The sequence below is a fragment of the Lentzea xinjiangensis genome (assembly GCF_900110955.1).
GTDB lineage: Bacteria > Actinomycetota > Actinomycetes > Mycobacteriales > Pseudonocardiaceae > Lentzea > Lentzea xinjiangensis.
This window is the reverse complement of record NZ_FOFR01000024.1, coordinates 1-115,343: the sequence shown is the minus strand read 5'-3', so window position 1 is coordinate 115,343 and position 115,343 is coordinate 1. Positions and strand designations below refer to the sequence as shown.

The 115,343-nt window shown below is 72.3% G+C and carries 75 protein-coding genes (1 of these 75 running past the window's edge); 24 read left to right on the top strand and 51 right to left on the bottom strand.

Features of this window, described 5'->3' with window-relative positions; all coding sequences use genetic code 11:
- Together BMW88_RS35015 and BMW88_RS35010 are read left to right on the top strand one after the other, a co-directional pair.
- Positions 1-7,453, top strand: the end of a protein-coding gene (locus tag BMW88_RS35015; RefSeq protein WP_143116411.1) for a hypothetical protein. Its footprint begins 11,453 nt before the window's first position; the window shows 7,453 of its 18,906 coding nt (coding positions 11,454-18,906); the start codon falls outside the window, past its left edge; it ends in the stop codon at positions 7,451-7,453.
- Positions 7,454-7,463: 10 nt separating this feature from the next.
- The gene (locus BMW88_RS35010) at positions 7,464-8,309 is read left to right on the top strand and encodes an XRE family transcriptional regulator (protein ID WP_245778265.1); all 846 of its coding nucleotides are present in this window, start codon (positions 7,464-7,466) and stop codon (positions 8,307-8,309) included.
- 1 nt (position 8,310) lies between these two features.
- On the opposite strand, the gene BMW88_RS35005 is transcribed toward BMW88_RS35010, so the two are convergent.
- From BMW88_RS35005 to BMW88_RS34995, 3 genes are all read right to left on the bottom strand, one after another.
- Positions 8,311-9,528 carry an MFS transporter gene (locus BMW88_RS35005; RefSeq protein ID WP_089959472.1) on the bottom strand — a complete coding sequence of 406 codons (1,218 nt, stop codon included), beginning with the start codon at positions 9,526-9,528 and terminating at the stop codon, positions 8,311-8,313.
- A gap of 155 nt (positions 9,529-9,683) precedes the next feature.
- A complete protein-coding gene (locus BMW88_RS35000) occupies positions 9,684-10,283 on the bottom strand; it encodes a hypothetical protein (RefSeq protein ID WP_425434720.1) in 600 nt (199 codons plus the stop codon).
- 546 nt (positions 10,284-10,829) lie between these two features.
- Positions 10,830-11,762, bottom strand: coding sequence for a D-2-hydroxyacid dehydrogenase family protein (locus tag BMW88_RS34995; RefSeq protein ID WP_089959468.1), 933 nt, complete (start codon positions 11,760-11,762; stop codon positions 10,830-10,832).
- A 9-nt stretch (positions 11,763-11,771) separates the two neighbouring features.
- Between BMW88_RS34995 and BMW88_RS34990 the strand changes: the two genes are divergently transcribed.
- A complete protein-coding gene (locus BMW88_RS34990) occupies positions 11,772-12,245 on the top strand; it encodes a DUF3291 domain-containing protein (RefSeq protein ID WP_089959464.1) in 474 nt (157 codons plus the stop codon).
- 30 nt (positions 12,246-12,275) lie between these two features.
- On the opposite strand, the gene BMW88_RS34985 is transcribed toward BMW88_RS34990, so the two are convergent.
- The 3 genes from BMW88_RS34985 to BMW88_RS34975 all read right to left on the bottom strand — a co-directional run bounded on the left by BMW88_RS34985 (position 12,276) and on the right by BMW88_RS34975 (position 15,145).
- Positions 12,276-13,406, bottom strand: coding sequence for a lipase family protein (locus BMW88_RS34985; RefSeq protein ID WP_089959462.1), 1,131 nt, complete (start codon positions 13,404-13,406; stop codon positions 12,276-12,278).
- 118 nt (positions 13,407-13,524) lie between these two features.
- Positions 13,525-14,622 (bottom strand): calcium:cation antiporter, encoded by a 1,098-nt coding sequence (locus tag BMW88_RS34980; protein ID WP_089959518.1) that lies wholly within the window; start codon positions 14,620-14,622, stop codon positions 13,525-13,527.
- 130 nt (positions 14,623-14,752) lie between these two features.
- A complete protein-coding gene (locus BMW88_RS34975; protein WP_089959459.1) occupies positions 14,753-15,145 on the bottom strand; it encodes an SSI family serine proteinase inhibitor in 393 nt (130 codons plus the stop codon).
- 244 nt (positions 15,146-15,389) lie between these two features.
- Between BMW88_RS34975 and BMW88_RS34970 the strand changes: the two genes are divergently transcribed.
- Positions 15,390-15,977 (top strand): D-alanyl-D-alanine carboxypeptidase family protein, encoded by a 588-nt coding sequence (locus BMW88_RS34970; protein ID WP_177221568.1) that lies wholly within the window; start codon positions 15,390-15,392, stop codon positions 15,975-15,977.
- A 91-nt stretch (positions 15,978-16,068) separates the two neighbouring features.
- Positions 16,069-16,707 carry a TetR/AcrR family transcriptional regulator gene (locus BMW88_RS34965; RefSeq protein WP_089959458.1) on the top strand — a complete coding sequence of 213 codons (639 nt, stop codon included), beginning with the start codon at positions 16,069-16,071 and terminating at the stop codon, positions 16,705-16,707.
- Between the two features lie 65 nt (positions 16,708-16,772).
- Here the strand turns inward: BMW88_RS34965 and BMW88_RS34960 are convergent, their stop codons facing one another.
- Positions 16,773-17,441, bottom strand: coding sequence for a TetR/AcrR family transcriptional regulator (locus tag BMW88_RS34960; RefSeq protein WP_089959512.1), 669 nt, complete (start codon positions 17,439-17,441; stop codon positions 16,773-16,775).
- A 111-nt stretch (positions 17,442-17,552) separates the two neighbouring features.
- Between BMW88_RS34960 and BMW88_RS34955 the strand changes: the two genes are divergently transcribed.
- Positions 17,553-18,056: a COG4315 family predicted lipoprotein gene (locus BMW88_RS34955; protein ID WP_089959455.1), complete on the top strand. Its 504-nt coding sequence runs from the start codon at positions 17,553-17,555 to the stop codon at positions 18,054-18,056.
- A 226-nt stretch (positions 18,057-18,282) separates the two neighbouring features.
- A complete protein-coding gene (locus BMW88_RS34950; RefSeq protein ID WP_089959453.1) occupies positions 18,283-20,523 on the top strand; it encodes an exo-beta-d-1,3/1,6-glucosidase in 2,241 nt (746 codons plus the stop codon).
- Here the strand turns inward: BMW88_RS34950 and BMW88_RS34945 are convergent.
- From BMW88_RS34945 to BMW88_RS34915, 7 genes are read right to left on the bottom strand one after another with little or no spacing between them, the layout of a single operon-like run.
- Complete coding sequence (locus BMW88_RS34945) at positions 20,520-21,296, bottom strand: hypothetical protein (protein ID WP_089959452.1); 777 nt, start codon at positions 21,294-21,296, stop codon at positions 20,520-20,522. The two genes, BMW88_RS34950 and BMW88_RS34945, sit on opposite strands and share 4 nt — an antisense overlap.
- The gene (locus BMW88_RS34940; RefSeq protein ID WP_089959450.1) at positions 21,293-23,047 is read right to left on the bottom strand and encodes a methyltransferase domain-containing protein; all 1,755 of its coding nucleotides are present in this window, start codon (positions 23,045-23,047) and stop codon (positions 21,293-21,295) included. The genes BMW88_RS34945 and BMW88_RS34940 overlap by 4 nt, the downstream gene beginning before the upstream one ends.
- A complete protein-coding gene (locus BMW88_RS34935; RefSeq protein ID WP_089959448.1) occupies positions 23,044-24,171 on the bottom strand; it encodes a glycosyltransferase in 1,128 nt (375 codons plus the stop codon). Before BMW88_RS34935 ends, BMW88_RS34940 begins: the two co-directional genes overlap by 4 nt.
- The gene (locus BMW88_RS34930; RefSeq protein ID WP_089959446.1) at positions 24,168-24,935 is read right to left on the bottom strand and encodes an alpha/beta fold hydrolase; all 768 of its coding nucleotides are present in this window, start codon (positions 24,933-24,935) and stop codon (positions 24,168-24,170) included. The genes BMW88_RS34935 and BMW88_RS34930 overlap by 4 nt, the downstream gene beginning before the upstream one ends.
- The gene (locus BMW88_RS34925; protein ID WP_089959445.1) at positions 24,928-25,188 is read right to left on the bottom strand and encodes an acyl carrier protein; all 261 of its coding nucleotides are present in this window, start codon (positions 25,186-25,188) and stop codon (positions 24,928-24,930) included. The genes BMW88_RS34930 and BMW88_RS34925 overlap by 8 nt, the downstream gene beginning before the upstream one ends.
- The gene (locus BMW88_RS34920; protein WP_089959443.1) at positions 25,188-28,853 is read right to left on the bottom strand and encodes a type I polyketide synthase; all 3,666 of its coding nucleotides are present in this window, start codon (positions 28,851-28,853) and stop codon (positions 25,188-25,190) included. Before BMW88_RS34920 ends, BMW88_RS34925 begins: the two co-directional genes overlap by 1 nt.
- A complete protein-coding gene (locus BMW88_RS34915; protein WP_089959510.1) occupies positions 28,841-35,389 on the bottom strand; it encodes a type I polyketide synthase in 6,549 nt (2,182 codons plus the stop codon). Before BMW88_RS34915 ends, BMW88_RS34920 begins: the two co-directional genes overlap by 13 nt.
- A gap of 442 nt (positions 35,390-35,831) precedes the next feature.
- Between BMW88_RS34915 and BMW88_RS34910 the strand changes: the two genes are divergently transcribed.
- From BMW88_RS34910 to BMW88_RS44175, 3 genes are all read left to right on the top strand, one after another.
- Entirely contained in the window at positions 35,832-36,782 is a 951-nt protein-coding gene (locus BMW88_RS34910) for an acyltransferase domain-containing protein (protein ID WP_089959441.1), read from the top strand.
- Positions 36,783-37,301: 519 nt separating this feature from the next.
- On the top strand, positions 37,302-55,718 hold the full coding sequence (locus BMW88_RS43725; RefSeq protein WP_089959439.1) for a type I polyketide synthase: 18,417 nt from the start codon (positions 37,302-37,304) through the stop codon (positions 55,716-55,718).
- A gap of 25 nt (positions 55,719-55,743) precedes the next feature.
- The gene (locus tag BMW88_RS44175) at positions 55,744-60,870 is read left to right on the top strand and encodes an SDR family NAD(P)-dependent oxidoreductase (protein ID WP_089959437.1); all 5,127 of its coding nucleotides are present in this window, start codon (positions 55,744-55,746) and stop codon (positions 60,868-60,870) included.
- 139 nt (positions 60,871-61,009) lie between these two features.
- On the opposite strand, the gene BMW88_RS34895 is transcribed toward BMW88_RS44175, so the two are convergent.
- Positions 61,010-61,462 carry a winged helix-turn-helix domain-containing protein gene (locus BMW88_RS34895; protein WP_089959435.1) on the bottom strand — a complete coding sequence of 151 codons (453 nt, stop codon included), beginning with the start codon at positions 61,460-61,462 and terminating at the stop codon, positions 61,010-61,012.
- Positions 61,463-61,785: 323 nt separating this feature from the next.
- Here BMW88_RS34895 and BMW88_RS34890 point away from each other — a divergent pair, with 323 nt between their 5' ends.
- The 4 genes from BMW88_RS34890 (at position 61,786) to BMW88_RS42435 (ending at position 64,511) form a co-directional block, all read left to right on the top strand.
- Positions 61,786-62,172: a MerR family transcriptional regulator gene (locus tag BMW88_RS34890; RefSeq protein WP_089959433.1), complete on the top strand. Its 387-nt coding sequence runs from the start codon at positions 61,786-61,788 to the stop codon at positions 62,170-62,172.
- A complete protein-coding gene (gene trxA / locus BMW88_RS34885) occupies positions 62,163-62,471 on the top strand; it encodes a thioredoxin (protein WP_245778264.1) in 309 nt (102 codons plus the stop codon). Before BMW88_RS34890 ends, trxA begins: the two co-directional genes overlap by 10 nt.
- 18 nt (positions 62,472-62,489) lie before the next feature.
- Positions 62,490-64,073 (top strand): Na+/H+ antiporter, encoded by a 1,584-nt coding sequence (locus BMW88_RS34880; protein ID WP_089959428.1) that lies wholly within the window; start codon positions 62,490-62,492, stop codon positions 64,071-64,073.
- A 252-nt stretch (positions 64,074-64,325) separates the two neighbouring features.
- Positions 64,326-64,511, top strand: coding sequence for a hypothetical protein (locus tag BMW88_RS42435; protein WP_177221567.1), 186 nt, complete (start codon positions 64,326-64,328; stop codon positions 64,509-64,511).
- Positions 64,512-64,567: 56 nt separating this feature from the next.
- Here the strand turns inward: BMW88_RS42435 and BMW88_RS34870 are convergent, their stop codons facing one another.
- The gene (locus BMW88_RS34870; protein WP_089959424.1) at positions 64,568-65,041 is read right to left on the bottom strand and encodes a hypothetical protein; all 474 of its coding nucleotides are present in this window, start codon (positions 65,039-65,041) and stop codon (positions 64,568-64,570) included.
- 367 nt (positions 65,042-65,408) lie between these two features.
- Here BMW88_RS34870 and BMW88_RS34865 point away from each other — a divergent pair, with 367 nt between their 5' ends.
- Positions 65,409-66,158, top strand: a complete 750-nt coding sequence (locus BMW88_RS34865) for a GH12 family glycosyl hydrolase domain-containing protein (protein ID WP_089959421.1) — start codon at positions 65,409-65,411, stop codon at positions 66,156-66,158.
- A gap of 132 nt (positions 66,159-66,290) precedes the next feature.
- On the opposite strand, the gene BMW88_RS34860 is transcribed toward BMW88_RS34865, so the two are convergent.
- Positions 66,291-69,386, bottom strand: a complete 3,096-nt coding sequence (locus BMW88_RS34860) for a family 78 glycoside hydrolase catalytic domain (RefSeq protein ID WP_245778263.1) — start codon at positions 69,384-69,386, stop codon at positions 66,291-66,293.
- A 295-nt stretch (positions 69,387-69,681) separates the two neighbouring features.
- Positions 69,682-70,605 (bottom strand): AraC family transcriptional regulator, encoded by a 924-nt coding sequence (locus BMW88_RS34855; RefSeq protein WP_089959416.1) that lies wholly within the window; start codon positions 70,603-70,605, stop codon positions 69,682-69,684.
- Positions 70,606-70,706: 101 nt separating this feature from the next.
- Between BMW88_RS34855 and BMW88_RS34850 the strand changes: the two genes are divergently transcribed.
- Positions 70,707-71,633, top strand: coding sequence for an MBL fold metallo-hydrolase (locus tag BMW88_RS34850; RefSeq protein ID WP_089959413.1), 927 nt, complete (start codon positions 70,707-70,709; stop codon positions 71,631-71,633).
- Between the two features lie 62 nt (positions 71,634-71,695).
- On the opposite strand, the gene BMW88_RS34845 is transcribed toward BMW88_RS34850, so the two are convergent.
- Together BMW88_RS34845 and BMW88_RS42965 are read right to left on the bottom strand one after the other, a co-directional pair.
- Complete coding sequence (locus tag BMW88_RS34845) at positions 71,696-73,420, bottom strand: alpha/beta fold hydrolase (RefSeq protein ID WP_245778262.1); 1,725 nt, start codon at positions 73,418-73,420, stop codon at positions 71,696-71,698.
- 132 nt (positions 73,421-73,552) lie between these two features.
- Positions 73,553-74,176: a YybH family protein gene (locus BMW88_RS42965; RefSeq protein WP_483868439.1), complete on the bottom strand. Its 624-nt coding sequence runs from the start codon at positions 74,174-74,176 to the stop codon at positions 73,553-73,555.
- On the opposite strand from BMW88_RS42965, the gene BMW88_RS34835 reads away from it, so the two are divergent.
- On the top strand, positions 74,177-74,860 hold the full coding sequence (locus BMW88_RS34835) for a TetR/AcrR family transcriptional regulator (RefSeq protein ID WP_089959410.1): 684 nt from the start codon (positions 74,177-74,179) through the stop codon (positions 74,858-74,860).
- A gap of 45 nt (positions 74,861-74,905) precedes the next feature.
- Here BMW88_RS34835 and BMW88_RS34830 read toward each other — a convergent pair whose 3' ends face one another.
- The 4 genes from BMW88_RS34830 to BMW88_RS34815 all read right to left on the bottom strand — a co-directional run bounded on the left by BMW88_RS34830 (position 74,906) and on the right by BMW88_RS34815 (position 78,078).
- A complete protein-coding gene (locus BMW88_RS34830) occupies positions 74,906-75,466 on the bottom strand; it encodes an EF-hand domain-containing protein (RefSeq protein WP_218148318.1) in 561 nt (186 codons plus the stop codon).
- Between the two features lie 97 nt (positions 75,467-75,563).
- Entirely contained in the window at positions 75,564-76,337 is a 774-nt protein-coding gene (locus BMW88_RS34825) for a DinB family protein (protein WP_177221566.1), read from the bottom strand.
- A 127-nt stretch (positions 76,338-76,464) separates the two neighbouring features.
- The gene (locus BMW88_RS34820) at positions 76,465-77,358 is read right to left on the bottom strand and encodes a DUF1963 domain-containing protein (RefSeq protein ID WP_177221565.1); all 894 of its coding nucleotides are present in this window, start codon (positions 77,356-77,358) and stop codon (positions 76,465-76,467) included.
- Between the two features lie 165 nt (positions 77,359-77,523).
- Complete coding sequence (locus BMW88_RS34815; RefSeq protein ID WP_089959400.1) at positions 77,524-78,078, bottom strand: TetR/AcrR family transcriptional regulator; 555 nt, start codon at positions 78,076-78,078, stop codon at positions 77,524-77,526.
- A gap of 191 nt (positions 78,079-78,269) precedes the next feature.
- Between BMW88_RS34815 and BMW88_RS34810 the strand changes: the two genes are divergently transcribed.
- On the top strand, positions 78,270-78,791 hold the full coding sequence (locus BMW88_RS34810) for a cupin domain-containing protein (RefSeq protein ID WP_089959397.1): 522 nt from the start codon (positions 78,270-78,272) through the stop codon (positions 78,789-78,791).
- Positions 78,792-78,857: 66 nt separating this feature from the next.
- Here BMW88_RS34810 and BMW88_RS34805 read toward each other — a convergent pair whose 3' ends face one another.
- From BMW88_RS34805 to BMW88_RS34780, 6 genes are all read right to left on the bottom strand, one after another.
- A complete protein-coding gene (locus tag BMW88_RS34805) occupies positions 78,858-79,511 on the bottom strand; it encodes a trimeric intracellular cation channel family protein (RefSeq protein WP_089959395.1) in 654 nt (217 codons plus the stop codon).
- A gap of 92 nt (positions 79,512-79,603) precedes the next feature.
- Positions 79,604-80,311: an alpha/beta fold hydrolase gene (locus BMW88_RS34800; protein ID WP_089959392.1), complete on the bottom strand. Its 708-nt coding sequence runs from the start codon at positions 80,309-80,311 to the stop codon at positions 79,604-79,606.
- 329 nt (positions 80,312-80,640) lie between these two features.
- Positions 80,641-83,607, bottom strand: coding sequence for an AfsR/SARP family transcriptional regulator (locus BMW88_RS34795; RefSeq protein WP_245778267.1), 2,967 nt, complete (start codon positions 83,605-83,607; stop codon positions 80,641-80,643).
- A 142-nt stretch (positions 83,608-83,749) separates the two neighbouring features.
- On the bottom strand, positions 83,750-84,694 hold the full coding sequence (locus BMW88_RS34790; RefSeq protein WP_089959387.1) for a sensor histidine kinase: 945 nt from the start codon (positions 84,692-84,694) through the stop codon (positions 83,750-83,752).
- Complete coding sequence (locus tag BMW88_RS34785) at positions 84,691-85,542, bottom strand: MEDS domain-containing protein (RefSeq protein WP_245778261.1); 852 nt, start codon at positions 85,540-85,542, stop codon at positions 84,691-84,693. The genes BMW88_RS34790 and BMW88_RS34785 overlap by 4 nt, the downstream gene beginning before the upstream one ends.
- Before the next feature lie 291 nt (positions 85,543-85,833).
- A complete protein-coding gene (locus BMW88_RS34780; RefSeq protein WP_089959381.1) occupies positions 85,834-87,411 on the bottom strand; it encodes an FAD-dependent monooxygenase family protein in 1,578 nt (525 codons plus the stop codon).
- A 185-nt stretch (positions 87,412-87,596) separates the two neighbouring features.
- On the opposite strand from BMW88_RS34780, the gene BMW88_RS34775 reads away from it, so the two are divergent.
- Entirely contained in the window at positions 87,597-87,926 is a 330-nt protein-coding gene (locus tag BMW88_RS34775) for a hypothetical protein (protein WP_089959378.1), read from the top strand.
- 212 nt (positions 87,927-88,138) lie between these two features.
- Here BMW88_RS34775 and xynC read toward each other — a convergent pair whose 3' ends face one another.
- From xynC to BMW88_RS34740, 7 genes are all read right to left on the bottom strand, one after another.
- Positions 88,139-89,407, bottom strand: a complete 1,269-nt coding sequence (gene xynC / locus BMW88_RS34770; RefSeq protein ID WP_089959376.1) for a glucuronoarabinoxylan endo-1,4-beta-xylanase XynC — start codon at positions 89,405-89,407, stop codon at positions 88,139-88,141.
- 219 nt (positions 89,408-89,626) lie between these two features.
- The gene (locus BMW88_RS34765; protein ID WP_089959373.1) at positions 89,627-90,550 is read right to left on the bottom strand and encodes an SDR family NAD(P)-dependent oxidoreductase; all 924 of its coding nucleotides are present in this window, start codon (positions 90,548-90,550) and stop codon (positions 89,627-89,629) included.
- Positions 90,547-91,743 carry a zinc-dependent alcohol dehydrogenase gene (locus BMW88_RS34760; RefSeq protein ID WP_089959370.1) on the bottom strand — a complete coding sequence of 399 codons (1,197 nt, stop codon included), beginning with the start codon at positions 91,741-91,743 and terminating at the stop codon, positions 90,547-90,549. Before BMW88_RS34760 ends, BMW88_RS34765 begins: the two co-directional genes overlap by 4 nt.
- 247 nt (positions 91,744-91,990) lie before the next feature.
- Positions 91,991-93,061 (bottom strand): DUF1684 domain-containing protein, encoded by a 1,071-nt coding sequence (locus tag BMW88_RS34755; RefSeq protein ID WP_089959368.1) that lies wholly within the window; start codon positions 93,059-93,061, stop codon positions 91,991-91,993.
- On the bottom strand, positions 93,058-93,819 hold the full coding sequence (locus BMW88_RS34750; RefSeq protein ID WP_089959365.1) for a class I SAM-dependent methyltransferase: 762 nt from the start codon (positions 93,817-93,819) through the stop codon (positions 93,058-93,060). The genes BMW88_RS34755 and BMW88_RS34750 overlap by 4 nt, the downstream gene beginning before the upstream one ends.
- 91 nt (positions 93,820-93,910) lie before the next feature.
- On the bottom strand, positions 93,911-94,480 hold the full coding sequence (locus BMW88_RS34745) for a helix-turn-helix transcriptional regulator (RefSeq protein ID WP_177221563.1): 570 nt from the start codon (positions 94,478-94,480) through the stop codon (positions 93,911-93,913).
- 126 nt (positions 94,481-94,606) lie between these two features.
- Entirely contained in the window at positions 94,607-95,692 is a 1,086-nt protein-coding gene (locus BMW88_RS34740; RefSeq protein WP_089959362.1) for an FAD-dependent oxidoreductase, read from the bottom strand.
- A gap of 155 nt (positions 95,693-95,847) precedes the next feature.
- Between BMW88_RS34740 and BMW88_RS34735 the strand changes: the two genes are divergently transcribed.
- The gene (locus tag BMW88_RS34735) at positions 95,848-96,438 is read left to right on the top strand and encodes a bifunctional 4-hydroxy-2-oxoglutarate aldolase/2-dehydro-3-deoxy-phosphogluconate aldolase (protein ID WP_089959360.1); all 591 of its coding nucleotides are present in this window, start codon (positions 95,848-95,850) and stop codon (positions 96,436-96,438) included.
- A gap of 43 nt (positions 96,439-96,481) precedes the next feature.
- Here BMW88_RS34735 and lysA read toward each other — a convergent pair whose 3' ends face one another.
- The 8 genes from lysA to BMW88_RS34695 form a co-directional block, all read right to left on the bottom strand.
- Positions 96,482-97,795, bottom strand: coding sequence for a diaminopimelate decarboxylase (gene lysA, locus BMW88_RS34730; RefSeq protein WP_089959357.1), 1,314 nt, complete (start codon positions 97,793-97,795; stop codon positions 96,482-96,484).
- 119 nt (positions 97,796-97,914) lie between these two features.
- Entirely contained in the window at positions 97,915-98,592 is a 678-nt protein-coding gene (locus tag BMW88_RS34725) for a response regulator (protein ID WP_089959356.1), read from the bottom strand.
- Between the two features lie 31 nt (positions 98,593-98,623).
- Positions 98,624-99,154, bottom strand: a complete 531-nt coding sequence (locus BMW88_RS34720) for a potassium-transporting ATPase subunit C (protein ID WP_089959355.1) — start codon at positions 99,152-99,154, stop codon at positions 98,624-98,626.
- Between the two features lies 1 nt (position 99,155).
- The gene (gene kdpB, locus BMW88_RS34715) at positions 99,156-101,141 is read right to left on the bottom strand and encodes a potassium-transporting ATPase subunit KdpB (RefSeq protein WP_089959353.1); all 1,986 of its coding nucleotides are present in this window, start codon (positions 101,139-101,141) and stop codon (positions 99,156-99,158) included.
- Positions 101,138-102,760 (bottom strand): potassium-transporting ATPase subunit KdpA, encoded by a 1,623-nt coding sequence (kdpA, locus tag BMW88_RS34710; RefSeq protein ID WP_089959350.1) that lies wholly within the window; start codon positions 102,758-102,760, stop codon positions 101,138-101,140. The genes kdpB and kdpA overlap by 4 nt, the downstream gene beginning before the upstream one ends.
- Entirely contained in the window at positions 102,760-102,858 is a 99-nt protein-coding gene (locus BMW88_RS34705) for a potassium-transporting ATPase subunit F (protein WP_089959347.1), read from the bottom strand. The genes kdpA and BMW88_RS34705 overlap by 1 nt, the downstream gene beginning before the upstream one ends.
- Before the next feature lie 277 nt (positions 102,859-103,135).
- A complete protein-coding gene (locus tag BMW88_RS34700) occupies positions 103,136-104,239 on the bottom strand; it encodes a winged helix DNA-binding domain-containing protein (protein ID WP_089959345.1) in 1,104 nt (367 codons plus the stop codon).
- A 15-nt stretch (positions 104,240-104,254) separates the two neighbouring features.
- A complete protein-coding gene (locus BMW88_RS34695; protein WP_089959343.1) occupies positions 104,255-106,231 on the bottom strand; it encodes an MMPL family transporter in 1,977 nt (658 codons plus the stop codon).
- A gap of 54 nt (positions 106,232-106,285) precedes the next feature.
- On the opposite strand from BMW88_RS34695, the gene BMW88_RS34690 reads away from it, so the two are divergent.
- Entirely contained in the window at positions 106,286-106,735 is a 450-nt protein-coding gene (locus tag BMW88_RS34690) for a MarR family winged helix-turn-helix transcriptional regulator (protein WP_245778260.1), read from the top strand.
- Here BMW88_RS34690 and BMW88_RS34685 read toward each other — a convergent pair.
- The 3 genes from BMW88_RS34685 to BMW88_RS34675 form a co-directional block, all read right to left on the bottom strand.
- Positions 106,728-107,324, bottom strand: coding sequence for a maleylpyruvate isomerase family mycothiol-dependent enzyme (locus BMW88_RS34685; protein WP_089959340.1), 597 nt, complete (start codon positions 107,322-107,324; stop codon positions 106,728-106,730). The genes BMW88_RS34690 and BMW88_RS34685 overlap by 8 nt on opposite strands.
- A 92-nt stretch (positions 107,325-107,416) precedes the next feature.
- Positions 107,417-109,156 carry an FAD-dependent monooxygenase gene (locus BMW88_RS34680; RefSeq protein ID WP_089959338.1) on the bottom strand — a complete coding sequence of 580 codons (1,740 nt, stop codon included), beginning with the start codon at positions 109,154-109,156 and terminating at the stop codon, positions 107,417-107,419.
- Position 109,157: 1 nt separating this feature from the next.
- Positions 109,158-110,195, bottom strand: coding sequence for a methyltransferase (locus BMW88_RS34675; protein ID WP_218148317.1), 1,038 nt, complete (start codon positions 110,193-110,195; stop codon positions 109,158-109,160).
- Positions 110,196-110,286: 91 nt separating this feature from the next.
- On the opposite strand from BMW88_RS34675, the gene BMW88_RS34670 reads away from it, so the two are divergent.
- The 3 genes from BMW88_RS34670 (at position 110,287) to BMW88_RS34660 (ending at position 112,589) form a co-directional block, all read left to right on the top strand.
- Positions 110,287-111,276, top strand: coding sequence for an RNA polymerase subunit sigma-70 (locus BMW88_RS34670; protein WP_425434719.1), 990 nt, complete (start codon positions 110,287-110,289; stop codon positions 111,274-111,276).
- Positions 111,277-111,285: 9 nt separating this feature from the next.
- On the top strand, positions 111,286-111,639 hold the full coding sequence (locus BMW88_RS34665; RefSeq protein ID WP_089959335.1) for a VOC family protein: 354 nt from the start codon (positions 111,286-111,288) through the stop codon (positions 111,637-111,639).
- An 86-nt stretch (positions 111,640-111,725) separates the two neighbouring features.
- Positions 111,726-112,589, top strand: a complete 864-nt coding sequence (locus BMW88_RS34660; RefSeq protein WP_089959333.1) for an alpha/beta fold hydrolase — start codon at positions 111,726-111,728, stop codon at positions 112,587-112,589.
- Here the strand turns inward: BMW88_RS34660 and BMW88_RS34655 are convergent.
- The 3 genes from BMW88_RS34655 to BMW88_RS34645 form a co-directional block, all read right to left on the bottom strand.
- Positions 112,539-113,087 carry a hypothetical protein gene (locus tag BMW88_RS34655; protein WP_089959330.1) on the bottom strand — a complete coding sequence of 183 codons (549 nt, stop codon included), beginning with the start codon at positions 113,085-113,087 and terminating at the stop codon, positions 112,539-112,541. The genes BMW88_RS34660 and BMW88_RS34655 overlap by 51 nt on opposite strands.
- A 106-nt stretch (positions 113,088-113,193) precedes the next feature.
- A complete protein-coding gene (locus BMW88_RS34650) occupies positions 113,194-113,844 on the bottom strand; it encodes a response regulator (RefSeq protein WP_089959328.1) in 651 nt (216 codons plus the stop codon).
- Positions 113,841-115,103: a sensor histidine kinase gene (locus BMW88_RS34645; protein WP_245778258.1), complete on the bottom strand. Its 1,263-nt coding sequence runs from the start codon at positions 115,101-115,103 to the stop codon at positions 113,841-113,843. The genes BMW88_RS34650 and BMW88_RS34645 overlap by 4 nt, the downstream gene beginning before the upstream one ends.
- Between the last annotated feature and the right edge of the window lie 240 nt (positions 115,104-115,343).

The window sequence follows — 115,343 nt, the reverse complement described above, 5'->3', positions numbered from 1 at the left end:
CGACGCGTTCCGCCAGGAGGTCTTCGACGACCTCGCCGAGTACGGGTCGTACAAGATCCTCGACCAGGACGCGAACACCTTCCAGCAGGACCGTCCCCACAAAGACCTCAACACCCCGCCCGGCACCACGACGGGCTACCAGGTGCTGGGCGAGGCCGTCGGCGAACTCGACCCCAAGTCGAGGTCCCGCGCCGACGACGACGGCGACCAGGCCGACACGCGTCCGGCGCTGCCGAAGCCCGACGCCGACACGCGTCCCGCACCGCCCAAGCCCGACACCGACACGCAGGTGCGGTCCGAGACCAGCACCCAGACCACGCCCCAGCCGGGCACCGACACGCACACCCGGTCCGAGCCCGGCACCCACACCGAGCCCCAGCCGGGCACCGACACGCACACCCGGTCCGAGCCCGGTGCCGACACCCGGCCGGAACCGGAGCCGGCGACGCGGCCCGCACCGCCGAGGCCGACGCCGAACCCGGTCATCCCCATGACCACGATGGCGCCGCAGCCGGTCGGCCAGGTGCCGGGCACGAACCTGCCGAGCTTCTTCCAGGAGAACAAGGCGCTGGGCTCGATCACGCCGACGGACGTGCGCGGCGCCGACGCCGTCGTGAGCGAGATCCAGGGCATCAAGCCCGACGACGCCGCCCGCATCAAGAGTGCGATCGAGAACGACTTCGAGACGTTCCTCGACGGTGGCCGCAACTTCCAGGTCAAGATCGGCAACGCCTGGTTCGAGGCGAACATCCGCGCGGAGATGCACGCGGACGCCGCCACGAACGTCACCGACGCGGTCGGCACGAAGGTCGACCGGAACTACCAGGCCGCCGCGGCGTCCACGACGACGAACACCATCGCGACGTCCAACGACGTCGGTGCCTCGGCCACGGCCGGTGTCGCGATGGGCCCCTACGGCTCGCTGGGCGGCAAAGCCGCGCTGGCGACGCCCGCGGTGTCGCAGGCGACCACGAACAGCATCACCGAGCAGCGCGCGATCAAGTCGTCGGACGACGGCTCGAAGAAGGTCACGGTGCCGGTCTCGTACGAGATCACGCTGACCGACGCGAGCGGCAACCCCAAGCAGTTCGCCACCCTGAGCACCGGTCCGGACGTCACGCTGCAGATCCCGGCGGACCTCAGCAAGATCACCGACTCGGGCAAGTCCTCCGCCGTCGTGACGCCCGCCGACGCGGCGTGGGGCACGAAGGTCGAGAACGCGGTGCCGGAAGCCGTGGTGGTCAAGGACTCCGCGAAGGTGTTCTCGGACGTCGCGGCGAAGCTGCACCCGTCGATCACGAAGGTCGGCGCGCCCGGCCGCGAGGCGTTGCAGAACTTCCTGAGCCCGACCTCGATCCGCAACAACCTGCCCGCGATGCTCGGTGGCTACGTCACCTCGCCCGACCTGATCAGCCCGCACGCGAGCAAGGGCGCCGCGGTGCAGATGACCGCGACGCTGAAGAACGCGAAGCTCGTCGGCACGGTCGACGGCGCGGCGCTGGACCTGAAGGACACCTCCGCCTGGGGCAGCAGTGTGTCCGCGTCCACCAAGACCGGGTTCGACGTCACCGCCGGAGTCGGCGGCAACATCGGCATCCCCGGTCAGGTCGGCGGCACGGTCGGTGCCACCGCGTCGTACTCCGCGCGCACCGCGGAGGGCGTGAACGCGGGCTCGAGCAGCAGCCACAAGACCGGCATCGGTGTGAAGGGCGAGACCGGTCTGTACGAGGTGACGGCCGAGGTCGAGGTCCGCACCCCGAGCGGTGCCCCGGTCAAGGTCGAAGTGACCTCCCACGTGCGCATGGGCCTCAACGAGGCCGGTGCGGTGGGTCTGCCCACCCCCGACGGCACCAGGAACACGACGACCGACCCGGCCACCGCGGACACCCGGCACCTCCCGCCGTACGTCGCGGACACGCTCGCCGCCGGCAACGCCAAGGTCGGCGAGTTCACGCCCGCCACCAAGGTGCAGGGCCAGGTCGAGGCCAAGCTGCGGGAGCTGCCCGGCTTCGAGAAGTTCCTGCCGAAGTGGAACAACCCGCAGGCGAACCCGCGCAGCAGCAAGGGGCAGGGCTTCGGCGACGTCGCCGAGCAGCTCGCGAACCAGCGCAAGCTGACCGCGAGCCTGTCCCCCGCCGCGTTGAAGGCGAACATGGACAGCCTGCTCGGCCCGGGCGTCCAGGTGCAGCTCAAGAACTCCGGCAAGACGACGAACACCTACGTCAACGTCACGGTCAAGGCGAAGCTGACCAACCCGAAGCACCTCGGCCAGGCCGACGCGCACGCGGTCAGCAACTCCACCACGACCGGTCCGAAGCTCGACGCCAACACCAGCACCACCAAGGGCTGGACCGGTGGCGTGCAGGGCAGGGTCAACATCCCGGTCAAGACCGGCGTCGCCACGCTCACCCCGATGCCGCAGGCCGGCGTGTCGTACTCGCACTCGTGGACGGACAAGACGTCGGCCGGACCGGCCGTGTCGAGCACGTCGGCGAACCCCGGCAGCGCGGACGCCCAGGTGTTCCAGGGCGACGTGGAGTTCGAGGTCGAGATCACCTCGTTCACCCGGCCCCGCACGTGGGTGCGCACCATCGTGCCCGGCGCACCCGGTTTCCACGCGCCGGAGGTGAAGACCGTCGCCAGGACGGGCGCGGGCCTCGACAAGATCGACGGCAAGGTCAACCTGTGGGTGTCGGACAGCTCGACGCTCAAGAACGACCCCGGCGACGGCTTCAAGCCGGGCGAGCCGAAGCCGACGAAGCTCGACGGCTCCCCGACCGTCAAGGACCTGCTGAACCCCGCGCAGGCCCGGCCGAAGTCGCCGGAGTTCCTGAACGTGGAGGCCGTCGCGAACACGACGGCCCTGCGGGACCAGGCGATCGACGCGCTCAACCGCGCCGCCGGCGGCGACTCGGCGCTGACCACGCCGGGCACCGCGTCACGTGCGCAGATCGACAAGATGTTCGCCCCGGAGAACATCAAGGCGAACCTGCAGCGGCTGATCGAGACCGGCGTGCAGGAGCAGGGCCTCAAGTACGACCGCCGCGTCACCGACCGCTCCGGCGCGATCGGCATGTCGGTGAAGCTGGGCGAAGCCAGGCTGGTGTCCATTTCGGACACCACCGGCACCGACAACTCCGTCAGCGGTGGCTACAAGGCCGGTGAGTCGTCCACGACCAGCCGGTCCGTCGACCTCACCGCGGGCGTCAACATCCCGGTGCGCCCCAACGTGACCCCGCCGCCCGCCGGCACGCCGTCGCAGACCAGCGGGGTCGGCGGTGCCGCGGTCACCGGCAAGGTGACGCCGTGGTCGGACACCAAGACCGAGTCGACCGAGATCGGCGGCAACGTCGACCGCGGCAGGACCACGCCCGACGACGCGCGGACCGTGCTGGTCCAGATCGACGCCGAGTTCACGATCGTCGGTGAGAGCCGCGCCGGGAACTTCGTGCACGGCGGCACGCCGAACGCCGAGGGCGTCAAGGTCGACATGCCGAAGTCGGTGTTCGTGCGCGTGTCCGAGGACGTCGCGCGGGAGCTGGGAGCGCTGCCGAAGGTGGCGCCGAACGTGCCCAAGCCGGACTTCCCGAAGATGGCGCCGCCGTCGACGGTGGCGGCCGACGAGCCGGGCGCGCTGGGTCTGTCCAACGTGGAGAAGGTCCCCGACCTCTCCAAGGCGGTCAACGAGCTGACGACGGAACTGGCCAAGAACACCAAGAAGTTCGGCAGCGACTCGCTGATCCCGGACTCGGTGCTCAAGGACTCGATGAGCAACCTGCAGCGCATCGTCGACCTCAACTCGCCGAGCAGCGTCAAGGCGATGATCGACAGCGCCCTGGACGGCGGGGTGCCGCTGCTGGTGCACCAGCCGGGCACCTTCGGCAAGGACTCGTACCAGGTCACGTTGCGGGCCAAGGCGGACACGCCCCAGTTCGACCAGGTCGTCAACGACGGCGTCGACATGAGCCACAACACCGGTGGCTCCCGCAAGGACAGCGACGGCCAGGGCCGCGGCACCGGCTGGGGCATCGGCCTGCGCGCGCCGGGCCTGGCCTCGCCGGGCAGCGCGAACCCGAAGGTCTCTGGCACCGCGGGCGTCAGCGTGGGCGTGAACGTCGGCGCCGCCACGAGCAGTTCGGTGACGACCTCGACCAGCGAGGCGTTCAGCCACACCAGGACGGCCAGCGGGCCGGCGGCGCAGTACACCGTGCCGATCGAGTTCGAGCTCGTCGTCGAGAAGGGCAGCAAGGAGGTCGCGAAGGCCCAGAGCGGCAAGCAGGAGATGGTGGTCCGCACGCACGCGGACAACCAGAAGGTCGTGGGTGCCGCGAACCCGCAGCCCTACATGTCCGCGGCGAGCAAGCGCGGCACCGAGTTCGGCACCGCGGAGGCGACGTTCGCCTTCCAGCAGGACAGCCGTGCCTCACAGCTTCCGCCGACCGCGTCGGTGGAGAACCTGCGCGGCGCCAAGGACCTGCGTGACGCCGCCGTGAAGGCGATGGCGGAGGCGGGCGCGGGCAAGGGGCTGACCGGCAAGGGCACTGGCTCGCTCAACAGCCTGTTCTCCACGCTGAGCCCGGAGAACCTGCAACCGCACCTGCCGTCGATGCTGTCGGGCCCGCTGGACGTGCCCGGCCTCAAGGAAGCGGCGCTGACGTTCGGCCAGGACGCCGACGTCAAGGTCTACGCGAAGCTGGTGAACCCGCAGCTCGGTTCGCTCAGCGACAGCGTCAAGGTCGAGAACCCGCTGACCACGAAGACCACCGAGACCTCCGGCGAGGCCAAGGTCTCCGACACCGCCGACGTCACGGTCGGTCTCGCGCAGGGCAGCGCGGCGGTCAAGCAGGGCGTCCCGGCGGACACCGTCAACTTCGGCACCGGCGGTGTCGAGCTGCGGCACGGGATCGAGGACTCCGCCGCGGTCTCCGGCGGCCCCTCGCAGGCCGAGGGCGGCAACATCAAGCCCAAGGACGCGCCCCGCACCGGTCTCGTGCAGTTCGACGTCGAGTACCGGGTGGTCGCCACCATCGGCGGCAAGACCGGCGTCGTCGACCTGACGGTGCCCGGATCGGCCGGCGTGCGCATGCCCGCCACCGAGGTCGAGACGTTGCTGGACAAGCAGTTCAGCGACTCGTTGAAGGACGCCCAGGCGGAGGTCAAGAAGGCGGCCGACGACTGGCGCGAGGCGGAGAAGAAGGTCGAGAAGGCCCGTCACGACGCCCAGGACGCCATCAACTCCGCAGCCGCCGTGCTGGCGAGGACCGACAGGCCGCTGGGCGACGCCGCGACGGCGCTGAACACGGCCATCGACACCCACCTGAACGCCGAGGCGAAGGCTTCGGTGTTGCAGAAGGCGTTCGACACCGCGGTCACGGACGTCGCCGGCACCCGTGCCGCGATCCAGGACCTCACGGCGGAGATCACGTCGCTCAGCCAGCAGGCGCTGGCGACCAAGGACGCCCTCGACGACGCCCAGATCAACGGCGCCGCCAAGGCAGAGCTGGACCGGCTCGGGCGGGAGGCCGACGCGGCGCACACCGCGCTGACCGACGCCCAACAGCGCCTCTCCGAAGCCCACGCGGACCTCGACACCCAGCGCAAGACCGCCGTCGAGACCCGCGCCGCGCTCCAGGCGCAGCAGCAGGCCGTGGCCGAGGCCGAGGCCGCCCGCGCCGCCGCCGAGACCGCACACCGGCAGCTCGCGACCGAGCAGTCCACCGCGCAGAAGGCGATCAAGGACGCGGAGACCGCGCTCGACGACGCCCGGCGAGCCGCGGACGCCAAGCAGCAGCAGTGGTGGGACGCGAAGGCCAAGGTGGACCGCGAGGTCAACTCCTTCAACACGGCCTCGCCGGCGGCGCCGCCCGCCGGTGGCACGGCACCGCCCGTCGAGGGCACGGCAGCGCCTGCGGGCAACACGGCGCCGCCGCCCGCCGAGGGCACGGCACCGCCCGCTGGCGACACGACGCCGCCGCCTGCCGAGGGCACGACGCCGCGATCCGCCGGGAACACCTCCGCGGAGGTGTCTGCGGACGTCAGCCAGAAGCCGCTGCCGCCCCAGTCCCCGCTGCCGGTCCAGTCGCCTGAGCCGGCCGTGGCGGAGAGCAACAGGAGCGAAACCGAGGCCACCTCGGCGCACCCCGCCACCGACGACACCACCGCGGAGACTTCCGCGGAGGTCAGCCAGGAACCGCTGCCGGTCCACTCCCCCGAACCGGCTGTGGCGGAGAGCAACAGGAGCGAAACCGAGGCCACCTCGGCGCACCCCGCCACCGACGACACCACCGCGGAGACTTCCGCGGAGGTCAGCCAGGAACCGCTGCCGGTCCACTCCCCCGAACCGGCTGTGGCGGAGAACAACAGCAGCGAAACCGAAGCGAACTCGGCGCACCCCGCCACCGACAACACCACCGCGGAGACTTCCGCGGAGGCCAACCAGGAACCGCAGCCGGTCCACTCCCCCGAACCGGCTCTGGCGGAGAACAACAGCAGCGAAACCGAGGCCACCGCAGAAGTCAGCCAGAAGCCGCTACCCCCGCTGCCCCCGACACCGGAACCGGCCCACTCCCCCGAACCGACCACGGCGGAGAACAACAGGAGCGAAGCCGAAGCGACCTCGTCACGTCCCAGCACCGACGCCACCGCGGAAGCCTCCGCAGGCGTCAGCGAGAAGCCGCTGCCCCCGCTGCCCCCGCAGCAGGCCGAGGCGAGCTCGCCGCGCCCCGCCACCCCGGACTCCTCCGTCCCGCAGCAGGTCCGCGGCGGCACACCTCCGAGGCCGGCCACCGGCTCGCACGCGCCGTTCCTGCCGCCGCCCAACGGGCGGACCACGCACACGTGGACCCCGCCGAACGAGATGCGGACCCAGTCCGGGAACGGGAGGAACGGGACGGCCCCCGGGGCGGGTGCCCAGGGCGGCCAGAAGGCCGCCGGGGGCGTGTCGCCCGAGCACGTCAGCTACACGCAGCGGCAGTTGCGGTTCCTGGACGAGGACGTGCTGGCCCGCCGGCCCGCGCCGCCGACGACGCCGAACGGCCTCTACGCCTCGATCGCGCGGGCCAGGAACCTCGACCCGGCGCTGCTGCGCCGGCAGGTGGTGCACCTCGCGGCTAGCCACCAGGCGGTGACCAAGGCCGTGGCCGACTTCACCGTCAGCCAGCCGATGCACCAGGGTCACCTGACCGGTGCGCTGGTGGAGAACGCCAACTGGCACATGCAGGCCGACGCCAAGGAGAACGCGGGTGCGGGCAACGCGCGCAACCTGGTCGCGCACCTCATCGCGACCCAGTTGAGCGTGAACGTGCGGATCCACCAGAACGGCGCGGCCCCGGTCGTGCTGCGGCCGATGGGTCCGCCGTTCGAGGAGACGGTCGACATCGAGATGGTGATCGACGGGCGGCAGGTCACCTACCGGCCGCACCAGCCCCTACAGCAGGACGCGCGGATGGATTAGCGTGACCTGCGTGGACGAGTTCGCGGAGGCGCTCCGGACGGCGATCACGAATCGTGGTCTCGGTCTCGAGCGCCTGCGCGAGCACCTGTCCCAGAACGGGGTGTCGGTGTCGCTCGCGACGCTGAGCTACTGGCAGACGGGCCGCAGCCGGCCTGAGCGCCAGAAGTCGCTGCAGGCCGTCGTCCACCTGGAACACATCCTGCGGGTGCCGCCGGGTCACCTGTCGGAGCTGCTCGGTCCGCCCCGCCCGCGCCGCCGGTGGCTGCGCGAGGCGCCGGCGCCGATGTCCGCGTTCTGGCCGTCGCCCTCGCCGGTCGAGCACGTGTTGCACGACCTCGACACCCAGTGGGACGACCAGCTGATCCGGGTGAGCCAGCAGGACTTCGTGACGATCGGCGCGGATCGCGCCGCGAAGAGCTTCCGGTCGCGGCAGGTGCTGTCGGCGTCGATGAACGGCCCCGACCGCTGGGTCCTGATCATGCACGCCGACGCGCCCGGCAGGCCGTTGCCCCGGGTCACCGCGTTGAAGAACTGCACGGTCGGCCGGGTCGTCGCGGACCCCGCCGAGGGGTTGCTCGTGGCGGAGCTGGTGTTCGGGCGGCCGCTGCTGCGCGGCGAGAGCGTCGTGATCGAGCACGAGCTGGTGAACCAGCCACCGTGCCCGCCCGCGACGGACTACGAGCGCAAGTTCCGGCTGCCGGCGCGGGAGTACGTGCTGGAGGTGACGTTCGAGGGAGACCCGCCGGCGTCGGTCGCGCAGCTCGCCGACGGCTCTCCGGTCGCCCCCGGCCGCACGTTGCTGGACGTGGCCCTGGACGTCCGGCCGGGCGTGCGCGGGTTCCGCTGGAGCTGGTAGGTCACGGCGTGCGGCGGAACCCCCGCGACGACGGCACCAGCGCCGCCGCGGCGGGAGCCGCGAGGCAGACCGCGACGCAGCCGGCGAGCACGGCGCTCTCCCCGAACCGGCCGAGCGCCGGCGCGATCAGGGCCAGACCGACCGGTGCCAGGCCGTACGACAGCAGGAAGTCCAAAGAGGACACGCGGGCGAGCTTGGCCGGTTCGACCTCGCGCTGGATCGCGGTGAACCACGGGACGTTGAACAGCTCGATGCCGATCCCCGCCACGGCGTACGCGCCGACCAGCACGACCGGGTGCACCGGCACCAGCAGGCCCAGCGGGATGGAGGCGTAGCAGCCGAGCCCGGCCAGCGCCGCCCATCCCGCCGCGCGCGGCCGCCAGCGGGCGATCAGCACCGCGCCCGCGAGGGCGCCGAGGGTGTGCGCGGTCGTGGCGGCCGCCAGCACCGCCTCCGTCCCGTAGCGGTCCCTGCTGATCAACGGCAGCAGGACGGCCGTGGCCGAGTAGCCGGTGGCGATCACCGCTGTCAGCGCGCCGAGCCCGGCGAGCATCCACGGGTGGCGGCGGGCCTCCCGGATGCCGTCGGCGAACTCGGCGACGAGGCCCGTACGCGCGATGGCGGGGCGCGGCTGCCCGGCCGAGCCCTTGGGCGGCACGAGCGCGGCGCACAGCCAGGCCACGGCGGTCACCGCCAGCAGCGCGCGGGCGTCCAGGAGCAGTGACGCGAGCGCGGTGAGACTCGGCGCGACCAGCGTGGTCACCCTGATCGCCAGCGTGGTGGCCGCGTTGGCCTGCTGCCGCCCCTGCTCCGGCACCACCTCGGCCACGAGCGCCTGGAACGCGGGCCGGCAGGCGCCCTGCCCGGCTCCGACGATCGTGGCGGCCACCGCCATCAGCAGCAGCGACCTGCCCATGCCCACCGCGATCATCGGTGTGGCGACACCGGCCGTGACGCACGACCAGAAGACCACGGCACGGCGCGAGTGCCGGTCGGCGAGCACACCGGCGACGGGGACCGCGGCGAGGAACCCCGCCGTCCTGGTGGCCAGCACGACGCCCAGTTCGACGGCCGTGATCGAGCGTTCGAGCACCGCGAGGCCCAGGACGAACGGCAGCGCCCACATCGCGAGACCCGACGCCGTGGTGCCCGTCCACAAGCGCAGGAAAGACGTGTTCCGGAAGACGGAGGGTGCGGCCGGCACGGCATTCTCGGTCACTTGGCTCACTCCGGGGTCGACGACCTGAAGACCAAGATCCCACCTGCGACCGCTCCTGACCACCGCCCGTCAGCGGTCAGGAGCAGGTCCGCCAGCACGACGGACGGCCACTCCCCCGCGCCTGACCGGGAGTGGCCGTCCGTTGTGGACGGTCGTCAGCCGATCTTCTCGATCCGCGCGCGGCGGATCAGGAACTTGCCGGGCTCGCGAACCTGTTCGAAGGCGGCGTTGTTGAGCAGCGCGCAGCTACCCGACACCGACGCCACCTTGACGGTGGTGGACTTGTTGTTGTCCAAGTTCGTCACCTTCAGCGTGGTGCCGATCGGGAACTCGCCGCTCGACGCGGCGGGCGCGCCGCCCTCGCCGGACAGCGTGACGGTCGAGCCGGCGCAGACCTGCTGGCCGGTGGCGCCGGTGCCCTCCTCGGCCGCGGGCTCTTGCGGGGCGGGCTGGGCCGTCGCCTGGCCCTGGTTGCCCTGGCCCTGGTCGGCGTTGCCCTGGTCGGCGTTGCCCGCACCCTCGCAGCCCGCCGCCGCGCGCCGCTGCTGGATGAGGTCGACCACCGCCTGCCGGTTCGCGATGCGGGCCTCGGACTGCGCGTCGGGGCTGGCCTTCTGCCCCGCGATGAAGTTCAGGTTGTTCTGCAACGCCTTGTCCAGCCCGCCGCAGTCCTCGCCGGACGTGGCGGCCTGGCCCTTCGCGGGCTGCGCCTGGACGTCGGCGCCGCACCCGGCCGCCGCGCGCCGCTGGTTGATGAGGGTGACGACGGCCTGCCGGTTCGCGATGCGGGCGTCCGACTGGGCGTCGGGGTTGGCCTGCTGCCCGGCGATGAAGTCGAGGTTGTTCCGCAGCGCCTGGTCCAGACCGCCGCAGTCCTCGGCCGCGTTCGAGTTGGTGCCGCTGAAGGCGAAGAGGCCGCCGGCGACAGCAGCGACCGCGAGCGTGGCGCCCGCGCCGATCATGGCGGGCTTGCGGTGTCGAGCGCCCATTCGATTCTCTCCTCGGGGTCGATCGGTGTTGTACCGATGACTACGGGGAGGTCACGGACGGGGTTCACACCGGGCTGGATCATGGTGGATTTAAATTCGCTTAAGGTTCGGCAGGCACTTCCGGAGTGGCGCTCGGGCCACCCCATCCGCAGCTCAGACGCCGTGGAGAGATGCCCTGCCCTCAGTAGCCGGCGCGCACCCCCAAAGACCGAAAGATGCGCTTTCAGGCCAGGTGCGGATGGCATTGCCTCTCCGAGTACGTATGGAGAACCGCGCCATTGCCCGCGATTCACGGGGATGAGTGCGGAGTCGTCACCGCAGCTCGCGCACCGGCGCTCCCGCCAGGAAGGCGTGGATGTCCTCCACGGCCTCGCGGAAGTAGACGCGGTAGTTCTCCTCGGTGACGTACCCGAGGTGCGGGGTGGCGAGCACGTTCGGCAACCTCCGCAGCTCGTCGTCCAGCGGCAGCGGCTCCACCTCGAACACGTCGAGACCCGCACCGGCGATCCGCCGCTCCCGCAGCACCTCCAGCAGTGCCGCACCGTCCACAACGGCCGCTCGCGAGGTGTTCACCAGGAACGCCGACGGCTTCAGGCACGCCAGGGCCGCCGCGTCCACCAGGCCGCGGCTGCGGTCGCTCAGGACGACGTGGATCGAGGCGAAGTCGCTCTGCGACAACAGCTCGTGCAGACCGGACGCCAGCCGGACGCCCTCGGGCCCGGTCCGGTCGGCGGTGAGGTTCGGGCTCCACGCGACGACGTCCATGCCGAACGCCTTGCCGACGCGGCCGACCGACCGGCCGAGGTGGCCGAAGCCGAGCAGGCCCAGGGTGCGGCCGGCGAGGTCGGCGCCGATGGTGCTCTGCCACGGGCCGCCGGCGCGGAAGGCCGCGTTCTCGGCGACCAGGTTGCGAGCGAGGCCGAGGATCAGCGCCCAGGTCAGCTCCGTGGGCGGGGTCTTGGCGCTGCCGGTGCCGCACACCGTGACGCCGCGGTCGCGGGCCGCGGCGAGGTCGATCGCGGCGTTGCGCATGCCGCTCGTGACGAGCAGCCGCAGCCGGGGCAGCCGGGCGAGGAGATCGGCGGTGAACGGGGTCCGCTCGCGCATGATCACGACGCACTCGGCCTCGGCCAGGGCGGCGGCCGGGTCGTCCAGGTGCTCGCGCAGCACCGTCACGTCGAGGCCCGACCAGTCGGCGGCCGCGAGGGCCACGCCCTGGTAGTCGTCCAGCACCACGCACTTCATGAGCTGATCATGTCAGAGTGGGGCATGGGGGATTTTCAGCTCGCACAGGCCAACATCACGATCGGCCGGTGGTCGTTCGACCACCCGCGGATGCGCGGGTTCACCAACCGGATCGACCCGGTCAACGACCTCGCGCACCGGGCCCCGGGGTTCGTGTGGCGGCCGTCGGCCGAGCAGGCCATGGCCGACCTGCGCGCGCTCGGGCGCGATCCGTGGCGCGAGGCGTTCAACATGAGCGTCTGGGAGTCCGTCGAGGCGTTGTGGGAGTTCACCTTCAGCGGTGTCCACCTCGAGGCGGTCAAGCTGAGCGCCCGGTGGTTCGACCCCGAGACGGCGGCGGACGTGATGTGGTGGGTGCCCGCGGGCTACCGGCCCACCGTCGGGGAGGGGCTCGCCAAGCTCGACCTGGTGCGGGCGAACGGGCCGACGGCGGACGGCTTCACGTTCCGGCGGAGGTTCCCCCCGCCGGACTTCCTGGAGTGATCTCCCCGCCGGGGCGATCAGCCGGGGCGATCAGCAGTTGGGGCGCGTCGTGTTGCCGGCGAACCGCTCGCCGAGCCAGTTCATCGCGTTCGAGCCCCACGCGCTCACCGCGGCGACGTGACCGAGCAGCGGCAACGGCGTCCACTGCACGTCGGCGCCCAGCGAGCACCACCGCGACCGCAGCGCCTGCCCCACGCCGAACGGGATCAGCTCGTCCAGCGTGCCGTGGTAGAGGTACACGGGCGCGGCGGGCCTGACCGAACCGAGCGCGTTCTCCCCCAGCCGTTGCTGCCACACCGGGTCCTGGATGACGTTCGGCCGGGTCGTCAGCGAGTCGAGCCGCGTGAACGGCGCCACGAGGGCGATCTCGGCGACGCACGAGTTGCGGATCCGGTCGATGACCTGGGTGCCGCGGGCGTTGAGCACCGACGCCAGCGGCAGCTCCGGGTAGGCGGCGGCGTATCCCGCCGCCGCCGCGAAGACCAGGCCCGAACCGGCGTTGCCGTCGTTGAACTTCGCGACCGCGTTCAGGTCGGCCGGCACACCGCCCGCCGCCACGCCGACGACGTTCACCGAAGGCGCGTAGGACTTCCACTGCTCGGCGGCGGCCGACGCGGCCTGACCACCCTGCGAGTAGCCGAAAACACCGACCGGGGCGTCAGCGGACAGACCGGGGATGCCGCTCGCCGCCCGCGCCACGTCCAGCAGGGCGCGGCCTTCGGAGCGGGCAACCGCGTAGGTGTGGTCCCCCGGCGTGCCGAGGCCTTCGTAGTCGGTGACGGCGACCGCCCAGCCCTTGAACATCGCCTGCGCGAGGAAGGCCGTCTCGACCTCGGTGCCGTTCTGCAGCTGCTGCGACGGCGCGCAGCGGTCGGCCATGCCCTGCGTGCCCATCGCGTACGCCACGATCGGGCGCGGGCCGTTGTTCCACGGCAGCGGCGAGACCAGCACCATGCCGGACACGACGGTGCCGGTGCCCGTCGCGGAGGTCGAGCGGTAGCGGATGTCGTAGGCCTTGACCGGAGCGGGCAGCAGTCTCAGCGGTTCCGGGTGCCACGCCACCTCCCGGCTGCTGACCAGGTCGCCCGGCGCGGCCGCCTGCGCCGGCGGAGCGAGGGCGAACAGGAGCAGGACGGCGGCGAGCACGGCACGGAGCTGCATCGGTGGGACCCCTTTGTGGTAACCGGCGTGACCGCAAAGTAGGGCCGAACGTCGTAACGGGGCAATAGGGCGTTCGGGTCATGGCTTCGCGCCGGACCGGACTGGGTCGTGGCCCGGGCTACGGGTTCACGGCCAGGAACAGGAACGCCGCCAGCAGCACCAGGTGGACACCGCCCTGCAGCCTCGTGGCGCGGCCCGGCACCACGGTCAGCACGCTGACCAGGACCGTGAGCAGCAGCAGGATCATCTGCGTCGAGCCGAGCCCGAGCAGCAGCGGGCCGTCGAGCCAGATCGTGGCCAGCGCGATCGTCGGGATGGTGAGGCCGATGCTCGCGATCGCCGAGCCGTAGCCGAGGTTGAGACTCGTCTGGATGCGGTCGCGCAAGGCGGCGCGCGCGGCGGCGATGGTCTCGGGCAGCAGCACCAGCAGGGCGATCACGACACCGACGAACGACGGCGGGAACCCGGCCGCCCGCACGCCGGCCTCGATCGCGGGTGACTCGATCTTCGCGAGGCCCACCACCGCGACCAGCGCGACGAGCAGGAAGCCCAGCGACGCGAGCGCGGCCTTCCCGGACGGCGCCTCGGCGTGCTCGTCGGCCTCGATCACGCCGTCCTCGTCGACCGGGAGGAAGAAGTCGCGGTGGCGGACGGTCTGGGTGAAGACGAACAACCCGTACAGGGCGAGGGACGCGAGCGCGGCGAACGCGAGCTGCGGACCGGAGAACTCGGGGCCGGGCGTGGTGGTGGTGAACGTCGGCAGCACCAGCGTGAGCGCGGCCAGCGTCATCACCGTGGCGAGCGCGCCGCCGCTGCCCTCGGCGTTGAACAGGGTGGTGCCGTGCTTGAGCGCGCCGAGCAGCAGCGCGATGCCGACGATGCCGTTCGTGGTGATCATGACCGCCGCGAAGACGGTGTCGCGCGCCAGTGACGACGCCTCGGGGCCGCCGGACACCATCAGCGTGACGATCAGGGCCACCTCGATGATCGTCACCGCCACCGCGAGGACCAGCGACCCGAACGGCTCCCCGACCCGCAGCGCCACGACCTCGGCGTGGTGCACGGCGGCGAGCACGGTCCCGGCGAGGACCAGTGCGACGAGCGCCACGAGCACGGGGGCGAGCTCCCGTCCCCACGTCAGGACGAGCAGCAGCACGCCGAGCGCGGGGGCGATGGTCGTCCAGGAGAGCAGGGGGAAACGCGAGGTGGCGGCCATGATCTCACCCTCGCACACCGCTCAGGCCACCCGCCATTCGGCGCAACACCGTTCCGGGTGCGCAGAAATGTGGAGCGGAGCGCCCCTGCCGCGCCCCGCTCCACATTGATGGCCGGTGTCCTTTCGATTCCTAGAAATCGAACAGGGCACCGGTGTGCGCCAGCATGACGCACGAGTTCGGATAAGTGTGCACCTGGTGCACGGGTGCACCGCGCCAGAAACCGGACATCGACACTTCGACCGGCGCGTGGTGCAGCGTGCAGGCCCTGCCGTCGGCCTGCATCGACCCCAGGTCGGCACCGGTGGCCGCCAGCGTCGCGCAGGCGAGGGCCCTGAGCGGGTGGCTGTCACCCCGGTCGCAGGTCAGGACGGTCGCCTTGAAGGCGTTGCCGTCGAACTCGGAGTACTGCGCCGTCAGGACCAGAACGGTGCCCGCCGGTGCGGCGGGAGCGGCCTGGGCGGTGCCGGCGAAGGTGAGAACAGAAGCGAGGAGTGCGACGAACGTGAAAATGCGGGCGGACATGAAAGCGGTCCTCCTGAGACCTGGTGCAAATCGGGCCGGTTCTCGGCCGCCGCAGATGTTGCCACCACGTTTCGGCGCCGCGAAAGGGGCCAGGAACTGTTCACCGATCACATTCGCGCGCCCTGCGAAAGCACGACTGGGCCGAACGGATGTGTTGTGCGCCACGTTCGCCGGGACACGGCTGCCGAGGGACTGTTACGGGTTGCTGACAGAGATACCCGTCCGCCGACGTATTATCCGAATCATGTCCAAGACCTCCAGACGCGTCGTGTTCGGCGTGCTGCTGATCGTCACACTCGTGGTTTCCGCCGGCGGCGCGCTGGGATACCTGGGCAGATTGACGCTCGTGTTCGACCGGCAGCCGGGAAAGCCGATCGCGATTGTCGAGGAGGTGCCGGGACCACCGGACGGTCCGCCGTGCCCGATCGACGCCCGCTACTTCGACGAAAAGCCGGAGGGGCTTCGCCCCGAGGTTCTGCAGGCTTGGCTCTCGTTGCGCGCCAAGGCCGCTGAGCAGGGCGTTCAGCTGTGCCTGAACGACGGCAAGCGCAGCCGCGGGCAACAGCAGGCCGAGTTCGACGAGGCCGTCGAGAAGTTCGGCAGCGCGGAACTCGCGTCGAAGTACGTGCTGAACCCGCCGGACCGGTCGATGCACGTGATCGGATTCGCGGTGGACGTGCAGCCGATCGAATCAGCGAAATGGGTCGAGAAAAACGGCGGCACCCTCGGCTGGTGCCGCCGCTACGAAAACGAGCAGTGGCATTTCGAGTACCACGCCGGCTACGCCACGGGCGGCTGCCCCGCACTGGTTCCGAGCGCGACCGGCGGCTGATCGTCCGTGCAAAGGTCTAGACGCCTGACCGCGTCCGAGGTTGCGCCGAAGTAATCTGACAACCCCGGTTACCAGTGGGGAGCACCTCTCCGTGGCACGTGCCTATGGCGGTATCTCGCCCGAGCAGCGCAGGGCGCAGCGCCGGGCGAGGCTGCTGCGCGCGGGGCTGGCGCTGTTCACCGGCACGGGCTTCGCCGCCACCCGGATCTCCGAGCTGTGCCGTGAGGCCGGCGTCTCCACGCGCACCTTCTACGAGGAGTTCGCCTCGAAGGAGGAGCTGCTGCGCGAGCTGCACGACCTCATCAACGCCACGGCGTTCGCCGAGGTCCGCTCGACGCTCGCCGCGCTGGAGACCGAGGACCTCGTGAGCAGGGTCACGACGCTGCTGGACGTGTTCGTGCGCACCGTGACCGCCGATCCGCGCGCTCCCCGGCTCAACTACGTCGAGGCCGTCGGGGTGAACGCGGAGATCGAGCGGCAGCACGTGCGGTGGGTGAGCACGTGGGCCGAGTTCATCGAGTCCGAGGCCCTTCGCGCCGCCGCCGCCGGAACGGCGCCACGGCGGTCCTACCGGCTGACGGCGATCGCGCTGGTGGGGGCGATCACCGGGCTGCTGCGCGAGTGGCAGGCGCACGAGCCACCACTCGCCGCCGACGAGATCGCCGCAGAGATCCGCGAGTTCGTGCTGGCGGCGATCACCCGGCCCCAGCGCGCGAGCCAGACCACGTGACAGCACCACCACGAGGCCGCCGGACAGCGCCGCGAGCGAGCTGGTCTTCCTGAGGTGGGAGCGGTCTACGCCCCGTCGGCGAGCCGGGCCAGCAGCTCCCGGAGGAGCCCGAGCTCCCCCGGCGTCAGCGGCACGTCCGAGCGCGCCACCTGCGCCAGCAGCACGCGAGCCGCCGACGCCAGGCCCGCCTCGCCGGCCTGCGCGACGAGCACCGACCCGAACACCGCCTCCCTGGTCCGCTCCGACAGCTCCACCAGGCCGGGGTTCGCGATCAGCAGGATCGTGGTGCCGACCGAGGCCGCGTGGATGGTGCGCACGGCGTCGTCCACCGGCATCGTGAGCAGTCCGGCCTCGCCGATCCGGGTGACGATCCGGCGCAGGATTCGTTCGCCCTCCAGCGATGCGGGGTGCTGGGTCGTCCGCGCACCGCCGTACATCAGGCCGTAGAGGGCCGGATTGCGCAGGCCGAACTCGACGTGACCGTCCCAGCCGCGGCGCAGGTCCTCGACGGGGTCGGCGGACGGCGACCGGTCGCGCTTCTCCCGCAGGTACCGGTCGAACCCCACCGCGACGACGGCGTCGAGCAGGCCCTTCTTGTCGCCGAAGTGGTGGTAGACCGTCGGTGGTGTCACGTTCGCCGCCGCGCACACGTCACGGATCGACGCGCCTTCCACGCCCGCCTTGTCGACCAGCTCGGTCGCCGCGGCCAGGATCCGGTCCCGCACCTCGCTCATGCGACAGAACCTATACAAGATCTTGTCACCGTCCTGGCGGCGGCCGGTGGCCATGCCGATCACCACGACGCCCGCTGAACCGGACAGGGCCCACCGTCCGTAGTCCCGGTCGTGATCCGATTCGCCGCCGTCGTCGCACTGGCCGTCTGCCTCGGGGCGTGTTCCGCACCGCCGGAGGAGACCGCCGCGCCGGAGGAACCCGAAGCCGCGGCCGGGCCGGTCGCGGGCCCGGTCCAGGTGCTGCCGGGTGACATCGCGACGCTGCGGGTGGAGCAGTCCCCCGCCGTCGGTCCCGTGGTCGCCGACCGCGACCACTACACGCTCTACTTCACCACCCAGGACGGCACCGACCCGCCAGCGTCGACCTGCCTCGAACCGGAGTGCACGCTGGTGTGGGCGCCGTTGCTCGCCAAGGGCGGCGAGATCGAGGCGCCGGAGCTCGCCCCGGAGCTGCTCGGCACGGTGCGGCGGCCGGACGGGCTGGAGCAGGTCACGATCGGCGGCAAGCCGGTCTACCGGTACGTCGACGACGAGGTGGCGGGCGACGCCACCGGGCACGGCACCGACAACCGCTGGTTCGCCATCGCACCGGACGGGGGCAAGGCCGGCCGCTGAACGCCGCCGCCTCCGCGCCGCACGACGATCGCGCGGCGTGACGCCTGGACCGCACACCGGAACCGGCTGTCCGAACGGGGCAGCCGGTTTATCACGTTCGGGTGTCTCAACCGATTCGTTTGTACCGGAAATCCCGAAACCGGTTTCGCCCGGTACCGGTTTCAGCTATGAACTGTGAGAGCGCTCCCATAGACGCTGCCGCCGCACGAGCCCTCTCGGAGACCACATGGATCGCGACGACGTGCCCTACCTCGACTCCACGCTGCCCACCCCGGAGCGGGTCGCCGACCTCCTGGCCCGCATGACACTGCCCGAGAAGGTCGGGCAGATGATGCAGCTGGACTCGAGGGAGGACCTGGACGACCACGTGCTGCGCAAGCACGTCGGCTCGATCCTGCACACTTCGCCCGAGCGTGTGCTGCGCGCGCAGGACCTCACCACGCAGACGCGGCTCAGGGTGCCACTGCTCATCGCCGAGGACTGCATCCACGGCCACTCGTTCTACGAAGGCTCCACGATCTTCCCCACCCAGCTCGGCATGGCCGCCACCTGGGACCCGGACCTCGTCGAGCAGGTCGCGCGGGTCACGGCGGTGGAGGCCTCGGCGACCGGCGTGCACTGGACGTTCTCCCCGGTGCTGTGCATCGCGCGCGACCTGCGCTGGGGCCGCGTCGACGAGACGTTCGGCGAGGACCCGGTGCTGATCGGTGAGCTCGCGGCGGCCATGGTCCGCGGCTACCAGGGCGACGGCCTCGCCGACGAGACGGCGATCCTCGCGACCGCCAAGCACTTCGCCGGCTACTCGGAGACCCAGGGCGGCCGGGACGCGAGCGAGGCCGACCTGTCGCGGCGCAAGCTGCGGTCGTGGTTCCTGCCGCCGTTCGAACGGGTCGCCCGCGAGGGCTGCGCGACGTTCATGCTCGGCTACCAGTCGACCGACGGCGTCCCGATCACGGTCAACTCGTGGCTGCTCGACGAGGTCCTGCGCGGCGAGTGGGGCTACCGGGGCACCCTGATCACCGACTGGGACAACGTCGGGCGGATGGTCTGGGAGCAGAAGCTGCAGCCCGACTACGCCCACGCCGCCGCGGCCGCCGTCAAGGCCGGCAACGACATGATCATGACGACCCCGCAGTTCTTCGAGGGCGCTCTGCAGGCCGTCGAGGACGGCCTGCTGGCCGAGTCCGACCTCGACCGCGCCGTCACCCGGATCCTGACGCTCAAGTTCGACCTGGGCCTGTTCGAGAACCCGCGCAGGCCCGACGCCGAGCGCCAGCGCGTGATGATCAACCACGACGACCACGTGGCGTTGAACCTGCAGGTCGCGCGCCGTTCGCTGGTGCTGCTGCGCAACGACGGCGTGCTGCCGTTCAGCAAGGCGGAGGGCCGGATCGCCGTCGTCGGCCCGCTCGCCGACGACGCCCAGACCCAGCTCGGCGACTGGGCCGGCTCGTCCGGCCAGGCCGACTGGCTGCCGAACGGCCACCCCCGCGAGATGATCACCACGGTCCTCGACGGCCTGCGCGAGCTGTCGTCGCAGGAGGTCACGTACGCGCGCGGCGCGGACATCCTCACGCTGGAGCCGGACCCCGCCGGGGACACGTTCCCGGACGGCCAGCCGCGCCCGCCCATCGTGCGGCCGTGCCCGCCGGACGCGGACCTGATCGCCGAGGCCGTCGCGGCGGCCGAGGCGGCCGACTACGTGGTGGCCGTCGTCGGCGACCGCATCGAGCTGGTCGGCGAGGGCCGTTCCACCGCCACGCTCGACCTGATCGGCGGCCAGATCGCCCTGCTGGACGCGCTCGCCGCGACCGGCAAGCCCCTGGTCGTCGTGCTGCTCGCCTCCAAGCCGCTGGTGCTGCCCGAGTCGGCCCGCAACGCCGCCGCGCTGCTGTGGGTCGCCAACCCCGGCATGCAGGGCGGCCGCGCGATCGCCGAGGTGCTGCACGGCCTGGTCGAGCCCAGCGGCCGGCTGCCGATCTCGTTCGCGGCGCACGCCGGCCAGCAGCCGACCTACTACAACCAGATCCGCGGTCAGCACGGCACGCGCTACGCCGACCTCACGCAGGAGCCGGCGTTCGCGTTCGGCGAGGGCCTGTCGTACACCACCGTCGAGTACGGCGACCTGCACGTGGAGACGGCGGTGCTGCGCCCGGACGAGACCGTCAAGGCGTGCATCTCGCTGACCAACACCGGCTCCCGGCCCGCGCGCGAGACCGTGCAGGTCTACGTCAGCGACGCCGTCACGTCGGTGAGCTGGGCGGACAAGGAGCTCAAGACGTTCAGGCAGGTCGACCTGGCGCCGGGCGAGACGGTCGAGGTCGCCCTGGAGCTCCCGGTCGCCGCCTGCACGATCGTCGACGCCGCCGGCAACCGGGTGGTCGAGCCGGGCGAGTTCGTCCTCCTGGTGGGTCCGAGCTCGAAGGACCTCCGCCGGGCGGAGTTCACGGTCAAGCCGCAGTTCTAGGCGACGCCGAAGCCGCCGAGGGGACGGGGGACAATCGTGAGGTAGCGGGGAGGGACCTCCACCGCCCTCGTGATCGCCTTCTTCACCGCCGGGACCAGGTCGGCGTCGACGAGAGCGACAGCGGGCCTGCCCGGCGGGTCGACCAGCGTGCTCGCGCCGTGCGCCCCGGCGGCGAGCGCCGCGCGCACCACCGCGTCCTGCTCGGGATCCGGGTCCTGGGCGTGGTGGTACGCCGTCAGCTCCTCGCCGAGATCACCGGTCCCCGGGGTGAACGGGCGTTCCCGCTGCGGCTCGGCGCGCCGGATCCGCGTGTCGACCACCAGCAGCCGCCGGCCGGGCAGGTCGAGGTCCACCGCGGGCGGCTCGTCGAACCGCTCGCCCGCGAGGTCCCGCAGCGCCAGCGCGACAGCGGTGCGCAGTGCCTCCCCCGCGGACAGGCCGCTGCCCCGCGGCAGGTCGACGCTGCACATCAGCGTGGCGCCGCCGGAGCTGCCGGCCACCGGAGCCGCCCACGGCGGGAGCTCGTCCGAGGGCAGCACGGCGCGTTCGGCGGGCCGGTTCACCGACACCAGCTCGAGCCGGCCGTCGTCACGCCGGTCGCCCGCCACGATCGCGCCCCACTTGGCGGGCACCCGCACCGCGCCGCCGAGCAGGTTCAGCACCCCCGGCGCGTACCAGACGCCCTCGGCGGGCCGGCCGAAGGTGCGCCGGAACGCGTGCGGCACCAGCCTCAGCTCCGGCGCGATCTCCGGCCGGTCCGCGATGTCGGTCATGACGACGTCTTCCTGGCCAGGAGCCGGTAGGCGTTGCCGGTGCCGGTGCGGCGCGCCAGGAACCGGTTCACGGTCTGGTCCAGCGCCACGGCGACGAAGAACGCCGGGATGCCCAGCGACCACACCAGGAAGCTGCGGGTCCTGCGCAGCCGGACCCGCTCCGGGCGCCACGGCGCGGGCGTGCGCGGCGCGACGTTGCCGAGGAACAGCAGCAGCGCGAGCGTGAAGTCGTTGCAGAGGTGGGCTTTCGCGCGTTCGGTGGCCACTGTGGTCAGTCCGCGCTCGGCGAGGGCGGACTCCAGGTTGCCGATCGGCATCATGTGCTGGTGCTGCGGCTGGAACCACGGCATCCAGTACCGACCGAACAGCCGCCCGAGCCGCCACTCCGGGTCCGGCAGCTCGATCAGCAGGTACCCGCCGTCGGGCAGCACGTCCGCCGCGATGTCGAGCTCCTCCCACGGGTCGCGCACGTGCTCGAGGTAGTGGTGCATGCTGATCACGTCGTAGCGGCCCCTGAGCTCGCCCGCGAAGTCCTTGAAGCTGCCCCGGTAGGCCCGCTCGATCCGCCCGAGCCTGGCCGCGTCCTCGATGGCCGCGCCCTGGTCGAGCCCGTCGAACACCGTCGCCGGCAGCACCTCCTTGGCGCCCAGGCAGAAGTGCGCGTGGCCGGAGCCGACGTCGAGCCACCGCCGGGGTGTCGTGAACGGCTCGACCATGCGCGCCCGGCCGTAGTACGGCTCGGTCTTGCCGGAGAACACCGCCTCCGCCGACGTCTCGCCGAGACCGTCGTAGAAGTCGCGGTAGTAGAAGCCGAGACCTTCCTCGGACAGCCGCGGGTTCTGCCAGACGTGTCCACATCGGACGCAGCGGTCCATCGTGAACGTGCCGGGCTTGCGCTGCACCAGGTCCGTGGCAGTCACCCACCGCCGGAGGTCGGAGCCGCCGCAGGAGGGGCAGGTCTCGCGCCGGTCCTCGTGGAAGTCGCGGCCGCGGTTCTGCTCGTACCAGGGCGCGGCCTGCTCCAGGTGCCGGGCCTGGCGACGTTCGGCCGTGGACTTCCTGCCCCCGGCCGTGGCGAACCACAGGAAGGGCGTGCGCAGCGGCCGCGGCACCCACAGGTCGCGCGGTCGCAGCGGCGTTCCGGCGAACACCAGCAGCGGGTGCGCCCAGTACGCGGCCAGCGCGACGAGCCCCGACCGCCAGTCCAGGACCAGGGCGGCCACCACGGTCGCGTACCCGATGACCGAGCCGGCGATCCACAGCGACGGCCGCTTGCCGAGCTGGCGCAACGTCGCCGCGCGGTAGCCGAGGTCGTGCGGCCCGGCCTCGAGGCCCGGCGCGACCGCGATGCCGGCCCGCGCGTGCACGTGGTCCTTGACCCGCCGCACGAACGCGACGAACTCGGTCGGGTCGTCCGGGTCGACGTCCTCGCGGTACTCCTCGCGCACCAGCACGGCCTGCGCGGCGCTGACCCCGCGCGCCCACCGGTCGTCGCGGTACCGGGCCGGGTCGACCGCGCCGAGCAGGTCCAGCGCGGCCACCACCGGAAGGTCGGGCGGTACCAGGTCCACGAGGTCGTCGTCGGTCTCCCACGAGCCCCGTGGACGCACCCCGGTCGCGGTGAGCAGCGCGTGTTCGCCCGCGCCCGGCGCGAGCACCCGCAGCCCGGCCGCGCGGGAACGCAGGCGCAGGACGTCCAGCAGGACGACCAGCACCACCAGTCCCGAGATGATCATTCCGGCGAGCGTCACCCGGCCACCACCTTCTCCAGTAGGTCGGCCGCGGCACCCGCGCCGCCCGCCGCCGAGAACGACTCCCGCACCAGCTCCGCCGCGGCCGCGTACTCCGGCTCGTCCAGCACGGACTCCAGTGCGCTCCGCACCTCCGCGGCACGCGCCCGCGAGTAGGTCAGCCGCACGCCGGCCCCGGCCGCCACCACCTGGGCGGCCACCGTGGGCTGGTCGTCGCGGATCGGTGCGACGACCAGCGGCAGCCCGTGGGCCAGCGCCTCGCACACCGTGTTGTGGCCGCCGTGCGTGACGACGGCGTCCAGGTGCGGCATCAGCGCGAGCTGCGGCACGGCCGGTCGCACCAGCACGTTCGGCGGCGCCGGCCGCGGTGGCGCCACCATGACCACCTGCAGGTCGAGGTCCGCGACCGCGTCGAGCACCTGGCCGAGGAACCGTTCCCCCGCCGGGCCGTTCAGCGTGCCCAGGGAGACGAGGACCCGCCGCCCGCCGGTCAGCCGCTCCCACGGGAAGCCCACCCGCTCGACGCGGTGGGTCAGGGCCGGCCCGACGAACGCGACCTCGTCCCCGACCTCCTCGGTCACGAGCGCCTTGGAGCTGTAGACCAGCACGAGCCGGTCCGAGAACCGGATGTCACCGCCCGCGAAGCCGTGCAGCAGCCCGCGCACCCAGGCGTCGACCCTGGGCATCGTCCTGAGCGGGTTGACCAGCTCGGCGGAGGTGCTGGCCGAGGTCACCCACGGCAGGCCGGCGTTCTTCGCCACCAGCGGTCCCGCCAGCGCCTGCTGGTCGGCGACGACCACGTCCGGCTGGAAGCCCCGCACCGCGAACCGGGTGCCCGGCACCATCGCGTGCCCGAGCGGGATGAGGAACTCCTCCCAGAAGAACTTGAGCACCGCCATCCCGCGCAACGCGAGCCACCGCTGCCGCTTCGCGCGGATCTCGGCTTCCAGCCGGTCGTCGATCGCCGGGAAGACCAGCGCGCCGTCCGGCAGCAGGGGCGCGAGCGTGCCGGGGTGGCCGACCCACGCGACGTCGTGCCCGCGCGCCAGCAGCTCGCCGCCCACGGAGGCGGTCGGGTTGACGTGGCCGGTCAGCGGCGGCACCACGAACAGGAACCGGCTCATGACGGCAACCAGTCCAGCAGCACGCCGAGCAGCTCGGCCGTGGCCTCGCGCAGCACCGTGTGCCCCAGCCCGGGCACCACGTGCAACCGGCAGGACGGGATCCGCTCGCGCAGCTCCGCCGCCGCGCCGATGAGCTCCGACTCCGCGCCGTAGACGCCGAGCACCGGGCACCGCACCTGGGTGAGGTCGAGTTTCGCGGCGGAGCCGAGGTCGTCGATCAGCGTGGTGCCGTTGAGCAACGCGTCGGCGTTCACCGCGAGCTTCGCGACCTTGCGCTGCCCCAGCACCATCAGCTGGTCCTGCGTGCGGTCGAACTCGAGCCCCAGGGCGGCGACGGTCAGCGTGTTCGTGATGTCCTCGAACCACGCCTCGCCGACCACTCCCCCGACCGCGGACTCGACGAGCACGACACCGCCGACCCGTTCGGGCGCCACGACCGCGGCGTGCATCGCGACCACGCCGCCGTAGCTGTTGCCCACCAGGTGAACGGGCGCGGTCACCCCGATCGCGTCGAGCACGGCGATCAGGTCGAGCGCGCTCTCCTCCGGCGTGTACCCGGCGGGCGGCCGTTCGGACAGGCCGTGCCCGCGCAGGTCGAACAGCACGGTGCCGAAGCCGGCCTGCGCCAGCGGTGCGGCGAGGGTGTAGTAGAAGCTCGACAGGTTGTCCATCACCAGGCCGTGCACGAACACCACGACCGGCCGGTCCGCCGGCCCGAGCCGTTGCACGTGGAAGCGCAACCCCCGGGCGTGGACGTCAGACACGAGCCGTGATGTGGTCGACGAGCCGGCCCACGGACATCGCCATGATCTCGTCGATGTCCATGTCGGCGAGGAACGCCACGAGGTCGACGCCGTAATGGGCGTTGAGCTTGTCGGCCAGCGCCACGAACTCGATCGACTCGAGCCCGAGGTCGTCGCTGAACGTGGTGTCGCGGGTGATCTCCCCGACCGGCAGGAAGTCCGGCCCGACCACCTCGGCGATCATCTTGGCGACCTGCTGCAGCACCTCGTCCATCACTTCTCCGTCCTCACGCGGGCGGCGGCTTCGCCTTGTCCGGATACGACTTCGACCTGCGGCACGGCGAACGCGCCGCGCACCTTCCCGTCGGCGGTCACGGTCAGTTCCGCCGGGTAGACCGGCCCGGCCCCGCGGTCCCACAGCGACGCGCGCACGGCGTCCTTCACCGCGATCACCCGCAGCAGCCAGTCCCGCTGCGCCGGCACGTCCAGCCCGCCGTAGTGCTGCCGCTCGGCGGAGTTCAGGTACCGGCGCATGATCAGGTCCCTGGTCGCGCTGTCGGACCAGTTCTCCCGCACCCGCAGCCGGTCACCGTCCCTGGTGGACAGCATCTCGGTGCCGGGCCGGAGCTTCACCTGCCAGATCCGGTCGTCGGTGGTGAACCGGCGGGTGGTCCAGCCGGTGATCCGGCACCACAGCCGCCCGCCCGCGGTCAGCTCGGCGTCGGCGACCATGGTCTGGGCGGTCACCTCGCGGATCCACGCCGTGCAGCGGACGTCACCGGTGGGCGCCGGTCCGTGGAACGACACCTGGTCGATGCCGGTCGGCAGCACCGTCTGGTCGACCGCGTGCGTGACCTGCATCCAGTGGCCGATCAACTGCCCGGCGCTGTCCAGCAGGGCTCCCGGCGCGGGCAGCGGGGTCAGCACACCGGCGATCCCGTTGTCCGCCAGGCAGCTGATCTCCGTGACGCCCGCGAACGCCGGTCCGTGGAACATCCAGTTGTCCCGGTAGAGCTCGCCGGCGGACACCGGCGCCGCGCGGACACCGCGCAGCCGCTCGCCGGACAGCCCGGCGGGCACCGGCGCCATCAGCACGACGCCCTCGGCGTAGTCGCCGACCTTGACGACGACCCTGGCCGGGTTCTCCGCGCGAGCCGAGATCCGCGCCGTCGTCGCCGGCAGCGCCGTCAACCAGCGCTTCGCTCTGACCCCGGCGAAGCCGTGCACGGTGCCACCGGTGAGCCGGCGGGCGGCGTCGGCGAACACCTCCAGCAGACCGGTCGCGGGCACGATCGGGAACCCGTCGGCGAGGTCCGGCCAGCCCGGCGGTTGCGGGAACACGGAGTGGTCCACGAGCTCGGGCATGGTGCGCAAGGAGAACTCGCGGGTGAACGCCGCCTCGTTCGGCCGGAGCGCACCCGCGACCTCGCGCGCGACGGCGGTGGTGTGGGCGAGGAGCTTGCCGACCGCGGCCGCCATCGGGCCGTCGCCCGCGACGAGCACCGGTTCGGCGCCGAGCGGCTCCAGGGTGATCTTCGGCGTGCCGAGCCGCAGCGGGACCCGGTGGGCCGTGCCGCGCTTGAGCCCGAAGACCCACAGGGCCTCCGGCGCGATGTCGGCGTTCACGGCGAGGTGCGGGCGGTCGGACAGCGTGTCGCCGACGAACCCGGTCAGGCTGCCCTGACCGATCTGGACGAACGCGCGGAAGCCGTCGCGGTGCAGGCGTTCGAGCAGCGGCCGGAACCTCACCGGTTCGACGAGGTGGCGCAGGACGAGCTCCCGCACCTCGTCCACGCGCATCGGTGCCAGCGAGTTCGCCGACCACACCGGGACGTCCGGGGCGCGGACCGGTAGCCGGTCGAGCATCTCCTTGGCCCGCCCCAGGTACGGGGTGAGCGCCGGGGTGTGGAAGCCGGTGCGGAACGGCATGAGCTGCGCCATCACGCCGTTGGCCTTGAGAGTGGCGAGAACCTGGTCGAGGCGGTCGGCCGGGCCACAGATGACCGACTGGTGCGGGCAGTTGTCGTGGCTGACCGTCACGCCGTCGACCAGGTGCCGCTCGGCCGTGCCGGCGGAGCACCCCAGAGCGGCGTAGGCGATGTCGACGACCGCGACGGCGCCGGGGCCGAGCGCGGCGACGAACTCGTCGATCGTCGGGTAGATGCCGCCGACGACCATCGCGGTCCACTCGCCCATGCTGTGCCCGGCGAGGGCGCCGGGGGTGATGCCGAGCGCCATCAGCTCGCGCGCCTCGCGGCGGCCGTCCTGCAGCAGCTTGACCGCGTGGCCGACGACCTCCCCGCCGAACTCGCGCTCGAAGCCGGGGAACAGGAACGCGACCTGGTCGGTGCCGGTCAGCAGCGGTTGCGGGGAGAACCAGATGTCGTGGCGGCCCGGCCAGGCCTTGCCGCGGGCGAGCACGCGGGCGGCGAGCTCGAGCTTGCGCTCGTCCGGGTTGCCGATGGCGAGGCGGAACGCGCGGTCGGCGCTGGAGGTGCGGCGCTGTTCGAGGGCCCTGGCCAGGTCCTCCGCGGTGTCCGCGGCGAACGTCATGACCTGTTTGCGGGGCTTGGCGATCGTGTGGCCGTCCAGCACCGCGTGGGCGTTGATCCCGCCGAACCCGAACGCGTTCACGACCGCGCGGTGCGGCCCGCTCCACGCGCGGGCTTCCGCGACCGGCGTGAACCTGGTGCCCCGCAAGGAGCTGTGCGGCCGCTCGACGTGCAGGGTGGGCGGCAGCACGTTGTGGTGCAACGCGAGCGCGGCCTTGATCAGCCCGGCCATGCCGGCGGCGGGCATCGCGTGGCCGATCATCGACTTGACGGTGCCGATGCCGATCTCGTCGCCCTCACCGCCGAACGCGGCGATCATCGTCCGCAGCTCGGCGGCGTCACCGGCCGGGGTGGCCGTGCCGTGCGCCTCGATCAGCCCCGGACCGTCCTCGCGCGGGTCGAGACCGGCGTTGGCCCAGGCCCGTCGCACGGCGAGGAGCTGGCCCTCGGGGTTCGGCGTCATCATGCTCGTCGCACGGCCGTCGCTCGCGGTGCCGACGCCGCGGATCACCGCGTAGACCCGCTCGTCGCCGACGTCTTCGAGGCGCTTCAACAGGACCATGCCGACGCCCTCGGACAGCAGCGTGCCGTCCGCGCTCGCGTCGAACGGCCGGATGCGCTCGCTCGGGCTCAGCGCCCGGAGCTGCGTGAAGACGCTCCACAGCGTCGGGTGGTGGCAGACGTGCACGGCTCCGGCGAGCATGGCGTCCGCGCGGCCCTCCCGCAGCTCGCGGACCGCGTGCTCGACGGCGACCAGGCCGGACGCGCAGGCCGCGTCCACCGTGTACGCGGTGCCCCGCAGGTCGAAGCGGTTGGCGATGCGCGACGCCGCGAGGTTCGGCACCAGGCCGATCGACGACTCCGGCTGCTCGGGGCCGAGCTTGTCGCGGATGGCGCTGCGGACCGCGTCGAGGTCGCCCCCGGCGAGGGACGGGAAGAGGTCCCGCACGACCGACACGACCTCGTCGGCGAGCCTGACCCGCTGGTCGAGGCGGGCGCAGCCGGGCGTGAGGTAGCCGCCGCGGCCGACGACCACGCCGACGCGGTCCCTCGCCGGGAGCACCGCTTCGCCGCCGGCGTCCGCGATGGCCTCCGCCGCCGTGGCGAGCGCGAGGAGCTGGTCGGGCTCCGCACCGTCCACGGTGGACGGCATGATGCCGAACCTGGTCGGGTCGAACTCGGCGAGGTCGTCGACGAACCCGCCGCGGCGGCAGTAGAACCGGTCGCCGGTGGTGCTGTTCCGGTCGTAGTAGGTGGCCGGGTCCCAGCGGCCGCTCGGGATCTCCGCGATGGCGTCGACGCCCGCGGCGATGTTGCGCCAGAACGCCGGGGCGTCGGGGGCGCCGGGGAAGACGGCGCCGATCCCCACGATCGCTACGCCTCCCATCGGTAGACCACCTGCACGTCCTGGCCGGCGGCGATCTCGGCGAGCAGCGCGTCGACGCCGTGCCGCGGCTCGATCAGCGCGACACCGCGGCGCGCGTACTCGCCGGCGAGCCCGACGGCCATGCCCGCACCGGCCCAGGGGCCCCAGTCGACGGCGACGACCCGTCGTTGCCCGCCCCAGAACCGCGCCATGCGGTCGAGCGCGTCGTTGGCGGCCGAGTAGTCGGCCTGGCCGCGGTTGCCGAACACGCCGCTGACGCTGCCGAACAGGACCAGGAAGCCCTCGTCGAACACCGTGGCGGCGTTGACCTTCGTGGCCCAGACGCGGTCGAACGACTCCTGGGTCTTGGCCTCGATGAGCTTGTCGTCCAGCACGCCCGCGCCGTGGATGACGCCGTCGAGCCGCCCGAACCTCGCCTTGATGTCGCCGAGGACCTCACGCACCGCCTCGGCGTCGGTGACGTCGCACTGGTGGTAGCGCACCGAGGAAGCCTTGGCGCGCAGCAGTTCCAGCGTCCGGCGCACCTCGCGCCCGGCGAGCACCCGGCGTGCCGCGGCCGGGACGTCGTCCTTCTCCCCCAGCTCGAACAGCGCCCTGACGAGCTCCGGCTCGGTCGTGGCCGCGGCGAGCCGGTGGTCCTCCTGCGCGATCGGCGTGCGGCCGATCAGCTCGACGTGGCAACCGGTGCGCTCGGCGAGCTCCACCGCCACCAGCGCGGTGATGCCGCGGGCGCCGCCGGTCAGCAGCACGACGCTGTCGGCGTCGAGGCCCGGGTTGCCGTCAGCGAGGGTGCCGGGGGTGAGCTCCGCCGGTACAGCCTCGATCACCTGGCGCCGACCCGCGTGGTAGCCGACGACGGCCGGTCCCGGTCCGATCTCGGCGAGCAGCGCGGTGGCGATGTCGCGGTGGCTCTCCTTGGGGTTGACGTCGACCGCGCGCACGACCAGGTCCGGGTACTCGAGCGCGGCCGTGCGGACCAGGCCGTGCAGGCCGATGTCGGCCGGCAGCTCGTCGGGGGTGTGGTCGAAGCCGAACGTGCCGCCGCCGGTGGTCACCACGACGAGCGCGACGCCGTTCGTCAGGCAGGCCTTGACCTCGCTGAACGACTCCGGCAGCCGGGCACCGAGCCGGACCACGACGTCGACGCCGGTCAGGTCGGCCGGGAACGACGGCTCGACGCGCGGCCGGGCGGTGTGGCGTTCGAGCAGGTCGGCGAGCTCGAGGCCGATGCCGTTGTCGTCGATGATGAGCACGGTCTTCCCGGTGAGGTCGGCCGGTTCGGCCGGCTCGCACGGCACGACCTGCGGGACGAGCCGGACGAGCTTCCCTCCCGCCAGGGGCAGGGCCGGTGCGACCGGCGTGGCGGGGAGGGCCGAGGTGTCACCGAACCATTCCACGATCCCGTCGATCGTCTTGAGCTGCGCCAGCTCGTCGACCGCGCCGGTCGCCCCCAGCTCCTGGGCGAGCTCGCCGACGATCTCCGCGCGCTTGATGGAGTCGATCGACAGGTCAGCTTCGAGGTCCAGGCCCGGCTGCAGCACCTCGACCGGGTAGCCCGTGCGCGTGCTGATCGTCCGCAGCACGACGGCCCGCACGTCCTTGCCGGCAGGCGCGGCCACCGGTGCCGAGCCGAACCAGCCGACAATGCCCTCGATGGTCTTGAGCTGCGCGAGCTCGTCCACCGACCCGGCGGCGCCCAGCTCGGCCACGAGCTCACCGACGATCTCGGTCCGCTTGATCGAGTCGATCGACAGGTCCGCTTCCAGGTCCAGCCCCGGCTGCAGCATCTCCGCCGGGTAACCCGTGCGGGCGCTGATCGTCCGCAGCACGACCGAGGCCACGTCCTCCCGCGGCCCGGCCACCGGGTCCACCACCGGCTCCGCCACGACGACGGGCTGGTCGATCACCTGCCGGACCGGCTGCGCCGGCGACGCGGGCGCGGTGCCGAGGTAGCTCAGCAGGACGTCGCGCTGGGCGCTCACGGCGTCCCGCATGCCGTCCAGGAACTTCTCGACGAGCTCGTCGCGCCCCACTCCCGCTCCCACCCGCAGCGTCGGGAACTCCGTCGCGGGCCGCAGCCCGCCGGGCAGGGCATCGCCGTTCGCGTCCCGCACGAGTCCTCCATCCACGTACCACCTGGGCCGCGGCGGCACGGCCGTCGCCGGTTCGGCCCTGTCCTCGAACAGCGGTGCGGTGTCCACCTCGACACCGGCGACCGCGAGCGCCGCGAGCGTGCGCAGGAACGTCACGTGGTCGTCGCAGCGCAGCGCCTGGTGCGGCCGGTCGCCGAGGGTCCTGCCCACCAGCGAGGTCAGCACGCCGCCCGGCCCGGCCTCGACGAAGATCCGCGCGCCGGCCTCGTACATCGACTCGACCTGCTCCACGAACCGCACCCGGCCCGCGAGCTGCGCGGCCAGTCCTTCCCGCACGTCGGTGTGCGGCCGCGCGGACGCGTTGGACCACACCGGGAACCGCGGCTCGCGCGGGGACACCGCGGCGAGCCGGTCCGCGAACCGCTCGCGGGCACCCGCCATCAGCGGGCTGTGGAACGCGGCGGCGACCGGGATGCTCTTCACGGTGAGCCCGGCGTTCTCCAGGACCGCCACGGCGTCGTGCACGGCCGCGGTCGGTCCGGAGATCACGACCTGCTCGGGCGCGTTGTGGTTGGCCACCACGACGTCCGGCGGCAGCAACGCCTCGACCTCGGCCAGTGGAGCGGACACCGCGGCCATGGTGCCGGGGTCCTCGCCGACGGCGTCCAGCATCGCCTCGGCCCGTGCGGCGCTGAGGTCGAGCAGCTCGTCGGGCCCGAAGACGCCGGCCGCCGACAACGCGACCAGTTCGCCGTAGCTGTGGCCACCGGCCAGGTCCGGCCGCACACCGACGGAGTCGAGCAGCGCGGTGACCATGAGCCCGGCGATGCCGAGCGCCGGCTGCGCGTTGCGGGTGTCGGTGATCTCCGCGCGCTGCCTCGCGATGTCCTCGGCGGTGAGCGCGGCTGGCGGGTACATCACCCGCTCGTACCGGGTGTCCACGAAGTCCTGCAGCCGTGGGAAGGCCGTGAGGAGGTCCAGCAGCATGCCCGGTCGCTGGCTGCCCTGGCCGGGGTAGAGGAACGCGATCTTCGGGCGCTCCCCCGAGCGCAGCAGGACCGTCTCGGACGAACGCCAGGCCTCGACGTCCGCGAGCGCCGCGCGCAATCCCTCGTGGTCGCTGACCACGAACGCCGCCTGGACCGTGCCGCCGGTGCCGCACGCCGCGGCCAGCGAGCGCAGCGGCGTCCGATCGTCGGCGAGCGCGGCCAGCCGGGCGGCTTCGCGCCGGGCGGCGGCCTGGTCCTCGCCGCGGATCAGGAACAGCTCGGCCGGCCAGACCGTCAGGCCGTGGCGCGGCTCGTCGGCGCCGGAGTAGCCGGCGAGCACGGTGTGGAAGTTGGTGCCGCCGAAGCCGAACGCGCTCACGCCCGCGACCCGGTTCCTGCTCGCCCAGGTGCGGTGTCCGAAGGCGAACGGGCTGGTCCGGGCGTCCCAGAAGGCGTTGGGCTGCTTGACGTGCAACGTGCCGGGCCGCACACCGGTGTGCACGGCCAGCGCCGCCTTGATCACGCCGGCGAGGCCCGCCGCGCACTTGGTGTGGCCGATCTGCGACTTGACCGAGCCGATCGTGCAGGCGCCGGGCTCGACGCCGGAGAACATCTTGGTGAGCGAGGCCAGCTCGGTCCGGTCGCCCACCACGGTTCCGGTGCCGTGCGCCTCGACCAGGCCGACCTCGGTGACCGGCACGCCCGCGGCGGCGTACGCCCTGCGCAACGCGCGCTGCTGCCCCTCCGGGCGCGGTGCGGTGAGGCCCAGCGACCGGCCGTCGCTCGACGCGCCGATGCCCTTGATCACCGCGTAGACCCGGTCGCCGTCCCGTTCGGCGTCGGCCAGCCGCTTCAGCACGACGCAGGCCACGCCCTCGCCGAGCGCGATGCCGTCCGCCGCCGAGTCGAACGTGGCGCACCGGCCCTTCGCGGACAACGCCTTGACCGAGGCGAACATCTGGTAGTCGTGCGCGCTGTTGTGCAGGTCGACCGCGCCGCACAGGACCATGTCGCTGGTGCCGCCGACGAGCTCCTTGCACGCCACGTCGAGCGCGGCGAGGCTGGAGGCGCAGGCGGCGTCGACGGTGTAGTTCGCGCCGCCGAGGTCGAGCCGGTTCGCGACGCGGCCCGCGATCACGTTGCCGAGCACGCCGGGGAACGAGTCCTCGGTGAGCGCGGGCAGGTGGTCGTCGAGGCCGGTGATGCCCAGGGCGGGCAACGCGCTGCGGACCGTGTAGGCGTTGGCGAGGTCGGCACCGGCCTCCGCGCCGAAGATCACCGACGTGCGTTCGCGGTCGAAGACCCTGGTCTCGTAGCCCGCGTCCCGCAGGGCCCGCGCCGACACCTCCAGCGCGAGGAGCTGCGCCGGTTCGACGGAGGTCAGCGAGGTGGGCGGGATGCCGTAGGCGAGCGGGTCGAACGCCGTGCGCGGCAGGAAGCCGCCCCAGCGGAACGGGCTGCCGTAGCGGTCGGGCGACCAGCGGTCCGGCGGGACCTCGGTGATGGAGTCGGTGCCGGCGAGGACGTTCGCCCAGAACTCGGCGACGTCGCGGGCACCGGGCATGATCGCGGCCATGCCGACGATGGCGACGTCCAGCGGCCGCGGCCCGGCCTCCTCGGCACTGCCATCGGGCAGCACACCGGAGACGATGTCCTGGTGTAGCCGGGCGATCGTGGTGCGTTCGGACCGGAGGGTGGCGACCTGACCGATCATGAACATGCCCTCGCGGCGCTGCTCGTCCTCGCCGACCTCCGTGAGACCGCTCTCTCCGCGGACGAGGCCGCGGCTGGCGAGCCGGAGCCGGCCGAGGTTGAGCTGCTCGAGCCGTTCCCAGCTCTCCTGCTTCGGCAGGCCGGCCAGCTCCGCGCGGGCCTGCTCGAAGGTGTCCACGTAGGACGTCCGGGCGCACCGGACCGCGTGACCGGGCGAGGTCTCCAGCAGCGCGGTGTCCTCGCACTCCAGGGCGACCTGCTGGAACACCGGCTCGATCGCACCGTGCGCGACGGCTTCCTCGGTGAACAGGTAGGCCGTGCCGACCAGCACGCCGATGGCCGCGCCCCGTGCCGCGAGCGGCGCGGTCATCGCGGAGATCATCGCGGCCGACCGGGCGTCGTGGATGCCGCCCGCGAACAGGGCGGTGACGTCGCCGAGCTCCTTCCCGCGGCCGCGCAGCACGTCGATCTGCTGCTGCCACAGGGTGAAGCTGGTCCTGGGCCCGGTGTGCCCACCGCACTCCGAGCCCTCGAAGACGAACTTGCGCGCGCCCTCGTCGAGGAACCGGCGCAGCAGGGCGGGTGACGGCGCGTGCAGGAACGCCTCGATGCCGGCGTCCTCGAGCTGCTGCGCCTGCGCGGGAGTGCCTCCGGCGACGATCGCGTACTTCGGACGGACCGCGAGCACCGCCTCGAGCTGCCGCGCCCGCAGGTCCGGTGGCGCGAACCCGAGGAGGCCGACGCCCCAGGGCCGGTCGCCGAGCTTCCCGGCGGTCTCGTCCAGCAGCTCCCGCACCGCCGCGCCCTCCATCAGCGCGAGCGCGAGGAACGGCAGCGCGCCGCCCTCGGCGACGGCCGCGGCGAACGCCGGCTGGTCGCTGACCCGCGTCATCGGGCCCTGGGCGATCGGGTAGCGCAGGCCGGGTACGCGGTCGCAGAACGGCCCGCCGGCCCGGATCGGGCGGTGCTCGCCCGCGTGCGCGAGATTGTCGCGAATCCCCCGCTGAATCGCGCCGACGAGGCCTCCGGCGGTACCGAACGAGACGCGGTTGAATTCGGCGAACGCGCCTTCTTGACCAATTTCGAGCGTGTTCTGACGAACATGCACCCGCAACCCGGCGTTCACCACCGTGTCGGCGCCGTCCATCACGCGGACCGCGTTGACAATTTCCCCGGAAATGTGTTTTCGCACCTCCGCGACGAGCGTGAGCTGGCCTTCCAGCACCACGCCGCGCGCGCCGCCGGCGATCGCCGCGGCCGCCGTGTCCGGCCCGATCGATCCAGCCGCCCAAACGGGCAGATCGGTCAGCGCGAGCACCTGCTGGAGCGCCACGAACGCGGGCGAACCGCCGACCCGGCCGCCAGCCTCGGCGCCCTTGGCGATCAGCCCGGCGGCACCGGCCTCGATCGCCGCGACGGCCTCGGCCACCGAGGTGACCACCGCCAGGATACGACGTTCACGCAGGTCAGGGTGCTGAAGAAGGTGCTCTGCCGGATCGTTTCGGCAGAGGTCGACGACCACGGTGTCGACGGTCTCGGGCAGAGGAACGGTCAACGGCCCGTGCAGCCGGACGCCGAACGCGCCGGCGTGGCGCGCGGTGACGCGGGCGAGGTCGGCCGCGGCGTTGGGCCCGAGGTCGAGCACGCCGAGCGCGCCGGCGCGTTCGGCGGCGACCACCAGGGCCGGGTTGGGGGTGCTGAAGGGACTCAGGCACAGCACCCGTTCTCGATCCGACGACATGTTCACTGCGCTCGCTTCCTCACCCTGCAGGGTGGGGAGAAAGGAATTCAGCTCGGGTTACTACTGGCCGGTACAGTTAGTGCGCAGTCACCGTACGCACAGATCGGAGGCGCCGTCGAGAGGCGTAGTGAAACTTTCTCATCTACGTAACCTGACGAATGACCCCAGATGGCGGGGCGCATTACGCCGGTTCGCGGATGGCGCTGTGTGCTATGGCCTCGGGCCGAGCGGCCACGCCCGGCCGGGCGCTCGGCCCGCGAGGTCATCCGGTGGTCCGGCGCGCCCGCGGGCGATCCACTCCAGGAGGCTCCGCGGGCCGGGAACGATCTCGACACCCCGAGCACACGGCGTCTCACCCGGCAGCGTTCACGCCCACAAGCCTCGTCTGTCCATAGTGGACTACACGGCCGAACGGCGTGGACGGCGCCGGTAGCATCGCGGCGTGGACCTGGAGAACACCGCCGCCCGGCTCGGAGTTCCCGTCGAACAGGTGGAGCGCGTGCACCGCCTCGCCGGTGACCGGCCGGCGGCTCCGCTGCCCGCGAAGGCCGACGCGCCCGCCCTCCTCGACCGGCTCGGGGTGCGGCCGGACGACGCCGCCGAGGTCATGGCGGGCTGGCCGGACCCGGGCTCTCCACTGTGGACGGAGGAGCTGCGCTGGCTGCTCGACCGCTCGACCGCCCTGGTGCGCGCCGATCTCGGTGGCCACGACTGGCTGCCACCGGGCCCGGAGCTGCCGCGTGCCCGGGGCCTCGCCTGGCGGCACCTCTACGTCTACGCGTACCTGGCCTTGGTCGGCGACGCCAGGACCTACCACCGCGACCACGGCATCGCCGACGCCGTGTCGTGGGCAACGCTGGCGGACCTGGGCCGCAACCTCGCGATCGACCGGCGGATGCGCGGCGAGGGGTGGCCGGTCATGCAGAGCTGGCTCACCCTGCACTCCCGCGGAGGCGTCTACGAGCTCGGCCGGCTGCAGCACCACCGCGGTGGCTCCACGATCGGCCTGCACATCCCCGACTCGGGACCCTTGACGCCGCAGGCGGTCGACGCGTCGCTCGACGAAGCCCGCGCGTTCTTCCCGCGGCACTTCTCCGACGAGGAGTACGCGGAGTTCTCCTGCGGCTCGTGGCTGCTCGACCCGCAGCTGCTGGAGTACCTGCCCGCGGACTCCAACATCGTCCGCTTCCAGCAGAGGTTCGAGCTGGAGCCCTACGCCGAGCCGGAGGGGATCGACGCCGACGTCGAGGTGCTGCGCTTCGTGTTCCGCACCCTGACCACCCCGCTCGACGAGCTGCCCCGCCGCACGGTGCTCCAGCGCGCCGTCGTCGACCACCTGCGGGCCGGCCGCCACTGGCGGTGGCGGAGCGGTCGCTTCCCGATCCAGCCGTAGGTGTGGCGGGCGTTGCCGGCCCGCAACGGGTTGGTGTCGCGGTAGTACGGCAACGCCGACACGGCGAACTCCAGCGCCCAGCCCCGCGCCCGCACCCACGCGGCGTCGCCGAACTCGTCCAGCTCGCGCCGGAACCGCGCACGGCCGCGGGCGTCGAGCACCTCCTGCCACAGGGCGAGCAGCCGCGGGTCGCCGCCGAACCTGCGCACCACCGTCCAGTGGCGGGGGTGGATCTCGGTGGGCTCGCCCGGTTCCAGCGGTTCGGGCACGGCGGCCAGGAGGCCGTCCCGGCGCGGGAACCGCGTGCGGATCAGCTCCCGCACCAGTGACCCGCCCGACACGCCGTCGTACATCTAGCAGCTCCCCCAGAGTTCGCGTGTCCCGACGCGACACCAGGCCTCCGCACGGAGCAACCCCGTTACCCCCGTGGTCCAGAAGCTGTGGATTCCACTACTGGTCGGGCTGTTCGAATGTGCGAACGGGGAGCACCGCCGGATTCGGACTGACGGAGCGCAAAGCATGAGCAACTCCAGTGACAAGGTTGTCGAGGCGCTGCGTGCGGCCATGAAAGAGGCCGATCGCCTACGCCGTGCCAACCGGCAACTGGTATCCGCGGCGACCGAACCGGTCGCGATCATCGGCATGGCCTGCCGCTTCCCCGCCGGGATCGCGTCACCGGAAGACCTGTGGGAGCTGGTGTCCAGCGGCAGGGACGCCATCACCGGTTTCCCGGCCGACCGCGGCTGGGACGTGGACTCGTTGCTCGGCAGCGGGGTGGACGCCCGCGGCAACAGCGTGTCCGTGCAAGGCGGCTTCCTGCACGGCCTGGCCGACTTCGACCCGGCCTTCTTCGGCATCTCCCCGCGCGAAGCGGTGACGATGGACCCGCAGCAGCGCCTGCTGCTCGAGGTTTCCTGGGAAGCCCTGGAACGCGCCGGCATCGACCCCTCCTCGCTGCGCGGCTCCCGCACCGGCGTCTACGTGGGCACCAACGGCCAGGACTACGAGCACCTGCTGATCCGCGGCCTCGACGACGCCACGGGCGACGTCGGCACCGGCATCGCGGCCTCCGCCGAGTCCGGGCGCATCTCCTACGCCTTCGGCTTCGAGGGCCCGACGATGACCGTCGACACGGCCTGCTCCTCGTCCCTGGTCTCGCTGCACCTCGCCGTCAACGCGCTGCGCGGCGGCGAGTGCTCGCTGGCGCTGGTCGGCGGCGTGAACGTCATGTGCACCCCCGGTTCCCTGGTCGAGTTCTCCCGCCAGGGCGGTCTGGCGCGGGACGGCCGCTGCAAGGCCTTCTCCGACGACGCCGACGGCACCGGCTGGTCCGAGGGCGTCGGCGTGCTGGTGCTGGCCCGCCTGTCCGACGCCCTGGCCTTGGGCTATCCCGTGCTGGCCGTGGTGCGCGGGTCGGCCGTCAACTCCGACGGTGCCTCCAACGGCTTCACCGCCCCGAACGGCCGTGCCCAGCAACGCGTCATCCGCGCCGCCCTCGACCGCGCCGGCCTGGCACCGTCCGATGTGGACGTCGTCGAGGCCCACGGCACCGGCACCCCGCTCGGCGACCCGATCGAGGCCCGCAGCCTCCTGGCCACCTACGGCGCCGACCGCCCGACGCCGCTGCTGCTGGGGTCGGTCAAGTCGAACATCGGCCACACCCAGGCCGCCGCCGGTGTTGCCGGCATCATCAAGATGGTCCAGGCGATGCGGCACGGGATCGTGCCCGCCACCCTGCACGTGTCGCAGCCGTCGACGCACGTGGACTGGTCCGCCGGCGACGTCTCCCTGGTAACCTCCGCCCGCGAGTGGCCGGAGTCCGATCGTCCCCGCCGCGCCGCCGTGTCCTCGTTCGGCGTGTCCGGCACGAACGCGCACGTGATCATCGAGGCCGCGCCCGAACCGGTGGCCGCGGCGGCAGCCGACGCGCCGCCGCTCACGGCCACCGTCCCGCTCGTCGTCTCGGCGAAGTCCGAAACCTCCCTGCGCGCCCAGGCCGACCGCGTCCGCGGCCTCCCCGGCGACCCGCGCGACATCGGCTACTCCCTCGTCACCACCCGCGCGCTGTTCGAGCACCGGGCCGTCCTGCTCGGCGACACCGAGATCACCGGCCAGGCCAGGCGCACCGAGCTCGCGATGCTGTTCACCGGCCAGGGCGCCCAGCGCCTCGGCATGGGCAAGGCCCTGCACGAGCGCCACCCCGTCTTCGCCGAGGCCTTCGACGCCTGCACCACGCCCGAGCTCAGGCAGGTCGTCTGGGGCGACGACGAGGAGCTGCTCAACCAGACCGGCAACGCCCAGCCTGCGCTCTTCGCGTTCGAGGTCGCCCTCTACCGCCTGCTGGAGCACCACGGGGTCCGACCCGCCCACCTCGCCGGCCACTCCATCGGCGAGATCGCCGCCGCGCACGTCGCGGGTGTCCTCAGCCTCGACGACGCCAAGACACTCGTCCAGGAGCGCGCCCGCCTCATGCAGCGGCTCCCTGCGGGTGGCGCGATGATCGCCGTCCAGGCCGCGGAGGCCGACATCGTCCCGCACCTCACCGCCGGTGTCGCCATCGCCGCCGTCAACGGCCCCGAGTCCGTCGTCATCGCGGGCGAGGAGGAGGCCACCCTGGCCGTCGCCCAGCGCTGGAAGCACAAGCGGCTCCGCGTCTCCCACGCGTTCCACAGCCCGCTGATGGAGCCGATGCTCGACGACTTCCGCGCCGCCATCTCGGACCTCACCTTCCACCCGCCGCAGATCCCCCTCCAGACCACCGGCGACGTCACCGACCCCGAGTACTGGGTCAGCCACGTCCGCGACACCGTCCGCTTCCACGACAACGTCCAGGCGCTCGGCGCCAAGACGTTCCTGGAGGTCGGCCCCGACGGCGTCCTCTCCGCGCTCGTCGAGGGCGCCATCCCGGCCGTCCGCCGCGACCGCGACGAGGTCGAGGCGTTCGAGACCGCTCTCGCGCGCCTGCACGTCGGCGGCACCCCGGTCGACTGGCTGCCGTTCTACCCCGGCGGCAAGCGCGTCGACCTGCCGACCTACGCCTTCGACCACGCCCCGTACTGGCCGTCCGTCTCGGTCAGCACCGGCGACGCCACCGGGCTCGGCCTGTCCCCCGCCGGCCACCCGCTGCTGGGTGCCGCGATGACCGTCGCCGGGTCGGGCGAGCTGATCCTCACCGGCACGCTGTCCGGTGCGCAGTGGCCCCGCTTCCCGACGGCCGGGTTCGTCGAGCTCGCGCTGAAGGCGGCCGACCTCACCGGGCACGGCGCCGTCGAGTCGCTCACCACGGTCGAGCCGCTCGACCTGCCGGGCAGCGGGTCGGCCCAGGTGCAGCTCCACGTCGGCGCGGACGGCCGCTTCACCCTGCACTCCCGCCTCGACCAGCAGGAGTGGGTCAAGCACGCCGAGGGCACGCTCGGCACGGGCACGCGGCCGACCGGCATCGACGTGTGGCCGCCCAAGGGCGCCAAGGTCGTCGACAGCTCCCACGACGAGAGCCTCCGCGCGGTCTGGCGGCGCGGGGACGAGATCTTCGCCGAGGTCGTGCTCACCGGTGACGCCACCGGCTTCGGCATCCACCCCGCGCTGCTCGACGCCGCCCTGCACGCGGCGTCCTTCCTGGACGTCGAGGGCGAGCCCGCCGACTGGCGGGGCGTCACGCTGCACGCCACCGGCGCCGAGGTGCTGCGCGTCCGGTTGTCCGGCCAGGACGGTGGCGTCCACCTGCGCGCCGCCGACGCCGACGGGGCCGCGGTGCTCGACGCCGTGGTCGCGTTCCGGCACCTGGAGAGCACGCACCGCACGGAGCTGTCCCGGCTCGACTGGGTGCCGGTCGAGCTGCACGGCGAGAACGACTGCGCCGTGCTGGGCGAAGACGTCTTCGGACTCGGTGTCCGGGTCGTCGACTCGCTGGCGGGCGACTCCCTGCCGGGTGCCGTGCTGGTGCCCCTCATCGGCGACGACGACCCGCACTTCGTCGCCGAGCAGGCCTTGATGCTGATCCAGGAGTCGCTGCTCACGTCGACGCGGCTCGTGTTCGTGACGCGCGGCGCGGTGTCCGGTGACGACGTCGCGGCCGCGGCGGTGTGGGGCCTCGTGCGGTCCGCGCAGGTCGAGCACCCCGGCCGGTTCCTGCTGCTCGACGTCGAGTCGTCCCTGCCCGACGGCGTCACCTCGCTGTTCGAGCTGGGTGAGACGCAGGCGGTGGTCCGCGACGGCGAGGTGCGCGTCGGACGGCTCGCGCGCGTCCCCCGGCACACCGCCATCGAACGCCCGTGGGACGGCACGGTCCTCGTCACGGGCGACGCGCCCGAGATCGTCGACCACCTCCTCGCGATCCCCGGCGTGCGCGAGTGCGTCACGGTCACCGACTGGGACGCCCTGCCCGAGCTCCTGTCCTCGGTGGAGGATCTGGCGGCGGTCGTGCACACCGCCGATCTGCACGACGACGGCGTGATCGGCGCCCTCACCCCGGACCGGCTCGACGCCGTGCTGCAGGCCAAGGCCGACACGGCGTGGCTGCTGCACACGCTGTGCGGTGACGTGCCGTTCGTGGTGCTGACGTCGGTCGCCGAGGTCGTGGGCGCGGTCGGCAAGGCAGCGCACGCGGCCGCGAACAGCTACCTCGACGCGCTCGCCGCCCACCGCCGCGGCCTCGGCCTGCCGGGCCTGGCGCTGGCCATGGACACCTGGGACCCGGCGCTGTTCGACGCCGCCATCCGGTCCGACGAGGCGTTCGTCGCGCCGTTCGTGCCCGAGCGCGCACGGCCCGGCCGCCGCACCGCGTCGAACGCCCGCAGCGGCGGTCTCGCGCTGAAGCTGAGCGGCATGCCCGCGGCCGAACGGCTGCCGTTCGTCGTCGCAGTCGTCCGCGAGGAGGCCGCGAAGGTCATCCAGGCCGACGCCGTGGCGGAGGACCGGGAGTTCCGCGCGCTCGGCTTCGACTCGCTGACCGCCATCGAGCTGCGCAACGCCCTCGCGCTCGCCACCGGCCTGTCCCTGCCGGCCACGCTGATCTTCGACTACCCGACCCCGCAGGCCGTCGCCGAACACCTGCTCGCCGAGCTGACCGGCGAGGGCCTGGCCGACGACGTGGTGGCCCACGGCCACGCCGGGGACGACGACCCGATCGTGATCGTCGGCATGGCCTGCCGCCTGCCCGGCGACGTGAACTCGCCGGAGGACCTCTGGCAGCTCCTGATCACCGGCGGCGACGGCGTGACGACGTTCCCCGGCGACCGCGGCTGGGAGGCCGAGGCGATGGGCGGGACCGTCGAGGGCGGCTTCCTGCACGGCGCCACGCAGTTCGACGCGGGCTTCTTCGGCATCTCCCCGCGCGAGGCCCTGGCCATGGACCCGCAGCAGCGCCAGTTGCTGGAGGTCGCGTGGGAGGCCGTCGAGCGCGCCGGCATCGACGCGACCACGTTGCGCGGCACCAAGACCGGTGTCTACATCGGCACCAACGGCCAGGACTACACGAACCTGGTCCTGCGCTCCCGCAACGAGGTCGAGGGGCACGCCTCCACCGGCCTGTCGTCCGCGGTCATCTCGGGCCGCCTGTCCTACACCTTCGGCCTGGAAGGCCCCGCGCTCACCGTCGACACCGCGTGCTCGGCGTCACTGGTCGCCCTGCACCTGGCGGTGAACTCGCTGCGCTCCGGCGAGTCCACGATGGCGCTGGTCGGCGGCGTGACCGTGATGTCGACGCCGATGAGCTTCGCCGGCTTCAACGCCCAGGGCGGCCTCGCCGGCGACGCGCGCTGCCGCTCGTTCTCCGAGGACGCCAACGGCACCGGCTGGGCCGAGGGCGTGGGCGTGCTGGTGGTCGAGCGCCTGTCCGACGCCCTGCGGGCCGGTCACCGGGTGCTGGCCGTCGTGCGCGGCTCGGCGATCAACCAGGACGGCGCCTCCAACGGCCTCACCGCCCCGAACGGCCCGGCGCAGCAACGCGTGATCCGCCAGGCCCTCGCCAACGCCGGTCTGTCCACCTCGGACGTCGACGCCGTCGAGGCGCACGGCACCGGCACCGTGCTGGGCGACCCGATCGAGGCCCAGGCCCTGATCGCCACCTACGGCCAGAACCGCACCGAACCGCTGCTGCTGGGCTCCATCAAGTCGAACATCGCCCACGCGCAGGCCGCCGCGGGCGTCGCGGGCGTGATCAAGCTCGTGCTGTCCCTGCAGAACGGCGTGCTGCCCAAGACCCTGCACGTCACGCAACCGACCTCGCACGTCGACTGGTCGGCGGGCAACGTGGCGCTGCTGACCGAGAACACCCCGTGGCCCTCGGTCGACCGGCCGAACCGCGCGGGCATCTCGTCGTTCGGCCTGTCGGGCACCAACGCCCACGTGATCATCGAGGCCGCCCCGAGCGCCCGGGAACTGTCGGACCTCTCCGAGACGATGGGAGTGGGGGCCCGCGTCCCCCTGGGGGCCGGTCAGTCGGAATCGATCCCGGCCGGCGGGCCGGAGGCGGCCGGGCAGGAGACGGCTGGGCAGGAGACGGCTGGGCAGCAGGTCCCGGTGCCGCTCGCGGTGTCGGCGAAGTCCCCGGCCGCGCTCCAGGCCCAGATCGACCGGATCAACGCCCTCGTGGCGAGCGGCGCGAACCCGCAGGACGTCGCCTACTCGTTGCTGCACCACCGCGTGACGTTCGACCACCGGGCCGTGCTGCTCGACGGCGTGACGCTGGCAGAAGGCGTCGCGTCGCCCCAGACGCTCGCCGTCCTGTTCAGCGGGCAGGGCGCGCAACGCCTCGGCATGGGCAAGGAGCTCTACGAGACCCAGCCGGTCTTCCGGGCCGCGCTCGACGAGGTCGCCGAGCACCTCGACGTCAAGCCCGTCATGTGGGGTGAGGACGCCGGCGCGCTCGACCGGACCGGCAACGCCCAGCCCGCGCTGTTCGCCGTGGAGGTCGCCCTCTACCGCCTCGCCGAAAGCGCCGGCATCACCCCGAAGCACCTGGCCGGCCACTCGGTCGGCGAGATCGCCGCGGCCCACGTCGCCGGGGTGCTGAGCCTCGCCGACGCCGCGAAGCTGGTCCGCGAGCGCGCCCACCTGATGCAGGCGCTTCCGGCCACCGGCGCGATGATCGCGATCGAGGCCACCGAGGCCGAGGTCCTCCCGCACCTGACCGCGAACGTCTCCATCGCCGCCGTCAACGCCGAGAACTCCGTCGTCGTCGCGGGCGACGAAGCCGAGGCGCAGCGGATCGCCGACCGGTTCGAGGGCCGCAGGTCCACGCGCCTCAAGGTCTCGCACGCGTTCCACAGCCCGCTGATGGAGCCGATGCTCGACGACTTCCGCGCCGCCATCTCGGACCTCACCTTCCACCCGCCGCAGATCCCCCTCCAGACCACCGGCGACGTCACCGACCCCGAGTACTGGGTCAGCCACGTCCGCGACACCGTCCGCTTCCACGACAACGTCCAGGCGCTGAAGGCCAAGGGCGTCACCGCGTTCCTGGAGATCGGCCCCGACGGCGTGCTGAGCGGGCTCACCGGCGCCGTGCCCGCCCAGCGCCGCGACCGGGACGAGACCGTCGCCTGGCTGACCGCGCTCGCCCGCCTGCACGTCACCGGCGTCCAGGTCGACTGGCGGGTCGAGGGCCGCACGATCGACCTGCCCACCTACCCGTTCCAGCACGAGCGCTACTGGCCGGAGATCGCGCAGGCCCCGGCGGCCGGCCAGGACCCGGCCGACGCCGAGTTCTGGGCCGCCGTCGAGCAGCAGGACGCCGCCGGGCTCGCCGAGACCCTCGACATGGACCCGGAGACCTGGGCCGGGGTGCTGCCCGGCCTGTCGGCGTGGCGGCGCAAGCGGTCCGCGCAGTCCACTGTGGACTCGTGGCTGCACGAGGAGTCGTGGACGCCCCTCACCGGCCTGAAGCCGGCGCGGGGCTCGTGGTTCGTCGCGGTGCCGATGACGTTGTCCGAGGAGCCCTGGTTCCGCACGCTGCTCACCGCGCTCGGCGACGACGTCACGGTGCTCGAGGTGGCGTGGGCCGACCGCGAGTACATGACCGGGCAGCTCGTCGAGTTCACCCAGAAGCGCTACACCGGCGTCATCTCGTTGCTGGCACTGGACGACCTCGACGAACTGGCGCCCGTCGTCGGCACGACGGCGCTGGTGCAGGCGTTGGGTGATGTCGACATCAACGCGCCGTTGTGGGTCATCACGCGTGGCGCGGTCTCGACCGGGCGTCACGACACCCTCACCCAGCCGTGGCAGACCGGCGTGTGGGGTCTGGGACGCGTCGCGGCGCTGGAGTACCCGCAGCGCTGGGGCGGTCTCGTCGACCTGCCGGAGGAGATCGACGAGCGGGTCGCGCAGCGGTTCGCGAGCGTGCTCACCTCCGACGAGGACCAGGTCGCGATCAGGCCGGCGGGCGTGTTCGGCAGGCGCGTCGTCGTCGGGCCGCAGGCGAGCGGCGAGGAGTGGACGCCGTCCGGCACCGTGCTGATCACCGGCGGTACCGGTGCCCTCGGCGCGCACCTGGCCCGCGACTTCGCCCGGCGCGGCGCCGGGAGGATCGTCCTGGTGAGCCGGCGCGGTCTCGGCTCGCCCGGCGCGGCGGACCTGCGCGACGAGATCACCGCGCTGGGCGCGGAGACCGTCGTGGTGGCCTGCGACGTGGCGGACCGGGAGGCCGTCGCGGAGCTGCTGACCCCGGACGTCAAGGCGGTCGTGCACGCGGCCGGTGTGCTCGACGACATGATGTTCGACAGCCTGACGCCCGACGCGTTCACCGCGGTGTTCGAGTCGAAGGTGATGTCGGCGTTCGTGCTCGACGAGCTGACGCGCGACCTGGACCTCGACGCGTTCGTGCTGTTCTCCTCGGTCGCCGGCTCGGTCGGCAACATGGGCCAGGGCAACTACGCCGCCGCGAACTCGGTGCTCGACGCCATCGCCCAGCAGCGCCGCCAGGCTGGCCACGTCGCGACCTCGATCGCGTGGGGTGCCTGGGACGGCGACGGCATGGCGGGTGACGCGCGCGTCGCCGAGCACATCAAGCAGGTCGGCGCGACGTCGCTCGACCCGGTGCTCGCGATCACCGCGCTGCGCCACCTCGTCGCGCGCGGCACGGCGACGGCCGTCGTCGCGGACCTGCGCGCGCCGCAGCTGCTGATGGCGCTGCTGAGCCTGCGCCCGAGCCCGGTGATGTCGGAGCTGCCCGGCGCCCGCGAGGCGCTCGACGAGCTCGCCGCCGCCCGTGCCGAGAGCGACTCCGCGGCGGCGGAGTTCCGCCGCTCGCTGCGGACGCTGCCCGCCGACGAGCGCGTGGAACCGGTGCTCGACCTGGTCCGCACCCGCGCGGCCGTGGTGCTCGGGCACGCGGGCAAGGAGGCGGTCGCGTCCGACAAGGCGTTCCGCGACATCGGGTTCGACTCGCTGACCGCGGTCGACCTGCGCAACCACCTGTCCTCGATCACGGGTCTCGCGCTGCCCGCGAGCCTCGTCTTCGACTACCCGACCCCGCTGGCGCTCGCCGGGTTCCTGCTCGACGAGCTCCTCGGCGACACCTCCGTCGTCGTCGAGGAGCAGGTCCGCTCCACGGTGGACGGCGATGACGTCGCGATCGTCGGCATGGCGTGCCACTTCCCCGGCGGCATCGACTCGCCGGAGGACCTGTGGCGCGTGCTCGTCGCCGGCGAGGACGTGATCACCTCCTTCCCGGCGGACCGCGGCTGGGACACCTCCGAACCCATCCGCGGCGGCTTCCTCACCGGCGCGGCGGACTTCGACGCCGCCTTCTTCGGCATCTCGCCCCGCGAAGCCCTCGCGATGGACCCGCAGCAGCGGCTGCTGCTGGAAACCTCGTGGGAGGCGTTCGAGCGCGCCGGCATCGACCCGGTCGCGTTGCGCGGCTCGCGGACCGGCGTCTTCGTCGGCACCAACGGGCAGGACTACCAGCACGTCGTGATGGCCTCCAACGAGGACCTGGAAGGCCACGCGGGCACCGGCCTGGCCGCGTCGGTGATCTCGGGCCGGGTCTCCTACTCGCTGGGCCTCGAGGGCCCGGCCGTCACCGTCGACACGGCCTGCTCCTCCGCCCTGGTCGCGCTGCACCTCGCGGCGCAGTCCCTGCGCGGCGGCGAGTGCTCGCTGGCCGTGGCGGGCGGCGTGACGGTGATGGCGACGCCGACGTCGTTCTCCGGCTTCTCCCGCCAGGGCGGGCTGGCCCAGGACGGCCTGTGCAAGGCGTTCTCCGACTCCGCCGACGGCACCGTGTGGTCGGAGGGCGTCGCGGTGCTGGTGGTGGAACGCCTCTCCGACGCGCGCGCCGCGGGGCACCCGGTGCTGGCCCTGGTCCGCGGTTCGGCGTTCAACTCCGACGGCGCCTCCAACGGCCTCACCGCCCCCAACGGTCCCTCCCAGCAACGCGTCATCCGCGCCGCGCTCGCCTCCGGCGGCCTGTCGGCGTCCGATGTGGACGCGGTCGAGGCGCACGGCACCGGCACCGTGCTGGGCGACCCGATCGAGGCGCAGGCCCTGCTCGCCACCTACGGCCAGAACCGCACCGAACCGCTGCTGCTGGGCTCGGTGAAGTCGAACCTCGGCCACACCCAGGCGGCGGCGGGCGCGGCCGGCGTGATCAAGATGGTGCTGGCGATGCAGCACGGCCGGCTCCCCCGGACGCTGCACGTCACGTCGCCGTCCTCGCACGTCGACTGGTCCTCCGGCGCCGTCTCGCTGCTGACCTCGGCCACCGAGTGGCCCGCCGTCGACCGCCCGCGCCGCGCGGGCGTCTCGTCGTTCGGCATCTCCGGCACGAACGCGCACGTGATCCTGGAAGCGCCGGACCCGTCCCCGCGGGAGGTGCCGAGCGGCGGCCCGGCGGCGGACGCCGTGCCGTTGCTCGTGTCGGCGAAGTCCGCTGGCTCGCTGCACTCCCAGGTCGAGCGGGTCAAGGCGTTCGTGGACAGCGGCGCGAACCCCGTGGACGTGGCTCACACGCTGGCGAAGCGGTCGCGCTTCGCCCACCGCGCGGTGCTGCTCGACGGCGTCGAGATCGCGAGCGGGATCGCCCGCGACCACACGCTCGCGGTCGTGTTCTCCGGGCAGGGCTCCCAGCGGCTCGGCATGGGCAGGGAGCTGTACGAGCGGTTCGACGCGTTCGCGGACGCGTTCGACGCGGTGCTCGCCCACTTCGACCCCGGGCTCAGGAGCGTCATCTGGGGCGACGACGAGGACCTGCTGAACCAGACCGGCAACGCCCAGCCCGCGCTGTTCGCGGTCGAGGTGGCGCTGTTCCGGCTGTTGCAGGAGTTCCGGATCAAGCCGGCCCACCTCGCGGGCCACTCCATCGGCGAGATCGCGGCGGCGCACGTCGCGGGGGTGCTGAGCCTGGCCGACGCGGCCGAGCTCGTGCAGGCCCGCGCCCGGCTCATGCAGGCGCTGCCCGCGGGCGGTGCGATGGTCGCGGTCCAGGCCACCGAGGCCGAGGTCGCGCCGCACCTGACCGGCCGGGTCGGGATCGCCGCGGTCAACGCGCTGAACTCCGTCGTCATCGCCGGTGACGAGGAGGAGGTGCTGGCCGTCGCGGCCCGCTGGAAGCACAAGCGGCTCCGGGTCAGCCACGCGTTCCACAGCCCGCTGATGGAGCCGATGCTCGACGACTTCCGCGCCGCCATCTCTGGCCTCACCTTCAACCAGCCGCAGATCCCGATCACCGCGTCGGGTGACGTCACGACGGTCGAGTACTGGGTCGGCCACGTCCGCGACACCGTCCGCTTCCACGACAACGTCCAGGCGCTGAAGAGCAAGGGCGTCACGCGCTTCGTCGAGGTCGGGCCGGACAGCGTGCTGTCGGCGCTGGTCGACGGCGTGCCGACGGTGCGGCGCGACCGCACCGAAGTGCACAGCTTGATCACCGCACTCAGTCAAGTACATGTTGACGGAATCAATGTTGACTTGACTCAAGTGTTGACGCCGGGTGTACAGATCAATGTCCCGACGTACGCGTTCGAGCACGAGCGGTTCTGGCCCAAGGCGTCGGTCGGCGGACGTACCGGCGATCTCACGGCCTACGGCCTGGCGCCGGGCGGACACCCGCTCCTCGGCGCGGCGGTCACCGTCGCGGGCACGGACGAGCTGGTGCTGAGCGGACGACTCGCGAAGTCGACGCACCCGTGGCTCGGCGAGACGTTCCCGGCGACCGGCTTCCTCGACTTCGTCATCCGTGCCGGCGACCTCGTCGGCTGCGACCGCGTCGAACGGCTGACCACCGCCGTGCCGCTGTACCTGCCGGACCGTGACGCCGTCGCCGTGCAGGTGCGCGTCGGACCGCCGCAGGACGGCAAGCGCGCGGTGAGCGTGCACGCCCAGCACGGCGACACGTGGGTCGAGCACGCCACCGGCACGCTCGCGACCGAGCCGTTCCACGCCGAGTTCACCGGCGAGGGCGTCGAGGTCGCGCTGCCCGAGGGCGTGGACGACGCCGCGACCTTCGGCGTGCACCCCCTGCTGCTGGCGCAGGCCCTCGAAGGAACGGGCGAACTGCTCGGCGAGGGCGTGCCGTTCGAGTGGCGCGACGTCTCGTTGCACGCCATCGGGCCCGAGCGGCTGCGCGTCCGGCTGACGCGCCACGGTGACTCGGTCGAGGTGGCGGCGGCTGACTCCGAGGGCCAGCCGGTGCTGTCAGTGCGCGCGTTGACCGTCCATGTGCCGGAAGTCCCGCAGGACCAGCGGGTCCGGGAGGCCTTGTTCCGGGTCGACTGGGTGCCGGCCCAGCTCGGCGAGGCGACCGGGATCGACGCGCGGATCGTGGAGGTCCGCGGCGGCGTCGACGCCGAGGCCGCGCACCGCGCCACGACCGAGGTGCTGGAGGTCCTGCAGAACGCCGACGAGCGCACGGTGTTCGTCACCCGCGGCGCCCAGGAGCCGGTCACCGACCTGGGCGCGGCGGCGGTCTGGGGTCTCGTGCGGGCGGCGCAGGCGGAGAACCCCGGCCGGTTCCTGCTGATCGACCTCGACGAGACCGGCTCCGTCACGCCCGGCATGCTGCTCAGCGAGGAGCAGCAGCTCGTCGTCCGCGACGGCATCGCGTACGCCGGACGGCTGGCGCGGCTCGGCGAGCACGAGACGCGGCCCGTCGACTGGTCCGGCACCGTCCTGATCACCGGCGGCACCGGTGGCCTGGGCGCGGAGCTGGCCCGGCACCTGGTCGCGTCCGGCGCGCGGAGCCTGTTGCTGCTGAGCCGCCGCGGACTGGACGCGCCCGGCGCGTTGGAGCTGCAAGCCGAGCTCATCGCGCACGGCGCGATCGTCACCATCGCGGCGTGCGACGCCGCCGACGCCGATGCGCTGGCAGCCGTCCTCAACGGCCACGACGTCACCACGGTCGTGCACACGGCCGGTGTGCTCGACGACGGCGTGATCGCGGCGATGACCCCCGAACGGCTCCGGAACGTCCTGCGGCCCAAGGCGGACGCCGCCTGGAACCTGCACACGCTGGTGCCGGAGGCGCAGTTCTTCCTGTACTCGTCGGTGTCCGGTGTGCTCGGCACGGCCGGTCAGGGCAACTACGCGGCGGGCAACGCGTTCCTCGACGCGCTGGCGCAGTACCGGCGCTCCCTCGGCCTGCACGCGGTGTCGCTGGCGTGGGGTGCCTGGACGTCCGAGGTCGGCATGACCGGGCAGATGGACGCGGCGGCGTTCGAACGGCTGGAGAAGTCCTCGATGCCGCCGATCTCGCTGGAGCTCGGCCTGGCGCTCTTCGACGCGGCGGTCACCGTCGACGCGGCGCAGGTCGTGCCGGCCAGGGTGATCACCGGCACCACCACCGGCATGGTGCCGCCTCTGCTGCGCGACCTCGTGCGCGGCGGCCGGCGCACCGCGGCGAACCGCTCCGAGGTGCAGATCAGCCCGGAGCGCCTCGTCGAGCTCGTGCGGACCGAGGCGGCGGCGGTGCTCGGCCACGGCTCGGCGGCGTCCATCGACCCCGCCCTGGAGTTCAGCCAGCTCGGGTTCGACTCGCTCACGTCGGTCGAGCTGCGCAACCGGCTCGACGCGGCGACGGGCCTGACGCTGCCCGCGACGCTCGTGTTCGACTACCCGACCCCGCAGGCGCTCGCCGACCACCTGGTGGCCGAGCTGTTCGGCGGCGCCGCTCAGGTCGAGACGTTCACGGCCGCGGTCAGCGACGAACCGATCGCGATCGTCGGCATCGGCTGCCGCTTCCCCGGTGACGTGACGAACGCCGACGAGCTGTGGGACCTGGTGGCGGCGGGGCGCGACGCGATCAGCGGCTTCCCCACCGACCGCGGCTGGGACACCGACGTGGTCGGCGAGGGCGACGGCCAGTCGGTGACCGGGCACGGCGGGTTCCTGCGCGGCATCGCGGACTTCGACCCGGCGTTCTTCGGCATCTCGCCGCGCGAGGCGGTCGCGATGGACCCGAACCAGCGCCTCGTGCTGGAGACCGCGTGGGAGGCGCTGGAGCACGGCGGCCTCGACCCGCTCGCGTTGCGCGGCTCCCGGACCGGCGTGTTCCTCGGCGCCGGCGGCCTGGAGTACGGGCAGCTCGTGATCAACTCCGAGCAGGCGCGCGAGGGCTTCTCGAGCACCGGCACCTCGCCCAGCGTGGTGTCCGGCCGCCTCTCCTACGTGCTGGGCCTGGAGGGACCGTCGATCACGGTCGACACGGCGTGCTCCTCGTCGCTGGTGGCACTGCACATGGCGGTGTCCGCACTGCGCAACGGTGAGTGCACCTTGGCGCTCGCGGGCGGCGTGCAGACGTTGGTGTCGCCCGGCACGTTCATGGAGTTCAGCCAGCAGGGCGGCCTTGCGCGTGACGGGCGTTGCAAGGCATTCTCCGACACCGCTGACGGCACGGCATGGGCCGAGGGCGTCGGTGTGCTCGTGGTGGAACGTCTGTCCGACGCAGTGGCCAACGGCCACGAGGTGCTCGCGGTCGTGCGCGGCTCCGCCGTCAACTCCGATGGCGCGTCCAACGGCCTGACCGCTCCCAACGGACCGTCGCAGCAGCGCGTGATCCGTGCGGCGCTCGCCGCCGCTGGGCTGTCGGTGTCCGATGTGGACGCCGTGGAGGCGCACGGCACCGGGACGACCCTGGGCGACCCGATCGAGGCGCAGGCACTCCTGGCCACCTACGGCCAGGACCGTTCCGAGCCGCTGCTGCTGGGGTCGCTCAAGTCGAACATCGGTCACACGCAGGCGGCGTCGGGCGTCGCGTCGGTGATCAAGATGGTGATGGCGATGCGGCACGGCGTCCTGCCGCGCACGCTGCACGTCACGGAGCCGACGTCGCACGTGGACTGGTCCGCGGGAGCGGTGTCGCTGCTGACGTCGGCGACGCCGTGGCCCGAGGTGGACCGGCCCTGGCGGGCGGGCGTGTCGTCGTTCGGGATCTCCGGCACGAACGCCCACGTGATCCTGGAAGCCGCCGGCACACCGGCGAACGCACCCGCGACGGACCCCACGGCGGACACGGCCGAGGAGGTGGGCAAGGTGCCGTTCATCGTGTCGGCGAAGTCGCCCGCCGCGGTGGACGCGCAGGTCGAGCGCCTCGCGGAGTTCGTCCGGCGCACCGGGGCCGGCGCCCAGGAGGTCGGGTTCTCGCTGCTGGACCGGTCGCGGTTCGACCACCGCGCGGTGCTGCTCGACGGCGCCGAGATCGCGCGGGGCCAGGTCGTCAAGCGCAAGCTCGCCGTCCTGTTCTCCGGTCAGGGCTCGCAGCGGCTCGGCATGGGCCGTGAGCTGTACGAGCGGTTCCCGGCGTTCGCGGAGGCGTTCGACGAGGCCGACAGGTACCTCGGGGTCAGGGACGTCGTCTGGGGCACCGACGAGGAGGCGCTGAACAGCACCAGCCGGACGCAGCCCGCGCTGTTCGCCATCGAGGTCGCCCTCTACCGGCTCGCGGAGAGCTTCGGCGTGCGGGCCGACACCGTCACCGGGCACTCGGTCGGCGAGATCGCGGCCGCGCACGTCGCGGGCGTGCTCAGCCTCGAGGACGCCGCCCGGCTCGTCACGACCAGGGCGAACCTCATGCAGGCCCTGCCGGCCACCGGCGCGATGTTCGCCGTCAGGGCCGGTGAGGCCGAGGTCGCGCCGCACCTCACCGACCGCGTCGGCATCGCCGCGGTCAACGGCGAGGACGCGGTGGTCATCGCGGGCGACGCGGCCGAGGCGGAGGCCATCGCGCGGAACTGGGAGCACCGGCGGCTCCGGGTCAGCCACGCGTTCCACAGCCCGCTGATGGAGCCGATGCTCGACGACTTCCGCACGGCGATCAAGAGCATCCGGTTCCAGCAGCCGAAGATCCCGGTCGTCGCGTCCGGCGACGTCACGACCGCCGAGCACTGGGTGCGGCACGTGCGCGACGCGGTCCGGTTCGCGGACCACGTCGCCGCGATCGGCGACGCGACGTTCCTCGAGATCGGGCCCGACGGCGTCCTGAGCGCGCTGGTCGACGGCGCGATTCCCGCCCTGCGCAAGGACAAGGACGAGGTCACGGCGTGGACGACGGCGCTGGCCCGGTTGTTCGTGCAGGGCGTGGAGGTCGACTGGCGGCCGTTCTTCGCCACGCGCAGGAAGATCAAGCTGCCGACGTACCCGTTCCAGCACGACCGCTACTGGCCGACGCCGCGCAAGCAGACCGGCGACGTCACCGCGGTCGGGCTCGGGCCGGTGGACCACCCGCTGCTGGGCGCCGCGATGGCGCTCGCCGGGTCGGACGCGGTGGTCTTCACGAACCGGCTCACCGAACACCAGCCGGAGGCGGCGTTCGCGGAGATCGCGTTCCGGGCGGCCGACCAGGTGGGCTGCGGGCTGGTCGAGGAGCTGGTCGTCACCGGTCCGCTCACGCCGGGCGTGGTGCAGGTGTCGGTCGGCGCGCCGGAGGACGGGAAGCGGCCGCTGACCGTCCACACGCGACAGGTCGACGACTGGGTGCGCGTGGCGCACGGCGTGCTGGTGGACGGTGAGCACGCGGCGGACTGGAAGGTCACCGAGTGGCCGCCGGCCGGTGCCACCGAGATCGGCGAGGCCACCTGGCGGCTGGGCGACGCCACGTTCGCCGAGGTGTCGCTCGACGCCGCCGACACCGCCCAGTACGGCGTGCACCCCGGGCTGATCCAGCAGGCGATGCTCACAGACGACGTTCCGCTGGAGTGGCGGGACCTGTCGCTGCACGCCATCGGCGCGTCGACGTTGCGGGTCAGGCACCTCGACGGATCCGTCGCCGCCGTCGACGCGCAAGGCGCACCGGTCTTCTCGGCGCGGAGTGTCGTCACGGGTGCGCCGCTCGCCGCGCAACAGCAGCAGGACTCGCTGTTCCGCCTGGAGTGGGTGCCCGCGCCGCGGTACGGCGAGGCCGAGGCGGTCGTCGTGCCGATCAGCGGTGGCGACGACTACGTCGCGCAAGCGCATGCGCTGGCGGCACAGGCGCTGGAGATCGTGCAGCGGGACGAGCGGGCGGTGTTCGTCAAGCGCGGCGACGACCTCGCGGCGTCGACGGTGTGGGGTCTCGTCAGGTCGGCGCAGTCGGAGAACCCCGGACGGTTCCTGCTCGTCGACACCGACGACTCGGCCGAGCTGCCGATCGGGCTGATCGACGCCGGCGAGACGCAGGTGCGGATCCGGGACGGGCAGGTCCTCGTCGCCCGGCTCGCCCGCGTCACCGACACGGCCGAGACCACGCGGTGGGATCCGGAAGGCACGGTGCTGATCACCGGTGGCACCGGTGGCCTCGGCGCGGAGCTGGCGCGCCACCTCGTGTCCGAACGGGGTGTCAAGCGCCTGCTGCTGGTCTCGCGCCGCGGCGGCGACGCCCCGGAAGCCGTTGCCCTCCAGGCCGAACTGACCGCGCACGGGGCGGACGTCACCATCGCGGCCTGCGACACCGCCGACCGGGAGGCGGTCGAGGAGCTCGTCAAGGGCGTCACCCTGACCGCGGTGGTCCACACGGCCGGTGTGCTGGACGACGGCATCGTCAGCTCGCTCACGCCGGAGCGGCTGGCCACCGTGCTGCGGCCCAAGGTCGACGGCGCCTGGAACCTGCACGAGGCCACGAAGCACCAGGAGCTCGCGGCGTTCGTGCTGTACTCGTCGGTCTCGGGCATCGTCGGCGCGCCGGGCCAGGCCAACTACGCGGCGGCGAACGCCTTCCTCGACGCGCTCGCCGAGTTCCGGCGGGCTCGGGGACTGCCGGCCACGTCGCTCGCCTGGGGCCCGTGGGCGCAGTCGAGCGGCATGACGGCGCATCTCGCGGACGGGGCCCTGGAACGCATGGGACGCGGCGGTATGCCGCCGCTGGGCGTCGAGGAGGGCATGCGGCTGTTCGACGACGCCACCTCGCGCGACGAGGCGTTCCTGGTGCCGGCGCGGATCAGCGGCGGCCGGTCGGACGGGCCGGTGGCGGCGGTGCTGCGCGGCCTGGTCCGCGGCGGCAAGCGGACCGCCGGTGCCGCGGCCGGCGCCGACTTCGCCACGACGCTCGCGGCGATGCCCGCCGAGGACCGGCTGCGGCACGTCGTCGAGCTGGTGCGCGGGCACGCGGCGGGTGTCCTCGGGCACGCCTCGCCCGCGGAGGTCGAGCCGGACAAGCAGTTCCGCGATCTCGGGTTCGACTCGCTGACCGCGGTCGAGCTGCGCAACAGCATCGCGGCCGCGACCGGGCTGAAGCTCGCCTCGACGCTGGTGTTCGACTACCCGACGCCCGTCGAGCTGGCCGGGCACCTGCACGGGCTGCTGGCAGGCGCGCAGGAGGAGCGGCCCGCGTTCACCGCGGAGCTCGACCAGCTCGAGGCCGCGCTCGCCGCGGGAACGCCGGGCGTCGCCGCGCGGCTGCGCAAGCTGCTCGCCCAGTACGGCGGCACGACCAAGCAGGAGACCGCGCGCGAGCGGCTCAGCGAGGCCTCCGCGGACGACGTGTTCGCGTTCATCGACAACGAGCTCGGCCGACGCACCGAGCGCTGACCCACCACGAGGAAGGTTTCCGGCGATGCCGAACGAAGAGAAGCTCGTTGAGTACCTCAAGTGGGTCACGGCTGACCTGCACGAGACGCGTCAACGCCTGGAGGAGGTCGAGTCGGGCCGCCACGAGCCCGTCGCGATCGTCGGAATCGCGTGCCGCTTCCCCGGCGACGTCCGCTCGCCGGAGGACCTGTGGGACCTCGTCGCCGAGGGCCGGGACGCGATCACCGGGTTCCCGACCGACCGAGGCTGGGACCTGGGCACGCTGGCGGGCGGGACGAGCGCGACGCTGCAGGGCGGTTTCCTGTACGACGCGGCCGAGTTCGACCCCGGTTTCTTCGGGATCTCACCGCGCGAGGCCCTGGCGATGGACCCACAGCAACGGCTGCTGCTGCAGACGACGTGGGAGGCCATCGAACGTGCGGGCATCGACCCGTCATCGTTGCGTGGCAGCGAAACGGGCGTGTTCATCGGCACGAACGGCCAGGACTACGGGCACGTGCTCATCGCGTCGGAGGAAGACGTCGAGGGGCATGCCGGAATGGGCACGGCCGCCAGCGTCATCTCTGGTCGTATCTCGTACACGTTCGGTTTCGAGGGTCCGGCCGTCACCATCGACACGGCGTGCTCGTCATCGTTGGTCGGTCTGCACCTCGCCGCTGCAGCGCTGCGCAACGGCGAGTGCTCGCTGGCGGTCGCGGGTGGCGTGACGGTCATGGCCACGGCGTCGAACTTCGCCGGCTTCACGCGTCAGGGCGGTCTGGCTGCTTCGGGCCGTTGCAAGGCCTTCTCCGACGACGCCGATGGCACCGGCTGGTCCGAGGGCGTCGGCGTGTTGTTGGTGGAGAAGCTCTCGGACGCGCAGCGCAACGGTCACCCCGTGCTCGCCGTGGTGGTGGGCAGTGCGGTCAACCAGGATGGCGCGTCCAACGGCCTGTCCGCACCGAACGGCCCCTCGCAGCGACGCGTGATCACGGCCGCGCTGGCCTCGGCGGGACTGACCGCGAACGAGGTGGACGCGGTCGAGGCGCACGGCACCGGAACCGTGCTGGGTGACCCGATCGAGGCGCAGGCGCTGCTCGCGACCTACGGCGCCGACCGGTCGTCCCCGCTGCGGCTGGGCGCGGTGAAGTCGAACATCGGGCACACCCAGGCGGCCGCGGGCGTGGCGGGCGTGATCAAGATGGTGATGGCGCTGCGGCACGAGACGCTGCCGCGGACCCTGCACGTCTCGCAGCCCTCCTCGCACGTCGACTGGAGCGCGGGCGACATCGAGCTGCTGACCGAGGCCGCGCCGTGGCCGCGGGGCGAGAAGCCGCGCCGGGCCGGCATCTCCTCCTTCGGGGTGTCCGGCACGAACGCGCACGTGATCATCGAGGAGGCGCCGGTATCGCCGGGAGTGAACGGCGGCACCGAGGCCCCGCAACTGTCGGACCCGGCTGGGACGATGGGAGTGGGGGCTCGCTCCCCCCAGGGGGCCGGTCAGTCGGGATCGATTCCGAACGGCGCGGCGGTGTGCCCCTTCGGGTTCGGCGCGGGCGCGGCCCCGGCTGACGAGACGCCCCTGGTCGTGTCGGCGAAGTCGGCCAAGGCCCTGCAGTCCCGGATCGAGCAGGTCAACGCCCTCGTCGCGGGCGGGGCCAAGCCGGCCGACGTCGGCCACTCGCTGCTCACCACCAGGCCCACGGGCTTCGAGCACCGGGCCGTCGTCGTCAACGGCGTCACGATCGCGAGCGGCCAGACCCGGCGCAAGCCCGTCGCCGCCCTCTTCAGCGGCCAGGGCGCCCAGCGCCTCGGCATGGGCCGGGAGCTGTACGAGGCCGAGGAGGTCTTCCGCACCGCGTTCGACGAGGTCGACCGGCACCTGGGTGTCCGGGACGTCATGTGGGGCGACGACGAGGACGCCCTCGACGAGACCGGCAACACCCAGCCCGCCCTGTTCGCGCTGGAGGTCGCCCTCTACCGCCTGCTGGAGAGCTACGGCTTCAAGCCCGACCACGTCGCCGGCCACTCCATCGGCGAGATCGCGGCCGCGCACGTCGCGGGTGTGCTCACGGTGGCGGACGCCGCCAAGCTCGTCAGCGAGCGCGCCCGGCTCATGCAGGCCCTGCCGCGGACCGGCGCCATGTTCGCGGTGAAGGCCACGGAGGAGCAGGTCAGGGAGCACCTGACCGGCGACGTCGACATCGCCGCCGTCAACGGCCCCCACGACGTCGTCGTCGCCGGCCCCGAGGAGGCCGCCGAAGCCGTCGCCCGCCACTGGGAGCACAAGCGGCTGCGGGTCAGCCACGCGTTCCACTCCCGCCTCATGGAGCCGATGCTGGCCGGCTTCCGCGAGGCCATCGCCGGGATCACCTTCCACCGCCCGCGCATCCCGATCCACACCGGCGGCGACGTGACGACGGCCGACTTCTGGGTCGCGCACGTCCGCGACGCCGTCCGGTTCACCGACAACGTCGGCCGGATCGGTGACGCCACCTTCGTCGAGATCGGCCCGACCGGTGTGCTGTCCGCGCTGGTCGACGGCTGCATCCCCACCCTGCGCAAGGACAAGGCCGAGCAGAAGGCCGTCGTCACCGCGCTGGCCCGCCTCTACGTCAGCGGCGCGGACATCCGCTGGCGGACCGGGAAGGGCGCCAAGATCGCGCTGCCCACCTACCCGTTCGACACGCAGCGGTACTGGCCCAGGGGCGGCACCGCGCCAAGCGGGCCGGCCAGGCAGAGCAAGCCCGCCCTGCACGAGCTCCGGTGGGTCGACGCCACGGTGACGGCGAGCCCGATCGCGGCGGCGCGGTGGGCCATCATCGGCGGGGACGAGTTCGACCTCGCGCACGTGCTCTACAGCGCCGGCCAGACGGTCACCGGGTACGGCGAGACGCTGGCGGAGGCGGCGAAGAGCACGACGCCGGACGTGTTCATCGTGGCCGTCAGCGGCGACGGCACGCCGGAGAGCACGCACGCGCAGACGCAGCGGGTTCTCGCGATCCTGCAGGAAGCGGCCGAGTACAGCTCTCACATCGTGTTCGCGGGCAACAGCGAGGACCTCACCGCGGCGGCGGTGTGGGGGCTCGTCCGCAGTGCGCAGATGGAGAACCCGGGCCGGTTCCTGCTGTTCGACACGGACGGGCTGGACGTGTCCGGGGCGCTGCTGCCGAAGCTCGTCGCCTGGGACGAGCCGCAGGTCCGGGTCCGCAACGGGCGGACGACGGTGCCGCGCCTGCACGAGGTGCCCCACAGCGACGACGAGTTCGCGTGGGACCCGGACAAGACGGTCCTGATCACCGGTGGCACCGGCGGGCTCGGCGCGGAACTGGCCAAGCACCTCGTCACCAGGCACGGGGTGCGGCACCTGCTGCTCGCCAGCCGGCGCGGCGAGGAGTCGCCCGGCGCGACCGGTCTCCGCGAGGAGCTCGAGGAGCACGGCGCGACGGTCACGATCGCCGCGGCGGACGTGTCCAAGGCCGACGACGTCACGTCGTTGCTCTCGGCGGCACAGCAGCCGTTGCAGGCCATCGTGCACACGGCCGGTGTGCTGGAAGACGCGCTCATCGACGCCCTCACGCCGGAGAGCATCACCAACGTCCTCAGGCCGAAGGTCGACGCGGCCTGGCATCTGCGCAACGCCACGGACGTACCGTTGGTCCTCTACAGCTCCGTCTCGGGCGTCATGGGCGCGGCGGGGCAGGGCAACTACGCGGCCGCCAACTCCTACCTCGACGCCCTGGCGCACAACAGGCCTGACACCGTGAGCCTCGCGTGGGGGCCGTGGGCGCAGGACTCCGGCATGACCGCGGGCCTGAGCCAGGCCGCGATGGACCGGATGTCCCGGTCCGGCATGCCGCCGCTCGCCGTCGAGCAGGGTCTCGCGCTGTTCGACGCGGCACTCGCGCAGCACCGGCCGGTGCTCGTCCCGATCCACGTCGCGGCACAGCGCGGCCCCGTCTCCAAGCTGTTCGGCGGCACGACCGAGGCGCCGCAGGAGAAGGCCGCCGTCACCGTGCTGGACCGGCTGCGCAACGCCGACGCGGCCGCCCGCGAGGTCATGGTCCGCGACCTCGTCACCGGCACCAGCGCGGCACTGCTCGGCCACCCCGACGCGAGCGCGGTCGACCCGGAGAAGGACTTCCTCGAGCTGGGCTTCGACAGCCTCATCGCCGTCGAGCTGCGCAACCAGCTCAACGAGCTGCTCAACCTCAAGCTCGCCGGGTCCGTCGTGTTCGACCACAAGACCCCGGCGAACCTCGCCCGGCACCTCGTCACCGAGCTCGGCAGCCTCCACGGCGGGGGAAGCACGGGCAACGGCGTCGAGGTCGCCGCGGAGGACACGGTGTTCGGCCTGTTCATGGACGCAGTCACGAAGGGCAACGTCGCGGCGGGCCTGCAGATGCTCAAGGGCGTCGCGAACCTGCGCCCGATGTTCTCCTCCCCCGCGGAGCTGGACGAGCTGCCGGAGCCGGTCACGCTCGCCGACGGTCCGAAGCTGCCCAAGCTCATCTGCATCAGCGCTCCCGGCGCGACGGCCGGCGTGCACATGTACGCGCGGCTCGCGGCGCACCTGCGCGGCAAGCGGCACGTCAGCGCACTGCCGCTGATCGGGTTCGGCGCCGGGGAGCCGTTGCCGAAGGACTCCGCCGCGGTCAACCGGTGGGTGGCCGAAGCCGTGCTGCACGCGAGCGACGGCGACCCGTTCGTCCTCGTCGGCCACTCCTCCGGCGGCACGCTCGCCTACCTGGCGGCCGGGGTGATCGAGGAGACGTGGGGCGTCAAGGCCGACGGCGTGATCATGCTCGACACGCTGAGCCTCAACTACGACAACCGGGAGGGCATGGACTTCGAGTCCGTCACCACCAACTACTTCAACACGATGGACTCCCCCGCGGTGAACATGAACAGCGCCCGGCTCAGCGCGATGGCGCACTGGTTCCCGCGCATCATCGACACCGGCATCCACACGACGGTGCCGAAGCTGCTCGTCCGCTGCGACCGCGAGGTGCGGGGCACGGACCTCGTCACCACGAACCAGGACGTCGCCGTGCCCGCCGACGACATCCGGCTCGTGGCCACCGACCACATGGCGATGGTGAAGGAGGACGCCCACCTCACCGCCGAGGTCATGGAGGAGTGGCTGACCGCGATGCACCGCGTCACGGCCTGACGGTCAAGCCCTTCCCGGACACCGGTGGCGGGCTTCACGCCGGACGACGGCGTGAAGCCCGCCACCGCGCCCGGGCCGTGTCCGCAAGCGGAGCCGCGACCGTCCCCGCGACCTCGGTGACGTCCGGGGACCTCGCCGGTCATCCGGCGCGGCGATCCGCCAGCCGCACGACGTTCGACGTGCCCTCGACCCGCACCCGGCCGCTCGAGGCGACCAGGTAGCCGACGCCGCGCACCGTCTGGACCACGTCGGCCACGTCGGCGAGCTTCTGCCGCACCCGCTGGACGTGCACGTCGACCGTGCGGGCGCCGCCGTAGCCGTCGTCGATGCCCCACACCGCCGACAGCAGCTCGCGGCGGCGGTGCACGCGGTCGGGGTGCGTGCACAGGTGCAGCAGCAGCTCGAACTCCAGCCGGGTGAACTCGACGGGTTGGCCTCGCAGCAGCACCTGCCGCGTGTGCGGCAGGATCCGGACGTCCGAGTCACCGGCCACCACCTCGGGGGCGTGCACGAGACCCACGTCCTCGAGCGCGCCGAGCAGTCGCAGAGCGGTGCTCTCGTCCTCGGTGTCGATGGTGATGCTGAACCGCATGACGCTCTCCTCGATCAGCTCTCGGGCGGGCGCCGGAAAGTTCGTCCTTTGTGGACAATGGGGTGAGCCTGCCGGACGCGCCCCTGGTCGATGTGCCTGCGGGAGGGCAGGAACAACGCGAAGCTCATTCCTGCCCTCCCTTCCCTGCGCTCCGATGAGAGCACTTGCAGAACGCGGCCCACGTTAGGGAGCGCACGATCGCCCCGGCAAGGACGTCCACGTGGTGAACAACCGTCGGGGTCCGAGGTGATCCCCCGGCGCCAGCCCGCCCACCGGCCGGGAACCTTGCCTTGACGCGCGCGTCAAGGTTTAGCGTTCCGGGCATGAGGATCGGCGAACTGGCCAAGCGAGCCGGCACCACCACGCGCGCACTGCGCTTCTACGAGTCCCAGGGGCTGCTGGAAGCGCAGCGCACGTCCAACGGTTACCGCGAGTACGACGACCACGACCTGCGGCTCGTGCGCGAGATCCAGTCGCTGCAGGCGGTCGGGCTGTCGCTGGAGGACACCCGGCCGTTCGTGGCGTGCCTGCGCGCGGGCCACGAGTCCGGCGACTCGTGCCCGGACTCGCGGGAGGTCTACCGGCGCAAGCTCGCCGAGGTGGACGCCTGCCTGGACCGGCTCACCGCCGTCCGGGAGTTCCTGCTGGCCAGGCTCGCCTTCCAGGACCCATGCCTCGTGGCCGACCCCAAGGAGTTCCAGTGCAGCTGACCGACGCCACCTTCGGCGAGAAGACGAGGACCGGCACGGTGCTCGTCGAGTTCTGGGCGCAGTGGTGCGGGCCGTGCCACCTGCTCTCGCCCGTGCTCGACGAGATCGACCGCGAGCGCGACGACCTCACCGTGCTGAAGATCAACGCCGACGAGAACACCGCGACCGCTCGCGACCACCGGATCATGTCACTGCCGACGATGCTGCTGTTCCGCGACGGCGTGCCGATCAGGCAGATCGTGGGAGCACGCCCCAAGTCGCGCCTGCTGGCCGAGCTGGACGACGCGCTGAGCGCGTGAGCCGCCTATCTTGGGCGCATGCTCGGTCTTGAACTCGTCGTGGTGCTGGGCGTCTGCGTCCTGGCGGCCAGTGTCGCGTCCGGACGGTTGCGCGTCGCCGCACCGGTCCTGCTCGTCGTCTTCGGCGCGGTGCTCGGTTTCGTCCCGGCCCTGGAGTCGGTGAGCCTGCCCCCGGAGGCGATGCTGCTGATCTTCCTGCCGGCCCTGCTCTACTGGGAGAGCCTCACCACCTCGCTGCGGGAGATCCGCAGCAACCTGCGCCCGATCGTGCTGCTCAGCACGCTGCTCGTCCTCGCCACCGCCGCGGCGGTGGCCGCCGTCGCCCACGCCCTCGGCCTCGGCTGGGGCCCGGCGTGGGTGCTCGGCGCCGCGCTGGCCCCCACCGACGCGACCGCCGTCAGCGCCATCGCACGCGGCCTGCCCCGCCGCACCGGCACGATCCTGCGCGCCGAGTCGCTGATCAACGACGGCACGGCGCTCGTCATCTACGCGATCGCCGTCTCGATCACCATCGGCGAGCAGGAGTTCAGCACCGGCGTGGTGGGGCTGCGCCTGCTGCTGTCCTACGCCGGCGGCGCGGTGGCCGGCCTGGTCGTCGCCTGGCTCGCCGTGCAGGTGCGCAAGCGACTCGACAACCCCGTGCACGAGACGGTGGTCAGCATCCTCACGCCGTTCGCCGCGTTCCTGCTCGCCGAGACGGTCCACGGCTCCGGCGTGATCGCCGTCGTGACGTGCGGCCTGACGCTCGCCCAGGTCGGGCCGCGCATCGTGCCCGCCGACACGCGGCAGGTGAGCTACGCGTTCTGGGGCATCGCGACGTTCGTCCTCAACGGCGCCCTGTTCGTCCTGATCGGACTCCAGGCCCACAGCGCCGTCCGCTCGCTGGACGGCTCCGAGGTCCTCGCCGCGTTCGGCGCGATCGGGCTGGTGGCGTTGACCGTGACGGGCACCCGCCTGCTCTGGAGCTACACCACGCCGTACGTCATCCGGGCGCTCGACCGCCGTCCGCAGCAACGACTCCGGCGCATGGGCGCCCGGCAACGGCTCGTGTCCTCGGTCGCCGGGTTCCGCGGGGCGGTGTCGCTGGCCGCGGCCCTGGCGGTGCCGCAGGCGGTGACCGGCGGCGGGCCCTTCCCGTTCCGCGACGAGATCGTCCTGATCACGTCCGGCGTCGTGGTGCTGACCCTGGTCGTGCAGTCGGCCGTGCTGCCGGCGGTCATCCGGTTCTCGCGGCTGCCGGAGGACACCGCGCTCGACGAGGAGCTGCGGCTGGCCCAGACGACGGCCTCCGAGGAGGCCTACGAGGCACTGCCCGCGCTCGCCGGCAAGGTCGGGGTGAGCGACGTCGTCTACAAGCGCGTGCGCGCCGAGTACGAGCACCACCTGGAGGTCGTGCGGGCCAAGGAGGCGGGCGACGAGGAGGTGGCGCGGTCCGAGGTGGAGTACACCGCGCTGCGGCTGGAGCTGATCGCCCACAAGAGGGCGACCGTGGTGCGGCTGCGCGACGAGCAGGCCATCGACGACATCGTGCTGCGGACCGTGCAGCGCAAGCTCGACATCGAGGAAGTGCGGCTGTCCCGGCGCGAGCCCGAGGAGGACTGATCGGGCGTCACGCCGGGGACACCGGTCACGGAGGCCACGACCAGGTCGGCGTTGCCGGTGGCGTGAACCGCGAACGCGGCTCACCTGGTGGGCGCGAACCCGGACGGGACGAGCCGAGCTGGCCGGATGTCCGGCCGTGGCGGGAAGGGGGTGGCGAAGCCTTCGGTGTGATCGTGGTCGGCGAGGGCGCGGGCGCGCACGTAGGCTCCGACGGGTGCGAGGCTCGTGCCTTGCCCGGTGAGGAACGGGGGCGTGTGGGCGGCGCTTCGCCGCCACCGCCTGTGGCGCGACCACGGCCTGCGCCTCCCCGGCCACGGGACCGCCCACGTCAGCCACGGCGGTACCGGCACGATCACCGCGCCGCGGCGGGTCCTGACCGCGCGGCATCGCCCCGGTCCCGCGAACGGCATGAAGCCGAGATCGTCGACGTGGGGCTGACCGGCGCAGTCGCCGGCGTGTGATCCGGAGGCCGGTGGCCGGGATCGTCCGCACGCCTACCGCGGGACGCGCCGAAGCCCGTGGCACCCGTCGCGCACCGCACGCCACCGCCTGCCGCCCTCGGACATGCGCACGCCATCCTCGATCATGAACCGGATGAGCGCGAAAAGGCCGAAGAAGAACAGCAGCAAGGAGCCGCCGATCACGGAAAGCGTTTGCTCGTTCGACAGGGAGAACATGAGCTGCGGCACGAGCTCCCAGGCGACGAGCGGGGACGGCGCCACCACCCACGACAACAAGGCCATGGACAACCATGCGCGGCGCCGCCGGACCGTGGCCCGCGCGCTCCTGATCCGCAGCCACACCGGCAGTCCGCACCTCGCGCATTCCAGTGCCGCCTCGGCACGGCCGCGAGCGGGCCGGCGCACGGGGATCGGTTGGAGGGTGAAGGACATCGAGTGGCCCTGCCAGGTGGCTTCCTCCTCCACCACGTGGATCAGGTGAACGCTCGGGGTGCTGCCGACCGGCACACGTTCCTCCCGGCGAGGTGTGGGCGGCGCCGACGTGGGTGACGCCGGCGGGGAACAGCGAATCGACCGGATCGATTGTCACGATCGCGCGGTCCGCCCGTCCACCGCATGGCATCTACCGGTCATCACCCGCTCCGTCCACCACGGATGGCTCCGTCCGCCCGGCATGTCGCCTTGTGGCCCAAGGGATCGGAGTGCGCATCCAGCGCCCGGCGGGCCGCCGAGCACCGTCACCGCACCGGGTGGGCGCTTGATCGGCTGCGGCACAACGGAGTTTCGTCGTTCGACGCCCGGCATCGGCGATCTGCCCGCCGGTTGACACCCCGGTACTCTGGGAGCGCTCCCAGAACCTGCCATAGGAGTCATCATGCGAAGGACCATCCGTGCCGTCGCCGCCGCCGGCCTGCTGGTCGCGAGCACGTTCGTCGCGACAGCGGGTCCGGCTCACGCCGATGTGACCATCTGCGACCAGTACGGGTCGACCACCATCCAGGGCCGTTACGTGGTCCAGAACAACCGGTGGGGCACCTCGGCGCAGCAGTGCATCAACGTCACGTCCTCCGGCTTCCAGATCACCAGCCAGCAGGGCTCGGCCCCGACCAACGGGGCGCCGGTGTCGTACCCGTCGGTGTTCCTCGGCTGCCACTACACCAACTGCTCCCCCGGCTCCACCCTGCCGATGCAGGTCAGCCGGATCCGCAGCGCCACCTCGTCGATCAACTACCGGTACGCGGGCGGCACCTACAACGCCTCGTACGACATCTGGCTCGACCCCACGCCGAAGACCAACGGCGTGAACCAGATGGAGATCATGATCTGGTTCAACCGCCAGGGCTCGATCCAGCCCATCGGCAGCGCCGTCGGCACGACCACCATCGGTGGCCGCAGCTGGCAGGTGTGGCGCGGCAGCAACGGTTCCAACAACGTCATCTCCTACGTCGCGCCGTCACCGATCAACTCGTGGTCGTTCAACGTGCTCGACTTCATCAACGACGTGCGCAACCGCGGGGCGATCACGAGCTCCTGGTACCTGACCAGCATCCAGGCCGGGTTCGAGCCGTGGAACGGTGGTGTCGGCCTGGCGGTCGACAACTTCTCGGCCTCCGTCAGCGGCTGAGCCGCGGATCGGGGTCCGGCTGATCCGGCCGGGACCACCGCGGTCCCGGCCGGATCATCCTTCACGTGCACCGATTTCCTGAGCAGACGATCGAATCGACGTTGTTCGACACTTGTGGGAAGTCGAGCGGTTCTAGGACACGGGCACGGCGGTGGCGCCGTTGAACTTCCACCGTCCGTGCGGCACGGTCACCACACCCGAACCCGGTAGGTGCACCTCGGCCGTGGAACCCACGGGCACCTCGACGGTGAGGCGCAGCACGCCGTCGACCTTGGCCCAGTCCACGGAGATGCGTCCGCGCACGCTCTCGAACTCGAACTGCGCCCACGAGACGCCCTGGGTGGCGTTCGGTTTGACGGTGAACGTCCGGTATCCCGCGTCACCCGGTCGCAACCCGGCCACGTGCTCGTACAGCCACTGCACGACGGTGCCCTTGAAGTAGTGGTTGCGCGAGCGCGTGCCGGTGTCCCACATCTCCCACATGGTGTCGGCGCCGTTCTCGAACCAGTGGCCCCAGCTCGGGTACGACCGCTCCGTCGCCATGGCGTGCGCGACGTCGGCGTGGCCGTGGTCGCTCAACGCCTGCAACAACACACTTGCGCCGAGACAGCCGACGTTGACGTGGTTGCCGTTCGCCCGCACCTCGGCGGCCAGCCGATCGGCGACCTCCTGCACGGACCCGGCCGGCACCATGCCGAACGCCAGCGGGATCGCGTTCGACGTCTGTCGGTAGCCCGGGTCCTGGGCGGTGCGGTAGTAGCCGTCCAGGAACGTCTTGTTGAACGCCTCCAACAGGTTCGCGGCGACCTCGCGGTACCGCTGCACGGGTGCGCCGATCACGTCACCGAGCTCGGCGGCGTGCAGCAACGCCCGGTAGAGGTAGGCGGTGGCGGTGAGCCGCCGGTCCTCCGGCGGGACGTCGAAGGACTCCGGCGGCAGCCAGTCGCCGAGCGTCGTGACGGCGAGCCCGTCGCGCAGCCTGCCGATCTCGCAGTCCAGGTACCGGGTGAGCACCGGCCAGTGCTGGGCGGGCAGCCGGTCGTCGCCGTAGATGCGGTACATCTCGCGCAGCACGAACGGGTACACCGTCGTCCACTCCGGCGCGGGCTCCAGTTCCAGGTATCCCCAGCCGCTGCTCGGCACGATCACCGGCAGCCGACCGGCTTCGTCCTGGCTGTCCGCGAGGTCGCCGAGCCACTTGGTGAAGAACTTGGCCAGGCCGAACTCGGCGAGCATCGACGGCGTGCCGACCTGGGCGTCACCGGTCCAGCCGTTCTTCTCGTAGGTGGGCGTGTCGGTGGGGATGCCGTGCAGGTTGTTGGCGACGGTCCGGCGCATCGCGGCGTCGTAGCGCTCGAACAACGGCTCCGAGCAGCGGAACCTGCTCACCCGCGGCACGTCCGAGTGCACGACCCTGCCCAGCAGGCGCGGCGCGGAGTTCAGGCCGGTCACCTCGACGTAGCGGAAGCCCTTGTAGGAGAACTTCGGCTCCCACGTCTCCGTGCCGCCGGCGCAGACGTACTCGTCGACCTGGCTGCGGCCGCTGAAGACGAGCCCGTTCTCCACGTGCACGGTGCCGTCGGCGTTCAGCGTCTCGCCGTACTTGAGCCGCACCACCGTGCCCGCGGGCGCGGTGACGGTGAGCTGCACCCAGCCCGCCATCGTGCGCCCCATGTCCGCCACGAACACGCCACGCTTGCGTGACTTGAGCGCGATCGGCTTGACCGACTCGACCACGCGGATCGGTTCGTGCTCCTGGGCTTTCAGCGCTCCCCTCGGGGCGGGCCGGACGGGCGCGGCCCGCCAGTCGCTGTCGTCGAAACCCGGTTTCGTCCAGCCGCGCGGGGCGAGCCGGGCGTCGTAGGTCTCCCCGCAGTAGAGGGAGTTCGACACCGTCGGGCCGTCGGTCAGCCGCCACGACTCGTCGGACGTCAGGGTCGTGCGCGTGCCGTCCGGGTGGTCGATCTCGAGCTGCGCCAGCAGCTTCGGCTCGTCGTGCCACGGCGGCCGCTCCCACTGCCAGGTGGTCGGCGTCTTCAGGCCGTAGAAACCGCGGCCCAGCGTCACACCGATCGCGTTGCGTCCCGGACGCACGAGCTCTGTGACGTCGTGCGTCGCGTAGAGGACGGTGTTGTCGTAGTCGGTGAACCCGGGATCCAGCACCCGGTCACCGACGCGGCGGCCGTTGATCTCCGTCTCGTGGTAGGCGAGACCGGAGATGTACAACCGGGCCCGCTCGACCGGCTTGCTCAGCGCGAACTCCCTGCGCAGCAACGGCGCCGGCTGCTCCTCCACCGCGACGTACCCGCCCCACGGGCCCTGCCCGAGGGGGTGGAGCACGGTCGCCGCGGTCCACGACGAGTCGTCGAAGTCCGGTTGCCGCCAGCCGGGTTGCTCCTCGGTGGCCACCTTCCAGCCCGGCCCGGTGACGATCTCGCGCTGTCCGCCGGGCAGGTCCGCGACGAGTCGCAACAGGAACCCGGCATGTCCCTCGGCCCGGTTCGTGGCGCGTGCGGCCAGCACGATCCGCCTGCCCGCCAGCCGCGTGACGTCGGCGTGCCGCCCGACCTTCCACGCGTCGGCCTGCTCCGGCACGTGCAGCACTTCGGATCCGTTGACGTACAACGTGAAGTCGTCGTCCGCGGTCGCGACGAGCCGGACGCGCTCGGCGTCGGCGGGCAGGTCGAGGGAAGCGCGGAACCACCGGCTCCCGGCCGGCGCGGTGTCCGACCAGATCCAGCTAGCGCCGCCGAAGCCGATGAACCTGTCCGGCGCGCCGATCCACCTGGCCTGCCACGGCGTGCCGAGCAGCGCGGTCTCCCACCAGCTGTCCGTGCTCCACGCCGACGGCCGGTTCGCGCCGTCCCACACCCGCACCCGCCAGTGGTAGCGCGTGCGGGGCGCGAGAGCCGCGCCGGCGTAGGCGATTCCCGTGGTGCGGTCCGACGGGACGCGACCGGACTGCCACATGTCGGCACGTCCGGGCGCGGTGCCCACCTCCACCTCGTACGCGGTCTGCCGCGCGCCGGTGCCGCCGGCCGCGAGCACCCAGCCCAGCCGGGGTTCGCTGACATCGGTGCCCAGCAACGTTTCCGCGTACTCGACGGTGGTGCGCACGACCCGCACGTCACCGGCCTCGGCCGCTGCCGCGGCGCTGGCCACCCCGACGGGCAGGGCGGTCGTGGTCAGCCCGACCGCCGAGGTCATGAGGAACTGCCGTCTGCGCACGTGCTCTCCATCTTCGTCGCAGGGTGATCCGGTTCGACCTGGGCGGGCACGCCCGGTCAGGTGGTCTCGACGAGGCCGAACGACGAGGGCACCGGTCCGGAACCGCTCGGGTGCCGTGGAATCCGACGTTGATCAACCTGATCGGTGCCAGTGTGCCGGTCCCCCTCCGGTTCGTCGCGGCGACGTTCGCACCGGAACGGGTGAAGATCGATCTCAGCCCCCCGGCAGGGTGACCCGGTCGCGCCGGTGATCACCCGCGGGTCCGGGACGTCCCCACCGCGTCCCCGGCGACGGGTCACCGCCCGGCGGATCGCTCCAGGGCCTGGACGCGGTACCTGCCCGGCGTGATGCCGAACTCCTTCTCGAAGGCGTGGGAGAGCGCGTACGGACTGCGGTAGCCGACCCGTGCCGCGACGGTGGCCAGGGTGGCCGAGGTGCTGCGCAGGTGGGTGGCGGCGAGGACCAGCCGCCACCACGTGAGGTAGGACATCGGCGGGCGGCCGACCAGGGTGGTGAACCGGCGGGCCAGGGTGGGGCGGGAGACGCCCGCCGCCGCGGCCAGGCGGTCGTTGCTCCACGGGGCGGCGGGGTTGGCGTGCAGCGCCCACAGTGCGGCGGCCGTCACCGGGTCGCCCAGCACCCGCGGCCAGGTCCCGCCGGTCGCCTCGGCCATCCAGGAGCGGATGAGGTGGACGAGGAGGAGGTCGAGCAGGCTCGGGAGCGCGATGCGGGAGCCGGGCCGCCGCTCGTCCAGCTCACCGGCGAGCAGGTCGATCGCGGCGCGGAGCCCGTGGTGGCCGCCCGCCCGGCTGCGCACGCGGACGACCTCGGGCAGCTCGCTCATGAGCGGGTGCATGCGGCTGCAGTCGAGCCGGTACTTGCCGCAGAGCACCTCCGTCAGGTCGCGGCCGGGCTGCTCTCCCGCCTCCCCGCGCCACTGCCCGAACGGCACCGCCCGGTCCCGCGCGACCGCCTCGTCGAGCGGGGAGTCCGCGATCACGTGGCCGGTGCCGTGAGGCAGCAGCACCGCGTCACCCACGCCGAGGAGCACCGGGGCGCCCCCGTCGGGCAGCAGCCAGCAACCGCCCCTCAGGACGACGTGGAAACCCGCGCCGTCGTACGGGTCGAGCCGCGTGCACCACCTGCCGCCGGCCCGCACCCGGCTGGACGAGGGGTGCCCGAGGCGCACAGCGGAGATCGCGTCGCCCACCACGTCCACCCCGGCACGATATCCGGCCCGCCCGCTCGTGAGACGGACGCGTATCCCCACGGGCCGGACGCGCATTGAGAAGACCGGCCGGCCGTTCCTAGGGTCGGGGCATGACGAGCGAGGACGACCACGTGCAGACCATGGTGCTGGGGGATGTCGAGGTCATCAGGGTCGTGGAGTGGCGAGCACCGTTCGCGCCCGCTTCCGGCATCGTGCCGGAGGCACCTGCCGAGGTGTGGAGGGACAACCGGGACTGGCTGGCGCCGGACCACTGGGAACCGGACAGCGACCGGGCGGTGCTCGCGTTGCAGACGTGGGTGCTGCGCAGCGGTGGCCGGACCGTCGTCGTCGACACAGGAGTGGGCGACGGACGCGAGCGCCCCGGCATGCCGCCGTTCCACCACCGCCGGAGTGACCTGCTCGGTCTCCTGGCCGGAGCCGGCGTGCACCCGCGGGACGTCGACGTCGTCGTCAACACCCACCTCCACGTCGATCACGTCGGCTGGAACACCGTCGACGCGGACGGGGAATGGGTACCGGCGTTCCCGAACGCCCGCTACCTCATCCCCGCGGCCGACGACTTCCACTACGGTCCGCGCAACGCGTACGGCAACGGCGTGCAGGAGGTCGACCGCCTGATCTACGAGGACAGCATCGCGCCCGTCCACCGCGCCGGGCAGGCCGTGCTGTGGGACGGGTCGCACCGCATCGACGACCACCTCGCCCTCGAGTCCGCGCCCGGCCACACCCCCGGTTCCTCCGTACTCCGGCTCGCGTCCGGAACCGACCGGGCGGTCTTCGTCGGGGACCTGGTGCACAGCCCGGTCCAGCTCCTGCACCCCTGCTGCAACAGCAACGCCTGCCTCGCGCCGGACCAGGCGGTGGCCAGCCGCCGCCGGATCCTCCAGCGCGCGGCCGACGAACGGGAACTGCTCATCCCCGCGCACTTCGCCGGTGCGGGCGCGGTGGAAGTCCGGCGACGGGGTGACGGGTTCGCCCTCGGTTCCTGGGCGGCGGCCGAGCCGGTCAGCCCGTGAGGGAGAGGCCGTGCGGTCTGCACCGCACGGCCTCTCCGATCAGCGTCGTGACCGCGCAACGGTCAGCGGAGCGGCGTGTTGCCGTCGCTAATCTTCGCCCGCACCGACTCGCGCAGTGCGGGCAGCGGCGGCTGGGCGGCCGTCACCGCGGCGGCCGGTGCGGTCCGCACCGGGCCGGGAACCGGGTGGACCTCGGTCTCGTTCGGCAGCGGGATCCCGGGGCAGGTGACGTTGCCGGGACGCGAGTTCCGCAGCAGGAACACGTTCACCACGCCGTCGACGCACGGGTTGCCCTCGAAGGCGTACTGGCCGTGGAAGGGGCTGTCCGCCACCGACACGAGGCTGACGCCCGGCGCCGCGCGCACCGCGGACCTCGCCTGCTCGTACCCGGTCTGCGGGTCGAGCTCACCCTGCACGACCAGCACCCGGCCGGCCACCTCCGCCGGCAGCACCGGCAGCTCCTGGCGCGGGGCGTCGGACCAGAACGCGCACGGTTCGTTCAGGCCGTACTGCCAGCCGAAGAGCGGGTACCGCGGGCCCTGGCGGTCGGACAGCCGCTTGTACCAGGCCGCCGACCGGGTCGGCTGGTCACCGCACGCCACGGCGTAGCGGGTCGCCGGGACGAGCCGGTAGTCCGCGGGGTCGTCGGCGAGCGCCCGCGCGACCGCCGCCGGGGTCAGCGCCTCGAGCGGCACGCCGAACTCCGCGCGGGACCTGACGTCGAGCTGCGCCGCGAGGCCGGACCCGGTCAGCGTTGCCGAGGCCTCGCCGTTCGCGCCTCGCACCCCCAGCACGAACACCAGCGCCCCCAGCACCCAGCGCGTCGGCGAGCCCATGCCCGTGAAGATCGCGTCGTACAGGTCGGGGCTGGTACCGGCGCCGGCGAAGAACCGGCGGGCGCGCTCCCAGTTCGCGGCGGCCTCCCCGGTCGTGGCACCGACCTCGGCCGGGAACTGCCGCGTCATCCACGGCAGGAACGAGCCCTCGAACATCCGCTGGTTGATCTGCGGCCACGCCTCGAACGCGGCCTGCAGGCGCCCCTGGAAGTCCGTGCTGGAGTCCAGCACCACCTTGCCCGCGCCGCGTGGGAACAGCGACGCGTACTTCGCGCCCAGCCAGGTGCCGTAGGAGTACCCCAGGTAGTCCAATGTGGACTCACCGAGCAGGATCCGGACCAGCTCCACGTCGTGCGCGGTCTGCCAGGTCGTGAGGAACGGGGCGAGCGCCTCGCTCTGGCACGCCTCCGCGGTCGCGCGTGGCGCCTTCAGGTGCTCGGCGATGCTGCCGGCCGAACGGTCCCGCGCGTCGAGGTCGGTGCGCTGCGACAGGCGGTCGAGGGGCACCTCGCACGTCTCGGGCAGCCGCTCCGGCGCGGTGCCGCCCTCCTGACCGGTGCCGCGCGGGTCCATGCCGATCAGCGCGTAGCTCTCGTGGAGCTGGGGCTGGACGGCGGCCAGCGCACCGGGCAGGGACGTGCCCTGGACACCGGGTCCGCCGGGGTTGATCAGCAGCGACCCGGAGTGCTCACCGGACGCGGCGACCCGGCTGACCGAGACCACCATGTCCCGGCCCGCATCGGGCGCCGCCCAGTCCCTGGGCACGGTCATCAGCGCGCACCGGGCCGGTAACGCCCCCGGCTCCGGGGTGAAAGCGCATGTGCCCCAGGACAGTTCCTGGCCGGCATAGCGCGCGAACGGATCGGTCGAGGCGTTCACCGGCACGGTCGTGACGGCGAGAACGAGCGTTGTGACGATCATGGGCACCACGGCGACGGTCGATCTGCGCACGGCAGTCCTTTCGCGACAGGGATCCGGGTGACCCCATCCGACCAGGACTCTCGACGCGATGTCCACGGCACCTAGTACTTTCGGCCGGTTCCCGTTGCCACGAACCGGATTGTTCCCGGCCGGTCCGCCACATCACCGCGGTCGAAATGAGACCGTCGACGGGGAGGCCGGGCGCCCAGGGCGGCGGGTTCGCCGCGCAGGCCCGCCCAGGCGTGATCGCCTGAACGAACCCCGGTTCCCGCAAGGGGTTCCCTGCGACGCGGATTGTTCGGCGACCCACACCTGGCGGTCGCGCTTCATCGGCGGGATCTTGAAGTCCGCGTACGAGTACTTGCCGGTGATCGCACCACCGGCGTCGAAGTGGAAGACGTCCATCCCCTGCCAGACCATCCGCGAGCCGTACCGCAGGAACCCGAACAGCCGCAGGAGCGGGGAGACGCCGCGGCCACGCGGCCAGGAGATGTCGATCCGGCACGCCCACCGGATCGCCGCGCGGCGCCCCGGCTCGTCGACCAGCTTGTCGTGGACGTCGAAGCGCATCGCGCCGTACCTGCCGGCGAACTGGGGCGCGAACTCCGCGCGGATCGCGGCCTTGCCCCGGTGCCGGGCGCCGTCGCCCGGCTCGTACTCGGCGTCGTCGGTGAAGAACCCCCATGACTCGGTCGAGGTCGTTGTCGTTGAAGGCCTCGGCGAGACGGCACACGCTGAAGGAACGGTGTTCTTTAGACAAGAGCGCCTGGTAGGGTGCCGTCTCACATGGACGCGTCGTTCCGTCGGGCCCGGCAGCCCGAGCAGAAGGAGCAGCGGCGGGAGGCGATTCTCGCCGCCGCTCGCGACCTCGCCCTCGACGCCGGCGTGGCCGGGGTCAGCCTCGGCGACATCGCGAAGGCCGTCGGGCTGGTGAAGTCGAACGTGCTGCGCTACTTCGGCACCCGTGAGGAGATCTACCTCCAGCTCACCATGCGCGGCGGTACCGAGTGGGCGGACGCGGTGTGCGACCGGCTGGCGGCCGTGTCGGGCATCGACGGGATGGCCGCCGCGCTCGCGGACTCCTTCGCCGAACGGCCGCTGTACTGCGACCTGGTCAGCCACGCGGAAACCATGCTGGAGCACAACGTCTCGATCGAGGTGCTGCACACCTCCAAGCTGTGGGCGATCGGCATGTACGCCCGAGTCGGCGACCGGATCGTCGCCGCGTGCCCGGAGCTGACCGGGAGCCAGGGCGCGGCCGTGGTCTTCGCCGCCGGCGCGTTCGTCGGCAGGCTGCACCCGATCACGCGGCCGCCGGCGGCACTGGCCGAGCTGTACGCCCGCGAGCCCGCGATCGCGGCGGTGTTCCCGTCCTTCCGGCCGGCCCTGCACCGCTTCATCGCGGCGACCGCCGCGGGCCTGCGCGAGGTCGGGGACGAGCCGCCTCGGCAGCCCGATCCCCCGTCATAGCCCCAGGATGGCGGCCCGAGGTTCTCGGACGTGCTCCGGCTGGATCTAGCTCATCGGGCGCCCGGCCCACCAGTTGCCGGGGGCGTCCGGGTCGGTGCTCGACCAGAAGTCCACGCACGCCTGGATGAACTCTTCCGCCGAGAGGTGCCCGTCGCCGTCGGTGTCGAGGTGGCGGAACGCCTCGGCCGACTCCGCTTCCGTGAGACCGGGGAAGTGCCCGTGCTGGAACACCAGGAACTCGGCCGGGCTCACGCCACCGTCGGCATCGACGTCGGCCACGGACAGGAAGGCTTCCGCGAGTGCGCCCACGGTGTCGCGCGCGGCCTGCGGGTCGTCGGCGAGGGACCCGGTGGAGGCGAGGAACTGCTCGCGGGTGATGGCCTCACCACCGCCGGGGATGTGCGGCTGGTGCAGGTCGCGCCAGATGCGGACGTAGGCGTTCTGGATGCGCCGCTCCCCCGCCGAGCCGGGCGCGTGGCCCAGCGCTTCCGCGGCACGGCGGCCCATGAGGACGTGGTCCTGCTCGGTGAGCCGGCCGTCACCGTCGACGTCGAGGTGGTCGAAACCGTGGTTGATCTTGGCCGCGAGCAGGTCGGTGAGGGGCACGACATCTCCCTGGTGAGTGGGAACATCCATCCGGAACACAGCATCGGACGGTGGACCGCGTCAGGGCAGGTCTGATCGGGTCGTCGTGCCCACACGGTCAGGTGGCGTGAATTTGACGCGGCGTGCACGAACCGTGGTCGGCGGAAGCGCCCTGCTCGGCGTCCCGCGCCTCGACCAGGTCGAGGTCGCGGACGCAGAAGCCGTGGTGCTCGAAGGTCTCGTTGAGCACCGTGCCGAGGCACTGGCGCACCGAGCGGCCCCTCGCGTACGGCGGCCAGACGTCGTCGTCGGGCACCGGCGCCCGTGCCGCGAGCTGCGCGGCGGTGACCTCGTCGAGCCAGGCCTCCAGCTCGGCGGCCTGGGCGTCCCGCACGCTCACGACCTCGTCGAGGGACGGGTCGAGCGAGAGGTCGAGCCCGTGCGCTCCCCGGTAGGGCTCGACCGCCGGCCCGATGCCCATCGGCGTGAACGGCTCCGCCGACCCCAGGCAGCAGCGGCGGAACCACGAGTCGTGGACGAAGACCAGGTGGCGCAACGTCTGCACCGCCGACCACTCGTCGTTCACGCTGCGGCGCTCGATGCCGGGCGCACGGCGGATTCGCTCGATCGTGGCGGCCCAGCCGGCACGGAGCTGACGCGCCGCCTCGCGCAGGTCGGCGGGGTCCTCGGAGCGGATCAGCACCCGGACCGGATGACGCCGGTCGAGCTCCGCCTCGACGTACCCGGTGACCTCGACCCCGTTCACCACGAGGTTGGTGACGAGCCCGTCGACCACGACGTCCTGCAGGACGACGCCGATCAGGCGTGCGCCGGTCAGATCGCATTCGCGGAACTCCGCGCCGCGCAGATCCTCGTCCACGTACCGGGTCATGCTCCGCATACTAGGCCGGAGCACTGACGAATCGGCCCGTTTCGGCTCTTCCGGCTCGCCTCTTCGGGCACGTCCACCGGCGGACGTCCGGTTCCACCGGTGGACGCGCTTGACCGCGTGACAGTCCCTATTCGGTGAACATGGTGAACGAACGCATCTCGCCGAAGCGCTTCGCCGCGAGGTCAGCGGAGCTGATCAGGAAGCACCCGTAGTAGACCTCGCTCGTCGTGTGGAACTGGGCGAGCGGCACCCAGTCCCGGACCAGCCGGTGCTCTTCCTCGCGCTGCAGGCGGAACCGCTCCTCCCTCGCCATGTCGGGATCCGCCGCCCGCAGGCTCCTGAGGTTGTCGAACGCCATCTGCGTCCACGGGCTGTTCTGGCCGCCGATCTCCCGGCAGTAGCCGCCGATGCGCAACGTGCAGAAGCGGTCCTGATCGGGCCAGAGGTCGTCGACGAGGTCGCACAACAGGTCGATGTGCTTCAGTTCGCCGAACACCTGCTTCACCGCGTCCGCCTGGAACTCGACGTCGCGCTCCTCGATCCAGTCCGGCAGCACCGGCCGCACCCACGCGGTGAGCCGGCGCTCGGGGATGAGGAACGGGATGTTCTCGTGGAAGAACGTCCTGGTGTCGTGACCGGGTGGCGGTGACCCCACCTCCGTCTCCGTGCCGGCCGGAACGTACAGCACGCGCGAGAACTCACTGGTGGGGTGTTCTTCCATGTCTTCCTCGTGGTGCAGGAAGAACAGCAGCGAACCGTCCGCGGGCAGATCGAGCCCCTCGGCCCGTGGAAGAGCCGCGCAGTCGACGGAGCCGATGAACGGCAACGGGTAGTCGTCGCCCGGCCACGTCATGCCCACCGGTAACCGGGGAAGTCCTCCGCTCTGACCGGCCACCTCGTCCCCGGCACCGCCGGGGCCCGCCCAGACCGCGAACCGGAGGTGGTCGGCGAACTTGTCGGCCTCCTCCTCCGGGATGCCCCGATCGATTGCCGCACTGCGGAACTGCTCATGACGATCCATGGCGCCACATGATCGCAGATCCGTGGAAGCGCTTTCTTCCACCGTGGACATCGCGGGCCGACCACGCACAACAGTCCAATCGAGACGCAACAGCCCCGGTTCGCGATTCCGGATTCCCTTCGGGCACCGATGAAACCGGCGATCAGCCCGGCAGCGAGCGGACCGTCACGGCGATCGGCGGGCCGCGGTCAGGAAGAGGTCGATCTGGCGGCCCGCCACGACGGGCCAGTCAGCCACTCCGGGAAGGGGCACGGCGATCAGCGAACCGAAGACGATGACGTCGTGCGCCCTCAGATCCGCGCGCAAGGTCTTGTCCGCGATGCCGCGCTCCACCATCTCGCGCACGCGGTCCCACACGCTTTCGTCGAGACGCCGGTATTCCGGATCGCTCGTCTTCGGCGCACCGTGATAGGGCAGGAAGAGCTCGGCGCCGTGCCGCACCGTGCGCACGAGGAACTCGCGCACCGCGTCGAGCCCGGACAGCTCCCGCGCCAGGATGTCCTCCACCAGCACCAGAACCATGCCGATGGAGCGCACCTGCAAGGCGTCCAGCAAGGCGTTCCGATCGCGGAAGTGCCGGTACAGGGTGCCGATGCCCACTTCGGCCTCCTGCGCGACCACCGCCATCGGTGCCGTGATGTCGCGCTGCAACGTGCGCAAGGCGGCCACGAGGATCTTCTCGCGGTTGGCGATGCCGTCCTTGCGCGGAGCCCGGCTCACCGCTCACCCGGGTGGGACGTCGTGCCGACCCGGTGGTCGATCAGCGGCACCGCGGTGCCCTCGGCGGCGAACGGATCGAGCGCCATCCCGACTCCTCCCTGTTGCGACTACTATAGCGGAGGATATCGTCCGCTTAAGCGCGCTGCCGTTCGGCCACCCGGCCGAGAACCAGCCCAGGAAGGAAAACCGGCATGACGATCCACGAGCACGCCCCCATTCCGGACGACGACCCGGCCCGGTCGCTGACGGTGGTCAGTCCCGGCGACCCCGGAATCACCCACCTGTCGCTCGCCGGCGACACCTACGCCGTGCTCATCACCGGCGAGCAGACCAACGGCCAGTACTGCCTGATCGACATGCACGTGCCCGACGGCGGCGGCCCTCCCCCGCACCGGCACGACTTCGAGGAGATGTTCACCGTCCTCGACGGCGAGATCGAGTTCACCTTCCGCGGCGAGAAGCACGTCGCGAGGGCCGGGTCCACGGTGAACATCCCGGCCAACGCCCCGCACAACTTCCGCAACGTCTCCGGCGCGCCGGCGCGGATGCTCTGCATGTGCACCCCCGCCGGTCAGGACGAGTTCTTCCGGCGCGTCGGCGACGAGGTCGCGAGCGAGGACGCACCTCCCCCGCGGCTCACCGACGACGAGGTGGCCGAGCGCCGGCGGCGGGCGACGGCACTGGCCGCGGAGTACCGCACCGAGATGTCGTGACGCCGGAAGGAGTCCACTTCGGACAGCCGGCGCCGGGACCGGCGAAGGCCCCGGTGCCCGGCGGGTTCACCGCGAGGTCTGCCGGGACCTCAGCGCGCGCTGTTCGGGGAACGTCCAGCCGAAGCGGACCGCGGCCAGGCGCAGGACCGTGGTCACGACCACGCAGACGACACCCGCGACCGGAATCGGTGTGCCGAGCACGACGAGCACGACGAGCACTCCGGCCCCGGCCCCGGCTGCGACCGCGTACAGGGTGCCGACCCTCAGGAAGGAGATCGGCAGGCTCAGGATGACGTCGCGCAGCATCCCGCCGCCGATGGCCCCGATGATGCCGGCGACCAGCGCCCCGGCTTCGCCGGTGCCGAGCGACAGCGCCTTCGAGGCCCCGATGGCGCCGAACAGCCCCATGACGACCGCGTCGAGGCCGGTGATCAGCCAGTCGACCCGCGCGAGGACCGGTTGCAGCGCCATGCCGAGGAGCGCCGAGGCGCCCGCCACCACCAGGTACCAGTTCCGCCAGAGCACGACGGGCGGCTGGTTGAGCACGATGTCGCGCAGCAGGCTGCCCCCGAGCGAGACGGCGAGGCCGATCACGACGACGCCGACCACGTCGATGCGGCGGTGCCGCTCGCCCGCGGCGAACAGGGCGCCCTGCAGACCCCCCAGGCCCGCGGCGAGGAGCTCGATCCACAACGCCACCTGGAACGGCATGACGGACATGCGGGTCACACTCCGGGAGCTGGGGAAATCGGGGGAACACCGGGCCGGCTCGCGGAGCGCGCGAGCCGGCCCGGGGCTGGGACGGCCGGTGGTCAGCCGTTGGCGGCGGCGTTGCGCGCGGCGGTGGCGATGACGTCGGCGACGGTGCCGGGCTGCGTGGCGTACACGGCGTGGCTCGCCGCGACCTCGGTGATCTCCGCACCGATGCGCTTGGCCATGTGCTGCAGCATCGCCTGGTCGAACGCCTTGTCATCGGTCGCGATGACGGCCCAGCTCGGCTTGTCGCGCCAGGCGGCGTTCTGCACCGGCGTCGAGAAGACCGACATGTTGATGGGCACCTGCGTGTCGCGGAGGAACGCGGCGTCGGCGTCGCTGGTGTCCGCCGCGAAGCCGGCCTTGAACTTGTCGCGGTTGATGAAGCCGTAGCCGTCCTCACCGATGTCGATGACGAACTCCGGTGTCGGGCCGAACCCGTCGTACTGCTGGGCTGTCGTCTCGCCCGCGTCGGGCGCCAGCGCCGACACGTAGACCAGCCCGGCGACCTTCGGGTGCACTCCCGCCTCGGTGATGACCGTGCCGCCCCAGGAGTGGCCGACGAGGACCGCCGGGCCGTCCTGCAGGTCGAGCACGCGGGTGGTCGCCGCGACGTCGTCCTCCAGCGAGGTGAGCGGGTTCTGCACGATCGTGACCCGGTAGCCCCTGGAGGTCAGCTCGTCGTACACACCTCGCCACCCCGAACCGTCGGCGAACGCGCCGTGCACCAGCACGATGTTCTTGATCTCCGGACCGCTGCTGGTCATGAGGCTTGTCCTTCCGCATGCCGCGCCGGCGTCGCCGGAACGGGTCGAGTGGGTCAGTGCATCCGGCGGCGCGTCTGCCGCCGGATGCCCCCTGATGGGAACTAATATATTGGATATTACCCGAAAGCGCCAGTCCCCGACGGCGGCCGCGGCCGCGCTTCGACCGGGCCTTCTCCGAACGGGTGCAGCAGAACACGCGCGGAAGCGGCCAAAGCCCAGCTCAGAGCACAAGGCACTTGAGTGCACGGCTTCGAGCACTGAGGAACGTTGACGTTGACATGCGCGCTCGGCCGGGCATGTGCCGCGAGCGATCCGGGAGCGCCGTGCGCCTATGCCACCCCGGGGTGGGTCTCAGGCCACACGGCCCGATTCCGGTCGCGCACGTTGACCATGTCGGTCACGACGCCGGCACCGTCCACGAGGGCGGTGGCGATGGAGTCGAAGACCCTGACGCTCTCCACGAACCACACCGCGTCCGGCCGGTCGTCGGCCAGCACGAGGTCGATGGAGCCCAGCAGCCGGTCGACCCGGCCGCCCTCCGACGCCCAGAAGTCGCTCCCGGCCTTCGGCGCCGCGAGGAAGCTGCGCAGCCGCGCGAACGCCTCCCGCTGCACCGGCACCGCTCGATCGGGCCGGCCCGCCAGGAAGAGGGACCGGGCGAGCGTGAACATCGCCAGGCTGATCTTCTCGTCGAGGAAGGCGGCGTGGTGGTCGTCGAAGATCTCCATCTCGCGGAGGATCCTGATCTCCCGCTCGTGGACCTCGACCGACTTCCCGTGCTCACCCAGGCGGTCGTGCGCGTCGCTCAGCATGTCCAGCCGGAAGACGAGCTCGGCGACCGGAGCGCTGTCGTCCTCGAAGCCGGAGATCTCGCCGATCAGGCCGATCGCCTCCCGGTACTCCCCCGACCTCATCTTCGCGAAGGCGACGTGCATCAGGACCGTGCCCTGCGCTGCGCGCGGTCCCACCTCCCGGAAGATCGCGCTCGCCTGCTCGGCGTGGGCGAGTGCGAGCTCGACCCGGTCCAGGGCACTGAGGTTGGCCGAGGCCTGCAGGTGCGCGTAGGCCTGGGCGCGGCGGTCCCGGCCCGACCGCAACGCCTCCACCGCCGCGTCCAGGTGCCGCACCGCGAGCTCCGGCCGGCCCGTCCGGAAGGCCGCCCTGGCGAGACCTCGCCGGGCGTGACCGGCACCGACGTCGTCGCCGATCCGCTCCGCGGCCCGCAGCGCGACCTCGTTGATCCTGGTCATCGAGCTCCACAGGCTCTTCCAGTCCAGGTAGAAGCGGAGGTGCCAGGCGATCCGCCAGCAGTGGGCCTCGAAGCCGGACTCCGCGGCGAGGTCGACCAGGGCCACCAGGGTGTCGTGCTCCGAGGTCAGCACCTCCAGCGCCGCCCTGCCGCCGGACACGGGCCGGGGTGACACCCCCGGCGCGAGTTCCGGCAGCTCCGGCACGTCCCGGGCGGACGACAGCGCCACGGTCGCGCTGCGCGTCACCACGAGGTAGTGGTCGAGCAGCCTGCGGCGCGCGGCCTGCCGCTCGTCGGCGTCGCCGGTGCCGGCGAGCAGTTCGGCGCTGTAGTCGCGCAGCAGGTCGTGCCAGCTGAACCTGCCCGGCCGGTCCTCCACGAGCAGGCCGACCGCGACCAGCTCGCGCAGCAGGACCTGCGCGCGGGGCGGCGGCAGCCCGGCCACGCTCGCGACCGCGGCGGTGCCGGTCTGGCTCAGCGGCAGCACCGCGAGGAGCCGGAACAACCTCGCCGCCTCCCGGTTCAACGCCCGGTACGACCACGACAGCACTGAACGGACGTCGCTGCGCGGGTCGTCGCCGGTGAGGAAGTCCAAGCCGAGCTCCGCGTGCTCGGCCAGCTCGCGGGAGAACTCGGAGAGGCTCAGCGCCGGGTTCGTGGCGATCCTGGCGCTGGCCACCGCGAGCGCCAGCGGCAGGTGTGCGCAGGTCGCCGCGATCGACCGCACCGCCGCGGACTCCGCCGCCACCCGCCGCTCCCCGAGCCGGCGCGCCAGCAACGCCACCGACTCCGGCATGTCCAGCAGCCGCATCCCCATCATGTGCGCGCCGGTGGACGCCACCAGCCCGGTCAGCGCCGACCTGCTGGTCACGACCACCAGGCACCGCGGTGAGCCCGGCAGCAGGGGCAGCACCTGCCCGCTGTCCCTGGCGTTGTCCAGGACCACCAGGACGCGGCGACCGGCCAGCACACCGCGGTACAGCGCGACGAGCCCGTCCACCCCGTCCGGCCGTCCCGCCTTCGCCACCCCCAGCCCGTCCAGCAGCTCGCGCAGCACGTCCGCGGGCTCCCGGACCGCCCCCTCCGCGTCGAACCCCCGCAGGTTCACGTAGAGCTGCCCGTCGGGGAACCGCGGCGCGATCCGGTTCGCCCACTGCACGACGAACGTCGTCTTCCCCACTCCCGCCGTGCCGTGCACGACGATCGCCGGCTGCGCGGAACCCTCGTCCAGCCGTGCGTCGAGCTCGCGCAGCTCGCGCTCACGACCGGTGAAAACCGCCAGCGGCGCCGGCAACGGCGTCGGCCGCACCGGTCCGGCGGCTGCACCCGGCGGTGGAGCCGGGCCGGCTCCCACCACCCGCCGGTGCCACTCCCGCAACGCCGGGCCGGGATCCACCCCCAGCTCGTCCTGCAACGTCACGCGGATCCGCTCGTACACCGCGAGCGCTTCGGCGGGACGACCCGACTGGTGCAGAGCGCGCATCAGCAGCTCGTGCGACCGCTCCCGCAACGGCTCCGCCTCCACGACCACGCGCAGGCGCTCCACCACCCCGGCGTGACCACCCCGGCCGAGCTCCAGCTCCGCCCACGACTCCGCGGCCTGGACCCACAGCCGCACGACACGGCGCCGCTCCCGCCGCGCCCACGCGCCCTCGACGCCCGCCAGCGGCCGGTCCCGCCACTCCGCCAGCGCGGTGCGCAGCAGCTCCGCACGACGTTCCGGATCGGCCGCGGTGTCCGCGGCCCGCACGGCGCCCAGGAAGCGCCCCAGGTCCACCCGCCCCGCCGCGAGCCGCACCCGGTAGCCGTTCCCGGCCGAGGTCGGCACCGGCTCACCGGACTCGTCCCGGCCGAGCACCCGGCGCAACCGGTAGACGTACGTGCGCACGGTTCCGCGTGCCGCCGGCGGGGCGTCCTCGCCCCACATCGCCGCGATCATCTCGGTGACGGGTACCACTCGCCCGTCCGCCAGCAGCAGGACCGCCAGAGCGAGCTTCTGCTGAGGGGAGCCCAGGTCGAGTTCGGCGTCGTCCCGCCACGCGCGCACGCCGGTCAAGACGCTGAACGTCAGGCCGCGAGGACCAGGGCCGGCCCCTCCGGCGCCGGCGTGTGGCGCTGGGGTCGTCGATGCCGACGACTTCGCACGGTGCATCCCCGCCCCTGTTCCTTCCCGCCTCGGACGACAGCTCTCAAGGAGCGAGGCGCAGGAAGACGTGCGTGGTCGTCCCGTGCGGAGCGGTGTGGACGCGCACCAGGTCGGCGAGTTGGTTGATGAGCAGCAGGCCGCGGCCGCCGTACTGCTCCAGGGTGGCGGGGCGGCGCCCGGCGAGCGGATCGGTGAGGTGGCCGTCGTCGCGGACCGTGCAGACGAGGTAGCCGCCGTCCTGCCAGATGCTCAGCAGGCAGGAGCCGCCGGCGTGCCGGAGGCTGTTGACGACGAGCTCCGTGGTGATCAGCGCGAGGTCGGCGGTCCTGGCCCCGGACAGGCCGAGCCGGCCGGCGTGCTCGGTGGCGAAGCGGCGGGCGCCGCGGACGTCGACGGAGGCGCCGACCTGGAGCGTGACCGCGTCCGGGGCGACGGCGAAGGGCTGGTTGTAGCGGTCGACGACGGCGCCGGGGGCGTAGCGGTCGCTGCCGTAGCGGCCACCGGTCTCCCACACCAGCGGGTGGGTGGCCAGCGCGTCGACCACGACGTGCTCGTCGAGCGCGGCGGTGTCGTAAGGACAGGCGATGGTCACGTCGCGCCCGGCGAAGGCGAGGTTGATCAGGGCTTCGTGCTGGGCGCAGGCCGGGTACTCGACGTCGGTGCGGCCGGCCCAGATCGGCTCACCGATGATGCGCACGTGCTTGCCGGGATGGCGGTCGGCGAACCGGCGCAGCACGGCGGGGATGATCCGGCCGGGGTTGCGGCCCTCGACCTCCATGTCGAGCAGCAGCACGTCGCCGGCGGCGGAGCCGAGGCCGTCGCGCAGCAGCCGCAGCTGCCGGGCGGGCACGGAGGCGGCGACCGGCTGGTCCCGCTCCAGCCCCTCCAGGACGAAGGGCACGAGCAGGCGCAGGTACTCCTCGTCGGAGGCGTAGAACACCGCGGGGTGGACGAAATCACCCAGAGGGGGAACGTCGGTGATCGTCATGCGGCGCGCTCCACTCGGACGTTGGTGAGCTCGAGCAGGTCCGCGAGGATGGACACGCCGGGCCACGAGGTGCGCAGCACGACCGACGCACCGCGGTCGGCGGCGTGCCGGGACAGGCGCAGCAGGTTGCGGTGGTCGAGGAAGGTGAGGCCGGTGGCGTCGAACACCAGCCGCCCGTCGTGGGGACGGAGGTCGGCGCGGTGCAGCGCGAGGGTGAACAGGTCCTCGCTGAGCTGGTCCACCTCACCCGCGAAGGCGGTGGCGCGGTCGTCGGCCGCGTGCAACCGGAAGCCGGGGATGGAGGCGTTCGTGCTCGGGTGCATGCAGGCCAGCTGCGCGAACGCGTGGTCGTCCACCTCGTCGGCGGCGTAGGCGCACATCGCCGAGAACGGCCGGGCGAGCATGTACCGGTCGATCCGGTGCTCGTAGCGGCAGAAGGCGTCGAGCTGCTCCGGGCTGCGCACCAGCGAGGTGCAGTCGGCCGCGACGCGCAACCCGGCGAACCCGGCGGCCAGGGCCGCGTCCGTCGCCTCGGCATAGGTCCTGACCTGCGTCGCGGGCTCGACCACTGCCCCGACCGAGTAGGTGGTGTCCAGCGAGGCGACCTGGGCCGCCCCGGTCGCCAGCGCTTCGTGGATCCCGTCGATCCCGCCGAGGTCCTCCACCAGGACGTCCGGGTCACCGGTGCCGACGTAGCAGACCCGGTAGCCGAGGGCCAGCCCCTCGGCCAGGAACTCGCGGGCCCGGTCGTGGAAGTCGTGCTCGTCGCGGTACCGCCAGCACACGTGGTCGTGGGGCCCGAAGCCCCGCCCGTGCCCGGCGAACCCCGACCTGCGTTCGCGCGCCACCTCAACCACCTCTCCCCTGCGGTGCGACCACCGCCCCGAACGCCGGTCCGGCGCGAGGCGGCAACACATCACCCGGTCGCGACGTGCCCGCCCGCGGCGTGGGAACCGGCCTGGGCCGGATCGAGCCGGGACGCGTGTTGTCGGCGCGTCTCCCGGTAGAAGATACTCCGGTCGGAGCAGGGCGGAGCGGCGACGCCCGTGGCCTGGAGCGATCAGCGCCGACCCGGCCCGCGCGTCCCCCGCCGGCGCCGTCGCCGGGTCCGGGAAGCGCCGCGGCCCCTGGTCCGCCGCCTACGACACGAGGGAAAGCCCCCGCCGCCGCATGGGCTCGCGCACCGTCACGGGCTCCGCGGAGGGCACCTCGACCTCCTCGCCGCCGATCTCGCGGGTGATCCACGCCCCGGACTCCACCATCACCTTCAACGTGCGGGTGTCCATGGCGTTGATGCGGCCGTAGTACCACTCGTCCGGCGCCAGCGGGCCCATCCGGTCGCCCAGCCGCTCCTTGATTCCCAGCACCCGGTCGAACAACGTCTTCACCAGGGCGGCGCGGTCGAACGGCCCCTGCAGGCCCTCGCGGATGCGGTCCTCGATGCCGCGCGGCACGCCCTCGGAGTCGGGCATGAGCATGGTGGTCCACGCGCGGGACTTCTCGCGGTACTGGAGCTGCTGCATGATCCCCTCGTGCGCGGCGAAGTCGGCGGCGCGGAAGGACTCGCCCCGCCGGCGCTCCTGCAGGGTCACGGCCAGCGACAGGGCGCTCTTCAGGCCGGTGTTCAGGCCGCGGCCCGGCCAGAAGTGCAGCGAGTTGGCGGCGTCGCCGAGCAGGAAGCCGAACGTCGACGGCGCGAGCTGCGCGGTGAACTTCGACATCTGCTGCATGCCCAGCGTGAACGAGTTGATGCCCACGACGTCCGCCACGCCGACGCCGAAGAAGCGCAGGCCGTCGAGGATCCGCGGCCACAGGTAGGACAGCTTGTCGACCGACGGCTTGAACACCGCGCGGTGGCGGTCGCAGACGAAGCGGCCGCCGGCGGGGCGCATGGAGCAACCGAACCGGCCGATGCACGCCACCGGGCCGTTCTCGCCGAGTGCGACGATCTCGGAGGCCTCCTCGGCGGTCAGGCGCATGTTGATGAAGCCGCCGCCGAGCGAGTTGAAGAGGAACCTGTTCTGCCCCACCGTGAGCGGCACGGTGTGCTCGTCGGGCACCTTGGCGGTGACGCGGATCCCCAGCACGCGCTCGTCGAGCGGCGAACCGTCCACCGAGAACAGTTCGCGGCTCGGGGTGCCGAAGTGCGCCGACAGCGCGTCGCGGGTGGCGGAACGGGCGCCGTCGGCGATGGCGAGCACGTGCAGGCCGTCCCACTTCGCGGGCGGGGTGTAGGCGCCGGGCACGACCTCGATGCCGTAGACGTCCTGCGCCATGTCGAGCAGGCAGTCCTCGATCCAGCGGATCTTGATGTTGCGCGGCCGGCCCTTCGACTCCGGGGAGTCCGGGCCGAGCGGCCACATCTCGGAGAACTTGCCGGGCGCGAAGAGGCGTTGCCGCACGGCCTGGGGCAGCGCGGCCCACACGTTGCTCTGCAAGGTCACGACCTGCTCGCGCCGGTTGTTGCCCTCGGCGGCGCCGCGCCACACCACCCGGTCGCCGCGGCGCGTCCAGCGCCGGTCGTGCACGCGCAGCGAGACGGCGTCACCGAGCAGCGACTTCAGCGTGCAGGCGAACGCGAGGCCGACCGGGCCGCCACCCGCGACGTCCACCCGCAGCGGCGCGGTCCGGCGCAGCGGCACGACCTGGCCACCCTGCTTCGGCAGCAGGACCGTCGGGCCGCTGCGGCCGATCAACACCGTCTTCTCGTCTGCCATGACCGTCCCCCTGTTTCCCGTTCGACGGCGGGAACACGTGGTGAGACGGAGAGCGGTTCAACGAGTTCGGAGAAATCTTCCGAGGCGCGCGACCCGGAGGCGGGAACGCGTCACCCGGCCGGGGTCGGCACTCGTCCGTGCGCGACACTTGCCCGGACTTCCGAACGGCGAATCCGAGGACTGACGTGGGCGTCGACGTCTTGCTGATGAGCGTGGAGCAGAAGGGCACCAGCCCGAAGCGGCGCCAAGTGCGTCCCGTGGAGATGGTCCTGGACCCGCTGGACCGGTTCTCCCGGCTGTGCGCGACGAGCCGTCGTCCGATGCTCGGCCGCGTGGACCCGTGCAGGACGCTGGTCCTGACCCGGGCCGACATGCCCCAGTTCATCTCCGAGCTGGAGGCCGAGCTCACCGAGCACGACGACCGGGAGACGCGAGATCTCCTGGACCAGGTGCTCGGACTCGCACGGCGGTGCCAGGCGCGCGACGCGCACGAACTGCACCTCGACGGCGACTGACTTCCGGGCAGAGGGACCGGGTTCTCACGCCGAGTGCTCCGTCCAGCGCAGGACCCCGATGGGGTTGATCAGCCGTAGGCCGATCCCCGCACCGGGGTCCTGCGCTCTTCTGTTGTGACGGCAACGGTTCCCACGTGTCGTCAACCGGTGTCACGAACCGCGTGACGCAGGACCGACGACCGCTCCCCCGAAGGCACCGGTGAACGGCAGCCTCAGTTCAGGACGAACGTCCTGATGCTGCGGGCAGGCAGCTGAGCGTTGAAGGACCCGTTGGACACGGTGAAGTCGTTGTAGTGCGCGAGGGTCGCGCTCGCGCTCGTCAACCAGGTCGAGACCGTCGCCGAACCGGTGTCCCGGATGGTGAACACGTGGTCCACCGGCGACGTGTTCTTGTTGACGGCGACGATCACGATCCTGGCGCCGCTCCTGAACGCCGAGATGTAGACGTTCGACTGCGGGTTAGCGGTGGCGGTGATCCGCGAGAAGCCGGGGCGGACCCACTTCGAGAAGTGGGCCATGTTGGCGCCGCGCTTGCTGATCTGCCCGTCCTCGCGCATCGGACCGTAAGAACGGCGGATGTACCACCACACATAGGTCTGGAACCGGCCGTCCACCAGCGCGCGGTGGATGTGCTCGCCCACGTCGAGCGCCTGCGGCCACAGGTCGGCGGAGTCGCTGCTGTTGGGGTGGTAGACCTCGGTCATCCACAGCTCTTTGCCGGCGCCCTTCTGCCGGAAGAGCGGGTAGGGGAAGTCCGCGGGCTGGGTGCCGTAGAGGTGCGCGCCGATGATGTCCACGTTCGCCAGCGCGACCGGGTCGTTGAGGATGGGGTCGGAGAGGTTCTTGCGGTACTGGAACGACTCGGGGGCGATGACCCTGGTCGTGATCGAGCCCGCGTTCTCGCGCAGGAACCTGACGATCTCGGCGGGCGTCCAGGCCGTCCACTCCTGCGCGTAGTCCGGCTCGTTCTGGATCGAGATCCCGTACAGGTTCACCCCGTTGTTCGCCATGAAGGCGACGAAGTCGTTCAAGTGCTGCGCATAGGCGCCGTAGGAGGCGTACCGCAGCCGCCTGCCCCCGGAGAAGCTCTCGGTCATCGAGGCGGGCGGGTTCCACGGCGAGGCGATGACCTTGGCCCCGAGCTCGACCGCGCGCCGGGCCGTGGCGACCTCGCGGCTCCAGTTTGCGCGGTCCTCGTGGACGGGGATGCGCAGCACGGTGAACCCGAGCTGCCCCGCGCCGTTGCCGAACGCCGTCTCGCGCTGGGCGGCGGTGAGATCGTTGATCCAGACGGTGTGGTTCATACCGCCGAAGCCCAGGATCGTCTGCTGCACGTTCGACGGCTCGACGACCACCGAGGTGGCCGCCGCGGCGGGCGTCCCCGCCGCCAGCACCGGTAACGCGGCGCCCGCCGCCAGCAGGGTCCGCCGACGCAACGGCTGGGAGTTCCCACCCTCGGGTTGGTCTCGACGTGCTGTCATGACATCTCCCTGTGGTTGATCTCGTCCCGGGACCAGGACACCTCGGATGTCTGGCCGGGTCGGCGGTGCGGCCGGACGAGATGCCCCATCTCCCTTCCTCGCGCTCGTAGCTGGCAGGTTCATCCTGCCTGGGAGCGCTCCCAGAGATCAGTCGTAACAGTGACATGTCGTGCAGTCAAGACAACCATTGATCGGATGTGTCGAATTCGATTTGCAGCGCTATCGCACCGCCGGACGTGGTGCCGCCGGTCGCCTGCGCCGCTTGGCGGGCCACCGGCCGTGCGTCTGCTCCAGGGCCGGGTGCGGTCGGAAGACGTTGCCCGGTGTCGGCGGGACCGTCTTCCCGGTCAGCGCCGCGAGGCGGAACAGAGGCCCGGCGAGCAGGTCGTAGAGGCCGGGCAGGAGGCGGAACGCCGTGATGATGAAGGGGTTCGCCGGGCCGACCGGCACGGAGACGTGCCGCCGCGGACGGCCGGTCACGCGGACGATCGCGGCGGCGACCCGGTCCGGGCTCAGGACCGGGACCGGCGGCCGTGTCGCGCGACCGGTGTAGTTGGCGGCCTGGTCGTACACCGGCGTGTTGATGCTCCCAGGACTCACGATGCAGATGTGCACTCCTGGCTCATCACGAGTTTCTTGCTGCAGGGTGCGCAATAGAGCGCGCTGGCCCCACTTGGCCGTGGAGTAGGCACCCATCTGCGGAACGGTGATCGAACCGAGCAACGAGTTCACCCCGACGAACACTCCGGCGTGCTGGCGGCGCAGCACCGGCAGGACCGCCTGGGCGAGGTGCAGCGTGCCGTGGATCGCGGTGTCCACGACCGTGTTGAACACCTCTACGGGCATCGCCTGCACGGTCCCGTACCCCATCACCGTCGCACTGTGCACGACGACGTCGACGCGGCCGTGCCGGTCCAGCACCTCCGCGACGATCCGGCCGGCGCCACCGGGATCGCCGACGTCGTCGACGACGACGTCCACCGCGGCGGCCCCGGCCGCCCGGCAGGTCTTCTCCGCGGTGTCGAGCGCCTCGCCGCTGCGGGAGACCAGCACCACGGCGTCCCCCCGAGCGGCGAACGCCACGGCGGTGGCCAGGCCGATCCCGCTGCTGGCACCTGTCACCAGCACCACCCTGGCGGTCATGGGCTCAACACGACCTTGATGCAGCCGTCGCTCTTGGCGCGGAACATCTCGTAGCCGTGCGCGGCCTCGGCGAGCGGGAGCCGGTGCGTGGTCAGGTCCAGGGTGCCGAGCGGATCTGCCGGGTCGAGCACCAGCGGCAGGATCTCGTCGGTCCACCGGCGCACGTGGGCTTGGCCCATCCGGAGCTGGATGCCGCGGTCGAACATCTCCATCATCGGCATCGGGTCCTGCTCACCGCCGTACACCCCGGACACCGACACCGTGCCACCGCGGCGCACCCCCTTCATGGCGGCGTGCAGGGCGTCGAGGCGGTCGAGGGCGAACTTGTCGGTCACCTTCCTGGCGAGACCGTCGGGCAGCAGTCCGGTGGCCTTCTGCGCCGCGGCGACCAGGCCTCCGCCGTGGGCCTCCATGCCGACGGCGTCGATGGTGGCGTCCGGGCCGCGGCCGTCCACCATGTCGATCAACGCGGCGGCCAGCTCGCCGGGACCGTCGAACCGGTCGAGGTCGACGGGCTCGGCGCCGTGCCGCTCGGCCAGCGCGAGGCGTTCGGGAACCCGGTCCACGCCGATGACGCGGCCGGCGCCGAGGTGCCGCGCGATCCGGACGGCGAACTGCCCGACCGGGCCGAGCCCGAGCACCGCCACGGTGCCGCCGGGCGGCACGTCGGCGTAGCGGACGGCCTGCCACGCGGTCGGCAGGATGTCGGAGAGGAACAGGAACTGCTCGTCCGGTGTGCCGTCGGGGATGACGATCGGCCCGAACTGGGCCTGCGGCACGCGCAGGTACTCGGCCTGACCACCGGGCACCGAGCCGTAGAGCGAGGTGTAGCCGAACAGGCTCGCGCCCTTGCCCTGACCGCGCACCTGCGTCGTCTCGCACTGGGCGAACAGCCCACGCTCGCACATCCAGCAGTGACCGCAGGAGATGTTGAACGGCACCACGACCCGGTCGCCCACCTTCAGGTGACCGCGCGCACCGGAACCGACCTCCTCCACAACGCCCATCGCCTCGTGGCCGAGCACGTCGCCCGGTTCGAGGTAGGGCCCGAGCACCCCGTACAGGTGGAGGTCCGACCCGCAGATGGCGGTCGAGGTCACCCGGATGATCGCGTCGGTCGGTTCCTCGATGCGCGGGTCCGGCACGTCGACGACCTCGACCTGCTCGTTGCCCTGCCACGTCAGCGCCTTCACGACTGCGGCACCTCCCCCACCAGCGCGGCCGGCTCGGCGCCACCGGCGTCCGCGACCGCATCGAGAACGCACCTTGCCGCCGCTGGGCGGTTGTTCTGAGTCATGCGACTTCCCCTCACGGCTGCTCGTTGACACGACAGCAGTACCCGAGGAATCGACTCAGAAACGTTTCACCCCCGATCGTGAGGCTCGCGGCGACCGGCCCCACCCGGCCGGGCGGTTCACTTCGGAGCTTTCGCGCTGCCCCCTACCGGCTGGGCAGGCTCGCGTACTCCTCGATCCGGGTGATCAGGCCGTTCTCGAAGCGGAAGTACACGGCGGCGTCGATCGCGAACACCGCGCCGTCCTCCATGACGACGTTCACGACGTGCTGCCGCATGACCTCGCCGGGCCGGTCGAACTGACGGGTGACGTCGTAGCGCATCGACTCGATGGACCCGATCTGCGCTGCCATGCCCGCGATGTTCTCGTCGATCGTCGAGTCGCCCTTGCCGTCGTTGTGCCAGACGGTGGCGTCCTGCGAACACATCGCCCGTGCGTCGTCCCACGCCCGGTTCTCGAGGTGGCGCAGGTAGGTCGTCGCCTTGTCCTTGAGGTCGTGCACGAGTGCGCGTTCTCCTGCTTCGACTCGGATCGGGAGGTGGTTGCCGGGAGGGGCCAGCGGGCAGGTGAAGACGGCGGGGACCAGGTGGTGGTGCGAGAGCGTGGCCCGGTTGAAGTCGACCGCCAGCCCGGTGCCGGGTTCGGCCGGCGGCAGCACGAGCCAGCGGCCGATGTCCGGGGTCCCGGCGCCGCTGGTCTCGTCGGTGAAGACGACGAGTCGCTGGCCCGGCATGGTCTCCAGGACGGTCAGCACGTGCTCGGTGCCGTTGATCGTGACCACGAGGTCGGCAGGGGCGTCGACCGGCTTGGTGGTGCGCGGCGATGTCAGGTGTTCCACGTCGACGCGGCGGTCCGGTGCGGCGCGGAACCGGCCCTCGAAGACCCAGGCCGGGTCCGGCGGGTAGGTGTCGATGCCGCGCAGGCTCGACCACGCGGGCGCCCGCGGGTCCAGGACGACCACGCCGTAGCGGCCGTCCGCGCCGCCCGCGAAGCCCCGCAGCCCGCCGGGGAGGTCGAAGGTGCTGCCGACCTCGCTCCTCCCGCCGCCGACGGTGAGCGTGAGGGCTCCCCCGTCGTCGACGCGCCACTCGCCGGGGATGCCGGGCAGGACCTGGGGTTCCCCGCCGGCGACGGTGCCCTTGGCCACGACCTTCGCCTTGCCGTCCTGGCCGGCGATCTCGTCCCACCTGGCCGCGCGCCAGTCGTCGTAGGTCATTTCCGCGCCGCCCAGACGATGCGGTCGCTGCGCAGCGAGAGGTCGTCGCGGCGCAGCACGCGGCCGAGGGTTTCCGGGTCGAGCACGTGCCGCAAGACCATCTCCGCGTAGCGCTCCACCGCGGCGGACTGTTCCAGGTGGACGGTGACGGTGCGTTCGCCCTCGACGGTGAACCCGGCTTCGATCAGCTTGGCGCCCCAGTCGGCGCCGCGGTGGGGCAGGCGCTCGTCGTGGCGGTGGTCCTCCAGGCGGCTCTCGGGGAGGTGGTCCGGGAGGAACCGCGGCATGCCGGAGACCTCGACGACGGCCAGCAGGCCACCGGGGGCCAGGACGTCGTGGGCCTGCCGCAGGGCGCGGGCGGGATCGGCCATGTGGTGCAGGGAGGCCGATGCCCACATCAGGTCGGGCGTGCCCAGATCCGGCCAGTCGGAGTCGAGGTCGGCGACGACGGCGTGGACGCGGTCGGCGAGACCCAGCTCACCCGCCCTGGTCCGCAGCCGCCGCAGGTGCTCCACCGAGGCGTCGACGGCCGTGACGTGCGCTTCGGGGAAGCGGGACAGCAGGGCGAACGTCCCGGCGCCGGTGCCGCTGCCCAGGTCCACGACCTGACGGGCAGCCGGGACGGGCAGCCAGTCGACGATGGACGCGGTGTGCTCGGCGACGACCTCCGCGTCGAGGTCGAGGATCTCCGCTTGGACTTGGGGATCGGCATGTCCGTGGCCGTGTCCGTGACCATGGCCGTGTCCGTGTTGGCTCATGGGACCAACGTAGGTCCGTCATGCGCGAGATGCACGAACCCTTGCGTGTTTGGCAAGACGGTCGGCCCGGACGCTGCCGCCCGCGCAAGGATCAGCCCTTCTTGTCCGCGTTGTGGCCGCGCCGGGCCTCGCGGTCGAAGATGCCGAGGACCTCGCACGGCCCGCCCGCGGTGCCGATCGCGTGCGGCAGCATCGTCGGGAACTCGGCGGCCTGGTTGGTCTCCACCCGGATCCGCCGGTGGCCCAGCAGCAGCACGGCCACGCCGGACAACACGACCAGCCACTCCCGTCCCGCGTGCGCGCGCAGCGAGGCGGGGTTGTCCGGCGGCGGGTTCGTCATCCGCTGGCGCATGACGGTCATGCCGGGCTCGGCCTTGATGGGCCAGCGCATGGTGCCGTGCGCACCGTCGATCATCGGGCTCACGATCACGTCGTCGGTATCGGTCTCGACCAGTTGGTCCATTGACGTGTCCAGCGCCCGTGCGAGCGTCACGAGCTGGTCCAGGGCGAGGCGCCGCTGACCGTTCTCGATGCGGCTGAGCGACGACGGGCTCAGCCGCGCGCGGGTGGCGAGCTCGTCGAGCGACCAGCCCTGCGCGACCCGCAGGGCGCGGATCCGCTTGCGCACGAGGCCGTCCAGGTCGCCATCTTCTTGCGTCATGCGCATGATCTTATGCCTCATCCGCAAGAATTGCCTGCGTACGAGGACGGCGGGCTCACCGCGCCAGACGCCTGGCGAACCGCCATGTGGGCGGGAATGCCCCATGGCGGTTCCGCTGCCGCGGGTCTACGAGTCGCTGAGCAGGTCGAGCAGCTGCTGCGGAGGGCCGTCGCCGAAGAGGCTCTCCAGCACCACCTCGGCGTCGGCGGCGGTCTCCGCGGCGCGCACGAACATGGCCTGCTCGTAGGAGCCCAGCGCGGCCTCGACGTCGTCGTGCGCCGCGAGCGCCTGGCCGAGCTCGGCGCCGTCCAGCATGGCCAGGTTGGCGCCCTCGCCGTTGGGTGCCGCGAGGTGGGCGGCGTCGCCGATCAGCGTGACGCCCGGCACGCGGTCCCAGCGCAGCCCCCGCGGGAGGGCGTGGTGCGGGCGCAGCACCGGCACGGTGTCGGTCTCGGTGATCAACGCGGTCAGCTCCGGCGCCCAGCCGGCGAACTCGGCCGCGACCCGCGCGGGGTCCGTGACGTCGATGCCCGCGAACCAGTCCAGCGGCCGGCTGAGCTCCACGTAGGCGTGCAGGGTGTCACCGGCCTCGCGGTGCCCGAAGATCGCCTTGCCCCGGCCGGGGGCGAACATGGAGCCACCGCCCACGGCTTTCGCGGCCGCCGGGTGCGCGGTGTCGGCGTGGTGGAGGTAGGTCTCGACGAACGCCATGCCCGTGTACTCCGGTGTGGCGCCGGTGAGCACCGGCCGCACCCGCGACCACGCGCCGTCCGCGCCGACCAGCAGTTCCGCTTCGACGGTGCCGCCGTCGGCGAACGTCACCACGCGGTCCCGGACGCCGGTCACCTTGCGGCCCCACCGGACGGTGCCCGCCGGGAGCGAGTCGAGCAGCATCCGGCGCAGGTCGGCGCGCTGGACCTCGGGGCGTCCGCCGGTGCCGTCGTCGGCCTTGTCAAGCAGCACCGCGCCGTCCTGGCCGAGGACCCGCAGCGCCTGGCGCCCTTCCAGGACCAGGCCGCGGAACTCGTCCACCAGCCCGGCCGCCTCGACGGCGATCTGCCCGTTGTAGTCGTGGATGTCGAGCATTCCGCCCTGCGCCCGCGACGTCGGTGAGTCCTCCGCCTCGTAGACGGTGGACGGGATGCCGTGGACGTGCAGCACGCGGGCGAGCGTGAGTCCGCCCAGTCCGGCACCGATGATCGTGACGTGCATTCGGGCTCCTCCGTGGATCGTGCCGCGGGGTGCGGCACGACCACGGTCGCCGGAGCCGCTGGCACCCGCCGCACACACCGCTGTCAGCCCGCTGGCACGCCCTGCCGGCCACCGCTCGGCCGGCCGTTCGCCGTACCGGAACTACGCTGGCGGGCGTGAGCTACCGCTACGAGATCACCCGGGCGGTCGTGCGGCAGGGCATCATCGCGATCGTCCGCACCGCCGACGCCTCCTCCGCGGTCGGGGCCGCCGTCCCGCTGCTGGAGGCGGGTTTGACGGCGCTGGAGCTGCCCTTGACCAACCCCGGTGCGCTGGACGCGATCCGCGAGCTGCGGTCGCGCCACCCCGCCGCCGTCATCGGCGCCGGGTCCGTGCTGGACGAGGCCTCCGCGGTGGCGGCGGTGCGGGCCGGCGCGCAGTTCCTGGTGGCACCGAACCTGGAGGCCGCGGTGATCCGGGCGGGTCACCGGTACGGGGCCGCGGTGCTGCCCGGAGCGGGGACGGTGTCCGAGGTCGTGCGGGCGTTGGAGGCCGGGGCGGACGCGGTGAAGGTGTTCCCGGCGCCCGCGCCGCGGTGGGTGCGGGACGTGCTGGCCGTGCTGCCGCACGCGCCGTTGGTGCCGACCGGCGGGGTGGCACCCGCCGACGTGCCCGCCTGGCTCGAAGCCGGGGCGGTGGCGTGCGGCGTCGGGTCGGCGCTCAGCCGCACGCCGATCGAGGAGCTCAAGGCGCTGCTGAGGCGCTGACCCGCGAACCGTCCGAGGAGTTCCCCGCCGCGGAGCGGACCGGTCACACGTAGCGCCGCAGCAGGTCCTCCTCGGTCTCGCGGCGCACGACCGGCCGCGCCACCCCGTCCCGCACCGCGATCACCGGGGGCCGGCCGACCTGGTTGTAGTTGGAGGCCAGCGCGTGGTGGTAGGCGCCCGTCGCCGCGACCGCGAGCAGGTCACCGGCGTGCACGTCGGCGGGCAGCGGCACGTCCTCGGCCAGCACGTCGCCCGCCTCGCAGTGCCTGCCGACCACCGTCACCGGCCGCGGCCTGCCGCCCCGGCCGACCAGTCGCACGGTGTACTTCGCGCCGTACAGGGCGGGCCGCGGGTTGTCGCTCATGCCGCCGTCCACGGCGACGAACGTGCGGTTCACCCCGTACTTGACCGCGCAGACCCGGTACAGCGTCACCCCGGCGTTCGCGACGATCGACCGTCCCGGCTCGACCAGGAGCCGCGGAACGGGCACCCGGCGCACCGCGCACTCGTAGTTCAGCGCGCCGCGGACCCGGTGCGCGAAGCCGAAGAGGTCGAACGACGGCTCCCCCGGCAGGTACGGCGCGCAGAACCCGCCGCCCAGGTCGAGCTGCTCGACGCGGGTGCCGCACGCCGCGACCAGCCCGGCCACGCGCCGCACGGTCTCCTCGTACGACGCGACGTGCCGGACCTGGGAGCCGATGTGGCAGTGCAGGCCGGCCAGGCGCAGCGACGGCTGCCCGGCCACGCGCCGGACGGCTTCGAGGGCGGCGCCGGAAGCCAGTGGGAAACCGAACTTCTGGTCGTCCACACCGGTCGCCACGGCCGCGTGCGTGTGCGCGTCCACCCCCGGCGTCACCCGGACCATGACCTCCTGGCCGTGCCGGGCCAGCGCGCCGAGCTGGGCGATCTCGTCGAACGAGTCGACGACGACGCGGGACACCCCGTACGCCAGCGCGGCTTTGAGGTCCTCGGCGGTCTTCACGTTGCCGTGCATGATGATCCGGCGTGCGGGGAACACGGCGGCGCGGGCCAGCGCCAGCTCGCCGGCGGAGGACACGTCGAGCGACAGGCCGTCGGCGGCCATCCAGCGGTAGACCTCGGGGCAGGGCAACGACTTCCCGGCGAACACGACCTCGGCCCCCGGCAGCGCCCGCACGAAGGCGGCGGCCCTGGACCGCACCGTCGGCTCGTCGAGGACCTGGCAGGGCGTGCCGAACCGGGCCGCGAGCCGGGTGGCGGGAACTCCACCGATCACCAGGTCCGAGGCGTCCAGCCGGGTGCCGTCCGGCCACAGCCCCGCTTCCAGCACCGGCTCGGCGGAACATCCGGTGCTGGGCAACAACTCCGCGAGCGTCATGCCTCCAGCACACGCCCGCGGGGAGCCGGTGCCCAGGTCCGCGACGAGACCCTGACACCGGCGCCGCCCACCTTGACGCGATCCTGACGACCGCGGTGCCGTGGGTCACGGCCGCCCGCTCACAGCTCGAAGCGGTACCCCATGCCCGGTTCGGTGACGAGGTGGCGCGGGTGCGCGGGGTCGTCCTCCAGCTTGCGCCGCAACTGGGCGAAGTAGACCCGCAGGTACTGGGACTCGTTGACGTGCATCGGGCCCCAGACCTCCTGCAGCAGCTGCTTCTGCGACACCAGCCGTCCCGGGTTGCGCGCGAGGATCTCGACCAGGCCCCACTCGGTGGGCGTCAGGTGGACCTCGCGCCCGTCGCGGCGCACCTTCTTCGCCGCGAGGTCCACGACGAACGACGCCGTCTCGACCACCGGATCGCCCGCGTCCCGCGCCGAGGCCCTCCGCACCGCCGCGCGCAGCCGGGCCAGCAGCTCGTCCATCCCGAACGGCTTGGTCACGTAGTCGTCGGCGCCCGCGTCGAGCGCCTCGACCTTGGCCGGGGAGTCGGTGCGGGCGGACAGCACGATGATCGGGATCGTCGACCAGCCGCGCAGGCCCGCGATCACGTCCACGCCGTCGAGGTCGGGCAGGCCGAGGTCGAGCACGACCACGTCCGGCTTGCCCTCCACCGCGACGGCCAGGGCGGACTTGCCGTCGTAGGCCGTCATCACGTCGTAGCCCCGCGCGCTGAGGTTGATCCGCAACGCGCGGACGATCTGCGGCTCGTCGTCGACCACCAGCACGGAGGTCATCCGTTCTCCTCGTGAGCTCTCCCGGTGACCGTCAACGACCGGCCGCGTCGATCGCGCGGTTCAGCGCCGTCACGTTGACGGTGGTGGTGAAGGTGCCGTGGGTGTGGGCGGCGACCAGCGCGCGCACCTGCTCGACCGGCAGCCCGGACGCGCGGGCCACGCGGGGCACCTGCAGCGCCGCGTACTCCGGGCTGATGTGCGGGTCGAGACCGGAGGCCGAGGCCGTGACGGCGTCCTGCGGCACCCGGTCCTCGCCCACCCCCTCCCGGTGCGCCACCGCCGCGCGGCGCTCGGCGACCACCCGGGTGTAGTCCTCGTTCAGCTCGCCCTTGTTCGAGCCGCCGGACGCGGGCAGCGTCGCGGCGGACGGCCTCGGCGCGAAGTACCGCTCGCCCTCGCGGGGGACGGCGACGAGTGCGGTGTCCCGCGCCTCGGCGCGGGCGTGCAGGCCGGGCAGGCGCGAAACGCCCCACACCGCCAGCGGGTACAGCACCCCGAGGAGCACCGTGAACGCGAGCAGGATCCGCAGACCCGCCCAAGACTGCTTCGCGAAGTTGTCCATGTCAGCCGATCCCGGGGACGAGTCGTACGAGCAGGTCGATCAGCCAGATCCCGGCGAACGGCGTCACGACGCCGCCCAGGCCGTAGACCAGCAGGTTGCGCCGCAGCAGCGCCGACGCGCTCGACGGCCGGTAGCGCACGCCCCTGAGCGCCAGCGGGATCAGCACGACGATGATCAGCGCGTTGAAGATGACCGCCGACAGGATCGCGGACTGCGGCGTCGCGAGGCGCATGACGTTGAGCCGGTCGAGCGCCGGGTAGATCGCCGCGAACATGGCCGGCAGGATCGCGAAGTACTTCGCCAGGTCGTTCGCGACGGAGAACGTCGTGAGCGCGCCCCTGGTGATCAGCAGTTGCTTGCCGATCTCGACGATCTCGATGAGCTTGGTCGGGTCCGAGTCGAGGTCGACCATGTTGCCGGCCTCCTTCGCGGCCGACGTGCCGGTGTTCATCGCGACGCCGACGTCCGCCTGGGCCAGTGCGGGCGCGTCGTTCGTGCCGTCACCGGTCATCGCCACCAGCCTGCCGCCCTCCTGCTCCCGGCGGATCAGGGCGAGCTTGTCCTCTGGCCTGGCCTCGGCGAGGAAGTCGTCGACGCCCGCCTCGTCCGCGATGGCCTTGGCGGTCAACGGGTTGTCGCCGGTGACCATGACCGTGCGGATGCCCATCGCGCGCAGCTCGGCGAAGCGCTCCCGCATACCGGGCTTGACCACGTCGCTGAGCCTGATGACGCCGAGCACCCGGCCGTTCTCCGCCACGACGAGCGGGGTGCCTCCGCGAGCGCTGATCCCGTCGACGACCTCGCGGGCCGTGCGGGTCAGCTCGAACGCGGACGCGGCGCCCTTGCGGATCACCCGGTCCCCGAGGTCGATGCCCGACATGCGGGTCTGCGCGGTGAACGGCACGAACTCGCCGGTCTTCTCGTGCTCGGTCGCGGGTGGGCCGCCCGCCAGCTCCAGGATGCTGCGCCCCTCGGGTGTGTCGTCGGCGAGGCTCGCCAGCCGGGCTGCCGCGACGAGCTCCTCGTGCGAGGCCGGGGCGAGCGGGACGAACTCGGTCGCCCGCCGGTTGCCCCAGGTGATCGTGCCGGTCTTGTCGAGCAGCAACGCGTCGACGTCGCCAGCGGCCTCGACGGCCCTGCCGGAGGTGGCGAGCACGTTGCGCCGCACCAGCCGGTCCATGCCCGCGATGCCGATCGCGGACAGCAGCGCCCCGATCGTCGTGGGGATGAGGCAGACCAGCAGCGCCGTCAGCACGACGACCGACTGCTCGCCGCCGGAGTAGATCGCGAACGGCTGCAACGCCACCACGGCGAGCAGGAAGATGATCGTCAGCGTGGACAGCAGGATCGTCAGCGCGATCTCGTTCGGCGTCTTCTGCCGCCGCGCGCCCTCCACGAGCGCGATCATCCGGTCCACGAAGGACTCGCCGGGCCTGGTGGTGATCTTGACGACGATCCGGTCCGACAACACCGTCGTGCCACCGGTGACCGCGCACCGGTCGCCGCCGGACTCGCGGATCACCGGCGCGGACTCGCCGGTGATCGCCGACTCGTCGACGGTCGCGATGCCCTCGACGACGTCGCCGTCGCCGGGGATGACCTCACCGGCCTCGACCACGACCAGGTCACCGACCTGCAGCTCGGTGCCGGGCACGACCTCGCCGGTGCTCTTCCTGGCGGGGGTGTCCGCCTTGGTCCTGCGCAGCGAGTCCGCCTGCGCCTTGCCGCGCCCTTCCGCGACGGCCTCCGCGAGGTTCGCGAAGAACACCGTGAGCCACAGCCACAGCGCGACCGCGACGGTGAAGACGCTCGGGTCGATCGCGGCGAAGGCGGTGACGAGCAGCGACCCCGCCCAGACGACGAACATCACGGGGCTGCGCAGCTGGTGGCGCGGGTGGAGCTTGCGCACCGCCTCCCCGAACGCGTCGGCGAGCCGGGGCCCGGAGGTCCGCGCGACCGCCTCCGGCCGGTGGAGCGTCGTGGTCACTGCAGTGCCTCCGCGATGGGACCGAGGGCGAGAGCGGGAACGAACGTGAGCGCGGCGACCAGCACGACCGCGCCGGTGAGCAGGCTCGCGAACAGCGGCCCGGTGGTGGGCAACGTGCCCGCCGTGACCGGCACCTTCCGCTGTGCCGCGAGGGATCCGGCCAGCGCCAGCACCGCGATGATCGGGACGAACCGGCCGAACAGCATGCACAGGCCCAGCGACGACTGGAACCAGTCGTTCGTGACCGTGATCCCGGCGAACGCGCTGCCGTTGTTGTTCGACGCCGACGCGTAGGCGTAAAGGATCTCCGTCAGCCCGTGCGCCCCGGGGTTGTTGAGGGCGGCCCTCGTGCTCGGCAGCACCGCCGCGACGCCGGCGCCGGCCAGGAGCACCGCGGGCATCGCGAGGATCGACACCGCCGCGGCCGTGACCTCCTTGCGCCCCAGCTTCTTGCCCAGGTACTCCGGCGTGCGGCCGACCATCAGCCCCGCCAGGAACATCGCGATGACCGCCATCACGAGGATGCTGTAGAGCCCGGTGCCGACCCCGCCGGGGGTCATCTCGCCGAAGAGCATGTTCAGCAGCGCCGCGCCGCCACCGAGCCCGGTGTAGCTGTCGTGCAACGAGTTGACCGCGCCCGTCGACGTGCCGGTGGTGGCGTCGGCGAAGATCGCGCTGCCGGGGACGCCGAACCGGAGCTCCTTGCCCTCCAACGGCCGCAGGCCGTTCGCCTCGGCGGTCCAGATGACCGCGAGCATCGCCGTCCAGATGACGCCCATGACACCGAGCAGGACGTAACCCTGCTTCCGGTCGCCCACGAGCCGGCCGAACGTGCGGGTCAGCGAGACCGGGACGAGCAGGATCAGGAAGATCTCGATCAGGTTCGTCCACTCGCCCGGGTTCTCGAACGGGTGCGCCGAGTTCGCGTTGAGGACACCGCCGCCGTTGGTGCCGAGCTCCTTGATGGCCTCCTGGCTCGCCACGGGGGCGTTCGCCACGATCTGCCCGTCGACGTCCACACCGGACTTGAGGCTCATCGTGACGCCGAACGCGATGAGCACGATCGCGCCGACGAAGGCGATCGGCAGCAGGATGCGCACGGTGCCGCGGGTGAGGTCGACCCAGAAGTTGCCGAGCCGGTCGGTCCGGCTCCGGGTGAACCCGCGGACCAGAGCGGTCGCGACGGCCAGGCCGACCGCCGCCGACACGAAGTTCTGCACGGTCAGGCCGATCATCTGGACCGCGTGGCCCAGCACGGCTTCCGGCACGTAGGACTGCCAGTTCGTGTTGGTCACGAAGCTGACGGCGGTGTTGAACGCCATGCCCGGCTGGACGTTGCCGCGGCCGAAGTCGAACGGCAGCACCGATTGCACGCGTTGGACCAGGTACAGGACCACGATGCCGGCGAACGAGAAGCCCAGCACGCCGTAGGCGTAGGTGCTCCACTTCTGCTCGGCGTCCGGGTCGATCCGGGCGAACCGGTAGACGGCTTTCTCGAGCTTCGTGTGGCTCTCCGCGCGGAACACGCGAGCCATGTGGTCGCCGAGGGGCCGGTACGCGACCGCGAGGGCCGCGAAGACGATGCCGACCTGCACCAGGCCGGCGACGAGAGGGGACATCAGAACTTCTCCGGCCTGACGAGTGCGATGACCAGGTGGACGATCAGCAGGAGGGCGAGCAGGCCCGCCACGGCGTTCGCCGCGAGGCCGGTGCTCACAACCTCTCCAGACCACGCACGGTGAGGCCCAGCACGACGAAACTCCCGATCAGCAGCAACGCGTAGGCCAGATCGGCCATGACGCCGCTCCCTTCAACGACACGGTTCTTCATGACGTCCGGAAGCGTGCATCAGGGGGCTGCCCGATCAGGGGGTGCCTGACGACGTCCTTACGGGTGCGCGGGTGGCCTTTACGCGTTCTTGAGGCCGGGGAGAGCTGGGTCTCATCCGGTCGGGCTCATCGCGGCGATGAGCCGGTCCCGGAGCGTCACCGCTGTCAGAGGACGCGGACGTCGTGCGCGGGAAGGTTCGTCCACCACCGCGCGTACCGCCGGTAGACCTGCGGTTCACGTTCGGCGAGGAACTCGCGCAGCGCCGCGGCCTCCTCCGCGAGCCCGGCCCACTGGTCCTCGCCGAAGGCGTGGAAGGCGGTCACCTCGACGCTCCCGTCCTCGGCCGGCCGCCAGACCCCGGCGACGTGACCGTCGACGAGGACCGTCGGCAGGGTGTCGCCGTTGGCGCGGATGACCGCTTTGCGGTACCGGTCCGGGATGATCCGGCTGCGGTCGGCGTAGGCGAGCAGCGTGCTGTCCCACATGGCCATCAGCCGCGGCGGTGCCGGCGTGTCCTCGTCCGGGACCGTCCGGTCCGCGAGGTCGTGGTGGTCGCCGTGCCGGTCGAGCTCCAGCAGCTCCAGCGCTTCCCGGATCGAGGCGCGCGGCAGCGCGGTGAACTGGCTCATGTCGGGCACCGTCGCGGGCCCGAAGGCGCTGAGGTAGCGGCGCAGCAGCTCGGCCAGGCACGCCAGCCGATCGCGCGGTTCGGCCGTCGCGGCCACATAGGACGGCCGCGGCCCGAACGACCACGGGCCGCCCGTCGGCGCGTGCACGAGCCCGCCGTAGGTGCGCAGCGCCCACCAGAGGCCGGGCTCGCCGACGTCACCGGCGTGCGAGCGCAGCAGCTCCTCGATCTCCGCCTTCTGCCGGGGCGTGCGGGCGAACTCGAGCACGTGCTCCAGCAGCGCGTCGGCTTGTTCGACGGTGGTGTCCATCGCCTTGAACCGCTTGTCGTACAACCGGGACGCCCTGAGCGCGGGCAGCATCGCGTGGTGGAACACCGCGTGGTCCGCGGCCGTCACGGCGTGCAGGGTGATCCGCATGAGCGATGCCTTGCGGACCGCCCCGCTCGCGAACGCCTCGTCCAGCTCGGCCGGGTCGAAGCCCTCGACCCGGTTCCACAGCGCGATGTACGGCGACGCCGGTTCCTGCGCCTGGATCGCCACGACCCGGTCGACGGCCGTCAGCGCACTGACCCGTTCACGCCGCAGCAGCATCTGCCGGTCGAGCGTGGCGCGGTTCAGCCGGCGTGCCGTGGAGGTCATGCCGGAGATCCTGGCTCACCTCAGCTTCGACGGCCACCAGATCCGGCCGCCGATGTCCACCGACAGCGCCGGCACGAGCAACGACCGCACCAGCAACGTGTCCAGCAGGACACCGAACGCGACGATGAACGCGATCTGCGTGAGGAACAGGATCGGCAGCACCGCGAGTGCGGCGAACGTCGCCGCCAGCACCACACCGGCCGAGGTGATGACGCCGCCGGTGAGGCTCAGGCCACGGACCGTTCCCTCCACCGTGCCCAGGCTCCGGGTCTCCTCGCGGACACGGGTCATCAGGAAGATGTTGTAGTCGATGCCCAGCGCCACCAGGAACACGAACCCGAACAGCGGCACCACCGGGTCGGCACCGGGGAAGCCGAGGACGTGGTTGAACACCAGCGCCGAGACGCCCATCGTGGCCGCGAACGACAGCACCACCGTCGCGATCAGCAGCAGCGGCGCCAGCAACGACCGCAGCAGCAGCGCCAGCACCAGGAAGATCACGACCAGCACGATCGGGATGATCAGCAACCTGTCGTGCTCCGAGGTCGTCCTCGTGTCGAGCAGGGTCGCGGTCGGCCCGCCGACCTTCGCGTCACCGGTCCCGTGCACCGCCGCGCGGATGCGCTCCACCGTCGCCACCGCGGCGTCCGAGTCCGGCGCGTCCTCCAGCGTGGCCTCGATGCGCACCAGCCCGCCGGCGGTGCCGGTCGGCCGCACGTTCGCGACACCGTCCACCTCGGACTTCCGCAGCACCTCCGCGGTCGTGCCCTCGGCGGCGACGATGACGGTCGGCGACCCGGTGCCGCCCGGGAAGTGCCGCGACAGCACCTCCTGCCCCGCCACGGACTCGACCTCGGTCAGGAACACGTCGGACTGCGCCGTGCCGGAGGCCTTGAGCTGCGGCAGGAACGCGGCGCCCACGAGCAGCACGAGCGTCGTGACGACCCAGATCGCGCGCGGCCTGCGGCGCACCAGGTCCGCCGTGCGGCCCCAGATCCCGCTCGTCTCCGGGTGCGCCGACCCGAGCTCGGGCGAGAACGGCCAGAACGCGCCGCGCCCCGGCAACGCGAGCGCCGCCGGCAGGAACGTCATGGTCGTGAGCAGCGCCGCGCCGATGCCGATGGCCGCGACCGGTCCCAAGCCCTTGTTGGAGTCGAGGTCGCTGAACAGCAGGCACAGCACGCCGAGGACCACCGTGCCCGCCGACGCGGCGATGGGCTCGACGGTGCCGCGCCAGGCCGCGCGGATCGCCGCGACCTTGTCCTCGGTGTCGCGCAGTTCCTCGCGGAACCTCGACACCAGCAGCAACGCATAGTCCGTCGCCGCGCCGAACACGAGGATCGAGAGAATGCCCTGGCTTTGGCCGTTGAGCGCCAGCACGTCGTTCTTCGCCAGCAGGTACACGACGAAACTGGCGAGGCCCAGGGCGAACACCGCGGAGACCAGCACGACGACGGGCAGCAACGGGCTCCGGTAGACGACGAGCAGGATCAACGCGACCACCGCGCCCGCGACGACCAGCAGCAGGCCGTCGATCCCGCCGAACGCCTCGCCGAGGTCCGCTGCCTGCGCCGCGGGCCCGGTGACCAGCACCGTCAGCCCCTCCGGCGCGCCGCGCGCCCCGTCGCGCAGCTGCCCGACCGAGTCGCCGACCTCCTGCGCCGGGTCGAGCAGCACGACGAGCTGGGCGGCCTCGGCGTCGTTCGGGGCGGGGATCACCGGCGAGGCCTGGAAGCCCCGGCCGCGCTCGGCGAGGAACCTCCTGTCGGCGTCGGTCAGCCCGCCGGGCCGTTCGGCCACGACGATCGCCGGGATCGCGCTGGTGGTCTGGAACTTCTTCTGCAGTTCCGCGACCTGCGTCGACTCGGCGGAGTTGGGCAGGAACGCGCTGCTGTCGTTCTCGGCGACCTCCGACAGCTTGCCCGCGTACGGCCCGGTGAAGCCGCCCAGCGCCAGCCAGACGACGAGCAGGACACCCGCGAGGACGCGCATCAGCTATTCCTTCGATCGTCGAATGATTCGATGACCGAACTGTAAGCTGGTGGGGTGAGCGACGCAACCGACTACGACCTGAGCATGCTGTTGCGCGCGCTGGTGGTGGAGTCGAACCGGTTCCTCGAGATCTTCAGCGCTGCGCACCGGTTGCACCCCACGGACATGACAGCGCTGAACCTGATCATGACGGCGCGCTCGCCGCTGACCCCCGGCGCGCTCGCGAAGGCGCTCAACCTCAGCGCCTCCGCGACGACATCCGTGCTGGACCGCCTGGAACGCGCGGGCCACGTGACCCGCGACCGCCACCCCGGCGACCGCCGCCGCGTCGAGCTGCGGGTGCTGGCCGACGCGCAGGCGATCGCCGCGAGGTTCTTCCAGCCGCTGGCCCGCGAGTACGCCGCCGCGTGGGCCGGGATGAGCCGGCAGGACCGGGAGGTCGTCGCCAGGTTCCTCACGACCTCCATCGCGGCGACGACGCGCGTTCGCGAAGAGCTCAGCTGAGCCTGCCCGGCGGCAGCCGCCGTCCGCAGACGTGGAGCAGCAGGTCCTGGGCGAGACCGCGCACCGGCCTGCCCTCGCCGAACGTCCAGTCCAGGTCGGTCGCTTCGAGCCGCGTGCCGCGGAGGTCGGTTCCGAAGTACTTGACGTTGCGCGGTTTCATGGCGTCCAGCACGAGCTTCAGGCGTTCGTGCGGCACCCGGCGGTCCAGGCCGAGCGCGACCGTGATGTCGAGGCCGTGGATGACGTCGTGCGAGAGGGCGCCGGCCGCGCCTCCGCCCGGTGGCGTCCACGGGTGGTCGACGTTGGCCTTCACCGCGGCGGCCAGGTCGTGCGCGGAGAGCTCTCGGGCGTCTTCGCGGGCCATGCGGTCGGCGGCGTGGTTGAACCGGCCCGCCGACTTCAGGACCTCCAGGAGTACCCGCGTTCCGGACGAGCGGTACGGCAACGTCGTGTGCGCCACGACTTCCCTGACCCGCCAGCCCGCGCACAGACTGGGGGCGTCCCACTGCCGCTCGGTGAGCTGCGCGAGGAGGTCTGCCTGGTCGCGTCGTTCGGCCCGGACCGCGGCTCTGATGTCTTCTTCTGCCATGCCTTTGTGTACGGACCGTTCGCCACGAACTCATCGGTCCGTGCGGTCGCAGGTCGTGCTCCGGCGGGGCACGACCTGCGACCGGGACGTCCTCATCGAGCGATGGCCACGTCCCGGCACGTCACCGCGTCGAACGCCGCGCGCAACGCGGCCGCGGGGTCGGCCACGGCATCCGCGCACCGCCACGCCACCACGCGGTCCGGCCGCACCAGCACCGCACCGCCCGCGGACGTGCCGCGCACGGCCGTCCACGCCGACCGCGGATCGAGGTAGTCACCGCGGGTCTGGCCGATCCGCACGACGTCGAGCGGCAGGCCGAGCTCCCGCGCCGCCTCCGTCCAGCCGTCGTCCTCACCGGCGATGAGCAGCCACCGTCCCGGGCGCACCAGCGAACCGAGCGCCACCCTGGCCCCCAGCGGGTCCTCCAGCCACGCGTGCGGCAGCGGAGAACCGGGCCGCGTGCCGGGCCGGTAGACCCGCACCGGGTCGGGGTTGTCCGGCTCCGGCGAGTCGTCGGGCACCACGGCGGCCGAGGCGTAGGTGTAGCCGTACTCCAGGTTCAGCGCGTCGAACTCGCCCGCCTGCGCCGCGAACGCCTGCCGCACCGAGTCGCGGAACTCCCGGTCCTCCGGCAGGCCGCTGTCCAGCCGCCGCAGCGCGATGGCGTTCTCGGCCGGATCGCTCTCCGGCCCCATGCCCAGCGTCTGCACGATGAGCAGGTGACCGATCGCGTTCTGCACCGCCTGGTGGATGTTCGCCGCGGCGACCGGTTTGCGTTCGTCCTCGTAGGTGTCCAACAGCTCGGCGCCCGCGTCGCCGCGCAGCACCGCGGCCAGCTTCCAGACGAGGTTGTGCGCGTCCTGCACCGCGGAGTTGAGGCCGAGCCCGCCGGTCGGGGGCAGCCGGTGGGCCGCGTCGCCGAGCAGGAACACCCGGCCGTCGCGGAACCGCTCCGCCACCGTGCTGCCGACCGTCCACCTCATGATGCGGTGCACGGTCGGCGGAGTGGGCAGCTCGAGCACCGAGCACAGCTCGCGCCGCGCCTCCTCGTCCGACAGAGGCGTGTCCGGCGTCTCGTTCAGGTGCAGCACCCACTCGCGCGAGCGGGTGCCCCACTCGTCCGGGCCCAGTGGCAGCAGGCTGACCCCGACACCGGTCTCCGGCCGCACGAGCCAGCGCATCAGCACCTCGTCGTCGGCCAGCACGCCGGAGAGGTCGGCCTCGAAGTGCACGCTGACCATGCGGGCGATCTCCTCGACCCCCTCGGAGGGGATGCCGAGCGCCGGTCCGATCGTGCGGCCGCCGTCGCACGCCAGCACGTAGTCCGCCTCGACGGTGTACGACGAGGTGCCCGCGACGACGTCGACGGTGACCCCACCGTCCTGTTGCGACACACCGGTCACGCGGTGGCCGAACCGGATGCGGTCCGGCGGGCACTCGCGCAGCAGCAGTTCCTCCAGCAGGTGCTGCGGCAGGTTGGCCGTGCGGCACGGGCTGGCCGCGGCCCACGCGGGGTTGTGCCCGCCCGCTCCCCACAGCTCCTGCACGCCGATCCGCCGTCCGCTCACGCCGGTGTACCAGCCGACGTGCGTCATGTTCGCGGCGGGCGTGCCGAGCCGGTACACCTCGCCGGCGACACCGATGCCGTCCAGGACCTCCATGGTGCGCTGGTTGATCACGTGCGCGCGCGGCAGCCGTGAAGCGGCTTCCCGGGAGTTGAGCAGCAGGAACTCGACACCGAGCTGGTGGAGGAGGACGGCCGCGGTGAGACCGGCCGCGCCTCCCCCGACGACCAGCACGGGCACTCGGGTGGTCGGCGAACGGTCACCCACGTCAGTTCCCCGCGGGCTTGCGGCCGATCACCGCGCCGGTCGCGCCGGCGGCCTCGAACCGGACGACCTCGAGGTCGACGAACCCGGCGCCGGCGAGCCAGGACAGGTACTCCTGGTCGGAGTAGTTCTCCCCGCCGGGGTGCGCGATGAGCATGTTGAGGCCCATCAGCGCGGCGGGAGCGGGACCCGTTCGCTCGGCGTCGAGCAGCAGCTCGCAGATGAACACCGCGCCGCCCGGCTCCAGCGCGTCGTAGCACTTCTTCAGCAGCGCGCGGCTGCTGTCCTCGTCCAGCACGTGCAGCACCTGGCTGAGGACCATGGCGTCGTAGCCGGACGGCAGCGCGTCGTCGGTGGTGAAGTCACCGGCGCAGGCGTCGACCACGCCGGCGAGCCCGGCCGCGGCGGCCTTCTCCTCGACGATCGGGCACACGTGCGCCAGCTCGTACACCGTTCCGGTCAGCCCCGGCACCCGGCGGCACAGCTCGATCGGGATGCCGCCGGAGCCACCGCCGACGTCGAGGACGCGCCGGTGGGCGCTGAAGTCGTAGGCCTCGGACAGCGCCAGACCGGTGAAGCCGGCCAGCGCGTGCATGGCCTCCCAGAAGTACCGGATCATGAAGTCGTCGGGGCCGAACACGGTGTCGCCGTCCGGTGCCGCGAGCACCGGGGTGTTCGCCTGCAGAGCGCCGACGAGGTGTTCCCAGCCCTTGTACATCGCGTGGCTGTAGAACTGCACGAAACCGCCGAAGAAGTACGGCTTGTCGTTCACCAGGAACTCCTCCGCGACAGCGGAGTTGCGGTAGGTGTCGCCGTTCTTCTCCAGCAGCTCCAGCGCCACCAGTGCCGGCAGGAGCAGCCGCGCCGGGCGTTCCTGCAGTCCGACGAGCTGGGCGAACTCGCTCTGGGTCACTTCGCGGCCGCCCGCGAGCTTGGTGAACACGTCCAGCTCGACCGCCGCGGCGAACGTCTTGAAGCGCATGAAGCCGGTCGTCAACTCGAGCAGCGGGTGCTGCGTCACGCGTTGCTGTGCGATGGTCAAGGTCGCGCTCCCGGGTCCCGACGTGAATGGCCGTCGCCTCAAACGTAACGAGAGTCTTCTGGGAAACCACTTAGAAGCCCTGGTCCGGCCGGTGCCGCGGACGAGGGGGCGGCGGGCCCGCCGCCCGCGTAGGGTCGCGTTCGTGATCGAGGCCCTGGAGCCGTTCCGTACCGAGCTGACCGGCTACTGCTACCGCATGCTCGGCTCCGGCTTCGAAGCCGAGGACGCCGTGCAGGAAACGCTTGTGCGCGCGTGGAAGGCCTACGACACCTACGACTCCTCCCGCGCCACCTTGCGGACGTGGGTCTACCGCATCGCCACGAACATCTGCATCGACATGCAGCGCAGTGCCCAGCGCCGCGCGCTGGCCGTGGACCTGGGACCGGCCGGCGGCGACCTCGGCGGTCCCCTGCACGAGCGCGTGTTCGTGCAGCCCGTGCCCGACTCGAAGGTGCTGCCGGAGGACTCGCTCATCCGCAAGGAGACGGTCCGGCTGGCGTTCGTGGCGGCGCTGCAGCACCTACCCCCTCGTCAGCGAGCCGTGCTGATCCTGCGCGATGTGCTGGCGTGGCGGGCTGCCGAGGTCGCCGGTCTGCTCTCGGTCTCGGAGGCCTCGGTGAACAGCGCGCTGCAACGGGCCCGTGCGACGTTGCGCGACGTCGACCCCGGCGAGCCGCTGAACCCCGCGGACCCGGTCCAGCGGGCGTTGCTGAGCCGGTACTGCGAGGCGTTCGACCGGCACGACGTGCGGGCGCTCGTGGCCCTGCTGCACGAGGACGCCACGTTGTCGATGCCGCCGTTCCGCTGGTGGCTGCGCGGTCGTGGGCCGATCTCGGTGGCCCTGCTGGATCCGGACTCCTCCTGCGCGGGGGCGTGGCTGGTGCCGGTGACGGCCAACGGCTCGCCCGCCTACTGGCAGCTGCGGCCGGGGCTGGAGCAGCCGTTCGGGCTGGTGCTGCTCGACGTGCGGGACGGGCAGGTCACGGGCATCACGACGTTCCTGAACGTCGCCGAGCTGCTGCCGATCTTCGGTTCACCGATGAGTTCCGGGGCCGCGCCCCGTACCTCCGTGGACGACTAGGAGGAGTCCATGGCGATCCAGCCCATCATCGTGACGCCCCACCTCGACCGGGTGCAGGCGTTCTACGCGCAGGTCCTCGGTGCGCGGGAGGTGTCCTCGTACCCGCCGGACGGCCCGGTGTTCTACCGGACCCTGGTGATCGGGGACGCGGAGCTCGGGCTCGTGTCCGAGCCCGCGGACCTCACGGCCGCGCCGCGGATCACGCTGAGCATCGGGGTGCCCGACGTCGACGCGGTGCTGCCGCTGGTCGAGGCCGCCGGCGGCCGCGTGCTCGGGCCGAGCAACGACATGCCGTGGGGGCAACGCGTCGCGCACGTGTTCGACCCGGACGGGAACCCGGTGAACCTCACCCAGGACCTGTAGGCCGGGGGCGCCGGCGGCCCCGGTGGACGACGGACTACCGGAGCCGCTCGGCGTGCCCCTACCGTGGGAGCGGCGTTGCGAAGGTGATGCGGGAGGACCTCATGCGGTTCGACGAGATCGTCATCCGGACCGACCGGCTGGACTTCCCGGCCCTGGCCGCGGGCGAGGGCCCGCTCGTCGTGTGCTGGCACGGCTTCCCGGACCACCCGCTGTCGTTCGGCCCCCTCGCCGAGCGGCTGGTCGCCGCGGGCCGCCGCGTCGTCGCGCCGTTCCTGCGCGGCCACCACCCGGCGACGCTCGGCCGGCTGCGGTTCGCCGACGGCCTGACGCTCGCCGCCGACGCCGCCGCCGTCAACGCGGCGTTGTCCGACGAGCCGCTCGACGTGATCGGGCACGACGTCGGCGCGGGGGTGGCCGGGCGGCTCGCGGCGGCGTGGCCGGAGCGGGTGCGGCGCGTCATCACGATGGCCGTGCCGCCGCCGGCGACCCTGGGCACGATCTTCGACGATCCCGCGCAGCAACAGCGGTTCTTCTACGTGTTCCTGTTCCAGGTGCCCGGCGTCGGCGAGGCGCTGCTGAACGAGGCGCTGATCCGCTACCTGTGGCGCACGTGGTCACCGGGCCTGGAGGCTCCGGAGCACGTCCTGGCCCTGTACGCGGACCCGGCGGTCAGGGCCGGCGCGCTCCGGCTCTACCGCGCGAACTTCGACCGGTCGCTGCACGACCCCGTGCTGGCCGACCGCGCGAAGGTGTCCGAGAAACCGGCGCCGGTCCCGATGCTCGTGCTGGCCGGTGAGCAGGACGGGTGCATTACGCCGGACAACTACGCCGGCGCCGCCGCGGGTCTCGCTCCCGGCTCGCGGGTCGAGGTCGTGGCGGGCGCCGGGCACTTCCTGCACCTAGACCGCCCGGACGAGGTCGCGGCGCTGGCGCTCGACTGGCTGCGCTGACTTGCGGACGCGGCCCCAAGGCTTGAACACGGACAGGAAGTAGGCGAACAGCAGCAGCGACGGCGCGACCACGACCGGGTTCAGCAGGCCCGCGGGGATCACCGCGGCCGGGTCGCCCGCCGCCATCCGCGCGCCGATCCGCGCCGCCTCCGCCACGGCGGGCCGCAGCGCGAAGGCGATCAGCACCGACATGCCGGCGTTCACGACCAGCTTGGTCGCGACCCACCAGTACCTGACCAACCCGTACTTGCCGCTCACGCCGAGCACGACGCCCGAGGCCATGCAGACGACGCTGGCGCCGAGCATCGGCCAGATCGCGAACAGGTCCACGGCCTGGATGGCGACAGCGGCGGTACCGGTGTCCGGAGTGGACAGTGCCACGACGACGAGGACGCCCAGCGCCAGGTCGATGCCGAACCAGGCGGCAGCCGACAGGACGTGCACCAGCAGCACGGCCTTGCGGGCACGGCCACCGAGCTTGCGGGTGGTGGTAGTCATCGCGGTGCGCTCCTTCGCTCGTGGTGTCGCGTCTTACTCTCGCCACCACGAGCGCGCGCATCATCCGCTCACGCTTTGATCCCGCATACGTCAGATTGCGTAGGTCTCACCCACCGGGCGTGACGATCCCCTGCTCGTAGGCGAAAACGACCGCGTGCGTGCGGTCGCGCAGCCCGAGCTTGGTCAGCACACGCGAGACGTGCGTCTTCACCGTGGTCTCCCCCAGGAACAACGCGGCGGCGATCTCCGCGTTGGACGCGCCCTTCGCGAGCTCGACCAGCACCTCGAACTCGCGGTCGGTCAACGAGGGCGGCCGCGTCCGCTCCCGGGCACCGGCCGCGCTGAACCGCGCGATCACCCGCCTGGTCACCTCGGGCGAGAGCAGGGCGTCGCCGCGGGCCACCACCCGCACGGACTCGACGAGGTCCTCCGGCGAGGCGTTCTTCAGCAGGAACCCGCTCGCGCCGGCCTGCAACGCCTCGAAGAGGTAGTCCTCGCGGTCGAACGTGGTCAGGATGACCACCCGCGTGCCGTTGCCGGCGGACAGGATGCGGCGGGTGGCTTCGAGGCCGTCCATGCGCGGCATCTGCACGTCCATCAGCACGACGTCCGGGCGCAGCGACTCCACCAGCTCGACGGCCTCCTGCCCGTCGCCCGCCTCGCCGACCACCTCGATGCCCGGCTCGGTGCCGAGGATGACCCGGAAGCCGGCGCGGACCAGGTCCTGGTCGTCGGCCAGCACGACTCGCAAGCTCACGCCTTCTCCTCCACAACCGTAGGCAGCGACGCACGGACGAGATAGCCCGCCCCACGCCGTGGTCCCGCCTCCAGCGAACCGCCGTGCACCGCCAGCCGTTCACGCATCCCGACCAGCCCGAACCCCGACCCGTCCGGAGCGGAGGCGCCACGCCCGTCGTCGGCGATCTCCACCTCCAGCGCGCTGTCCAGGAACCGCACCCGCACGTCGACGTGCCGTGCGGCAGCATGCTTCACAACGTTGGTCAACGCCTCCTGCACCACGCGATACGCGGACAGCGCCACAGCCGAGGGAACGTCCCGCGGCGAGCCGTACACGCCGTGCGAGACCTCCAGCCCGGCGGCACGGGCGTTCTCGATGAGCTCCGGCAGGTCGTCCAGACCGGGCGCCGCCTTCGAGCCGGTCTCGGCGTCCGCGCGCAACACCCCCAGCAGACCGCGCAGCTCGTTGATCGCGGTGCGAGCGGTCTGCTCGACCGTCTGCAAAGAGTCGCGCGCCAGAGCAGGGTCGGAGTCAAGCACGCGACGCGCGGCGCCGGCCTGAATGCCCATCACGGACACATGGTGCGCCACGACGTCATGGAGGTCACGGGCAATGCGCATGCGTTCGGCCGCGATGGCACCACGGGTGTTCTGCTCCTGCGACCGGCGCAGCTCCTCCGCCTGGAACTCGAGCTGAGCCCGGCGACGAGCCGCCGTCCAGGCCATCTCGCCCGCCACGTAGGCGAACAGGAAGAAGAAGATGTTGAACTCCAGTCCATACAGGACGGAAGCGAGCGTCCGGTCCAACGGCCCCTCTGCACCCTTGAGGGCCTCTCTCGGACCGAGCAACGCGCGCACAAGACCAAACCCGAGCCACAGGAACATCGCGACGATGACACCGATGCGAGACCACCGCGCGACACCCCGATTCCGCTCCCACGCACCAACGGTGAAGATCGCGAGGAACAGAATCGCGGACGGCGCCAAGGTGTCGCCGACCTGCCGCCACTGCGCGGCGATGAACAACGCGGACACCACGAGCATGACGGCCAGCGGATACCGGCGGCGCACCACCAGCGGCAACGACAGCGCGAACACCCACGCGACCTGCTCCCGCAGGTCAGGCGCCTGGCCGAACGCGAAGGCGCCCATGCTGTTGACCAGCACGGTGGCCTCGACCGCGCACAGCACCACGATCACGGCGATGATGACGTCGCGCCGTCGCTGGGCGGGGGTGGGGCCTGGCCGCTGCCACTCGTTCCACACGGGTTCGTGCACGTGATCACGGTAACTGAGGTGTGCTTCGGTGCTGGGCCGTGCTCCGAGGTGCTCGGGGTTGTTCGTCGGTGGCCGGTGGGATCGTGTTGTGCTGGGTTTGGGGTCGTGCGACGGTGGCTCGGTGGGTCACGGTGGCTCGGTGGGTCACGGCGGCTCGGGTAGGCCACGGCGGCTCGGGTAGGCCACGGCGGCTCGGGTAGGCCACGGCGGCTCGGGTAGGCCACGGCGGCTCGGGTAGGC

Excerpts from the sequence above, each read along its gene's own strand:
- BMW88_RS34995 (WP_089959468.1), bottom strand. The coding sequence starts at position 11,762 with ATGAAGTGCGTGGTGCTGGACGACTACCAGGGCGTGGCCCTCGCGGCC.
- BMW88_RS34990 (WP_089959464.1), top strand. The coding sequence starts at position 11,772 with ATGTCAGAGTGGGGCATGGGGGATTTTCAGCTCGCACAGGCCAACATC.
- BMW88_RS34985 (WP_089959462.1), bottom strand. The coding sequence starts at position 13,406 with ATGCAGCTCCGTGCCGTGCTCGCCGCCGTCCTGCTCCTGTTCGCCCTC.
- BMW88_RS34980 (WP_089959518.1), bottom strand. The coding sequence starts at position 14,622 with ATGGCCGCCACCTCGCGTTTCCCCCTGCTCTCCTGGACGACCATCGCC.
- BMW88_RS34975 (WP_089959459.1), bottom strand. The coding sequence starts at position 15,145 with ATGTCCGCCCGCATTTTCACGTTCGTCGCACTCCTCGCTTCTGTTCTC.
- BMW88_RS34970 (WP_177221568.1), top strand. The coding sequence starts at position 15,390 with ATGTCCAAGACCTCCAGACGCGTCGTGTTCGGCGTGCTGCTGATCGTC.
- BMW88_RS34960 (WP_089959512.1), bottom strand. The coding sequence starts at position 17,441 with ATGAGCGAGGTGCGGGACCGGATCCTGGCCGCGGCGACCGAGCTGGTC.
- BMW88_RS34950 (WP_089959453.1), top strand. The coding sequence starts at position 18,283 with ATGGATCGCGACGACGTGCCCTACCTCGACTCCACGCTGCCCACCCCG.
- BMW88_RS34945 (WP_089959452.1), bottom strand. The coding sequence starts at position 21,296 with ATGACCGACATCGCGGACCGGCCGGAGATCGCGCCGGAGCTGAGGCTG.
- BMW88_RS34935 (WP_089959448.1), bottom strand. The coding sequence starts at position 24,171 with ATGAGCCGGTTCCTGTTCGTGGTGCCGCCGCTGACCGGCCACGTCAAC.
- BMW88_RS34925 (WP_089959445.1), bottom strand. The coding sequence starts at position 25,188 with ATGGACGAGGTGCTGCAGCAGGTCGCCAAGATGATCGCCGAGGTGGTC.
- BMW88_RS34920 (WP_089959443.1), bottom strand. The coding sequence starts at position 28,853 with ATGGGAGGCGTAGCGATCGTGGGGATCGGCGCCGTCTTCCCCGGCGCC.
- BMW88_RS34915 (WP_089959510.1), bottom strand. The coding sequence starts at position 35,389 with ATGTCGTCGGATCGAGAACGGGTGCTGTGCCTGAGTCCCTTCAGCACC.
- BMW88_RS43725 (WP_089959439.1), top strand. The coding sequence starts at position 37,302 with ATGAGCAACTCCAGTGACAAGGTTGTCGAGGCGCTGCGTGCGGCCATG.
- BMW88_RS44175 (WP_089959437.1), top strand. The coding sequence starts at position 55,744 with ATGCCGAACGAAGAGAAGCTCGTTGAGTACCTCAAGTGGGTCACGGCT.
- BMW88_RS34895 (WP_089959435.1), bottom strand. The coding sequence starts at position 61,462 with ATGCGGTTCAGCATCACCATCGACACCGAGGACGAGAGCACCGCTCTG.
- BMW88_RS34890 (WP_089959433.1), top strand. The coding sequence starts at position 61,786 with ATGAGGATCGGCGAACTGGCCAAGCGAGCCGGCACCACCACGCGCGCA.
- BMW88_RS34880 (WP_089959428.1), top strand. The coding sequence starts at position 62,490 with ATGCTCGGTCTTGAACTCGTCGTGGTGCTGGGCGTCTGCGTCCTGGCG.
- BMW88_RS34865 (WP_089959421.1), top strand. The coding sequence starts at position 65,409 with ATGCGAAGGACCATCCGTGCCGTCGCCGCCGCCGGCCTGCTGGTCGCG.
- BMW88_RS34850 (WP_089959413.1), top strand. The coding sequence starts at position 70,707 with ATGACGAGCGAGGACGACCACGTGCAGACCATGGTGCTGGGGGATGTC.
- BMW88_RS34835 (WP_089959410.1), top strand. The coding sequence starts at position 74,177 with ATGGACGCGTCGTTCCGTCGGGCCCGGCAGCCCGAGCAGAAGGAGCAG.
- BMW88_RS34825 (WP_177221566.1), bottom strand. The coding sequence starts at position 76,337 with ATGACCCGGTACGTGGACGAGGATCTGCGCGGCGCGGAGTTCCGCGAA.
- BMW88_RS34820 (WP_177221565.1), bottom strand. The coding sequence starts at position 77,358 with ATGGATCGTCATGAGCAGTTCCGCAGTGCGGCAATCGATCGGGGCATC.
- BMW88_RS34810 (WP_089959397.1), top strand. The coding sequence starts at position 78,270 with ATGACGATCCACGAGCACGCCCCCATTCCGGACGACGACCCGGCCCGG.
- BMW88_RS34805 (WP_089959395.1), bottom strand. The coding sequence starts at position 79,511 with ATGTCCGTCATGCCGTTCCAGGTGGCGTTGTGGATCGAGCTCCTCGCC.
- BMW88_RS34800 (WP_089959392.1), bottom strand. The coding sequence starts at position 80,311 with ATGACCAGCAGCGGTCCGGAGATCAAGAACATCGTGCTGGTGCACGGC.
- BMW88_RS34790 (WP_089959387.1), bottom strand. The coding sequence starts at position 84,694 with ATGACGATCACCGACGTTCCCCCTCTGGGTGATTTCGTCCACCCCGCG.
- BMW88_RS34780 (WP_089959381.1), bottom strand. The coding sequence starts at position 87,411 with ATGGCAGACGAGAAGACGGTGTTGATCGGCCGCAGCGGCCCGACGGTC.
- xynC (WP_089959376.1), bottom strand. The coding sequence starts at position 89,407 with ATGACAGCACGTCGAGACCAACCCGAGGGTGGGAACTCCCAGCCGTTG.
- BMW88_RS34765 (WP_089959373.1), bottom strand. The coding sequence starts at position 90,550 with ATGACCGCCAGGGTGGTGCTGGTGACAGGTGCCAGCAGCGGGATCGGC.
- BMW88_RS34755 (WP_089959368.1), bottom strand. The coding sequence starts at position 93,061 with ATGACCTACGACGACTGGCGCGCGGCCAGGTGGGACGAGATCGCCGGC.
- BMW88_RS34750 (WP_089959365.1), bottom strand. The coding sequence starts at position 93,819 with ATGAGCCAACACGGACACGGCCATGGTCACGGACACGGCCACGGACAT.
- BMW88_RS34745 (WP_177221563.1), bottom strand. The coding sequence starts at position 94,480 with ATGACGCAAGAAGATGGCGACCTGGACGGCCTCGTGCGCAAGCGGATC.
- BMW88_RS34740 (WP_089959362.1), bottom strand. The coding sequence starts at position 95,692 with ATGCACGTCACGATCATCGGTGCCGGACTGGGCGGACTCACGCTCGCC.
- lysA (WP_089959357.1), bottom strand. The coding sequence starts at position 97,795 with ATGACGCTCGCGGAGTTGTTGCCCAGCACCGGATGTTCCGCCGAGCCG.
- BMW88_RS34725 (WP_089959356.1), bottom strand. The coding sequence starts at position 98,592 with ATGACCTCCGTGCTGGTGGTCGACGACGAGCCGCAGATCGTCCGCGCG.
- BMW88_RS34720 (WP_089959355.1), bottom strand. The coding sequence starts at position 99,154 with ATGGACAACTTCGCGAAGCAGTCTTGGGCGGGTCTGCGGATCCTGCTC.
- kdpA (WP_089959350.1), bottom strand. The coding sequence starts at position 102,760 with ATGTCCCCTCTCGTCGCCGGCCTGGTGCAGGTCGGCATCGTCTTCGCG.
- BMW88_RS34700 (WP_089959345.1), bottom strand. The coding sequence starts at position 104,239 with ATGACCTCCACGGCACGCCGGCTGAACCGCGCCACGCTCGACCGGCAG.
- BMW88_RS34695 (WP_089959343.1), bottom strand. The coding sequence starts at position 106,231 with ATGCGCGTCCTCGCGGGTGTCCTGCTCGTCGTCTGGCTGGCGCTGGGC.
- BMW88_RS34685 (WP_089959340.1), bottom strand. The coding sequence starts at position 107,324 with ATGGCAGAAGAAGACATCAGAGCCGCGGTCCGGGCCGAACGACGCGAC.
- BMW88_RS34665 (WP_089959335.1), top strand. The coding sequence starts at position 111,286 with ATGGCGATCCAGCCCATCATCGTGACGCCCCACCTCGACCGGGTGCAG.
- BMW88_RS34660 (WP_089959333.1), top strand. The coding sequence starts at position 111,726 with ATGCGGGAGGACCTCATGCGGTTCGACGAGATCGTCATCCGGACCGAC.
- BMW88_RS34655 (WP_089959330.1), bottom strand. The coding sequence starts at position 113,087 with ATGACTACCACCACCCGCAAGCTCGGTGGCCGTGCCCGCAAGGCCGTG.